Source organism: Burkholderia semiarida, from assembly GCF_029268935.1.
Classification (GTDB): Bacteria; Pseudomonadota; Gammaproteobacteria; order Burkholderiales; family Burkholderiaceae; genus Burkholderia; species Burkholderia semiarida.
On record NZ_JAHLCL010000007.1, the window covers coordinates 1965333 to 2080675 of the forward strand.

Below are 115343 nucleotides of genomic sequence, written 5' to 3' on the forward strand. Positions count from 1 at the left end.
AGACTCTTGATACTTTCGCTATCTGATCCGAGGATCAGCTCGCTTTCATCAAGCGCCCACACTTATCGGCTGTTAATTTTTAAAGAGCACGTCTGCGAGAAACTTCGTGTTTCCCAGCAGCGCTGCGTTTTCAGCAGCAGAGAAGCGAGATTATGAGCCGTGTTTCGCAGCTCGTCAACAACTTTCTGAACGACTTCGTTGCGACTGCGGGGCCCATCTTCCTGCGCCGCCGAGGCTCGTTACCACCGAACCTCAACAGCACCGCTTCCCTTCCTCCCGCGCCGCGTTTCCGTTAGCGCGAAAGAGGCGTGATTCTAAGCACCCGCCCCCATCCAGGCAAGCTCTTTGTGAAGAAAGTTTGAAAAGGCCTCCGTGCGCTGTCGCGCACGGAGGCCTTTTTTGATGAACCGGACAAGGCGATCCCGCCCGCAACCGATACAGGCCAGCCATCGGACACCCGCCCCGACGCAGTCCGATCAGCGGTGCTTGAAAACAGGCTTCCGCTTCTCGACGAATGCCGCCATCCCTTCCTTCTGGTCTTCCGTTGCGAACAACGAGTGGAACAACCGGCGCTCGAAGTGGACGCCTTCAGCCAGCGTCGTCTCGTACGCGCGGTTCACCGACTCCTTGACCATCATGACCGCCGGCAGCGAGAACTCGGCGATCGTCGTCGCGGCGGCAATCGCCTCGTCGAGCAACTTGTCGGCCGGCAGCACGCGCGAGACGAGCCCGGCACGTTCGGCCTCGACGGCGTCCATGAACCGCGCGGTCAGGCACATGTCCATTGCCTTCGCCTTCGACACCGCGCGCGGCAGGCGCTGCGTGCCACCCGCCCCCGGCATGACGCCCAGCTTGATTTCCGGCTGGCCGAACTTGGCCGTGTCCGCCGCGAAGATGATGTCGCACATCATCGCGAGTTCGCAGCCGCCGCCCAGCGCAAAGCCCGAAACCGCAGCAATGATCGGTTTGCGGATCTCGCGGACCGCCTCCCAGTTGCGCGTGATGTAGTCACCCCGATAAACATCCATATAGGAGTAGGTTGCCATCATGCCGATGTCCGCGCCGGCCGCGAACGCCTTCTCGCTGCCCGTCACGACGATCGCGCCGATGTCGTCGTCCGCATCGAACGCCTTCAGCGCGGCACCCAACTCGTCCATCAATGCATCGTTCAGCGCATTCAGCGCCTTCGGGCGGTTGAGCGTCACCAGACCAACGCGCCCCCGGGTCTCCACCAGGATGTTTTCGTAAGCCATCTATTTCTCCTCGATCAATGAAATGAGAAACGCCTCGCACATGCGAATAGTTTGATGCTACCATTCTCCGACCAACCGGTCGGTTAATTAATCGATCCGATCCCTCTCAACGTTCATCAGGCCGCCGTCATGACCCATGCCCTGCTCACGAAGCACGAAGACACGCTGAAACACGCACTCGCCGCCATCGAGAGCCGCGGGTACTGGAGCCCGTTCGCCGAAATGCCGAGCCCCAAAGTGTACGGGGAAAGCGCAAGCGCAGACGGCGAGGCGGCGTTCAAGTCGCACCTCCACAAGACCTTCGTGCTTGACCAGCCCGCATCCGGTGAAACGGTCGGCGCCGAGCGCTCGCCATACGGCATCGCGCTGGGCATCCGGTATCCGAAATCCACGCCGGACGCACTGATCGCTGCCGCAGCCGCCGCTCAACGTACGTGGCGCGAAGCCGGCCCGAGCGCGTGGATCGGCGTTAGCCTCGAAATCCTTGCGCGCCTGAACCGCGCAAGCTTCGAAATTGCCTACAGCGTGATGCACACCACCGGGCAAGCCTTCATGATGGCGTTTCAGGCCGGCGGCCCGCACGCACAGGACCGCGCGCTCGAAGCCGTCGCCTATGCATGGGACGAACTGCGCCGCATTCCGGCCGATGCACACTGGGAAAAGCCGCAAGGCAAGAACCCTCCCCTTGCGATGCACAAGCGCTATACGATCGTGCCGCGCGGCACCGGCCTCGTGCTCGGCTGCTGCACGTTCCCGACCTGGAACGGCTACCCGGGCCTGTTCGCCGATCTGGCAACCGGTAATACCGTGATCGTCAAACCGCACCCTGGCGCGATCCTGCCGCTTGCCATCACGGTCCGAATCGCCCGCGACGTGCTGCGCGAAGCCGGATTCGATCCGAACGTCGTCACGCTCCTCGCGACCGAGCCCAACGACGGCGCCCTCGTCCAGGATCTCGCGCTGCGCCCCGAGATCAAGCTGATCGACTTCACCGGCAGCACGCAAAACGGCACGTGGCTCGAACACCATGCCCATCAGGCCCAGGTCTATACCGAGAAAGCGGGCGTCAACCAGATCGTGATCGACTCGACCGACGACCTCAAAGCCGCCGCGAAAAACATCGCGTTCTCGCTGGCGCTGTACTCCGGCCAGATGTGCACGGCCCCGCAGAATATCTACGTGCCGCGCGACGGCATCCGGACCGACGACGGCCATGCGAGCTTCGACGAAGTCGCGCAAGCAATCGCGGTTGCCGTGCAAAAACTCACTGGCGACCCGGCACGCTCGGTCGAACTGACCGGCGCAATCCAGAACGAAGGCGTGACCGCGCGCATCGACGACGCGCGCAAGCTCGGCCGCGTGCTTGCGGATAGCGTGGCTCTCCAGCATCCCGCCTTCCCCGATGCGCGTGTGCGCACGCCGCTCGTGCTGCAGCTCGACGTGGCCGACCGCGAAAAATTCACGCAGGAATGGTTCGGCCCGATCTCGTTCGTGATCGCGACCGACTCGACCGCGCAATCGCTCGATCTGGCCGGTGAAATCGCCGCCGAACACGGCGCGCTGACCCTTTCCGTCTACAGCACCGATGACGCAATCCTCGACGCCGCACACGACGCGGCGGTGCGTGGCGGCGTCGCGCTGTCGATCAACCTGACGGGCGGCGTATTCGTGAACCAGTCGGCCGCGTTCTCCGACTTCCACGGAACGGGCGCGAACCCGGCGGCCAACGCGGCGCTGGCCGACCCCGCGTTCGTCGCCAACCGGTTCCGCGTGGTGCAAAGCCGGGTCCATGTTGCCCCGAAGGCGGTACCTGCGGAAGCTGGCCAGACGGCATAGCCCTAATGGCCGACGTGCAAACGCCGCCATGTTCTCTACCATGAACGAATCCGCCACCCGGCGGGTTCGTCACTCATCGATACGCCCATGACAGACGCCTACATCTGCGACGCGATTCGCACCCCCATCGGCCGCTACGGCGGCGCACTGAAAGATGTTCGTGCCGACGACCTCGGCGCGGTGCCGCTCAAGGCGCTGATCGAGCGCAATCGCGACGTCGACTGGGCGGCGATCGACGATGTGATCTACGGTTGCGCGAATCAGGCCGGCGAGGACAACCGCAACGTCGCACGCATGTCGGCGCTGCTGGCGGGCCTGCCCACCGCCGTGCCCGGCGCGACGCTGAACCGGCTCTGCGGCTCCGGGATGGACGCGGTCGGCACGGCCGCGCGCGCGATCAAGGCGGGTGAAGCGCGCCTCATGATCGCAGGTGGCGTCGAGAGCATGACCCGCGCACCGTTCGTGATGGGCAAGGCCGCGAGCGCGTTCGCGCGCCAGGCCGACATCTTCGATACGACGATCGGCTGGCGCTTCGTCAATCCGCTGATGAAGCAGCTGTATGGCGTCGATTCGATGCCGGAGACGGCCGAGAACGTCGCGGTCGACTACCACATCAGCCGCGCCGATCAGGACCTCTTCGCGCTGCGCAGCCAGCAGAAGGCCGCACGGGCCCAGCAGGACGGCACGCTCGCTGAGGAAATCGTCGCGGTCACGATTCCACAGAAGAAAGGCGAGCCCGTCGTCGTGTCGCGCGACGAGCATCCGCGCGAAACATCCCTCGAAGCGCTCGCGAAGCTGAAGGGCGTGGTACGCCCCGACGGCTCCGTGACGGCCGGCAACGCATCGGGCGTCAACGACGGCGCCTGCGCGCTGCTGCTCGCCAATGCGCAGGCAGCCGACCAGTATGGCCTGCGTCGCCGCGCGCGCGTCGTCGGCATGGCGACCGCCGGCGTCGAGCCGCGCGTGATGGGCATCGGTCCCGCGCCGGCCACGCAGAAACTGCTGCACCAGCTCGGCATGCGTATCGACCAGTTCGACGTGATCGAACTGAACGAGGCGTTCGCGTCGCAAGGTCTCGCCGTGCTGCGCATGCTCGGCGTCGCCGACGACGATCCACGCGTGAACCCGAACGGCGGTGCGATCGCGCTCGGCCACCCGCTCGGCGCATCGGGCGCCCGGCTCGTCACCACGGCGCTCCATCAACTCGAGCGCACCGGCGGCCGCTTCGCGCTCTGTACGATGTGCATCGGCGTCGGCCAGGGCATCGCGCTCGCGATCGAACGCGTGTAACCGACGCGCCGCGCGCCTATAACGAAGTCATGACGGAGATACTGCATGTCCTATCAGGCGATCCAGCTGGATATCGATCAGGCCGCGCGCGTGGCCACGATCACGCTCAACCGCCCCGACAAGCTAAACAGCTTCACGCGGGCGATGCATCGCGAACTGCAGTCGGCGCTCGATGAAGTCGAGGCGGCCGGTGCACGCGCGCTGATTCTGACGGGTGCGGGGCGCGGCTTTTGCGCGGGCCAGGACCTGGCCGACCTCGACTTCACACCGGGCGCGTCCAGCGATCTGGGCACACTGATCGACGAGCATTTCAATCCGTTGATCCGCCGCCTGCAGCGTCTGCCGATTCCGGTGATCGCCGCCGTCAACGGTACGGCCGCCGGCGCCGGCGCGAATCTCGCACTGGCGTGCGATCTCGTGTTCGCCGCGCGCTCGAGCAGTTTCATTCAAGCCTTCGTCAAGATCGGGCTCGTACCCGATTCGGGCGGCACCTGGTTCCTGCCGCAACGCATCGGCATGGCTCGCGCGCTGGGGCTCGCGCTGACCGGCGACAAGCTCGGCGCGGAACAGGCCGAACAATGGGGCCTGATCTGGCGCGCAGTCGACGACGACGCACTCGTCGCGACGGCCCGCCAGCTCGCCACCCAACTCGCGCAGCAGCCGACGCTCGCCATCGCATCGATCAAGCAGTCGATGCGAGACGGCATCACGAACACGCTCGATCAGCAGCTCGATCTGGAACGCGACCTGCAGCGCAAGCTCGGCCAGTCGCATGACTACGCGGAAGGTGTGAAGGCCTTCATCGAGAAGCGTGCACCGCGCTTCGAGGGGCGCTGACATGACGAACGCGACCGCCACGCTCGACCCCGACTCGCTCGCCCGCGCCACCGCGCGGGCCATGTACGACGCCGATGCGTGCAGTCGCGCGTTCGGCATGGAAATCGCCGAAGTACGCGCCGGCTACGCCCGTCTGCAGATGCGCGTGCGGCCCGAATTCCTGAACGGTCACCAGACCTGCCACGGCGGGATCATCTTCACGCTCGCCGATTCGACGTTCGCGTTTGCATGCAACTCGTACAACGTGAATGCGGTCGCGGCCGGCTGCTCGATCGAATTCCTGCGCCCCGTGCACGGCGGCGACGTGCTGACGGCCGAGGCGGTCGAACAGGCGCGCGCCGGCCGCCACGGCATCTACGACATCCGCGTCACGAACCAGACAGGCGACACGGTTGCGATGTTTCGCGGCAAATCCGCCCAGATCAAGGGCACGGTCATCCCGGAAGACCGCTGACGTCGACGGCTCGCCCATAACAAACACTGGAGACATGCATGACTACCCCGCTACCGCTCGAGCCGATCGAGACCGCCTCGCGCGACGAGCTGACCGCGCTGCAGCTGGAACGCCTCAAGTGGTCGCTCCGGCATGCGTATGACAACTCGCCCGTCTATCGCCGCAAGTTCGACGAAGCGGGCGTGCATCCGGACGACCTGAAGACGCTCGCCGACCTGTCGCGCTTTCCGTTTACGACCAAGGGCGACCTGCGCGACAGCTATCCGTTCGGGATGTTCGCGGTGCCGCAAGACCAGATCTCGCGCATCCACGCGTCGTCCGGCACGACCGGCAAGCCGACGGTCGTCGGCTATACGGCCGCCGACATCGACACGTGGGCAAACCTCGTCGCCCGGTCGATCCGCGCCGCCGGTGCGCGCCGCGGCGACAAGGTGCACGTCAGCTACGGCTATGGGCTCTTCACGGGCGGGCTCGGCGCGCACTACGGCGCCGAGCGCGCAGGCCTCACCGTGATCCCGTTCGGCGGCGGCCAGACCGAAAAGCAGGTACAGCTGATCCAGGATTTCCGGCCCGACATCATCATGGTCACGCCGAGCTACATGCTGTCGATCGCCGACGAGATCGAGCGCCAGGGCCTCGATCCCGTCAAGAGTTCGCTGCGCATCGGCATCTTCGGCGCGGAGCCGTGGACCAACGACATGCGCGTCGCAATCGAACAGCGGATGGGCATCGACGCGGTCGACATCTACGGGCTGTCCGAAGTGATGGGCCCCGGCGTGGCGTCCGAATGCGTCGAGACCAAGGATGGTCCGACCATCTGGGAAGACCACTTCTATCCGGAAGTCATCGACCCGGAAACCGGCGAAGTGCTGCCCGATGGGGAGCTCGGCGAGCTCGTGTTCACGTCGTTGACGAAGGAAGCGCTGCCGATCATCCGCTACCGCACGCGCGATCTCACGCGCCTGTTGCCGGGCACCGCCCGGACGATGCGCCGGATGGAGAAGATCACCGGCCGGTCGGACGACATGATGATCGTGCGCGGCGTCAACGTGTTCCCGACGCAAATCGAGGAACAGTTGCTCAAGCAGCGCGCGCTCGCGCCGCACTATCAGATCGTGCTGACGAAGGAAGGCCCGCTCGACGTGCTGACGCTCAACGTCGAGCCGTGCCCGGAAACCGCGCCCGATACCGCGGCGATCCAGGCGGCCAAACAGGCGCTCGCGTACGACATCAAGTCGCTGATCGGCGTGACGGCCGTGATCAACGTGCTGCCGGTGAACGGCATCGAGCGCTCGGTCGGCAAGGCGCGCCGCGTCGTCGACAAACGCAAGGGCTAAAGTCGCGCGACGCACGTACGGCGCGCGGCGGCGAGCGCGTGCCTGCAAACGAAACAGCCCGGTCGGCCAACGCCGATCGGGCTGCTTTACTCCAAGCGTCGTTCGACGTGACACTCACCGGATCACGCGAACTGAAATCACGTGGTCACACCGGCGATCAGGCCGGCACGCGCCACGCGCAGGAGACGCACCGCGAATGCCGCGTCTCATGCGCGGGCCACCATCCGGGCAGCCCGCCCTGCCCCAAATCACGAATTCGGGAACAGCAGCCACATCCGGCCGACCTGCTTCATCCGGCCAGCCTGGTCACCGGCGTCGTCGCCGAGCCCCCAGAAATAGTCTGCCCGCACGCCGCCCTTGATCGCCGAGCCCGTATCCTGCGCGAACACGAGCCGGTTCATCGGCGTATTCGTCAGCGGACGCGTGGTCTGCAGGAACACCGGCGTGCCGAGCGGAATCGACGACGGATCGACCGCGATCGAGCGCTCCGGCGTCAGCGGCACGCCGAGCGCGCCGATCGGACCGTCCGCGCCGCCGTGCGGCGCATCCTCCTTGGTCGGCATGTCGCGGAAGAACACGAAGCGCGGATTCGTGTCGAGCAGCGCGTCGACGCGCGTGGGGTTCGCCTTCGCCCAGGCCTTGATGCCCTGCATCGTCGCCTGTGCGGGCGTCAGCTCGCCGCGATCGAGCAGCCACTTGCCGATCGAACGGTACGGCTGGTTGTTGGTACCGGCAAAGCCGACCCGCATCACCGAACCGTCGTCGAGCAGCACGCGCCCCGAGCCCTGCACCTGCAGGAAGAACGCCTCGATCGGATCGTCGACCCATACGAGTTCGTTGCCGTTCAGGATGCCGGCGCGCTCGAGCTGCGCGCGTGCGGGCAGCGCGGCGCCCGCGCGATAGCCGGCCGGCCAGCGATAGAGCGCGTACTGATACGGGCCGCGGCGCACGCGCGAACCGTGCAGCAGCGGCTCGTAATAGCCAGTCACGAGCCCGTCGAGCGTACCGTCGGTATTCGCGAACTGGAACGGCGTGAAATACGTTTCGAAGAAGGCGCGTGCGCTGCTGACGTCGAGTTCGTCTAGCCGGTCGGCGGCCGCGCAAGCGCGCGTCCAGGCCGGCTGGCGTGCGAGCCGCGCGCAGTTCTGCCGCAACGCGGCCGTCGCGCCGATCAGCGAATCGTCCTGCCAGCCCGGCACCTGCTGCCACGCGACCGGCGTGAGCCGCTTCGCGGCGACCTGCCCCGGCACGATCGCCGCGCCGGTCGGCGGCTTCAGCGCGGAGGTCCGCGTCGGCGCGCCGCCGCACGCGGCGAGCAGCGCCGCCGCCGCGGCTGCGGCCATCCACCCGGCCAGCCGGGGCCCAAACCACATACAATGTCCGTTCTTGATGGAAACCGCCATGTCAGATTTTCTCGACCAATATCCGATGCTCATCTTCGCGCTCGAAGCCTTCGTAGCGCTTGCCCTGCTGATCTTCATCGTCGTCTGGACGTCGTCGGGCAGAAAGAAGCCGGCCCGCCACAACGACCGCCAGCCGCGCTGACGCGCGCCGCACGCTCAATGCAGCGTGCGCGGCATGTGCAGGGCAAACTCGTCGACCGGCGCCTCAAAACGCTCGCCGTCCTCGGCCACGCAGAAGTACGCGCCGCGCATCGTCCCGACCGGCGTCGCGATCACGGCCCAGCTCGTGTATTCGAAATGCTCGCCCGGCTGCAGCAGCGGCTGGTGCCCGACGACGCCGAGCCCCTTCACTTCCTGCACGTGGTTCTCGCTGTCCGTGATGATCCAGTGACGGGCGATCAGCTGCGCCGCGACCTGTCCGGTGTTGCGGATCGTCAGCGTGTACGCGAATGCGTATTGACGGTGATCGGGGTCGGATTGTTCCGGCAAGTAGCTGGTTTTCGCCGAAACGGTGAACTGATACTGACTCATGGTGTGTCCGCTGTAGGTAACCGCGCGCGCCGATTCGAGCGGCCGGGCCGCGGGCGCGCCGCATTGGTTCGGCATTCTATGCGCAATCGGGCGGCAACCGCACAGCCTGCCGCCGCGCACCGGGTCGCCGGACGGTAGAATGACGGTTTTGCGCCGCAACGTCCCCGCTCCCCTGCCATGACTCAATTCCGCATCGCTCCCAGCATCCTCTCGGCCGACTTTGCCCGGCTCGGCGAAGAAGTCCGCAACGTGGTCGCCGCCGGCGCCGACTGGATCCACTTCGACGTGATGGACAACCATTATGTGCCGAACCTCACGATCGGCCCGCTCGTCTGCGAGGCGATCCGCCCGCACGTGCAGGTGCCGATCGACGTGCACCTGATGGTGCGCCCGGTCGACCGGATCGTGCCCGATTTCGCGAAGGCCGGCGCGAACCTGATCAGTTTCCACCCGGAAGGCTCCGACCACATCGACCGCACGCTGTCGCTGATCCGCGACCACGGCTGCAAGGCCGGTCTCGTGTTCAATCCGGCCACGCCGCTGAACTACCTCGACCACGTGATGGACCGCCTCGACTTCGTGCTGCTGATGTCGGTGAACCCCGGCTTCGGCGGTCAGTCGTTCATTCCGGAAACGCTGAACAAGCTGCGCGAAGCGCGCGCGCGCCTCGACGCGTACACGGAGCGCACCGGCCGCGAGATTCTGCTCGAGGTCGACGGCGGCGTGAAGGCCGACAACATCGCGGAAATCGCGGCGGCCGGCGCCGACACGTTCGTCGCCGGTTCGGCGATCTTCGGCAAGCCCGACTACCGCAAGGTGATCGACGAGATGCGCGCGGCGCTCGCCACCGTCGAGCGGAGCTGACACCGTGGCCGACTCGTCGTTCGCCGGCCACGCGCCGGCCGGGGCCGCCACGGACGCGGCCCCGATCCGCTTTGCCGCACCGCGCATCGATGCCGCGCTGATCGACCTCGACGGCACGATGGTCGACACGGCCGACGATTTCACGGCCGGCCTGAACGGGATGCTCGCGCAGCTTGGCGCGCCGGCCACGTCGCGCGACGAAGTCATCGGCTACGTCGGCAAGGGCTCCGAACACCTGATCCAGAGCGTGCTGAAGCCGCGCTTGCCGGCCGACGAAGCGCACGCGCGCTTCGACGACGCACTGGCGATCTACCAGACCGAATACGCGAAGATCAACGGCCGCCACACGCGTCTCTATCCGGACGTGGCAGCCGGCCTCGACGCATTGCGCGCGGCCGGCATCCGGCTCGCGTGCGTGACGAACAAGCCGCACCGCTTCGCGGTCGAGCTGCTCGAACAATACGGGCTGGCCGGCTGCTTCGGCATCGTGCTGGGCGGCGACAGCGTCGCGCGCAAGAAGCCCGATCCGCTGCCGATGCTGACAGCCTGCGACGCGCTCGGCGTCGCGCCAGGCGCCGCGGTCGCGATCGGCGACTCGGAAAACGACGCGCTGGCAGGCCGCGCGGCCGGGATGGCGACGCTGACGGTGCCGTACGGCTACAACCACGGCAAAGCTATACAAACGATAAATTCGGATGGTATAGTCGATTCGTTGCTGGTCGCGGCTCGCGCAATTTCCGCGCACAATGCCGGCCGGCCAACCGTCTGATTATTTCTTCCATCCGCATGTTTCTGAATAAAAAACGGAGTCTGAGCAGCATCGACCGGGGAGCCTGGCCCTGGCGTCGCTGGTCGCGCTAACCTCTTCGATGAGGTACGCTGAAGCACGTCTTCAGCGCCGTTTTTTATCTCGCTGCGCATCCGCGCGCCGACCGTCGCACCACCTCGAGTTCCACCGCGTCCGAACGCTCGCGTTCAGGATCCGCCGCAGGCTCGCGACGTTCACGCCCGGAGTGCCGGCCGGCAACAGGCACTTCTCGATCGACCGCCCTTTCGCCGACGGCCACCCGCGCAGCGTCAAGTGATCCCTGGCGCACGCGCCGCTCGTCCCGAACAGGACCGGAACATGACCGAACTCGAATTCCAATCGCTCGCGAACGAAGGCTACAACCGCATCCCGCTGATCGCGGAAGCCCTTGCCGATCTCGAAACGCCGCTGTCCCTCTACCTGAAGCTGGCCCAGCCCGAACGCGCGGGCGCCAACTCGTTCCTGCTCGAATCGGTGGTCGGCGGCGAACGCTTCGGCCGCTACTCGTTCATCGGCCTGCCCGCCCGCACGCTCGTACGCACCCGCAACGGCGTGTCGGAGGTCGTGCGCGACGGCCAGGTCGTCGAGACGCACGAAGGCGACCCGTTCCAGTTCATCGAATCGTTCCAGGCCCGCTTCAAGGTCGCGCAGCGCCCGGGCCTGCCGCGTTTCTGCGGCGGCCTCGCCGGCTACTTCGGCTACGACGCGGTGCGCTACATCGAGAAGAAGCTCGCGAACACCGCGCCGCGCGACGATCTCGGCCTGCCCGACATCCAGTTGCTGCTGACCGAGGAAGTCGCGGTGATCGACAACCTCGCCGGCAAGCTCTACCTGATCATCTACGCGGATCCGGGCCAGCCCGAAGCGTACGCGAAGGCGAAACAGCGCCTGCGCGAACTGAAGCAGCGCCTGCGCACGACCGTGCAGCCGCCCGTCACGTCGGCGAGCGTGCGCACCGAGACGTTCCGCGAATTCAAGAAGGAGGATTACCTGGCCGCCGTGCGCCAGGCGAAGGAATACATCGCGGCCGGCGAGCTGATGCAGATCCAGGTCGGCCAGCGGCTGACGAAGCCGTACCGCGACAATCCGCTGTCGCTGTACCGCGCGCTGCGCTCGCTGAACCCGTCGCCGTACATGTATTACTACAACTTCGGCGATTCCCACGTGGTCGGCGCGTCGCCGGAAATCCTGGTGCGCCAGGAAAAGCGCGGCGACGACCAGATCGTCACGATCCGGCCGCTGGCCGGCACGCGCCCGCGCGGCAACACGCCCGAGCGTGATGCGGAACTCGCGACCGAGCTGCTGAACGATCCGAAGGAGATCGCCGAGCACGTGATGCTGATCGACCTCGCGCGCAACGACGTGGGCCGCATCGCGGAAATCGGCTCGGTGCAGGTGACCGACAAGATGGTGATCGAGAAGTACTCGCACGTGCAGCACATCGTCAGCTCGGTCGAAGGCAAGCTGAAGCCCGGCATGACGAACTACGACGTGCTGCGCGCGACGTTCCCGGCCGGCACGCTGTCCGGCGCGCCGAAGGTGCGCGCGATGGAACTGATCGACGAGCTCGAGCCGGTCAAGCGCGGGCTGTACGGCGGTGCGGTCGGCTACCTGTCGTTCTCGGGCGAGATGGATCTCGCGATCGCGATCCGCACGGGCCTGATCCACAACGGCAACCTGTACGTGCAAGCGGCGGCCGGCGTCGTCGCCGATTCGGTGCCCGAATCCGAATGGCAAGAGACCGAGAACAAGGCGCGCGCGGTGCTGCGTGCGGCCGAACAGGTCCAGGACGGCCTCGATAGCGACTTCTGACCGGAGACTGACCATGCTGCTCATGATCGACAACTACGACTCGTTTACCTACAACCTGGTCCAGTACTTCGGCGAACTCGGCGAGGACGTGCGTACCTGCCGCAACGACGAAATCACGCTCGACGACATCGCGCGCCTGAACCCCGACACCATCTGCCTGTCGCCCGGCCCGAGCAATCCGCAGCACGCGGGCATCACGCTCGACGTGCTGCGCGAATTCGCGGGCAGGAAGCCGATCCTCGGCGTCTGCCTCGGCCACCAGGCGATCGGCGAAGCATTCGGCGGCCGCGTCGTGCGCGCGAAGACCATCATGCACGGCAAGGTGAGCCGGATCGAAACCGATTGCCGCGGCGTATTCGCCGATCTGCCGAAGCATTTCGACGTCACGCGCTATCACTCCCTCGCGATCGAGCGCGAATCGCTGCCCGACTGCCTCGAGGTGTCCGCGTGGACCGACGACGGCGAGATCATGGGCGTGCGCCACAAGACGCTGCCGGTCGAAGGCGTGCAGTTCCACCCGGAATCGATTCTCTCGGAGCATGGCCACGCGCTGCTCGAGAATTTCCTGAAGCAGCATCGCGCAGCGGCCCATGCCGCCGCACCGGCCGCGTGACGGGAGACGCACGATGACGATTACCCCGCAGGAAGCGCTGCAGCGCACGATCGAGCACCGCGAAATCTTCCACGACGAAATGCTCCACCTGATGCGGCTGATCATGCGCGGCGACATGTCGCCCGTGATGGCGGCCGCGATCATCACCGGGCTGCGCGTGAAGAAGGAGACGATCGGCGAGATCGCCGCCGCCGCGACCGTGATGCGCGAATTCGCGAACCACGTCGAGGTGCAGGACAACTCGAATTTCGTCGACATCGTCGGCACCGGCGGCGACGGCTCGCACACGTTCAACATCTCGACCGCGTCGATGTTCGTCACGGCGGCTGCGGGCGCGAAGGTCGCGAAGCACGGCAACCGCGGCGTGTCGAGCAAATCCGGCAGCGCCGACGTGCTCGAAGCGCTCGGCGTGAACATCGATCTGCAATCGGACCAGGTCGCCGCGTCGATCGCCGAAACCGGCATGGGCTTCATGTTCGCGCCGAACCATCATCCGGCGATGAAGAACATCGCGGCCGTGCGCCGCGAGCTCGGCGTGCGCACGATCTTCAACATCCTCGGCCCGCTGACCAATCCGGCCGGCGCGCCGAACCAGCTGATGGGCGTGTTTCACCCCGACCTCGTCGGCATCCAGGTGCGCGTGATGCAGCGCCTCGGCGCGCAGCACGTGCTCGTCGTGTACGGCAAGGACGGGATGGACGAGGTGTCGCTCGGCGCCGCGACGCTCGTCGGCGAGTTGCGCGACGGCAAGGTGCACGAGTACGAGATCCATCCGGAGGATTTCGGCCTGCAGATGGTGTCGAACCGCACGCTGAAGGTGGAAAATGCGGACGAATCGCGCACGATGCTGCTCGGCGCGCTGGACAACCAGCCTGGCGTCGCGCGCGAGATCGTCACGCTGAACGCGGGCACCGCGCTCTATGCGGCCAATATCGCCGAGTCGATCGCGGACGGCATCCAGCTCGCCCGCGAAGCGATCGCAAGCGGCAAGGCCCGCGCGAAAGTCGACGAACTCGTGCGCTTCACGCAGCAGTTCAAGCGCTGACCCTCTTACGAATCCAGCAGGAACCCACATGAGCGACATTCTCGACCGAATCATCGCCGTCAAGCGCGAAGAAATCGCGGCGGCCCTGCGCAGCACGCCGCTCGAGGCACTGAAACTCGAAGCATCCGCGCGCGACCTGCGCGACTTCGTCGGCGCGCTGCGCGCGAAGCACGCGGCCGGCAACGCCGCCGTGATCGCCGAAATCAAGAAGGCAAGCCCGTCGAAAGGCGTGCTGCGCGAGCATTTCGTGCCGGCCGACATCGCGCGCTCGTATGCGGCGCACGGCGCCGCGTGCCTGTCGGTGCTGACCGACGAGCAGTTCTTCCAGGGCGGCGTCCGCTACCTCGAGGAAGCGCGCGCGGCCTGCACGCTGCCGGTGCTGCGCAAGGACTTCATCGTCGACGCGTACCAGATCGTCGAAGCCCGCGCGATGGGCGCCGACGCGATCCTGCTGATTGCCGCCGCGCTCGACACGCCGCTGATGCAGGATCTGGAAGCCTATGCGCACTCGCTCGGCCTCGCGGTGCTCGTCGAAGTGCACGACCGCCACGAGATGGAACAGGCGCTGACGCTCAAGACGCCGCTGCTCGGCATCAACAACCGCAACCTGCGCACGTTCGAGACGTCGATCCAGACCACGCTCGACATGCTGGACATGATTCCGGCGGACCGCATCGTCGTGACCGAATCGGGCATCCTGTCGCGCACCGACGTCGATACGATGCGCGCGGCGAACGTGAACACGTTCCTCGTCGGCGAGGCGTTCATGCGCGCGGATCAGCCGGGCGAGGAACTCGCACGGATGTTCTTCTGATGGCGATCGAAAAGGAAATCAAGCTCGCGCTGCCGGCCGGCCAGGCCGATGCCGCGCGCCGCTTCTTCGAGACGCTGACCGGCGAACCCGGTCACGCGATCACGCTCGCGAACGTCTATTACGACACGCCCGACCTCGCGCTGGCGCACTCGAAGAGCGCGGTGCGCGTGCGCCGCACGCCGGACGGTTGGCTGCAGACGTTCAAGACGGTCGGCAGCGCGGAAGGCGGCCTGCATAGCCGCCACGAATGGGAACTGCCGGTCGCGGGCGACGCGCTCGAAATCGATGCGCTCGTCGCGGCCTGCGACGTGCCGGAAGCCGCCGCCGCGCTGAATGACGCGGCCGGCGCGCTGCATGCGCTGTTCCGCACGGATTTTTCGCGTACGCTGTGGCGCATCGCCATCGGCGGCGCGACGGTCGAGGCCGCGGTGGACCTCGGCGAGATCGTCGTCCAGGCGGAACACGAAACGCGCAGCGAACCGATCAGCGAAATCGAACTCGAATTGATCGACGGCCCGGAAACGGCGCTGGCGACGCTCGCCGCCGAACTGCAGCAGGCGCTGCCGGGCCTCGTTCCCGAAAACATCAGCAAGGCGCAGCGCGGCTACCGGCTGCGCGCGCAATAAACCCGCATCACGCATGGCAACCCGCAAGACTTCCCGCGCGCCGCAACAGGCGTCGCTGTTCGACGATCCCGTGCCGGAAACGGCGCAGGCCGATATTCCGTCCGCGGCGTCCGAGCCGCCTGCCGCTCGGCGCAAAGCAGCGAAGAAAACCGCAGCACCCGCGCCCATGCCCGAGCCGGCCTCGGCCGCCGCGGCGCCGCGCCCCGTCGCCGCCGACGTACCGCATCTCGCCGCGCAATTCGACGCGCTGCCGGCTGTCTGGCGCGACGTGCTGAAACCGTTCACCGACAGCGACGCGTACGCGCCGCTGTGCCGCTTCGTCGATGAGGAGCGTGCGGCCGGCAAGACGGTCTACCCGACCGACGTGTTCCGCGCGCTGCGCCTGACGAGCCCGGACGACGTGAAGGTCGTGATCCTCGGCCAGGATCCGTACCACGGCGACGATCGCGGCACGCCGCAGGCGCACGGCCTCGCGTTCTCGGTGCCGCCGGCCGTCCGCACGCCGCCGTCGCTGCGCAACATCTTCAAGGAAATCGCCGCGAACTTCGGTCACGACACGCCGCGGCACGGCTGCCTCGACACGTGGGCGCGCCAGGGCGTGCTGCTGCTCAACACCGTGCTGACGGTCGAGCGCGGCGCGGCCGCGAGCCATGCTAAGCGCGGCTGGGAGCAATGCACGGACACGCTGATCCGCGAGCTCGCCGGCCGTCATCGCGGGCTCGTGTTCATGCTGTGGGGCGCGCACGCGCAGGCCAAGCGCGCCCTGTTCGACGCGAACGCGCATTGCGTGCTCGAGGCGCCGCATCCGTCGCCGCTGTCCGCGCATCGCGGCTTCCTCGGCTGCCGCCATTTCGCGCTCGCGAACGACTATCTGGTCGAAGCAGGCCGCGAACCGATCGACTGGCGTCTGCCGGACGTGGCCGAAACGCTCGCGTAACGGCCCAGGCGGCGAGTTCGCCGGCCGAATGCAAAAACGCCGCGCCCCTTTCGGGGCGCGGCGTTTTTTATCGGGTGACGCAGCCGGTGCGTCGCACCCGCGTCGACCTCACGCGTTACGCGGCGGCGATCGCCTCGCGCGCGCTGGCGAGCGCGGCGCTTTGCGCATCCGGGCCGAGGTTCAGGCCTTCCGCGAAGATGAAGCTCACGTCGGTCAGGCCGATGAAGCCGAGGAACGTGCGCAGGTAAGGCGTCTGGCTGTCGTTCGGCGTGCCGGCGTACTTGCCGCCGCGGGCCGTCACCACGTGAACCTTCTTGCCCTTGATCAGGCCTTCCGGACCGTTCTCGGTGTAGCGGAACGTGACGCCTGCGCGGGCGATCCAGTCGAAATACGTCTTCAATTGCGACGAGATGCCGAAGTTGTACATCGGTGCGCCGATCACGATGATGTCGGCAGCCTGCAACTCGGCGATCAGCGCATCGCTCTTCGCGACGATCGCATTCTGTTCCGCGGTGCGCTTGTCGGCCGGCGTGAAGAATGCGCCGAGCACCGATTCGTCGAGGTGCGGCAGCGCGTCGGCCAGCAGATCGCGAACCACGACGTTCGCGCCGGGGTTCGATTGTTGCAGCTTTGCCGTCAGTTCGTTGGCCAGCAGCGTGGATTGCGCGCCTTGCGAACGCGCAGCGGAATTGATTTGCAGAATGGTCGTCATGTCAGGCTCCGGTAGGGTTGCGCTTCGGTAGCGCGAGTGACGCCATTGTGCGTGGCCGCATGACCGCGAAAAAGCGGGCCCAGGGCGACGGATTGTTGCAGCAGCAGAACAATCCTTGATCGCGCCCCGATACCCGCTTTCGGACGATTACCCCTTCAGCCAGGCTTCGCGGGCCTTCGTGGCCGCAGCCGGCTTCGCGGCCGCCGTCAGCCGGTAGCGCGTGACGTCCGGGCCGTCGAGCTTCAGTTTCGCGGTGCGCAGCTCGTCGCGGCGAAACGCGTGAACCTCGACCTTGTCGCCCGGCCGGTAGCGCGCGAGCAGCGCATCGAGGTTCGTGCCCGTCACGCGCAGCCCGTCGACCGCGATCAGCGTGTCGCCGGCCGACAACCCCGCGCGATGCGCGGCGCCGCCTTCGTAGACCGCCGCGAGCGTGCAGTCCGCGCCGCCGCGCAAACGCGCGCCGATCGTCGGCTTCGCGGCCGCGCCGGTCGCGACGTCGGGCGCCAGCGTTACGCCGAACGGCGCAAGCAGTTCGGCAAGCGGCAGATCGCGCGTGCCGTGCACGGCGTCGGCGAACAGGCGGCCGAGCGCGACGCCCGTCGCTTCCTCGATCAGCACCTCGACTTCGTTTTCCTCGACGCCCGCCTGCTTGCCGCGATAGAAATCGCGGCCGTAGCGTTGCCACAGCAGGCGCATCACGTCGTCGAGCGACTTCCGGTTGCGCGTCCGCGCACGGATCGCGAGATCGAATGCCAGCGCAACGAGCGAGCCCTTCGTGTAATAGCTGACGATCGCGTTGGTCGCGTTCTCGTCCTGGCGGTAGTACTTGATCCACGCGTCGAACGAGCTTTCCGCGACGCTCTGCTTGAGCCGGCCCGTGCCGCGCAGCACGCCGCCGATGGTGCGGCCCAGCGCCGCGAAATATTCGTCCTGCGACATCAGCCCGCTGCGGACCAGCATCAGGTCGTCGTAATACGACGTGAAGCCCTCGAACAGCCACAACAGCGACGTGTAGTTCTCGCGCGTGAGGTCGTACGGCACGAACGCCGCCGGCTTGATGCGCTTCACGTTCCACGTGTGGAAATACTCGTGGCTGCAAAGCCCGAGATACGTGCGATAGCCTTCCGTCGTTTCGGGGCGCCCTTTCACCGGCAGGTCGGTCCGGTTGCAGATCAGCGCGGTCGACGCGCGATGCTCGAGGCCGCCGTAGCCGTCGCTGACTGCAAGCGTCATGAACACGTAGCGGTCCATCGGCGCCTTCTTCGATTTCGGCTCGAACAGCGCGATCTGCGCTTCGCACACGCGCTTCAGATCGGTACGCAGCCGCTCCAGGTCGAGCTGGGTCACGCGTCCGGCGATCACGATGTCATGCGGCACGCAGTGCGCGTCGAACGTCGCGAGCGCGAATTCGCCGATCGTCACCGGATGGTCGGACAGTTCGTCGTAGTTCGCCGCGCGATACGCGCCGAAACCGTAGCGCTTCGTGCCGCGCGCCTCGGGCAGCGCGGTGCCGACACGCCATGTGCGGAACGCCGCGCCGGCCGGTTTCGCGATGTCGACTTCGCAGGGCGCCTCCTCGCGGCCCGCGACGCTCAGGAACACGGCCGTCGCGTTGAAGAAGCCGCCCGATTCGTCGAGATACGCGGAGCGCACCGACAGGTCCCACGCATACACGTCGTAACGCAGCGTCAGCGTGCCGGTGACGGGCGCGGCCTGCCACGTATGCTTGTCGGTCTTCGCGATGCGCACCTTGCGGCCCGCGTCGTTGAACGCGCCGAGCGTCACGATGTTGCGCGCGAACTCGCGCACGAGATAGCTGCCCGGAATCCATACCGGCAGCGAGAAACGCTGGCCTTCGGGATCGGGATCGGCAACCGTCACCGTCACTTCGAACAGGTGCGCGGCAAGATCTTTCGGGACAATCGAATAGCGGATCGGCTGGGTCATCGTGGCAATCGGTCGGTCGAATACGGCGGCGAAAACGAAGAGAGGCGCCGGCAGATCGTGCGGGCGCCCCTCGCTGGCCGGGCCATGCGCCCGGCGTGCAGTCGGTTACTTGCTCGAGGCGAGCGCCTGGTTGAGCTGGTCGGCCGATACCGCGCCCGGCAGGCGGCGGCCGTCCGGCAGGAAGATCGTCGGCGTGCCCGTGACGTTCATCCCGCGGCCCAGCGCGAGGTTCTTGTCGAGCGCGCTGGTATCGCAGGTACCGGGGCCGGACGGCGCGCGGTGGTCGAGCATCCAGCTCGCCCACGTCTTCGCACGGTCGGTCGCGCACCAGATAGCCTTCGACTTCGCGGTCGAATCCGGCGACAGCACCGGGTACAGGAACGTGTAGACGGTCACGTTGTCGACCGACTGCAGCGTCGTCTCGAGCTTCTTGCAGTACGGGCAGTTCGGATCGGAGAACACCGCGATCTTGCGGGCGCCGTTGCCCTTGACGACCTTGATCGCATTCGCGAACGGCAGGCTCGCGAAATCGATCTTGTTGATTTCGGACAGGCGGGCGTCGGTCAGGTTCTTGTGCGTCTTGGCGTCGACGAGATCGCCGAGCAGCACGTAGTCACCCGCCGCGTCGCTATAGATGATCTGCGAGCCGAGGTTCACTTCGTAAAGCCCTGCAACCGGCGATTTCGACACGCTCTTGATCGGCGCGTCGTTGCCGAGACGGGCTTGCAGCGTGGCCTTCAGCTTGTCGGTGGTCTGGTCGGCCTGCGCGGTGCAGCCCAGCGTCGCCATCGCGACGGCCAGCGCCAGCGATGCGATGCGGATCGTTTTTTTCATCGAAATCTTCCTTCAGCTCAATCGGAGTGCTCGGCACAGTGTACGCCGTTATGGAACCGTCTCCGACCCGTGCAGCGGCAGAAGGTTCGATCAGCCGAGCGCGGCCGACACGAGCCAGCGCTTGACGAGCGGCTGCGCGCCGACGAACGCCATGCCCGCATTGCGCACCGCCTTCGCGAGCGAGCCGGGCACCGCGAACAGCCGCTGCAGGCCGTCGGTGGCGACCATCAGCGCGCGGATGTCCTCGCGGCGCGAACGCTCGTAGCGGCGCAGCAGCACCGTATCGCCGAGATTCCGGAAGCTTTCCTTGCCCGCGATCGCGTCGGCGAGCGCGGCGACGTCGCGCAGGCCGAGGTTCATCCCCTGCCCCGCGAGCGGGTGGATCAGGTGCGCGGCATCGCCGACCAGCGCGACGCGCGGCGCGATCAGCTTGTCGACCGTCTGCAGCGCCAGCGGGAAGCCGGCGGCCGGCGTCACGCATTCGAGCGTGCCGAGCTGGCCGTGCGACACGCGCTCGACCTCGGCCGCGAGCTGCGCCGGATCGAGCGCCAGCAATTCATCCGCATGCGCGGTGTGCGCGGACCACACGAGCGACACGTGGCCGTCCGGCAGCGGCAGCAGCGCGACGATCTCGCCTTCGTGGAACCACTGCCAAGCCGTCTCGCGGTGCGGCCACGACGCCTTGAAGTTCGCGACGACGCCCGTCTGCCGGTAGTCGCGCCGCTCCACCCTGGCCCCCATTTGGGAGCGCACCCACGAATGCGCGCCGTCGGCGCCGACGACGAGATCGGCCTCGAGCACCTGCCCCGACGACAGCGTGAGCACGGCCGCGTCGTCGCGCACGTCGAAACCCTGCGCGCGCGCCTCGAACCACGTGAGGTTCGGCTGGAACCGCAGCGCGGCGTCGAGCGACGCCTCGACCAGCGACGACTCGGCGATCCATGCGAGCTGCGGCACGGACGCCTGGTAGGCGGAGAAATGCAGCTCGGCATGCGCGTCGCCATACACGCGCATGTCGTAGACCGGCGCGAGCCGGCCGTGGTCGAGCGCCTGCCACACCCGCAGCCGCTCGAGCAACGCCTGTGAACTGGACGACAGCGCGTAGACGCGCGTGTCGAACGCGAGATCGGCGGGGCGCGGCGTGGCCGGCTGGGCGAGCAAGGCTGTCTTGTAGCCGGACTGGGTCAGCGCGAGCGCGGCCGTCTTGCCGACGAGCCCGCCGCCGACCACGGCGACGTCGAAGGTGTGGTGGGCAGTCATGGCGGGCATTATAGCCGCGGGGCCAAACCCTTACGCGGCCGGACTTTGCGGGAAATCAGCAGAATCGCAGGCGCGGTGCGCGGGCGCGGCGGCGCGCCGCATCGGCCGTTCGGCGCCAGCCCGGAATCCGGGGCGCCGGCACGGTACAATAGCGTCTTTGACCGTCGGCCCGCCGCGCTCCACGCGCCGGCCGCCCTTTTTTCCCGCGCCGCCGTGCCCTGTCCGGCCGCGCCGCCTCACCCGTCCGAAGGATTCCATGAGTCTCAAATGCGGCATCGTCGGCTTGCCCAACGTCGGCAAGTCCACCCTGTTCAACGCGCTGACCAAGGCCGGCATCGCCGCCGAGAACTACCCGTTCTGCACGATCGAGCCGAACGTCGGCATCGTCGAAGTGCCGGATACGCGCCTGAAGGCGCTCTCCGAAATCGTCAAGCCGGAGCGTGTCGTGCCGGCCGTCGTCGAGTTCGTCGACATCGCGGGCCTCGTCGCGGGCGCGAGCAAGGGTGAAGGCCTCGGCAACCAGTTCCTCGCGAACATCCGCGAAACCGACGCGATCACGCACGTCGTGCGCTGCTTCGAGGACGAGAACGTCATTCACGTCGCCGGCAAGGTCAGCCCGATCGACGACATCGAAGTGATCAACACCGAACTCGCGCTCGCCGACCTCGGCACCATCGAGAAGGCGCTCACGCGTTATTCGAAGGCGGCGAAGTCGGGCAACGACAAGGAAGCGGCGAAGCTCGTCGCGGTGCTCGAGAAGGTGCGCGCGCAACTCGACCAGGGCAAGGCCGTGCGCGGCCTCGCGCTGTCGGACGACGAACAGGCGCTGATCAAGCCGTTCTGCCTGATCACCGCGAAGCCGGCGATGTATGTCGCGAACGTGAAGGACGACGGCTTCGAGAACAATCCGCACCTCGAGGCGGTGCGCAAGTACGCGGAAAGCGAAAATGCGCCGGTGGTCGCCGTGTGCGCGGCGATCGAGGCGGAAATCGCCGATCTCGACGACGCGGACAAGGAGGCATTCCTCGCCGACATGGGCATGGAAGAGCCGGGCCTCGACCGTGTGATCCGCGCGGGCTTCAAGCTGCTCGGCCTGCAGACCTACTTCACGGCGGGCGTGAAGGAAGTGCGCGCGTGGACGATCCACATCGGCGATACCGCTCCGCAGGCGGCCGGCGTGATCCACACCGACTTCGAGCGCGGCTTCATCCGCGCGCAGACGATCGCGTTCGACGACTTCGTCACGTACAAGGGCGAGCAAGGCGCGAAGGAAGCCGGCAAGATGCGCGCGGAAGGGAAGGAATATGTCGTGCACGACGGGGATGTGATGAACTTCCTGTTCAACGTTTGAGCGAATCTCCCAGGCGTAAGGCAATTCACGGAAAACCCCTTGCGGCCATAGTGCCGCAAGGGGTTTTCCGCTTAATGCTCCCAGCATCATTCCGCTAGCAGGCCACGATGACGAAGCACTGCCTATGGCTGTTCATGGCGGTTTCGGCTGCCGCACTCGCCGACCCGACACCGGCCGACGAGATATCCGCGCGCAGCGGTTTGCCGGCCAGTGAAGTCACCGCGCTGTTGAACCACTGCGACTCGAGCCAAACCGGCATGAATTTCTGCGCCTGGCGCGATCAGATCGTTGCCGAACGCGAATTGCAGCACGTTATCGACGAAGAGGTCCGCGCGCACCCGGAGCGCAAAACGTCGCTCGAGGCGCGGATCTCAAAATGGAAGAAGGCGCGAGACGCCTCATGCGAAAGGTCCGCACGCAAGGAATGGGGTGGAGGATCCATGCTTCCTGCGGCGGTAGCGATCTGTGCGACGGCATCGACGAAGAAGATGACGAAGACACTGTCCTCGACGCGGGATCAGGCCCCATCCTGATGTAAAGATGCGAACACACGCGAACGTGGTCGCTACTGCGCACCGGCACAGCAGCCGCGCTTCGATACCGGCCGACGCAGAGCATAGCCCGTCGGCCGCTTCAATTACCGCGACGGGCGCGACGAATCGGATTTGATCCGGCGCGCTTCAGTAGCGTTGCCCGATCGTTGATCCCGCAACGACATCCTGCCAATCGCGGAATAAAAACGGCCCGACCGGCAAACACCGATCGGGCCAAGTTTCACGGCGCGGGCTTTCCGCCCGCCATCACGTCACGCCATCACGTCGCCGACACGCGCCGCCCTTCACCCGCCCGCGCATCGCGCCCCCGCTTGTTCAACCACGACGCAAGCAGCACGAGCAACGCCAGCACGGCCGTCGCGCCCACTTCCATCCGATGATCCTCGCTGACGAACATCACGGTCAGCGTGCCGCAGATGAACAGGATCACGGCCCACGTGAGCCACGGGAACAGCCACATCCGCAGCGTCAGGTCGGCGCCGCCCGATTCGAGCGTCTTGCGCATCCGCAGTTGCGAGACCGCGATCACGAGATACACGAGTAGCGCGATCGCGCCCGACGTCGCGAGCAGGAACCCGAACACCTGCTCCGGCATCAGGTAGTTCGCGATCACGGTCAGGAAACCGAACGCGGTCGACGCGAGCACGGCCGCACGCGGCGTGCCGGTCGAATCGGTGCGATGCAGGAACGCGGGCGCGTCCTTGCGCCGGGACAGCGAGAACAGCATCCGCGACGCCGTGTACAGCGCCGAATTCAGGCAGCTCGCGACCGATACGAGCACGATCACGTCGATGATCGCCTTCGCGTTCGGGACGCCGATCAGTTCCATCGCGCGCTGATACGAACCGTGCTTCGGCAGCAGCGGGTCGTTCCACGGCACGATGGCCGCGACGACGAGGATCGAGCCAAGATAGAACAGCGTGATACGCCAGATGACGGAATTCGTCGCGCGCACGATCTGGCGTTGCGGGTTGTCCGATTCGGCGGCCGCGATCGTCACGATCTCGGTGCCGAGGAACGAGAACATCGTCGTCAGCATCGCCGCCAGCACCGCGCTCGCGCCGTGCGGCATGAAGCCGTCATGCACGAACAGGTTCGACACGCCCGACACGGCCGGTGCCGGAATGATGCCGACGATCGCCGCGCCGCCGATGCACAGGAACACGATGATCGCGACGACCTTGATCAGCGCGAACCAGAATTCGAATTCGCCGTAGTTCTTGACGGAAAAGAGATTGGTGACGGTGAGCAGCAGCGTGATGCCGAGCGCGAAAATCCACGTCGCGATGTCCGGGAACCACGCATTGAGGATGGTCGCGGCGGCGGTCGCCTCGATCGGGATCACCAGCACCCAGAACCACCAGTACAGCCAGCCGATCGTGAAGCCGGCCCAGTGGCCGATCGCGCGATCGGCATAGGTCGAGAACGACCCGCTGTCCGGATGCGCGACGGCCATCTCGCCGAGCATGCGCATCACCAGCACGACCAGCACGCCCGCGATCGCATACGCGAGTATCGATGCCGGCCCGGCTTCCGCGATCGCGTGCCCGGAGCCGACGAACAAGCCCGCGCCGATCACGCCGGCAATCGACATCATCGTTACGTGACGCTGCTTCAGGCCCGTGCCGAGGCCCGTGTTGCTTCCACTCATCTGTCTCTCTCCAAAAAACGGTTCCGGTACGACCGGTGTCGCGTGAAGGCGGCGCGGGGAGTTGTCGTTCTTGGGTCCGGCCGCGGCCGCGCGTGCGTCGCACGTGGGCATGGGCCGGATGGGGCCGCTCCGGTGGGGTCGTCCGCGCAGTCTGCGAAGCTGCGGGTGCGATGCGGCGCGCCAAGCGCCGGCGCATCGCGTACGCCCGTTCCGTCGGCTGTCGTCAGCCGCCTTCGAAGCGAAGGAGTGTAAGCACCAAACGGTTCTTCACTAAGAACCAATTGAGGAATTTCGATGGAACCACTCATTGCATCGATACGCACCGATGCAAGGTTTGATTGGTTCCGGCGCCGGCTCGAGCGCGGGGCGCGCCATTCAGTTCGCGTCGCGGGCAGCTTCGTCCCGCCACTTCGCCGGCACGATCGCGAGCCATTCGCGCAGAAGCAGTTTTTTCACGGCGTCGGGGCGCGCGGCCGACAGGCGCACCAGCACGATCGGCCAGCCGACATAGTGATCGGTCACGTAGTACACGTCGGGCGCCGACTCGATCAGCCATGCACGCTCGTCGGGGCCGACGCCCTTCACGACGAGCGTGTCGCCGTCCTCGCGCAGCCGCGCGAGCAGCTTGCCCTTCACCTTGAGCGCGGGCGTGCCGTACGACGTGCCTTCCTCGACGCCGCGCCATGCCAGTGCGATCTGCCGGACTTCGTCGAATGTCACGATGCCTCCCCGACCGTACGCCGATGGTTGACGGTCCGGCTACCCTACCGGAAACCGCGCGACACGCCCAGCCGCGCGGCGCTATGCGCCGGTCGCACGCGCGGCGGCCGGCGCACGCCCGGTGGTTGCGACGATCGCGAACGCAATCGCATTCGCGGCGGCGCTCGCGAGGATCGGCACGAGATAGCCGCCGCCCGCGTCGTAGATGAAGCCGGCGGCGGCCGGCCCGATCAGCGTGCCGAACGCGACGCTCGTGTACAGAATGCCGATGATCGCGCTCACGTTGCGCCCGCCGAAATAGTCCATCACGACGGCCGGCAGCACGGCGACCCAGCCGCCGTAGAACACGCCGAACACGAGTGCGAACGCGGCCAGCGTCGCGACGGTGCCGGCGCCCGCCCATGCGACGAGCGCGACGGCCATGCCGGCGAACATCGCGAGCAGCGATGCGCGGCGGCCGAAGCGATCGGCGAGGCCGCCGAGGAAGAAGCGGCCGGCCGTGCTGCCCACGCCGATCGCGCCGAGCAGCAGCACGGCCGTCGACGGCGCGACGCCATGATCGAGCGCGTACGGCACGAGGTGAACGAACGGGACGAACACGCCGAACGAGCAGACGAGGCAGGCCGCGTACAGGCTCGCGAACGGCCGCGACGTGACGGCTTCGCGGACCGTCGCGCCGGCATGCACGTTCGCACCGGTCGACGCAGCAGCGGCATCCCGACTGCCGCCGCCGGGTGCGTCGCCGTCCGGCAGCAATCCCCGCCTGCGCGGATCGTTCTCGATCAGCAGCGACATGCCGGCTCCCAGGACGATCACGAGCGCGGCCAGCGTGAAGTACGCGCCGCGCCAGCCGACCTGCGCGATCAGCGCGGACGCGAGCGGCGGCATCACCAGCGTGCCGACGCCGATCCCGGCGACCGCGAGCCCCGACGCGAACCCGCGCCGGCGCACGAACCAGCGCTGCACCGCACCGACGGCCGGCACGTACGCGCTGCCCACGCCGAACCCGACACCGAGCCCGTACGCGACATAGACTTGCAGCAGCGTATGCGCCGCGCCGGCGGCCGCGAGCCCCGCGCCGGTCAGCAGCATCCCGGCGACGGCGAGCCGTCGCGAGCCGAAACGATCGGCCAGCGGCCCGCTGACGATGCCGAAGCCGAAGTACAGGAAGCCGGCGAGCGAGAACACGAGCGAGATCTGGCCGCGCGACGCGGCGAAATCCCGCTGCAACGATTCGACGAACGCGCTGAACGTATACGCGCTGCCGAATCCGACGAACGTGACGGCGAACGCGGCCGCCACCACGTACCAGCCGTAGAAAAGGCGCGACGCGCCCGGGCGGTTCATGACGATGCTCCTCTCAGGTTCGACCGGCTGCCGCGCGGCAGCCGGGTTGCTCCGTGGATATAGTTGAACTATGTTGATCGCAGCGACTGCCGACATGCGACCGCAAAACAAGCGATCAGACGCATCAACGGTACTCGCGCGCACGCGCCGCCTCAAACGATATTTCGTCGACCTTTCGCTTTAGAAAAACTGAATGAATCGTTCCCGCCTGCCGCCGCTCAACGCACTGCGCGCCTTCGAAGCCGCGGCCCGCCACCTGTCGGTGAAGTCGGCGGCCGAGGAGCTGTCGGTCACGCCGGGCGCGGTGAGCCAGATGATCCGCGTGCTCGAGACGCATCTCGGCGTGCAACTGTTCGAGCGCGTGAACCGCGGGATCCTGCTGACGGCCGCCGGCCGCGACTACCTGCCGCCCGTGCGCAACGCGTTCCGGCAGATCGCCGATGCGTCGCAGCGCGTGTCGGGCGCCGCCGACAGCGGCGTGCTGACGGTGAGCGTCACGCCGTTCTTCGCGTCCGCATGGCTCGTCCCGCGCCTCGCGCAGTTCCGGCAGGCGTGCCCGGACGTCGACCTGCAGGTCGTCACGAGCCACGCCCTCGCGGATTTCGCGCGCGACGGCGTCGACGTCGCGATCCGCCACGGCCTCGGGCGTTACATCGGGCTGTGCGGCGAACGCCTGCTGACGGTGGAAATCGTCGCGCTCGCGTCGCCCGAACTCGTCGCGCGGCTCGGCATGCCGGCGACGCCGGCCGCGCTCGTCGGCTGGCCGCAGTTGCACGACGCCGAACGCAAGGGCTGGCACATCTGGTTCGGCGCGCAGCGGATCGACGATTTCGGGCCGCCGCGCGGCCCCGCGTTCGACGATTCGGGCCTGCTGCTGCAGGCGATCGTCGCGGGCCAGGGCGCCGGGCTGCTGCCGGCCGCGATGGTGCGCGGCGAGCTGGCGAGCGGCCGGCTCGTGCAGCTTGCCGATACCGCATGGCTCGACGATTTCGCGTACTACCTCGTCTATCCGCCGCATCATGCGGAACGGCCGAAGGTTGCGGCGTTCCGCCGGTGGATTCTCGATGCCGCGCAGACCGACGGCGCGGCGTCGATGTCCGGCGCGGCGTAGCGTCGCGCGGCGCCACGGCGCCGATCCGCTAACATGCGGCGCGGGCGGTCGGCTCGACATCGCCCGGTATCGATAACAACGAACGGAACGAGAGAGACCATGCGTGCCCTGCTCCGCCGCGCGACACACGTCGCGACCCTGTCCGCCGCGCTCTTCGCCGCGGGCGCCGCGTTACCCACGCCGGCACATGCCTATCGCGCGTCGCCCGGCCACGGCAACGAAGCCGATCTCGACCGTCACGACACGTATCGCAACCGCGACGGCGAAACCGTGCATGCGCCCGCGCATTCGAAATCGGGCCGCGTGCCGGACGGCGCGAGCGCACGCTGCCGCGACGGCACGTACAGCTTCAGCCGCCACCGGCGCGGCACGTGCTCGGGGCACGGCGGCGTCGCCGCGTGGCTGTGAGCGCGGGTCGGCCGAATGGCCTGCGCCGTGCCAGCGGCAGCCCGCAGCGAAGTACAATACGCGCTCGCACCGCCGCGCCCCGCGCGGCACGCTCCGTACCGAATCACCCGACGCCGCCACGCCCGCGCGCGCTGCGCGGCCGTCTCAACCACTTCTGACTTTCACACCGAAATGGCCCAATACGTTTTCACGATGAACCGGGTCGGCAAGATCGTGCCGCCCAAGCGCCAGATCCTGAAGGACATCTCGCTGTCGTTCTTTCCCGGCGCGAAGATCGGCGTGCTCGGCCTGAACGGCTCGGGCAAGTCGACGCTGATCCGCATCATGGCGGGCGTCGACAAGGACATCGAGGGCGAAGCCACGCCGATGCCGAACCTGAACATCGGCTACCTGCCGCAGGAACCGCAGCTCGATCCGACGAAGACCGTGCGCGAAGCCGTCGAGGAAGGCCTCGGCGACCTGTTCCAGGCCAACAAGAAGCTGGAAGAAATCTACGCGGCCTACGCCGAACCGGACGCCGACTTCGACGCGCTCGCGGCCGAGCAGGCGAAGTACGAGGCGATCCTCGCGTCGAGCGACGGCGGCAGCCCCGAGCAGCAGCTCGAAGTGGCGGCCGACGCGCTGCGCCTGCCGCCGTGGGACGCGAAGATCGAGCACCTGTCCGGCGGTGAAAAGCGCCGCGTCGCGCTGTGCAAGCTGCTGCTCGAAAAGCCCGACATGCTGCTGCTCGACGAACCGACCAACCACCTCGACGCCGAATCGGTCGACTGGCTCGAGCAGTTCCTGGTGCGCTTCCCGGGCACCGTCGTCGCGGTCACGCACGATCGCTACTTCCTCGACAACGCGGCCGAATGGATTCTCGAACTCGACCGCGGCCACGGCATTCCGTGGAAGGGCAACTACAGCAGCTGGCTCGACCAGAAGGAAGAGCGCCTGAAGCAGGAAGAAGCGTCGGAATCGGCACGCCAGAAGGCGATCAAGAAGGAACTGGAGTGGGTGCGCCAGAACCCGAAGGGCCGTCAGGCGAAGTCGAAGGCGCGTATCGCCCGCTTCGAGGAACTGAGCAGCCAGGAATACCAGAAGCGCAACGAAACGCAGGAAATCTTCATTCCGGCCGGCGAACGCCTCGGCAATGAAGTGATCGAGTTCAAGAACGTCAGCAAGTCGTTCGGCGACCGCCTGCTGATCGACAACCTGAGCTTCAAGATTCCGGCCGGCGCGATCGTCGGCATCATCGGGCCGAACGGCGCCGGCAAGTCGACGCTGTTCAAGATGCTGACCGGCAAGGAACAGCCGGATTCGGGCGAAGTCGTGATGGGCCCGACGGTGAAGCTCGCGTACGTCGACCAGAGCCGCGACGCGCTCGACGGGTCGAAGACGGTGTTCGAGGAAATCTCGGGCGGCGCCGACGTGCTGACGGTCGGCAAGTACGAAACGCCGTCGCGTGCGTACATCGGCCGCTTCAACTTCAAGGGCGGCGACCAGCAGAAGATCGTCGGCAACCTGTCCGGCGGCGAGCGCGGCCGCCTGCATCTCGCGAAGACGCTGATCTCGGGCGGCAACGTGCTGCTGCTGGACGAACCGTCGAACGACCTCGACGTCGAAACGCTGCGCGCGCTGGAAGACGCGCTGCTCGAATTCGCGGGTTCGGTGATGGTGATCTCGCACGATCGCTGGTTCCTCGACCGGATCGCGACGCACATCCTCGCGTTCGAAGGCGATTCGCAGGTCACGTTCTTCGACGGCAACTACCAGGAGTACGAAGCCGACAAGCGTGCGCGCCTCGGCGAGGAAGCCGCGAAGCCGAAGCGTCTGCGCTACAAGCCGATCAGCCGCTGAGCGGCGCGGCCCAGGCAACCGGCGCCGCGCTCACGCGGGGCCGGCGCCGAAGCGGGCCGCAACCGGCACGGCACAACGAAGAAGCGGGCTCATGGCCCGCTTTCTTTATCCCGCCCGGCGCTCGCCCCGACGCTTACGCGAGCGCGCCCAGTTCGCGCAGCCGCGCCTCGGTCGCCGCCGCGCTCGTGTGATGAATGCCATGCCAGCCGAGCGCCGTCGCGGCCGCCGCGTTGTGCGCGTTGTCGTCGATGAACACGAGCTCGTGCGGTGCGATGCCGGGCAGGTGCGGTTCGATCCGTGCCTGCATCTCGCGGTAGATCGCCGGATCGGGTTTCACGAGCTTCACGCGGCCCGACACGACGATGTCCTTGAACCGGCGCAGCACCGGGAAGTTGTCCCAGGCATACGGAAACGTCTGCGCGGACCAGTTGGTCAGCCCGAACAGCGGCATCCGCTGCGCGTCCAGCCGGTCGACGAGCGCCGCGCCCTCCTCCAGCACGCCGCCGATCATCTCGTGCCAGCGCGCGTAGAACGCGCGGATCAGCGCCTCGTGCTCCGGAAACTTCGCGACGAGTTCGGCCGTGCCTTCCTCGATCGTCTGCCCGCCGTCCTGGCGGACCACCCAGTCCATCGCGCACACGTGCGTGAGGAACCAGCGGCGCTCGGCATCGTCGGGAATCAGCTCACGGTAAAGGTACTCGGGGCTCCAGTCGATCAGCACGCCACCGAAATCGAACACCACTGCCTTGATCGTCATGCGAACTCCGTGGCGAGCACGTCCGCGAGCGGCCGCGGCGTCACCGCGCTGCCGGACAGCGAATTGTTGTTCCAGATGAAGTGGTGGTGCGCGACGATCTGCGCCGCCGACAGATGGGCGCGCTCGTTCGTCGTGTGCAGGTCGGACACGACGGTCGTCCGGTAGCCGAGCAGCGCGGCACGGCGCGCGGCGGAATCGACGCAGAACTCGGTCGCATAGCCGCAGATCAGCACCGAACGGATGCCGTGGCGATCGAGCTGCGCCGCGAGCGGCGTATCGTGAAACGCATCGCTTGCCTGCTTGCGCACGCGCCAGTCGGCTCGACCGACGACCAGCCCCGCATGCAGTTCCCAGCCCGGCGTGCCGGGCACGATGTCGTCGTCCGCGTCGCCGTCGTGCTGCACGAAGCACACCGGCGCGTTCGCCGCGCGCGCCGCCGCCGTCAACCTGTTGATGCCCGACACCACGTCGTCGAGCCGGTACGCGGGCTGCGCCCGCTCCACCAGCCCGCGCTGCATGTCGATTACGATCACCGCGGTGTCCGTCATTGCCTTCCCTCGCTGTTATCGTCCGGCCGTCGTTCGATCGTTGCCGAATCGCGATCCGGCCGTTGCCGCACGTTGCGTCAGATCGGCTGCGTGCGCGCGTCGAGCCACGCCTTCGCGTCGCCGCTCAGGTGCCGGCCGACGCGCTCGCGCACCGTCGCGTGATACGTGTTCAGCCACGCGCGCTCTTCGTCGTGCAGCATCTCGATCAGCACGCAGCGCGTGTCGATCGGGCACAGCGTCAACGTCTCGAACGCGAGGAAATCGCCGAATTCCGTCTGCCCGGCCGCCCGGTTCACGACCAGGTTCTCGATCCGGATGCCCCACTGGCCCGGACGGTACACGCCCGGCTCGATCGACGTGATCATCCCCTCTTCCATCGCCGTGTACGGCTCGGCGGGCGCATAGTGCGAAATGACCTGCGGGCCCTCGTGCACGTTCAGGAAGTAACCGACGCCATGCCCGGTGCCGTGGCCGTAGTCGAGGCCGGCCGCCCACATCGGCGCGCGCGCGATCGCGTCGAGCATCGGCGAGCGGATGCCGCGCGGGAAGCGGGCGCGCGACAGCGCCATCATCGATTTCAGCACGATCGTGAAATCGCGCCGCTGCAGGTCGCTGACGGTGCCGACCGGCACGACGCGCGTGATGTCGGTCGTGCCCGTCACGTACTGGCCGCCCGAATCGATCAGCAGCAGGCCGTCGCCGGCGATCGTCGCGTGCGACTCGCGCGTCGCATGGTAGTGCGGCATCGCGCCGTTCGCGTTGAAGCCGGCGATCGTCGCGAAGCTCGCCGACACATAGCCGGGGCGCCGGGCGCGCGCGGCCGTGAGCTTCTCCTCGATCGTCAGCTCGGTGATCGTCTCGCGATTGACCGCCTGTTCGAACCACGCGAAGAATTCGGCAAGCGCGGCGCCGTCGTGCTCCATCGTCACGCGTACGTGCTCGATCTCGGCGGACGTCTTGCGCGACTTCGCGAACGTCGACGGATTCACGGCCTCGACGAGCTTCACGCCGGCCGGCACGGCCTGGAGCGTGCCGAACGTCACGCGGCGCGGATCGATCAGCAGCGTCGCGCCGTCGGGCAGCGCCGCGAGCGCCGCGCGCGCGGCGTCGTAGGCGCGGACGTCGACGCCATCCTGCGCGAGCGACGCGGCCAGCGCCGGCGACACCTTGCCGTCGGCGACGAACAGCGTCGCGCGATCGGCGCCGATCATTGCGTGCGCAACGAACACCGGATTGAAGTTGACGTCGGCGCCGCGCAGGTTGAACAGCCACGCGAGATCGTCGAGCGTCGACACGAAGTGCCATTGCGCGCCCTGCGCGTGCATCGCGCGGCGCACTTCGGCAAGCTTGCTCGCGCGCGTCGTGTCCGCCTGCGGCGCCACGTGCTCGAAAACCGCATCGCCGGGCAGCCCGGGCCGCTCGGGCCAGATCGCGTCGAGCAGGTCGACGTCGGTACGCAGCGCGATGCCGCGCGCGCTCAGCGCGGCCGTCAGCGCGCGCGCGGCCGCGACGCCGAGCACGGCGCCGTCGACGCCGACCGTCGCGCCCGCCGCCACGTTCTGCGCGAGCCAGTCGACGTGCGGCGCGCTCTGCTGCCCGCCCGTCATCTTCATCAGCTGCACGCCGGTGCCCGCCAGCTCGGCGTCGGCCTGCACCCAGTAGCGGCTGTCGACCCACAACCCCGCGAAATCCGCGGTCACGACCAGCGTGCCGACCGAACCCGTGAAGCCGGACAGCCAGCGGCGCGCCTGCCAGCGTTCGGGCAGGTATTCGGACAGATGGGGATCGGCGGACGGCACGAGATAGGCGGCCAGATTCTCGCGGGCCATGGCGCCGCGCAGCAGCGCGAGGCGGGCCGGCACCGGCGAGACTTCGGGGAGACGGGCATTCATGATTTCACCTGAGAGCATTCAGCGACGGGCCGACAACGCGACCGTCACGGCTACGGCGACGAACGCGACGCCGGTGCAGACCGGCCATTCGAGCGTCTCGCCATCGTAAAACAGTCCCGAGAGATTGCCGACCATGCGGGCGGCGGCCGCGCCCACGATGCCGACGAGCACCGCGATCCACCACGCCGGCCGGGCCGTGCGCCGCATCGGGTGCAGCCAGCGGCCGAACAGCCCGACGGCCGCTCCCAGGACAAGGATTCCAAACCAGTTCATTCGACGCCTTCTATAAATTCAGATTCGTCCCATAGGCGTGAACGTTGCCAGCGGCTAGCATCGATTCATTCATCGAACCCGAGACCAACCGGGCGCCGCGAACGTTCGAGTGTAGGGGCCGACTCGACGTTATGGCAAGCGCGCGCCTGCTGCCGTATTGAAGAAATTCTCATGCGAATCGCTCTGATCGATCCCGAGTCGCGCCATGCCGCACTCCTGAACCGCCTGCTCTTCGCGGGCGGTCACGTGTGTCACGCATTTGCGTCCAGCGCCACATTCTTCGCGTGGCTCGCCGCCGACAACACCTGCGACATGCTGGTCACGGGCCACTGGGCCGGCGACCAGCCGGCGCAGGAAGTCATTCCGCGCGCGCAAGCGGTCCTGCCCGGGTTGCCGGCCATCGCCGTGATGCCGTCGGCGCGCGAGAGCGAAATCGTCTCGTGCCTGCACGCGGGCGCCGACGATTGTCTCGTGCGCCCCGTGAGCGGGCCCGAGTTGCTCGCGCGCGTCAACGCGCTGAGCCGGCGCGCCGGCGTACGCCGCGCACCCGCCCGCTCGCGCGAAATGTATGGCGAATACGCATTCGACGCCACGCATTGCCTCGTGCGTTTCGGCGACGCAATCGTTTCACTGACGCCGAAGGAGTTCCGTTTCGCGCAGTTGCTGCTCACGAACGTGTCGCGGCCCGTGTCGCGCGCCCATATCCTCGAAACGGTGTGGGGGCGCCGCCGCGACATGAAGTCGCGCACGCTCGACACGCACGCGTCCCGGCTGCGCAGCAAATTGCAACTGCTTCCGGAGCGCGGCTACCGGCTGTTGCCGCTCTACGGCTTCGGCTATCAGCTCGACCGCGTGCCGATCGAACCCCCAAATTCACGGCCCCGCCACGCCGATGGCCGGTACGCAGCGAGTGAGGAAATCACCGAAACGCTATAATATGGGGCTAAACGATAGCCCTCGATATGCAACTCCTCACGATCGGAATCAACCACCACACTGCGCCTGTCGCCCTGCGCGAACGCGTGGCGTTTCCGCTCGAGCAAATCAAGCCGGCTCTCGCCACGTTCAAGAACGTGTTTCTCGGCCCGCAGGCGCCCAATACGCCCGAAGCGGCGATCCTCTCCACCTGCAACCGCACCGAACTGTATTGCGCGACCGACGATCGCGCGGCCCGCGAAGGCGCGGTCCGCTGGCTGTCGGAGTATCACCGGATCCCGGTCGACGAGCTCGCGCCGCACGTCTATGCGCTGCCGCAGTCGGAAGCGGTCCGGCACGCGTTCCGCGTCGCGTCCGGCCTGGACTCGATGGTGCTGGGCGAAACCCAGATTCTGGGCCAGATGAAGGACGCCGTTCGCACCGCGACGGAAGCCGGCGCGCTCGGCACCTATCTGAACCAGCTGTTCCAGCGCACGTTCGCGGTGGCCAAGGAAGTGCGCGGCACGACCGAAATCGGCACGCAGTCGGTGTCGATGGCCGCCGCCGCGGTTCGCCTCGCGCAACGGATCTTCGAAAAGGTGTCGGATCAGCGCGTGCTGTTCATCGGCGCCGGCGAGATGATCGAGCTGTGCGCGACGCACTTCGCCGCGCAGGGTCCGCGCGAGCTCGTCGTCGCGAACCGCACGGCCGAACGCGGCCAGCGGCTCGCCGAACGCTTCAACGGCCGCGCGATGCCGCTGGCGGATCTGCCTACCCGCATGCACGAATTCGACATCATCGTGTCGTGCACCGCATCGACGCTGCCGATCATCGGCCTCGGCGCGGTCGAGCGCGCGGTGAAGGCGCGCCGCCACCGGCCGATCTTCATGGTCGACCTCGCGGTGCCGCGCGACATCGAGCCCGAAGTCGGCAAGCTGAAGGACGTGTTCCTTTACACCGTCGACGATCTCGGCGCGATCGTGCGCGAAGGCAACGCGTCGCGCCAGGCCGCGGTCGCTCAAGCCGAGGCGATCATCGAGACGCGCGTGCAGAATTTCATGCAATGGCTCGACACGCGCAGCGTCGTGCCGGTGATCCGTCACATGCATACGCAGGCCGACGCGCTGCGCCGGGCCGAAGTCGAGAAGGCACAGAAGCTGCTCGCGCGCGGGGACGATCCGGCCGCCGTGCTCGAAGCACTGTCGCAGGCGCTGACCAACAAGCTGATCCACGGTCCGACGAGCGCGCTCAACCGCGTCAACGGCGCCGATCGCGATTCGCTGATCGACCTGATGCGCGGCTTCTACCAGCACGCGCCGCGCTCGAACGACCAGTCCGGCCACTAGCGCCGCCCGGTCGCCCTGCCGCCGTCGGCCGTTGTCCCGCCGCCGGCCTATCCTTTCCGAATACCCCTTGCCCGGGAGCGCCGCTCCACACCATGAAGACGAGCATGCAACGCAAGCTCGACCAGCTTTCCACCAGGCTGGCCGAACTCAACGACCTGCTGAGCCGCGAGAACGTCACGGCCGACCTCGACCAGTACCGCAAGCTGACGCGCGAACATGCGGAACTCGGCCCGGTCGTCGAGCAATACGCGTTATGGCGCCAGTCGCGCAGCGACGAAACGGCCGCGCAGGAACTGCTCGCCGATCCGTCGATGCGCGATTTCGCGGAAGACGAAATCCGCAGCGCGCGCGAGGGCATGGCGCGCCTCGAGACCGAGCTGCAGAAGATGCTGCTGCCGAAGGATCCGAACGACGACCGCAACATCTTCCTCGAAATCCGCGCGGGCACGGGCGGCGACGAATCGGCGCTGTTCGCGGGCGACCTGCTGCGCATGTACCTGCGCTTCGCGGAACGCCAGCGCTGGCAGGTCGAGATGATGTCGGAAAGCCCGTCGGATCTCGGCGGCTACAAGGAAGTGATCGTACGCATTGCCGGCCAGGGCGCGTATTCGCGTCTGAAGTTCGAATCGGGCGGCCATCGCGTGCAGCGCGTGCCGGCCACCGAGACGCAGGGGCGCATCCATACATCCGCGTGCACGGTCGCCGTGATGCCGGAAGCCGACGAGATCGGCGAGGTCGAGATCAATCCGGCCGACCTGCGCATCGACACGTTCCGCGCGTCCGGCGCGGGCGGCCAGCACATCAACAAGACCGATTCGGCGGTGCGCGTCACGCACATCCCGACCGGGATCGTCGTCGAGTGCCAGGACGACCGGTCGCAGCACAAGAACAAGGATCGCGCGCTGAAGGTCCTCGCCGCGCGCATCAAGGACAAGCAGTATCACGAGCAGCACGCGAAGGAAGCCGCGACGCGCAAGAGCCTGATCGGCTCCGGCGACCGCTCGGAGCGAATCCGCACGTACAACTTCCCGCAGGGCCGGATGACCGACCACCGGATCAACCTGACGCTGTACCGGCTCGAGGCGATCATGGACGGCGATCTCGACGAACTGATCGGCGCGCTCGTCACCGAGCATCAGGCCGAGCTGCTCGCGTCGCTCGGCGACGCCGACTGAGGCCGCGATGTCCGACGCCACCGCCGACGCCCTGCTGCGCGCCTCGCCGCTCGACCCGGTCGATGCACGCGTGCTGCTCGCGCACGCGCTCGGCTGGACCCGCACGCAACTGATCACGCGCGGCGACGCGCCGCTCGACGCGGCCGCGGTCGAACGCTACCGCGCGCTCGAAGCGCGCCGCGTCGCCGGCGAGCCCGTCGCGCAACTGGTCGGGATGCGCGAGTTCTTCGGCCGCGCGTTCGACGTGACGCCCGACGTGCTGATCCCGCGCCCCGAGACCGAGCTGCTCGTCGAAGCGGCGCTCGATGCGATCGACGGGCTGCCGCATGCGGCCGTGCTCGATCTCGGTACCGGCAGCGGCGCGATCGCCGTGTCGATCGCGGCCGAGCGCCCCGACGCGCGCGTGTGGGCGCTCGACCGTTCGCCGGCCGCGCTCGCGGTCGCGCAACGCAACGCCGACAAGCTGCTAGGCGCGCACCGCCCCGGCGGCCCGCTGCACTGGCTGCAGAGCGACTGGTACGCGGCGCTCGATCCGGCGCTCGCGTTCGATACGATCGTCAGCAACCCGCCGTACATCGCGCAGCACGATCCGCACCTCGCGCAGGGCGACCTGCGTTTCGAGCCGCGCGGCGCGCTCACCGACGATGCCGACGGCCTCAGCGCGATCCGCACGATCGTCGCGGGCGCCGGCGCCTGTCTGAAACCGGGCGGCACGCTGTGGATCGAGCACGGCTACGACCAGGCCGAAGCCGTCCGCGCGATCCTGGCGTCGCACGGCTTCGTCGCGGTGGAATCGCGCGCCGATCTCGCCGCCATCGAACGCACGACCGGCGGCCGCCGGCCGGGCTGATGGCCGGCCCGCCCGGTTGAAATCCGCTATCATTTCGATCTAACGCCCCGCAAACGCAAGGTCAGTCATGGACACCCAACAACGTATCAAGCAAATCGTCGACGAAAACCAGGTCGTGCTCTTCATGAAGGGCAACGCGCAATTCCCGATGTGCGGCTTCTCGGGCCGCGCCGTGCAGGTGCTGAAGGCCTGCGGCGTCGACCAGTTCAAGACGGTCAACGTGCTCGAGGACGACGAAATCCGCCAGGGCATCAAGGCATTCTCGAACTGGCCGACCATCCCGCAGCTCTACGTGAAGGGCGAATTCATCGGCGGCTCGGACATCATGATGGAGATGTACCAGTCGGGCGAACTGCAGCAACTGTTCGCCGCCGCCTGACGCGCGGCACCCGCCCCCTTTTCGATGGCATCTCCCAGCGCGCCGCCACGCCGGCTGATCATCGCGATCACCGGCGCCACCGGCGCGATCTACGGTGTGCGGCTGCTCGACCTGCTGCGCGCCGCCGGCGGCGTCGAAACGCACCTGCTGATTTCGAACGCCGGCTGGCTCAACATCCAGCATGAACTGAAGCTGCCGAAGGCCGACGTCGAAGGCCGTGCGGACGTCGTGCATTCGGTGCGCGACGTCGGCGCGACGATCGCGTCGGGCTCGTTCGCGACCGACGGCATGGTAATCGCGCCCTGTTCGATGAAGACGCTCGCGAGCGTCGCGCACGGGCTGTCCGACAACCTGATCACGCGCGCGGCGGACGTCACGCTGAAGGAGCGCCGCCGTCTCGTGCTGATGGTGCGCGAAACGCCGTTCAACCTCGCCCATCTGCGCAACATGACCGCCGTCACCGAAATGGGCGGCATCGTGTTTCCCCCGCTGCCCGCGTTCTACGCGATGCCCAAGACGATCGAGGAACTCGTCGACCAGACCGTCACGCGTGTCCTCGACCTGTTCGCGCTCAGCGCTCCGCAAACGACGCCGTGGGCCGGCATCCGGCACGCGCAGTAAGTTACGCCTCTTCAGCGCGCATTTCCGCCGATCCACACCGCAACGCCTTCTATTTCACGCGATCCGATGCGAACTGGCACCCGAAAGCCGGACCTCGACGCAATTATCAACGCTCAGGCGTCAATCAAATTCCGGAACACCAATTTATCAATGCACGGTACGCGCCTATAGTCAGCGGCAAACCCTTTTGCAGGTTACCATCATGAACCGCTTGCCTTCGCTGTACCTGTCTCACGGCGCCCCGACGCTGCCGATCGACCCGACGCTGCCGTCCGGCGCGTTCACGCACCTCGGCGCCGAATTGCCGCGCCCGCGTGCGGTGCTGATGCTGTCCGCGCACTGGGGCACGCAACAGCCGGTCGCGAGCGTCGCCGCGCGTCCCGACACGATTCACGACTTCTACGGATTCCCGCAGGCGCTGTACGACATCCGCTATCCGGCGCCGGGCGCCCCCGACGTCGCCGAGCACGCGGCCGCCCTGCTGAACGCGGCCGGCATCGCGACCGCGACGACCGAGCACGGCCTCGATCACGGCGCGTGGGTGCCGATGCTGTTGATGTTTCCGGAAGCCGACGTGCCGGTCGCGCAGTTGTCGATCCAGCCGCGCGCGAACGCCGCGCATCACTTCGCGCTCGGCCGCGCGCTGCGGCCGCTGCGCGACGAAGGCGTGATGGTGATCGGCTCGGGCCAGATCACGCACAACCTGCGCGCCGCCGACTTCGGCGCGGCGCCCGAGGACGCGGACCCGCGCGTCGCGGAATTCACCGACTGGTTCGAGGCGAAACTTGCGTCGCGCGACGTCGACGCGCTGCTCGACTACCGCCGGCAGGCACCGCACGCGGCGCTGATGCATCCGACCGACGAGCACCTGCTGCCGGTCTTCACGGCACTCGGTGCGGCGGACGACGACTACCGGCTCGGCATCCAGTCGCTCGGCACCTACCAGCGCGTGCTCGCGATGACGAACTACGTGTTCGCGAACGCCGGCGCCTGAACCTGGACGGCGGCGCGACCGCCGGCCAGCAAAAAGCCCGTCCGAGCATCGCTCGGACGGGCTTTTTTCACTGCATCCTGCCGCCGCCGAATCCGGCGGCAGGCCGGGCGTCAGACACCGACGCCTTCGAGAATCTCGTCGTGCGACTCGCGCTCGTCGAGATACTGGGTCCGGTAACCGGTATTCACGCCCCAGAAGTAGAACACCAGCGAGATCGCCGCGACGATCAGCATGTCCCAGCCGTACGGCAGGTAGCCGTAGCCGCCGAATTCCTTGCTGCCGATCAGCGACAGCACGGCCATCGTCGGCAGGTACGCGACCAGCCACCACGCGGCCTTCAGGTCGGCACCCCAGCCGGTCCAGCCCGACTTCGCCTGGAAGTAGAAGTACACCGGCAGCGCGACGATCATCAGCAGAATGATTTCGCCCGTCAGCGGCCACTTCGCCCAGTACAGGATCAGCGACGCGCACACGAACGCGAACGGGGCGATCAGCTTCATCAGCGGAATCGACAGCGGACGCTCGATGTCGGTCGCCGCGCGGCGCAGCGCCATCAGGCTGATCGGGCCCGTCAGGTACGAGATCACCGTCGCGACCGAGATCACCGCCGCGAGCGAACTCCAGCCGCGGAAGAAGAACAGGAAGATGAACGACACGAGCAGGTTGAACCACATCGCCTGACGCGGCACGCCGTAGATCGGGTGCACGTTGCCGAACATCTTCGGCATCGTGTTGTTGCGCTCCATCGCGTAGATCATGCGGGTCGTCGTCGCCATGTAGGTCGTACCGGTGCCGCTCGGGCTGATGAACGCGTCGACGTACAGCAGGATCGCGAGCCAGTTCAGGTTCAGCGCGATCGCGAGTTCCGCGAACGGCGACGAGAAGTCGAAGTGCGCCCAGCCCTTCGCGACGTCCGCCGGGTTCACCGAGCCGATGTAGGCCATCTGCAGCAGCACGTAGATCACGAGCGCGAGCAGGATCGACGTGATCACCGCGAACGGCACGCTGCGCGACGGATTGCGCGCTTCACCGGCCAGGTTCACCGGGCTCTGGAAGCCGTTGAACGCGAACACGATGCCGCTCGTCGCGACCGCAGTCAGCACGGCCGACCAGCCGTACGGCGCGAAGCTCGCGTTGGAGGCGGTACCGAGGTTCTCCGAATGGAAGCTCGTCAGCATCAGGCCGAGGATCGTGAGGCCCGGGATCAGGAACTTGAAGATCGTGATCGCGGTGTTCGCCCGCGCGAACGCCTTGACGCCCCAGTAGTTCAGCATGAAGTAGATGACGACCAGCACGGCCGACAGCAGCAGGCCTGGGGTCGTCAACTCGCCGTTCACGAACAGCGCGTGCGCCCATGGATACGGCCACGTGCTCATATACTGGATCGACGCTTCGGCCTCGATCGGGATCACGGATACGATCGCGATCCAGTTGGCCCATGCACTGATGAAACCCACCAGCGAACCGTGCGAGTAGCGCGCGTAACGCACCATGCCGCCCGACTCGGGGAACATCGCGCCCAGTTCCGCATACGTCAGCGCAATCGCGAGAATGACGACAGCGCCGATGATCCAGGCGCAGATCGCCGCCGGACCGGCGATCTTCGCGGCTTTCCAGGCACCGAACAGCCAGCCCGAGCCGATAATCGAACCCAGCCCCGTCAGCATCAATGCAAACGGGCCGATGTTCCGTTGAATAGAACTCTTCACATCCTCTCCTGTGTCTCAAAAAGCATGGTCGGCCTGCTGTCCGGGATCGGCTCGGACTGCACCGCGCACGCATTCTTGGGGGGACGGTTGCCCGATCGGGGCAACCCGTCCACGCGGCGCGTAGTTTAACGGTTGCACCTTAAACGTGGCGCCAAAATCGATCGGCCCCTACAAAAAATTCGCATCGCTTGCAAGCTTTGTAAACCTGATCTCCGCAATAACCCTGATAGCATGGGAATACGGTTGACCGTCAGACGGATTAGCCGTATAAAGGACTTCGCAGGATTTCAAGTGGCGAGTGAATTGGTTCTTTCGTAGTTCGCCCATCAACGGTACTCCGGTTGGTCCTATTACCCCTTCCTTGATTTTCCGCACCCCATGGGCTTCGGCCCCGTTTTATCTTTTTAGGAACAAGTAACATGGCAACCGGTACCGTCAAGTGGTTCAATGACGCAAAGGGCTTCGGCTTCATCACCCCGGAAGGCGGCGGCGACGATCTGTTCGCGCACTTCTCGGAAATCCGCGTCGAAGGCTTCAAGACGCTGCAAGAAAACCAGAAGGTTGAATTCGAAGTGAAGACGGGCCCGAAGGGTCTGCAAGCTGCGAACATCCGTCCGGTCTAAGCTTGGCGCGATCATTCGTGTAAAAAAGCCCCGCTTCGGCGGGGCTTTTTGTTTTTGGGCGCCGATCGTCCGGCCGGCGTGGCGACCTTTTGGCCGCCCGCCCTTCAGCCGAACAATCGCTGCGCGTGAATCCCGAGGCCCGTCGCGACACTCGCGAGGCGATCGCCGAACACCGGCTGCGCATCCGGGAACGCGCCGGCGAGCGCCCCCGACAGGAACGCGAGCCCCGTCGAACCGCCGGTGAAATACAGCGCACCGACATCGCGCGGCGCCACGCCCGCGAGCCGCACCGTCTCGCGCGCGGCGTCGACGATGCGCGCGGTGTCGTCGCGGCTCGCCTCGACGAGGCGATCGGCGTCGAACGCGATCTGCAGATCCTCTTCCACGTCGTTCAGGTCGATCATCGTCTCCCCGCCCGCCGCGACGCCGATCTTTGCTTCTTCCGCCCGCGCCATCAGCGCGTGCCCGAGCCGCTGCTCGACCACGCTCGTGAGCCGGTCGTACTGCCGCACGTCCTGATACAGGTGCTTCATCAGCTTCAGCTCGCCGATTCGCTTCGGCGTGTAGACGGTGTTGATCAGGTGCCAGGTCGCGAGATCGAAGTAGATCTTGTTCGGCAGCTCGCGCCCTTCCGGGTCGAGCGCACGATAGCCGAATGCGGGCAGGATCGCCGCGAGCTCGACGCGCCGGTCGTAGTCGGTGCCCGCGACGTGCACGCCGTGGTGCGCCAGCACGTCGTCCTTGCGCTCCAGCCGGGCCATCCGCTCCGGGCCGACACGCACGAGCGAGAAGTCGGACGTGCCGCCGCCGATGTCGGCCACGAGCACGAGGCGCTCCGCCGACTGGCGCGACTCGTAGTCGAACGCGGCGGCGATCGGTTCGTACTGGAAGTGAACGTGCGCGAAGCCGACCGATCGCGCGGCCGCCTCGAGCTGATCCTGGGCGAGGCGGTCGGCGCGCGGATCGTCGTCGACGAAGAACACCGGCCGGCCGAGCACCGCGCGGCCGATCGGCGCGCCCGCACACGCTTCGGCCTTGCGCTTCAGGTGCATCAGGAAGCGCGCGATGATTTCGGTGTACGCGATCGCGCTGCCGTCGCCGAGATCGGTGGTCGTTTCCGCGAGCGGCGAGCCGAGGATGCTCTTCATCGAGCGCATCAGCCGGCCGTCGAAACCGTCGATATAGGAGGCCAGCGCCGCCCGGCCGTATTCGACCGTCTCTTCGTCGTTGTTGAAGAAGATCGCGGTGGGCAGCGTCAGGTGGTCGCCCTCGACGGGCGCGAGGCGCATGCCATCGCCGTCGGGCAGCGCCACGGCGGAATTGGACGTGCCGAAATCGATCGCGCAGTAAGTCATGGGAAATTGCCGCAGCAGGGCCGGCGCGAAAACGGAAAGGACGGGCTTTTTAACATGAAGCCCGCGGGATCACAACCGGGGCCGGCCGCCGGCGCCGCGCAACGGTCGCCGGCGGCGACGGCGCGCCGCGTGGCGCGCCGGGGGAACCTGCGCGGTGCAGGATGCGCGGCGACGCACCCTGCCCGCCCGCGCGGTCAGGCTGCCGCGTCGAAGCTCTTCTTCCAAGCACCCGCGTAGACGACTTCGCCGATCGCATGGCGCGTGCGCGGCGCCTTCTCGCGATCGCGCAGCACGGGATCGAGCTTGTCGACGTTGCCGTAGTGGCCGAGCGAGATGATCGACACGATCGCGACGTCCGCCGGAATCGCGAACGCGTCGCGGAATGCCTTCGCGTCGAAACCGCTCATCTGATGCGCGGCGAGGCCGAGCGCGTGCGCCTGCAGCACCAGCGACATCGCGGCGGCGCCGGCGTCGTACAGCGCGGTCGGCGCCGGCTCGCCCTTCGGCGTGAGCGTGTGCGCGGTCACGGCGATGAGCACTGGCGCCGGCGCATTCCAGCCCTGGTTGAACGGCACCAGCGTCGCGAACGCGCGCTTGAACGCGTCTTCGTCCTGGGTGCGATCGAATACGATGAAACGCCACGGTTGCGCGTTGTACGCGGACGGGGCCCAGCGTGCCGCTTCGAGCACCGCGTGGAGATCGCCGGCGCTGACGGGTTCATCCGAATACGCGCGCGGGCTCCAGCGGCCCGCGATCAGATCGTGAATCGAAACAGTGGTGGGAGCAGGTTTGACGGACATGCGGTTCCTCGCTGACATCGATGAAGGGGCGCGAACGCCCCGGCGAACAGCAAGCATACCTGCTTGAACGGTTGCGCGCCCGATCCTGCCGCGCTATGCAAATCTCCTTGCGTGCAATGGCCGGCCGCGGTGCAGGCGGCCGGTCGATCCACCGCGATCAGGCTGCCTGCGCGGCCGCGCGCGACGGACCGCGGTTGATCCGCAACACGATCAGCGCCCCGACGATGCACAGCCCGCCCGAGATCATCGACGCGATCGTGTAGGTGCCGAGGCTCGCGCGCAGCAGCCCGGCGCCGAGCGCCGCGAATGCCGCGCCGAGCTGGTGGCCGGCGACGATCCAGCCGAACACGACCGGTGCCGCCGCCTTGCCGAACACGTCGGTCGCGAGTCGCACGGTAGGCGGCACGGTCGCGATCCAGTCGAGTCCGTAGAACATCGCGAACAGCGGCAGCCCGAAGAAATCGATCCCGAACGCGTGCGGCAGATAGATCAGCGACAGCCCGCGCAGCCCGTAGTACCAGAACAGCAGCACGCGGTTGTCGTAACGGTCGGACAGCCAGCCCGACAGCGTCGTGCCGAACAGGTCGAATATGCCCATCGCCGCGAGCAGCGACGCGCCCTGTACTTCGGTCATCCCGTAGTCGCTGCACATCGCGATCAGGTGCGTGCCGACGTAGCCGTTGGTGCTCGCGCCGCAGATGAAGAAACTGAAGAACAGCAGCCAGAAGTCGCGCGAGCGGCTCGCCGTCAACAGCGTGCGGAACGCGACCGCGAGCGGGTTCTCCTTCGTCGTGTCGGCCGCGGGCGGCGCATCGGCGGGCTCGCCGTACGGGCGCAGTTGCACGTCGGCAGGCCGCTCCGGGAGCAGGAACGCGACGAGCGGAATCACGATCGCGGCCGCCACCGCGACGACCAGCACGACCGGCCGCCAGCCATGGCGCTGCGCGATCGCCGCGAGCATCGGCAGGAACACGAGCTGCCCGGTGGCCGTGCTCGCGGTCAGGATCCCCATCACGAGGCCACGCCGCGCATGGAACCAGCGCGTGACGAAGGTCGCGGACAGCGTCAGCGCGACGACGCCCGTCGAGCAGCCGACCATCAGCCCCCAGATCACGACCATCTGCCAGCTCTGCGTCATCATCGACGACAGCGCGACGCCCGCGCCCATCGTCACGAGCGCGGTGAGGATCGTCGGGCGCAGCCCGAAGCGCTGCATCGCGGCGGCCGCGAACGGGCCCGTCAGCCCATATAGCGCGATGTTCACCGAGATCGCCAGCGAAATCGCCGCGCGGCTCCAGCCGAGCTCGCGTTCGAGCGGTACCATCAGCACGCTCGGCGTCGCGCGTGTGCCGGCCGCCGCCAGCAGGATCAGGAATACCACCGCCGCCGCGAGCCATCCGTAATGGAAGCGCCCGCCGATTCGTGTCACTGCCCAATTCATTTTCGCGTTCTCCAGTTGGCGGGCGCCGGCGCCATCGCACCCGCGCCGCCCGACCAGGCCACCTCCGCCACGCATTTCAACATCGGCTGACCCGGGCCGACGCTCGGCATTCGTCTGTTGATCCGGATGCGATTGTTACCGACCGGTCACAACCGTGTTGCGATCGTAGTTACCAGTCGGTAACATGTCAAGCAATCCATTATGTCGTCGAGGGTCATCATGTCGGGCATCGAGGTCGCCAAACCGTCGGCGCGGCGCACGCGCCGGCCGATCGACGGCGCCACCGCGCAGGAACACCTGCTGCGTGCCGCCGAGGAATTGTTTTACAAGGAAGGCGTGCGGACGGTCGGCGTCGAGGCGGTGGTGGAGCGCGCCGGGGTCAACAAGATGAGCCTGTACCGCCAGTTCGCGTCGAAGGACGAGCTGATCCTCGCTTATCTGGAGCGGATGGACGCGTGCTTCTTCGAGCGGCTCGATACGAGCGCCGCGAAGCATCCGGGGCAACCGAAGGCGCAGTTGATCCAGTATTTCGTCGACCTCGCCGAGCGGGCGACGCAAAAGGACTATCGCGGCTGCCCGTTCGTCAACGTGGCCGCCGAATTCCCGGATGCATCGCACCCGGCGCGCGAACGCGTCGCGCAGAACAAGGAGCAGCTGATGAAACGGCTCGTCGCGCTGTGCGAAGGCGCCGGCGCGCGGCAACCGAAGGCGCTGGCCGATGCGCTCGCGCTGGTGGTCGAAGGCATCTACGCGGCGAGCCAGACCTACCGGCACGGCGAAACGCCGATCGGCACCGCGCCCGCGCTCGTCACGCAGTTGATCGAAGCGGCCTGCGCGTGACGGATCGCATGCATTCGTCGCCGGCGCGCCCGCTACAATGCGGCCCTCTTCGCCCTTGCGCCCGACTGGTATCACGATGACCGACACCCGCCCCGACTCGCACGACGACATCCTCGCCGCCACGCGGCACTGGCTGGCACGCGCGGTGATCGGGCTCAACCTGTGCCCGTTCGCGAAAAGCGTCTATGTGAAGGAACAGGTGCGCTACGCGATCAGCGAAGCGACGACGCTGGAAGACGCGCTCGCCGAACTCGAAACCGAGCTGCGCGCGCTGGAAGCGGCGGATCCGCGGCAGGTCGACACGACGCTCGTGATCTACCCGCACGCGTTCGCCGATTTCGTCGACTACAACGATGCGTTGTTCTTCGCCGAGCGGCTCGTGCAGCAGTTGCGACTCGACGGCGTGCTGCAGATCGCGAGCTTCCATCCGCAATACCGGTTCGACGGCACCGAACCCGACGACATCGAGAACTACACGAACCGCGCGCCCTACCCGATCCTGCACCTGCTGCGCGAGGACAGCATCGCGCGCGCGGTCGATGCGTTCCCGGACGCGTCCGCGATCTACGAAAAGAATCAGGAAACGCTGCGCCGCCTCGGCCACGAAGGCTGGCGCGAATGGATGCGCCGCCCGGGCGACGACGTGTGACGCGGCGTGCAACGTGCAACGTGCGGCGTGCGGCGTGCAACGCGCGCGGCGCGGGCGCCATGCCCGCCCGGCCGCGCGTTCGCCCGTCAGCCTTCGGCCGGCTCGGCCGCGGCGTCGCCCGCCGCCGAGGCCTGCGCGACGAAGAAACGCTCGTTCAGTTCGGCGAGCCCGAACATCCCGAGGATCTCGTTCAGCCGCTCGCCGGGCCTGCGGCGCGGCAGGTTCTTGTACTGCGCGATGATCAGCTCGTTCTTCATCGAATGCTCCCAGCCGACCAGCTCGGTCACGCTGACCTGGTAGCCGTGCGCTTCGAGCTGCAGGCAGCGCAGCACGTTGGTGATCTGGCTGCCGAATTCTCGCGTATGGAGCGGATGGCGCCACACCTCGGTCAGCGCATTCGCGAGCGACTTGCCCTTGTTCTTGCGCAGCACGCCCGCGACTTCCGCCTGGCAGCACGGCACCAGTACGATGTGCTGCGCGCGCTTCGCGAGCGCGAAGCGGATCGCGTCGTCGGTCGCGGTGTCGCACGCGTGCAGCGCGGTGACGACGTCGACCATATCGGGCAGTTGCGGCGACGTGATGGAATCGGCAACCGACAGGTTCAGGAACGACATGCCGCCGAACCCGAGCCGCGCGGCGAGCTCGGTCGAACGCGTGACGAGTTCCTCGCGCGTCTCGATGCCGTACACGTGCGACGCGAACGCCGGCGTGCCGTGCCCCGGCTGCTGCTTGAAGAACAGGTCGTACAGGATGAAGCCGAGATACGACTTGCCGGCGCCGTGATCGACGAGCGTCACGTGGCCCTTGTCGGCCTGCACGCCGGCGAGCAGCGGCTCGATGAACTGGAACAGGTGATAGACCTGCTTCAGCTTGCGGCGGCTGTCCTGGTTCAGCTTCCCGTCGCGGGTGAGGATGTGCAGTTCCTTCAGCAGCTCGACGGACTGCTCCGGGCGGATTTCGTGGGTCTTGTTCGACATCGTGAAGCGGCGCCGGGCCACGGTCGGTCGACCACGGCCCGGCGGCGAAAATTCGTGAGGAATGGCGACAGTTTACCGAAAATACGCGGTCAGGCCCGCGCGCCGAGGCGCCAGAGCGACGTGACCTCGGCGCGGCGCGCCGCGTGCAGCGGATCGTCGGCGTCCGTCGACTTCGGGTGCGCGGGGCGGATGTCGTCGCGGCCGAGCACGACGAGGCCGGCCTCGTCGATCCATTGCAGCAAGGTTTCGCGCGGCCGCAGGCCGAGATGCTCGGCGAAATCGGACAGGATCAGCCAACCCTCGCCGCCCCGCTCCAGATGCGCGGCCAGCCCCGCGAGGAAACCGCGCAGCATGCGGCTGTCAGGATCGTAGACCGCGTATTCGATCGGCGCGCTCGGCCGGGCCGGCACCCACGGCGGATTGCACACCACGAGCGGCGCCCGGCCGGACGGAAACAGGTCGGCCTCGACGATCTCGACGTGGCCCGCATGACCGAGCCGCGCGACGTTCTCGCGCGCGCAGGCGAGCGCGCGCGGATCCTGGTCGGTCGCGACGACGCGCTCGACGCCGCGTGACGCAAGCACCGCCGCCAGCACGCCGGTGCCCGTGCCGATATCGAACGCGAGCGACGTCGCCGGCAGCGGCGCGCGCGCGACGAGCTCGACGTATTCGCCGCGCACCGGCGAGAACACGCCGTAGTGCGGATGGATCGGCGCGCCGCCGAGCGCCGGAATCGGCACGCCCTTCTTGCGCCACTCGTGCGCGCCGACGAGGCCGAGCAGTTCGCGCAGCGACACGACCGACGGCGCGCCGCCGGGGCCGTATGCTTCCTCGCAGGCGGCACGCACGTCGGGCGCGCGGCGCAGCGGGATCGTGTAATCGGCGTCGAGCGGGATCAGCAACATGCCGAGCGTGCGGGCACGCTGCGATTGCGCGAGGCGATGCAGATTGAAGGCGTCGACGCCGGCCGCGGCTTTCGCCTTCTTCGGCTTGCGTTCGACGCGGCGCGCCATCGCCTGCACGAGCTGGCGCGCATTCTGGAAGTCGCCCTGCCAGACGAGCGCGGTGCCCTCGCATGCGAGGCGGTAGGCCGCGTCGGCGGTGAGGCCGTCGTCGGCGGGCACCGCGCGCTTCGGCGGTTGCACGCCGGCCTCGGAGCGCCAGCGCACGGCATGATCGACGCCGTCGGCGTCGGTCCAGTGGAAAACGGGGGAATCGGTCACGCGAACTCGGTTACGGTTGGCTTCAACGGCGGCGAGAATTCACCGCGCGGACCACACCATACCGCGCTTTGCCCGACCCGGCAAAACAGGCGCCGCGACGGCCGCCCGAAGGCATTCGTTGCGGCGCAAGCGTCGATCAGGCGAGATCGTGGGTTTCCGCACCGGGCGCATCGCGCTTGACGGCCGCGATGCCGTTCTCGCGTGCCTGCACGCTGCTGTACGTTTCGCTCGTACCGATGACCTGGTGGTTCGCTGCTTTCAGATTGAACATCGGCTCGCCGTTGTGGGCGAGCTTGCGCTCGTAGCGCTCGTCCAGCGGCGCATTTTCCCGCACGGACGCGATCCCGTTTTTCGCGCCGCCTTTCTCCTCGTACCGCTCGCTCGCGAGGATGATCTCGCCGTTCGCCGACTTCAGGTGGAAGTAGTACTGGCCGTTCGTGGCCTTCTTGAGCTCGAATTTTGCCGCCATGAATTTCCCCTAAAAGAATGTCCGACCCTCGGACATCGGCAAGTGTAAGGGGTCGCGTCGACAAAAATCGAGATCTCGCGCGGATAAGCATTAAAGACTGTCAAATGGTGAATTTTTCGACACATTTAGCCGACGTTGAATGCATCCCGGCGACCTAGCCGCCCCACCCCGGCATGGCGGGCAGACGGAGCGTGCCCGCGTCGTTGAAGTGCACGGCGCCCAGCCCGCTGCCGGCGAGCCGGCCGCGCAGCGCATACGGCAACTCGCCGTTCGCGGCCGCGCCCGGCAGGTTCCACGCCTGCCGCGCGGCGGCGAAGGCCGATACCGATACGGGCACGTCGAGCACGGCCTCGCCGAACCGCGGCACGGTGCCCGCCCGATCGCTGACGCCGCTCGCGAACGGCGCACCGTTCAGGTCGAGCGCGACCGAGATGCCGTCGTAGTCGATCGGCGCATCGTTCGGATTCTGCACGCGCAACTTCAGGCTGAAGCGCATCTCGAGGCCCTGCCCGACGAGCGGGTCGAGCCCGGCGACCGACACGCGCACGGGCTCGCGCGTGAACCCCGCGCAACCGCCCAGCAGGAACACGGCCGCGAACAGCAGCAGCACGGCGCGCAGCGGCGCGATACGGAAAAGGGCGCGTGACATGGAAGGGCCTCCTCGCGGTGATCGGTGAACGGGTCGTCAATGCATTGTACCGACCGCGCCATCCTTCACCGGATTTCGTAGTTTCGGCAGCGCCACCAGATCGTTAATAGATTAAAACTACGAAATCGCCAGACAAACGGAAAGCGCATTAATGACTTCCAGCGTTCAATGAAGCGCCGGAAATTCAATAGACGTTCTTTCTAAATTTTTCGTTTCCTTTACCCAAAACCATCAAGTATATTTACGCATCCTTGGAGCAAGCCGACACACCTTGAAGCCGCATGACGGCGTATTTCCGGGACGGCGACACGCTGTCCTTCCGTCCTGCGGCCTGGCCCGGCCAGCCCCGTAGGTCGTCGGTTCAAAGGGATTGCGCGCCCGCGCCGGGCGTGCGGCCCCGTGTCGTGCGCGCGAAATCAATTCAGTACAACACGCGCACGGCCATTTTGAACCGGCCAGTTAACCGACATCCGGAAATTCAGAGGGGGCAGTAAACCATGATTACCTTCACGTAGTCGGCCGCCGTCTTTTCGAATAATCCGTCATTGCCATTTTTTCGCCGTTGATTAAACGGCGAGGGGATTGCTTTTGCCGGCGTTTTCGCAGCACTGAACGATTCTTTCAACGATCGAGGTTTCAGTCATGTCGATTCATATTCGCAAGATGCGTTATCTGCCGCTCGTCGCCGCACTCGCGCTCGCCGGTTGCGGCGGCGACGACGGCGGTGCGGGCTCCGCTTCCGCGCTGAGCTCCGCCGGCGCGCCGCACACGGGCTCGTCGCCCGCCGTCACCGCGCCCCCGAGCGCATCCAACGTCGACAAGAGCGTCTCGCCTGTCGAATTGCCGGACACCGTGGTGCCCGTGAACTACCGGCTGTGGTTCCGCCCGAACGACGCGCTGAATGCGTTCGACGGCCGCGCCGACGTCGAGATCAAGGTGCTCAAGCCGGTCAACAACATCGTGGTCGCCGGCCACCGGATCAAGTTCACGAACGGCCGCATCACGCTGCAGCCGGGCAACATCCAGCTGATCGCGACGCCGCAGGACAAGGGCGACTTCTACCAGTTGCGCCCCGTCGCCGGCACGATCGCACCGGGCAACTATTCGCTGCACATGGAGTGGTCGGGCATCATCAACTTCAAGTCGTATGACGATCCGGTCAACCAGACCGGCGGCAGTTGCGGCGACGATCCGTATCCGGGCTGCTCGGCCGCGGAAGGCGTGTTCCGCGTCGACCTGAAGGGCACCGACGGCAAGACGAGCGGCGCGATCCTGACGCAGGGCGAAACCAATCTGTCGCGCCAGTGGTTCCCGGGCTGGGACGAGCCGGCGTTCCGCCCGACCTATGAAGTGACGGCCGAAGTGCCGCAAAGCTGGCGCGTCGTGTCGAACGCGGCCGAGAAGCCGTCGACCAACGTCGGCGGCGGCTACAAGCTCGTGCAGTTCGAGAAGACCCCGCCGATGCCGTCGTACCTGCTGTTCTTCGGCGGCGGCATGTTCGACACCTACGAGGACGACTTCACGAGCCCGCTGCCGGGCGCCAAGGGCAGCCTGCACCTGCGCGTGTTCACGCCGCCGGGCATGAGCGAGTGGGCGAAGCCGGCGATGGACCGCACCAAGCAGGCGCTCGACTACTACTACCGCTACACGGGTATCCCGCTGCCGCTGACGAAGTTCGACACGGTCGCCGCGAACGACGCGTTCAAGGAGCAGAAGGACTTGAACTTCGGCGGGATGGAGAACTGGGGCTCGATCCTCGAGTTCGCCGACGACATCCTGCCGCAGCCGGGCCAGCCGATGTCGCGCTACGGCAATGAAGTGCTGACGCACGAAGTGGCGCACCAGTGGTTCGGCGATCTCGTGACGACCGACTGGTGGGACAACGTGTGGCTCAACGAGTCGTTCGCGACGTTCTTCGAGAACAAGACGACGATCCAGTTCTTCCCCGACGAGTTCAGCTGGCTCGACCAGGTGAAGAACAAGTACCGCGTGATCAATCGTGACATCGGCCCGAACGCGTTCCCGGTCGCGCCGAACTTCAACGACTGGGCGTCGAACGACTTCGTGCTGAGCGCCAGCGCGTTCACGTACGACAAGGGCGGCCACGTGCTGAAGACGCTCGAGAACTATCTCGGCGAGCAGACGCTGCGCAAGGGTCTGCAGCAGTACCTGGTCGACTACTCGTTCGGCAACGGGACGCCGAAGCGTCTGTGGGATGCGCTGTCGAAGGAAAGCGGCCAGGCGGTCGGCCCGATCGGCGACAGCTACGTGCGTCAGACCGGCGTGCCGCTGATCTCGCTCGACACGCAGTGCGACCTGACGAAGAACCAGACCGTCGTCACGCTGAAACAGCAGCCGTTCCCGAACAAGAACGCGTATCCGGGCCTGCAGTGGACGGTGCCGATCACGCTCGCGTACGGCCAGGGTCTCGCGAAACGCACGACGCTCGCGCTGAAGGATACGCAGGCGCAGACGCGGATCGACGGCTGCACGGGCGTGGTGGCCGACCCGAGCGGTCTCGACTACTACGTCGTGAACTACAGCGACGCGGCCTGGAGCGGCGTGCTCACGCAGGTCAACGGCTCGACCGATCCGGTGCTGCTGGCGAACCTGAAGAGCGAAGCGGCGCTGCTCGTCGCGAACAACCTCGCGCCGGCCTCGCGCTCGACGTCGATCGGCTCGGTCGCTTCGCCGGCCGCGATGAAGCTGCGCCAGACGCCGAGCTTCGGCGGCATCGAAGCGGTGACGAAGGAACGCCCGGCGCTGCATTACCAGGGCATCTTCAAGCCGCGCAAGGTAGTGACGCAGTAACGGTGCGCACCCGGCCGGTGCCGCGCGACCCGCGGCGCCGGCCGGCGTACCGGTTTCTCCGACCTGTTGACGGGCCTCGCATGCGAGGCCCTTTTTTTCATGCCGCGCGGCGCCCGTTCGCGATCACGCCCACGCGGCATCCCACGCCGGCTGCGCGAACCATGAGGCGAGGAACGCCACGAGCCGCGACGTGCGCGCACTGCCGCGCGCCTGCTGGCGCAACACGTGGATCGTCGCCGGCTCGGGCGCCGCCGCGTACTGCGGCAGCACCGCGCGCAACCGTCCGTCGCGCAGCGCGTCCGCCACGAGCCAGGTCGGCAGGTGCGCGAGACCGAGCCCGTCGATGGCCGCCTCGCGCAACGCTTCCGAATGATTGCTGCGAAACCGCGGCTGCGCGGGCGCGTGACGGCGCTCGCCGAAACGCCATGCGCCCGGCGGCGGCGCGCCATGCCACGCGAGACAGTCGTGGCCGGCCAGCGCGTCGGGCGATTCAGGCTCGCCGCGCCGTGCGAGGTAGGCCGCGCTCGCGCACAGCACGCGCCGTTGCGGCGCCAGCACGGTCGCGACGAAACGCGTGTCCTCCAGCGGCCCGATGCGCACCGCGAGATCGACGTCGGAACCGAGTCGCGCACCCTGCAGATCGACCATGCTGTCGGTCAGCACGAGATCGACCTGCAACGCCGGATGATGCTGCATGAACGCGGCCAGCGCGCCCATCAGATGCCGCCGGCCGAACGGCGCCGGACAGTCGATGCGCAGCAGCCCGCCCGGTTCGTCGTGCTGGCTGTGCAGGTCTTCCTGCAGTCCGCGCAACTCGGCCAGCATCCGTGTCGCGCGACCGTACAGCAACTGCCCGGCCTCGGTCGGCCGGAGCGCGTGCGTGGTGCGATGCAGGAGGCGGATACCGAGCTGCGTCTCGAGCCGGTCGATGCGCCGCGTGACCGACGACGCGGCGACGCCGAGCCGGCGCGCGGCTGCCGAGAAGCTCTGCTGATCGACCACGTCGACGAACAGCGCGAGGTGCGGGGAAAGGAAGTCGTCCATTCAGGGGCCTGGGGTCTGGCTGTGCGAAAAACGCAAAGCAATCATCCGCCTTTGCACGTTTCCGCGTCAAATCGGGCCCACTAGACTGCCTTCATCGCTTTCATCCGCCGCACGCGCCGGCCCGCCGGGCCGCGGCGGCCCTCGTTCATGGAGAATCTCATGCGCAGCATCCGCTTCGACACCCCCGCCGCCGACATCGAGTCGCTCGACGCGCGGGTCCGGGACATTCCGCCGCCCGTGCCGGCCGACGGCCAGATGCTGATCGAGGTGCGCGCGGCCGGCGTGAACCCGAGCGACGTGAAGGCCGCGCTCGGCCGCATGCCGCATGCGGTGTGGCCGCGCACGCCGGGGCGCGACTGGGCCGGCATCGTACGCGGCGGCCCGGACGACTGGGTCGGTGCGCCGGTGTGGGGATCGGGCGGCGATCTCGGCGTCGGCCGCGACGGCTCGCATGCGCAATGGCTCGTGCTGGATGCCGCGCACGTGCGCCGCAAGCCGGCCGTGCTGACGCTCGACGAAGCGGCCGGCGTGGGCGTGCCGTTCGTCACCGCGTACGAAGGCTTGCGCCGCGCCGGCATGCCGACGGCCGACGACGTCGTGCTCGTGTTCGGCGCGAACGGCAAGGTCGGCCAGGCCGCGATCCAGCTCGCCACCGCGCGCGGCGCGACCGTGATCGGCGTCGAGCGCGGCCCGGGCGGCTATCGCGGCCACGCATCGGGCGAGGTCCGCATGATCGACGCATCGAGCCGGACGGTGGCCGACGCGGTGCGCGAGATGACCGGCGGCCACGGCGCGGACCTCGTCTACAACACGGTCGGCAGCCCGTATTTCGAAGCCGCGAACGCATCGATGGCAATCGGCGCGCGGCAGATCTTCATCTCGACGATCGAGCGCAGCGTGCCGTTCGACATCTTCGCGTTCTATCGCGGCCAGCACACGTTCGTGGGCATCGATTCGCTGCAGCTCGGCGCGGCCGCGGTCGCGCGGATCCTCGACACGCTCGCGCCCGGCTTCGGCAACGGCACGCTGCGCCCGTTTCCGATCGGCGACGGCTACGTGTACCCGCTCGAGCGTGCGCACGATGCGTATCGCGCGGTGCTGGCCGGTGCGCGCGAACGCGTGATCCTCAAACCCTGATACCGGACCACACGGGAGACCGCCATGATGGACTACGTGATTTCGCTCGCGGTGGGCGTCGGTGTCGGCGTGTTGTACGCACTACTGCACGTGCGCTCGCCGGCCCCGCCGCTCGTTGCGCTCGTCGGCCTGCTCGGGATGGTGATCGGCGAACGCGCGATCGCGCTGCTGCGGTGACGCGTCGATGCGACGCCCGGTGCCGCGCTAGCGATCGTCGCGGCGCCGGAACGCCCACCACGCGGCCAGCGCGGTGAAGCCCGCGACGAGCAGCACCATCAGCCAGAAGCCGTGCTTGTTCTCCGCGAACGGCACGCCGCCGACGTTCATCCCGAAGAACCCGGCGACGATGTTGATCGGCAGCGCGATCACGGTGACGAGCGTCAGCGTGAACAGCGTCCGGTTGTTCTGCTCGTCCAGGCGCGAGCCGATCTCTTCCTGCAGCAGCTTGATGCGCTCGTTGAGCCCCGCCAGATCGGCGAGCACCAGCGAGAATTCCTCGGTCGACTCGCGCAGTTCCTGCACGTCTTCCGTATGCAGCCACGCGGGCGGCTTCGCGAGCAGCCGGAAGATCGAGCCGGGCTCCGGCGCGAGCATGCGCTGCAGGCGCGTCAGCGTACGGCGCATCGCGCCGAGCTCGATGCGGCTCGACGTGAGCCGCTGCGACAGGAAGCGATCCTCGATGCGGTCGACGTCGACGCTCGTGCGCCGCATGATCTGGATCAGCAGGTCGGCCTGGTCGCGCAGCAGATGCACGAGCAGCTCCGCGGGCGACCGGAACGACTCGCCGTCGCGCACGCACGCGCGCAGCGTGTCGACCGAGCGCAGCGGCTTGAGCCGCGCGGTCACCATGATGCGCCGCTCGACGTGGACGAACAGCGTCGCGATCTCCGACGGCGTCAGTTCGAGGTTGAACATCACGTCGTTGACGATCGCGCGCAACGCGCCGTCCTCCTGCTCGATGCGCGTCGAGCGCGAGCCTTCGTGCAGGAATTCGAAGAAGCTGTCCGACAATCCGAGATGCGTGCGCATCCAGCGCTCGCTCGCGCCGTGCGCGAGATTGAAGTGCAGCCAGACGAAATCGCCCGGTGCGGCCGCGCCCTGTTCGCGGCACGTGCGCAGCCATGCGGCGGCCGCGTCGGCATCGAGCGTCGCGCCGGCGCCGCCCGGAACGAAGCGGAATCCGCACACCATGCCGGACGTATCGGCGCCGTAAGTCTGTACGATCAGGTCCATCGTGTCGAAGGTCGTGCGGCGCGCGGCGCGCCGCACATCGCGGGTCGCGGGCCCGCGCCGGGAAAAGAAAGAAGACGTATGCCCGACGGCCATGACACGCGCGTGACAGTGTCACGCGGCATCATGCCGGCAGCTTTCCGTTCCCCGAAAACAAACGCGCCGCCCATCGGGGCGGCGCGGACACGCAACACGTCGCGGCGGGCGCGGCGCGCGCTACTGGCGCGTCTCCGACTGCGCGGCGCTCGGGCACGCCGGGTCCTTGCCCCAGTGGCCGTCGCACACGCGCCAGCGGCACAGCTGATCCTCGAAGAAACCGCGCTCCGAACACGCCTTCACGCGCGACGCCAGCGAGCCGCCGGTCGCCGCCGCCGTCTTGGTCGACACGGCCTGCGCCTTCTGCGCGGCGAGCGTCTTGTCGGCCGGCTTCGTACGCGCGACGAGCGCGGCGAGCAGATCGGCATCCGGATCGTCCTTCGCGCCGGCCTTCGCGGTACGGGCCGCCGTCGCGTCGCGGCGCTTCTTCGCCTGCGCGAGTTCGGCCTGCTGTTCCTTGCGATGCTTGCGGGCGTCGGCCTTCGTGTCCGCCTTCGTGTCGGTCTTGCCGTGGGCCGCGACCTTCGCGCTCTTCGACGCGTCGGCCTTCGCGGACCTGGCCGTCGCCGCCGTGGCGGCCGCGGCGGTTGCGGCTGCGCCGGCCGTGGCCGCGCCCGATGCGTCGTCGGCGCCGTTGGCGAGCGCGCGCGACAGGCGGCTGTTGTCCGCGGCGGACGCGGATGCAACGGCCTGGGACGCCGAATCGTCGTTGACGATCGTGGCCGGTTGCGCGGCCGGCGCGGCGGACGCGCCGTTCTGCGCGACCTGCGCGGCGGCGCCGCTGGCCGGGGCGGCCTTGCCTGGCGCCGCCGCGGGTGCCGTGGCGGCCACCACCGCCGCGGGCTGTTCGCCCGACGACTGCTGCATGCGCCACGCGCCCCAGCCGCCGACGGCCACGACCAGCGCCACGACGGCGGCGATCGGCCCCTTCAGCGAACGGCGCGGCGGCTCGGCGGGCGGCGTGACACGCCCTTCCAGATCCGCGAGAATGCGCGACTGCCGAGGTCCTCCCTCGCCTGCCGGTTTGGTATCGGACAGCAGGCTGGGCGGAGTTTTCGAATTTGAATTTTCCGGCGCACTCATTCAGCGTCTCATTGAATCCTGGTTTAATTCACCGCGATAATATAGCCTGGCCTCTCGAAGCAGCCTGATTCTAAGAGCAAGCATTGCAAAACACAATCAATTCCAATTTCCGGGGATTTCTTTGATTGCCGTCGCACTCGTCGCCTATTTCGCCCTTGCCGTCGCCGTTGCGGCACTGTTGCTTTTACCGGGTATCCGGGCGACCGTTTTCGAATCCGTTGCCCAGTTTCACGGCCGTCTCACGCGCCGGGCCAACGATCGCGCCGCGCGCGCGCGCAGTCAGATTGTTAAATCGGCAAGCGTGACGCGCGGCGCATTAAGCGATGTGCAAAATTTACTGGTTCGACGGCGCTTGATGATTATGGTATCGGCAGGTATTCTTGCGACGCCGCCATTGGTCGCCATTGCGTTACGCGGCCGGCAATTGTTCCAGTACGACGACACGGCGCGCGTGCCCGACGAGAAAATCGCCGCGCTGCTGCAGGGCGAGCAGCTCGTGCCGCCGCCGCCGCTGCCGCCGGAAGTCTTCGCCACGAAGGAAGTCGAGCAGGTCCGCCCGGCGCTGAAGGATGCGAGCCGCGACTGGAACCTGCTGGACCCGGATTTCCGCACGCGTTTGCTGCTGGTCTACAAGATCATGCACGAACAGCACGGTTATGAAATGGCGCTGCTGGAAGGTTACCGGAGCCCGGAACGGCAGAACCGGCTGGCGCAGATGGGCAGCAACGTGACCAACGCGGCAGCCTTCCAGAGTTATCACCAGTTCGGGCTGGCGGCGGACAACGCATTCCTGCGCGACGGCAAGCTGGTCATTTCCGAGAAAGACCCGTGGGCGATGCGCGGCTACCAGTTGTACGGCCAGGTCGCCGAACAAGTCGGCCTGACCTGGGGCGGCCGATGGAAAATGATGGATCTCGGGCACGTGGAATACCATAAACCCGGTTTTAAACTGGGACGCGGCAGCTAGTCAGGGCTGCCGGACAAGAAATAATGAGGGCGGCATGGGGCTTTTTAATCACCCGGCAGGAAACGATTTGGGCGGCGCAAACAATCGGGCATTCCGGTGCGCGATTTTTTCCGGCCGCCGCTTCCGTTTTAAATCTCACAGCGTCCTTTCGTTAATGCGCGCGCCTTCTCCGATGCCGCGAGCGTATTGATGCCAGCCTCCTTCATCCCGTTTGACAGCATGGCGACACATCGCGGCGCCACCCTTGCCGCTCGACGCGCCTGCGTCGCCTCACCGAATCGCACCGGAACCTGAACGTCCTATGCAACGCATCCTCAACGTGCTGACTCATCCGCGTACGCTCTCGATCGTCGGGATCGTCGCGCTAGCGGCCATCCTGTTCATCGTCGCCGACATGCTGCAGTTGCCGCTCCTGTGGGCGGCGATCGCGTTCGCGGCGGTTCTCGCGCTGTGGCTCGCCGTCGCGCTGTGGCGCCGCTGGCGCGTGAAGCGCGCGAACCAGCAGCTGGGCCAGGTGCTGGAAGAGCAGGCGGAAACCGGCAAGATCGCCGCGCCGGCCGCCGCCGCGCTCGCGCCGGACGCGAAGACGGCCGACCTCGACGTGCTGCGCACGCGCCTGTCGGATGCGGTGAAGACGATCAAGACGTCGAAGATCGGCCAGGTGTCGGGCGGCTCCGCGCTGTACGAACTGCCGTGGTACATCGTGATCGGCAACCCGGCCGCCGGCAAGAGCAGCGCCGTGCTCAATTCCGGCCTGCAATTCCCGTTCGCGGACAAGAACAGCGCCGTGATCCACGGCATCGGCGGCACGCGCAACTGCGACTGGTTCTTCACGACCGAAGGGATCCTGCTCGACACGGCCGGCCGCTATTCGGTGCACGAGGAAGACCGCAGCGAGTGGCTCGGCTTCCTCGGACTGCTCAAGCGCTACCGCCCGAAGGCGCCGATCAACGGCATCATCGTCACGGCCAGCATCGCCGAGCTCACCGGCAACCGCCCCGAATTCGCGATCAACCTCGCGAAGAATCTCCGCCAGCGCGTTCAGGAGCTGACGGAAAAACTGGAAGTGTTCGCGCCGGTCTACGTGATGTTCACGAAGGCCGACCTGATCACCGGCTTCACCGAATTCTTCAGCAGCAGCGACAAGCACGAGTATGACCGCGTGTGGGGCGCCACCCTGCCCTACGAGCCCGACGACAAGCGCGACGTCGTCGCGCAGTTCGACACGCACTTCGAGGAACTCTACGAAGGGCTGAAGGAAATCAGCGTCGCGCAGCTGTCGCTGTCGCGCGGCAACCAGCTGTCGCCGGGCCAGTTGAGCTTCCCGCTCGAATTCTCGACGATCAAGCCGTCGCTGCGCGCGTTCCTCGCGACGCTGTTCGAGAACAACCCGTTCCAGTACAAGCCGATCTTCCGCGGCTTCTACTTCACCAGCGCGCTGCAGGAAGGCGAAACCAACAGCGCGGCCGCGCAGCGCATCGCGCACCGCTTCGGCCTCGACGCGAGCGCGCTGCCGAAACCGCACAGCGCGTTCTCGAAGAACGGCTTCTTCCTGCGCGACCTGTTCTCGAAGGTGATCTTCGCCGACCGCCAGACGGTGCGCCAGTTCGCGAGCCCGACCAAGACGCGGCTGCGCTACGCGACCTTCTTCGGCTTCGTCGCGGCGCTCGCGCTCGCGCTGGGCGGCTGGACCTGGTCGACGATCGGCAACCAGCAGCTCGTCGCGAACGTGCAGGCCGACCTCGACAACGTCACGCGCCTGCAGCAGGGCCGCAACGACCTGCAGTCGCGCCTGCAGGCGATGGACATCCTCGAGGACCGGATCGAGCAGCTCGAACAGTTCCGCCGCGACAAGCCGCTGTCGGTGTCGCTCGGCCTGTACCAGGGCGACCGTCTGGAACAGCATCTGCTGACCGAGTACTACGGCGGCGTGCGCCAGATCCTGCTGGCCCCCGTGTCGCAGAACCTCGCGTCGTTCATGAAGGACGTGAACGCGCACCCCGAGCAGCTGGTGCCGATGACGCGCCCGCCCGAATCGGGCGCCGTGCAGGGCGGTACGATGCCGGTCTCGACGAATGCGGCAGGTGCCGCGCCGCAGGCGGGCGCCGCGCTGGCCGCGTCCGGCACCGCGCCGGCCGCCACCCCGCAACAGGCGGCCGCGCCGCAGGGCGGCCTCTACAGCGACGCGTCGCCGACCAACGTGCAGGACGCGTACAACGCGCTCAAGACGTACCTGATGCTGTCCGACAAGCGCCACGTCGAACAGGCACACCTGACCGACCAGCTCGCCCGCTTCTGGCGCGGCTGGCTCGAGACGAATCGCGGCAACATGCCCCGCGACGAGATGATCCGGAGCGCCGAGCGCATGATCTCGTTCTACCTGTCGCGCGTGAACGACAACGACTGGCCGATGATCGACGCGAACCTCGCGCTCGTCGACCAGACCCGCGAGAACCTGCGCCGCGTCGTGCGCGGCATGCCGGCCCGCCAGCGCGTGTACGAGGAAATCAAGGCGCGCGCGTCGACCCGCTTCGCGCCGATGACCATCGCGCGCATCGTCGGCGACGGCAACCAGGGGCTCGTGGCAGGCAGCTACGCGATTCCGGGCACGTTCACGCGCGAAGCGTGGTTCGACTACGTGCAGCCGGCGATCCGCGATGCGGCGACCAAGGAACTGCAGGCGAAGGACTGGGTGCTCAACACGTCGACGCAGGACGACCTGACGCTCGAGGGCAGCCCCGAACAGATCCAGAAGACGCTCGTCGGCATGTACAAGACCGAGTACGCGCAGCACTGGCAGAAGTTCATGCAGGGCATCGCGGTCCAGGGCTTCACCAGCTTCGGCCAGGCCGTCGACGGGATGAACCGCCTGGGCGACCCGCAGGATTCGCCGATCCGCAAGATCCTCGAGACCGCGTACGACCAGACGTCGTGGGACAACCCGTCGCTCGCGAACGTCGCGATCAAGAAGGCGCAGACGGGCGTCGTGAACTGGGTCAAGCAACTGTTCACGCGCTCGCAGGCCGGCCAGATGGCGGCGGCCAACATCGACATCAACGGCAATCCGGCCGAGGTGCCGATGGGCCCGATCGGCCAGGAGTTCGTCGGGCTCGCGCGGATCGTCGCGACGCATGACGGCACGTCGATGCTGAAGGGCTACATGGAGTCGCTGTCGAAGGTCCGCACGCGCTTCAACGTGATCAAGAACCAGGGTGACCCGGGGCCGGGCGCGCGTCAGCTGATGCAGCAGACGCTCGACGGCAGCGGTTCGGAACTCGCCGATTCGCTGAAGCTCGTCGACGAGCAGATGCTGACGGGCCTGACCGATTCGCAACGCAAGTCGCTGCGCCCGCTGCTGGTGCGGCCGCTGATGCAGGCGTTCGCGGTGGTGATCCAGCCGGCCAGCGCCGAAGTCAACAAGGTGTGGAACGCACAGGTCTACCAGCCGTTCCAGAACTCGCTCGCGACCAAGTACCCGTTCGCGGCGAACGCGAAGGTCGAGGCCGGCGCCGGCGAGATCGCGCAGGTGTTCGGCCCGGACGGCTCGATCGCGAAGTTCGTCGGCACGACGCTCGGGCCGCTCGCGGTGCGCCGCGGCGACACGCTCGCCGCCCGCACGTGGGGCGACATGGGCATCGGGCTCACGCCGGACTTCACGAACGGCTTCGCACGCTGGGTCGCGCCGCTCGCGGGCGGCGCCGCCGGCAGCGCGGCCGCGTCGTCCGAGCCGCAGACCGTGTTCCAGATCCTGCCGCAGCCGAGCACGGGCACGACGGAATACACGATCGCGATCGACGGCCAGCAACTGCGCTACCGCAACACGCCGCCGCAGTGGACCAACTTCGTGTGGCCGAACCCGCAGGGCTCGCCGGGCGCGACGCTGTCCGCGACGACCTTCGACGGCCGCACGGTGCAGCTCGTCAACGAGCCGGGCCGCTACGGTCTCGAGAAGCTGATCAACTCGGCGCAGCGCAAGCGCCGTCCGGACGGCACGTTCGACCTGACGTGGGCGCAGGGCAGCGTGAACGTGTCGGTGACGATGCGCATCATCAGCACGTCGCAGCCGTCGGCCGGCGGCGGCGACCAGCCGCAGCAGCAGAGCCTGCGCGGCCTGCAGCTGCCGTCGTCGGTCGCCGACGCGAGCGCGGGCGCCGCGCAGAACGCGACGCAAGCCGGCACCGGCACGCCGGGCGCCGCGCCGGCCGTCGCGGCCGCCAACGCAACGAATGCACAGAGGGCGCAATGACGCAAACCGTACAGGCGCAAATCGCCTACTTCGGCAAGATTCCGTCGCGCGGCGACTTCGTGAAGAGCGCGCACAATCCGCAGTTGCTGCAGACGCTCGATCGCTGGATCGCGCAGGCGCTGGAGCTGCTCGCGGAAGATCCGCGCTGGAAGATCGTCTACGAGGACGCGAAGCCGATGCATTTCGCGTTCCTCGGCTCGCGCAGCAAGCTCGCGATCGCGGGCCACATGGTCGCGAGCCACGACGTGTCGATGCGCCGCTTCCCGTTCCTCGGCGCCACCGCGCTGGAGGTCGACCGGCCGCTCGCGTTCCTCGCGCGCAGCCCGCTTGCGTTCGCGCGGCTGTGGTCGCGCGTCGCCGCGCAGATCCCGCCGCTGCTCGGCAAGGACGAGCCGCCCGGCGCGCTGCAGGCGCTCGGCGACACGCAGGTGCCGATCGACATCGGCGGGCCCGGCACGTCGCATGACGGCACCTTCAACGATTTCGTCGAACACCAGTCGCTGTACGGCCTGCAGCAGATGCTGCTCGAAAGCGGTCACCCGGTGCGGCTGCGCGGTGCGATGCTCGCGCTCGGCTCGCTGCTGCGGCCGGTGATGCAGAGCGGCTCGTCGCACATCGAACGCGGCCTCACGCTGCCGCTGCCGGTCGATCCGTTCTACCGCAGCCTCGTCGCCGCGTTCTGGCTCGAGCTGATCGCGCCGTTCGTCGCGCAGGCCGACTTCGAGCTCGCGATCTTCATCGGCACGATCGCCGAACGCGAACGGCTGATCATCGGCTTCAACGGCGCGTCGGCGAAGACGCTGCTGAGCGTCGTCGACCCGCAGACCTACGCCGCCCACAACATCGACATCGACGATCCCGAGTGGATCGACGCCCATGCGCAAAACGATCACCAGATCAGCAAGCTCGTCAGCTACCTCGACCAACCGCAACTCTCGCTGCGCGTCGCCATCGACGCGTTCCGGGAAGCGTTCATCGGAGGCTGACGGCATGCATCGCACGATTCAGGCCCGGCGCGCGCGTCTTTCAGCCGCCGTCTCGCCCGCCCTCGCCGCACTGTTCGCCGCCGGCCTCGTCGCGAGCGGCGCGGCCTTCGCGCAGAACACCGGCGCGACCGTCACGCCGGTCGGCAACGGCACGGTCGCGACGACCGCGCTGCCGCAGGCCAGTCCGAACGCCGGCGGCGCGTCCGGCACGGTGGTGCACGGCACCGCCGCCACGATCGCGCCGCCGCCCGCGAACGCGACGCCCGGCCAGGTGGTGGTGGGCGGCAAGGTGCCCGACGAGGCGACCAAGGCGGCCGTGCTGCAGAAGCTGCGCGACACCTACGGCGCGACGAACGTCGTCGACCAGATCGAGGTAGGCGACGTCGCGACGCCGCCGAACTGGAGCGCGAACGTGCAGAAGCTGCTCGGCGCGCAGCTCAAGCAGATCAGCAAGGGCCAGTTGAAGATCAACGGCACGCAGATCGAGATGAAGGGCGAGGTGCACAACGAGGCGCAGCGCCAGCAGCTCGCGAGCGACATGGCGAACACGCTGAACCCCACGTACACGATCAAGAACGGGCTGCGCGTGTCGGCGTCCGAACAGGGCGTGCTCGACCAGACGCTCGCGAACCGGACGATCGAGTTCGAGACCGGCAGCGCGACGCTGACGCCGCAGGGCAAGCTGATCCTCGACCAGATGGCGGCCGCGCTCGCGAAGATGCAGAACCGCACGGTCGACATCATCGGCCACACCGACAACTCGGGGAACCGGACGTCGAACATCGCGCTGAGCCAGGCACGCGCGGATGCGGTGAAGGGTTATCTGATCACGAAGAGCATTCCGCCGCAGCAGATGACGACGACGGGGGTCGGGCCGGATCAGCCGATCGCGCCGAACGATACGGCGGATGGCCGGGCAAGGAATCGGCGGATCGAGTTCCGGGTGGGGCAGTAACAGCGGATCGGCCGGCCGCTCCGTTGCGAAGCGGCGCGGCACACGACGGGCGGTGGCAGGCATGTCACCGCCCGTTTTGCATGAGCGGCGGCCGATTGTCAGTGAACGGGAGGCGTCGCGCCCCCCTTATAGCTTTTCGCCCATTCCTGGCTCTGCTTGGCAGCTTGGTCGATGCGTGCGGCGACGCGATCGTCTTTCTTGCGCTGGGCCGCCTCCTTGGCAAGATCGGACGAGCCGAACTCGTCTTTGTCCCGTGTCCGGAAGTACAGCGACGGAGCGAGCACATGGTCTTGCCAGCTCGTCAGCAACGTGTCGTGAACGAGCATGTCGAACAGCGCCATCACGTCCGGCGGCAACGGATGCTTGCCCTCGATCCCTTCTTTCCAGGCCGATACGAGTTCCATCTGCGGTTCAGGCAGCATGGCTGCTTCGACGGCCTCCGCGCTTGCCTTGTTGTTCGAATCCCATGAATCGGGCATGTTGCGGAGTTGCTCCGCGGATTTCTTCAGGCCTTCCTGGTAGGACGCTCTGCGTAGCATCTTTTCCGACTCCTTGTGAAGGCGCTCCCACACAGTCGTGTAATCCTTCGGCGCTTCCGCGATCAACTTCTCGTAGCGCTTCTGTGCCGCATCGCTGGCCGCCTTCATCCCCCGTAACGTCGCCTGATCGGCCGGACTGCGACTGGCCAGCATGCTCATGTTGATGCCCTGCCGCTGCAGTTCCCAATCGAGCTGGGACTTCGTCGTCTTGCGCTGCAGGTCGGCGTCGGCCATGTTGCGCTTCCAGTCGGCGACCGGGTCGGACATCGTTCGCTGGAACGCGGGGTCCTGGTAGCGGACTGCGATCCAGCGCAGGAAGATTTTCGAATGTGCGACGAGGTCGAGGCCGGCTCTATAGGGAACGAGTGCCGTGTACGCATTGACGAGTTGCCGGATGCGGTATTGCTTGCCATTTCCGATAATGGGTTTGGCAATCGAAAACTTGTCGAAGGTCTTCCGCTTATGGAGGTACATGTCCTCCATCGTATCCATGGCCGCCCCTGCCTTCAACGCTTGCAGCAACATGTCTTGCAGCGGCACCCTCATCAGTTCCGCATTCACGCCAAGCGAACCGGTTGGCGCGCCCCCCACGACGTCGCAACTCGTTCCAGGGTAGAGGAACTGGGCCCCCCGAGTCTTTTCAAGACTATCAAGGCGCTGGTAAAAGCGCATTTCGTGGGCGGCCGCGAAGTGGACGCAATGCTGCACGCTTGGGGGGATGGAAAGCTTGCGATCCTTGTAACTGGTTTTGATCAGGCCCAAATACGGCACCATGCCGATCAGTTCACCGGCCTCTTCCGACATGATCGAAGAAACAGCGTCAAGCAGGCCGACGAACTTGATCTGGATCGGAACGCCGTCGATTGCAAGATCAGTATCGTTTCTTCGCTTGTACTTCTCCGCCAGATCGTTGACGAAAGCCCGGGCCAATACACAGCCTCGATCCGCGCCGAACACCGACACCTCGATGACGCGAATCTTCTGCATCTTGCCTTTCACTTCATGGTAAGCCGCCTCGAACTGGTCTTTCGCCGCGATCAGTCGAGTATCGACACCCGTTCCGAAGGCCTCGGCCATCACGGCGTTGTCTCGAGCAATTGGCACATTCTCCATCACCAGCCCAACGAAAAGACCACGTGCAACCGCCCACGCCGTCTTCATCGGATTACCCCTGATGTTGGTCTTGACGTCGTTCTTGGTATTGCGCCACAGCAACCTGCCAGTCGCCTTGGTTCGCTCCCAAATCCGCTCAGGCGATGCATTCAGCACGTTCGTGATGCGCCGGGCCTGAGCGGGAATGCGCTCGATATCCCGTCGTAAGTCCTCGAATGCCTTCTCGACCGGCCGAAGTGAAAAATCCCCCGCAAGGATCTGCTTCGTCACATTGTCGACGCGCTTTTTCATATCCGCCTGTTTGATCGGCGCATTGACGCGCGCGAACGACTCGCCGACGGATATTGCAGCACTCGCGGCCTTTTTGGCACCTGCCACGATGGCAGCCTTCCCCATGTTCTTGAGCGCGTCGGAATTGCTGTCGTCGTTCAACGGCGTACCCAGCCCCGAGTAGTAGTAGCGATACCAGAACTGATTCGCGGGCCGCCTCTCGTCCTTCATTTCACGATGCGCTTCCCAGAGTCGCGCGATGTTCGAATACTGAGAACTTGAGGCATCATCGATGTCGCGATTGCGACCAAAGGCATCGAAGAAAAATCCAATGCGGATCGTCGCCCCGCACGGCATGCAATCAGCCTTCGGATACGCGTCCGCATTCTGACGAGCAAGCGCAACATACACCGACGCCGGCGTCGCGTCGTCCGGGTCGAGCTTGATTCTCTCAGCCATGCTGTTTCTCCTCTACGCGCGGCGGCGGCAACAGACCGGTGGGAATGGCGGGTACCGCCACTGCTTCGAATTTATTGCGTTTCAGCTCGGACAGAACACCGTTCGGCAGTGATTGCATCGACTTCGCGAACGCGCCGGGCTTGCCGCTGGCCGCTTTCAGGATCTGCTGTACGGCCGGATGAGCGTCGAACCTGTTATTAACGAGCAGAACGAAATACGCGTATTGTTCGAGATCGTCGAGGTCGTTGAGCCGGTATTTGAGCCAGGCCGCAGCGACAATGCGCGCGATGCGACGATATTGCTGGTCCTCACGCTCATCGTAGCGTCTGTTCAGTTGCGTCTGGTAATGACTCGATATCCAGCGAGACACGTCAATCATCGGAATGCGTGAGTCGTCCGCTGGTGCAGCGGGAAACTGAAGCTCGACGTGACGATCCGGATAAAAATGAACCGCGACAATTCGAGTCCCGACTTTCTCGGGCACCTTTGATGGTGGCAACGTAACCTTTGCTTCGGCATGAAACGTCTGCTCGTCACCTTTATGCCACTGATCAACGTCGTAATAGTCCCACTTGACCGTAAACTCGGTCCCCTTGAGCTGATAGCAGCAGGTCACGCCACCGCCACCGCCCGGCATACTGTCGCCACCGCCACTCGCCTTATTGCCGTATGCGTCGACGATCGTGAATTTATCCAGGTTATAGGGCAGGTAGTTCTGGGCCATGACCGAAATCCCGCTGTAGGTCGGCTCCGACTTCCCACATGCGGTCACGGTCACCACGAGCAGGCACCCTGCCACAACACGACTTACCAGACCCGACAATCTCATTGCTCTACTCATTGATGTTTCCCTTCTGAATCGCGGCCGGTACACCAGTGCAAACATCGGCCAACCGCAATCATCCGAATGCCTTCGGCGACATGCCCACCGAGTGCGCCGCGCCTATTTTCCTCATCGCGCATCCCGCTGCCGAAGCTGTCCACGTTTCCTCAATCCCGCTCGTGTGCACCGCAAATCGCATCCGACACGTACCCGATACGATCACCCGTGCAGCGCATCCTCTGCACGCGGCGGCGGCAGCAAGGACAACACGGGCTTCGGCAGCGATTGCATTGATTTCGCGAACATTCCCGGCTTACCGGCTGCCGTTTGCAGGATGCGCTGAACCTCAGGATGTGCATCGAACCGGCTATTCACGAGCAACGCGTAATACGTATACTGCTCAAGATCATCCCGATCGGTCAGACGGTATTTCAGCCACGCACCGGCAACAACGCAAGCGATGCGCCGATGCGACTGCCCGTCCGTATCGTCGAATTTCTTGTCCAGTTGCTCCTGATAGTGCGTCGCCATCCATCGCGAAACGTCCACAACCGGAATGCGTGATTCATCCAGAAGCTCGCCGGGGAACTGAAACTCGACGTGACGATCCGGATAGAAATGAACTTCGAGAATACGGCTGCCGACTTTATCGGGAACGGCCGACTTCGGCATCACGATCTTGGTCTCGACTTGCTGCGCGTGCGAGTCGTCCATCGTCCATCGATCTGCGTCGTAGTACTTCCATTTGACCGTGAATTCGGTGCCCTTGAGCGTGTAGCAGCACGCGACGCTGCCCCCTCCCGCGCCGGGCGGGTCGTCTCCACCGCCGCTTGCCTTGTTGCCGTAAGCATCGGTGATGGTGAAGCCGTTCATGTTGTACGGCAGATAGTTCCGACCCATGACCGAAATCCCGCTGTAGATCGGCTCGGATTTACCACAGGCTGTCACCGCTGCGAACAATAGGCAAGTCGCCAGAACACGGCCCGTCATGCGCGCCAGCTTCGTTGCTCTATGCATCGATGTTTCCCTTGTGAATGACACTTCGTGCGCCGTTCCATGGCGAGCAAGCGCCTGTTGTGCATCTGCGACTGATCGCCTTCGCGCACAACTCAACTGCAGTCCGGCGTGCGATGCGCGGTAGGTGCCTACCCTTAATCCCGAGCGAGCGCACCCGACTCAGCCATGCAGCACCTCTGGCACACGCGGCGGCGGTAACAATCCGTCCGGAACGACCGGAACAGCCACTGGCGCGAAGCTATCGCTTACCAGCGCTGACCACACCCCCTTCGGCAATGACCGCATCGATTTCGCGAACATCCCCGGCTTGCCGGCAGCAGTCTGCAGTACGTGCTGGACCGCCGGATGCGAATCGAACCGGCTGTTCACAAGCAAGTCGTAGTAAGCGTACTGCTTGAGATCATCGAGATCCGTGAGTCGGTATTTCAACCATGCCATCGCTACGACACGAACGATGCGTCGAAACTGCTGATCTTCGCGTTCGTCGTACCTCCGGTTCAATTCGTTCTGGTAGCGGCTGGACATCCAGCGCGACACATCGATCATCGGAATGCGCGACGTGCCCACCAGCGCACCGGGAAATTGCAGCTCGACGTGACGATCCGGGTAAAAGTGCACCTCGATAATTCGATCGCCGATCTTTTCCGGAACCCGAGTCGGCAACATCGCAACCGTTGCCTCGGCGTGCAGGGTTTCCTCGTTACCTTTGTGCCACTGGTCGACGTCGACATAACTCCATTTGACGACGAATTCTGTGCCTTCGAGTTTGTAGCAACAGGTCACCCCGCCCCCGCCGCCCGGCAGGCTGTTTCCCCCAAGTGCCTTATTTCCATACGCATCAGTGATCGAGAATCCGTCGAGGTTGTACGGCAGATAGTTGTGGGCAATAACCGAGACTCCGCTATACACCGGCTCCGACTTGCCGCACGCGCTCAAGCACCAAACGACTGCCAGCATACCCGCCACGAGCCCGAACCTACGCCACGTCACTACGCGCCTCCAGCAATCCCCGCTCGTGCGCATCGCGAATCGCGTCCCACGTCGCATCGTCGATCGAGGCCAGTGCCGCATCCACGCTCGTTTCTCCGCGCGAAGCGGCCTCGAGACACGACTTCACGACCGGATGCTCGTCGAACCGCGGCGCAACCAGCACGCCCGACATCACGTAGCACTGCAACCCCGCTTCTTCGGCAATCCCGTGCGCGGCAGCGCGATCGAGTTGCTCGGCTACTCGATCATGCAGTTCCGCATCGGACATGTGATCAACCATCGCCCCCATCGTCTCGCGGAACTTCAGCACGAGCTTGTCCGGATACCCGAGCTCGATCAGTCGCGCATGCTGCTGCTCGTCGAGACCCGGCGCATCACCGACCGGTACCGCACCTTCATTCGCGTGCATGTCATTGCGCCACACGACTTCGCTCAGCCGCCTGTCGCGATACCGGATCTCGCCGAACGGCGCGACGAACCGCTGCGCCTGCGTATCGCGCCACACCTGTCGAAGTCGCCCCAGTACATGGTTGTCGAAAAAGAAGAGGTAGTACGCGCGGCCGTTGGGCAGCCTGTACTGCACGTACTGGCGCAAATGCTGATCGAGCGCATCGAACGACCACGTCGACCACAGCCACGTCACCGCATGCAGGTCGACCGCCTCCAACCACAGCTGGCGCAGCAGCCGATACTGCTCGGCGTTCTCGTCGTTGATCGCGTCGCGATCGAACGCGATCAGGTACGGCGCGATATCCGTATAAGCATCGAGCCCGGTATCCGTCCAAAGCGACGCATAGCGCAGGCGGGGCACTGCCGCGAGCTGCACATCCAACTCCTGATAACCGCGCGTATCGACGAGTACGTAAAGCCGCATCGAATTCCCAGCGTCGTCCGTACGCGCGACCGAAGCCTTCAGCGTCTCGAGAAACGCCGGCCACTCCAGCTCGCGTGGATTCGGTTCCGCGTCAGCCGCTTCGCTCGCGCCGACCGAGTCGTTCCGGTCGCCCGTATCGTTGACTTCGTCCATCAATCCGCCTCGACCATCGACTCACGACCGCTGTGCGCGTTCAGCACGCATTGCTTGCACGTGCCGCCCGGCATCGCGGGCAACGGATACTGCATGCTCGTCGGTCCGCTGAACTGGTGCTGCGCCCCCTTGAAATCGACTTTCCCTGGCGCGTGAAGCTCGATTTTGCCGCCCTTGATCCGGATGTAAGCGCCACCCGACGTCAGCAATATCTCCCGCTTCGCAGCCACGTCGACAGCCTCTGTCGCCGCCATCACCTTCACGGTCTTCTGCGCCGTGAGTTCGACGTTGTCCACGTGCGCCTGGACCTCGACCTTGCCCTTCCCGGCGAACAGCTTCATCCCGGCGTTCTGCGCGAACAGGCTGATGCGATCCCGGACGCCGGCGATCAGCGATTTCCCGCTGGTAATGAACGTGCTTTCGCCACTGACGATATTGGTCTGCCGGTCGCTGGCCACATGCACCGACTGCTGCGACGCCACCCCGATCCCCGCCGGGCTCGCGAACAGCATCACCGGCTCCTTGAACGCATTCGCGTTGCCCGTCCCGCCGCCTGCGGTCCTGCCGCCGCCGGTCGTCGCACCCGCCACGCTACTCTGTGTCGCGTCAGTAAATTGCTTCAGCGCGTCGTGCCCCGCGCCGAGACTCTCCGCCTGATGCATCTCGCCGACCTGCGACATCGACTCGATCAATCCTTCCGCAGTGGCAAGCTGCTGCTTCGCTTCGCTCACGTCCAGCGGCTGGCTGTTCGCCCGCTTCGGATGCGTCGTCACGTACAGGCCTTGCCCGGCACGCATCGCCCCGTACACATCCGTGCGCAGATCGAAACCGGAGCCAAGATACGCACCGCGCGTATTCCCGTTTTGCTCGATCAGATAGCCGAGATGAAGCAGCGAATTCCCGCTGCTGCTGAACAGGCGCGCGCGGTTCTGCCCGGTCGCGTCGTCGAGCACCATCTCGTTGTGCCCCGATCCCGCATATTCCTTCGACCGGAAGCCCGACAGGATCCCGTCGCTATGCCATTGCGGCTTGGCAACACCGTTGTAGACACGATGCATGACGATCGGCCGGTCGCAGTCGCCACCGATATAGCCGATCAGCACTTCCTCGCCGACGCGTGGAATATGCACACCGCCGTAACCGCCACCGGTATCCGACTGCACGACGCGCATCCAGCACGATGCCGTCTCTCGGCCTTCGCTCTGCCGGTCCCACACGAACATGACCTTGATCCGGTTCAGTTCATCCGTATAGACCTCTTCGCCCTTCGGGCCCACGACGATCGCCGTCTCGAGTTGCATCTCGGGCTTCCGATGCTCGAACGGGCTCCGATACGGCACGCTCGCGCGCTGCGCCTCGACCTCGACGAGATAGAAACCGGCCGAGCCGTCGTCATGCCCGACCTCGAACGCCGCCACTTCCCCGCGACCAGCCTTCACCTGGGCCAGCTCGGCCTGCAAGCTATGAGGGAAGCTCGCTTCGTGATCCGAGACCGGCAGATTGTTCTCGATGTAACGCGTGACGCCGATGGCCGCGAACTCGCGGTCGCTCGCCGCATCGCGGTCGTGCTCCGGATGATCGACGAGGGTGAAACGCCGGCCGGCGTCAATCGAACGCACGCCGCCCACGCCGAAGAAACGCTTCGCACGTGATTCCCATTCCTCGAGGCGAATCTTCGACAAGTGTTCGCCGCGGTCCTGGCCCGAATACGTGTACGCGCCGGTGTATTCGTAGATTTCCGCCTGACCCGGCAGGTCGCCCTGATCAGCCTTCGTCGGCAGCGACGTGCCGTTCGGATTGCCCGCCGCCGACGGCGATTTGTAGTCGAACGTGCGCGTCGTGTGCAACGTGCTTTGCAACGTCCGCGACGCGGTCCATTGCGTGAAACCGGCAGTCTCGGTGCCGCTGCCAGAACGATCGAACCTGACGGTATTCGGCGACAGCGCGTCGACCGTATGCAGATCGTCGGTGATGACGAACGTATGCGCCTTCCCGTCTTCACTGTGCCGCCAGAAGCCAAACAGCCCTTCGTCCTCCATCAGCCGATGCACGAAGTTCCAGTCGGTTTCGCTCTGGCGGCAGTACGAACGGGACGGCAACGGTTTCGACAACGCGAACTGGTATCGCCCCCTGGCCTGCGGATGCATGTCGAACACGTCGGCGAGAATCGCGTCGACCGGCTGGTCCTGCCAGTACCGCATGTCGCTGCGGAACTTGAGGAAGTGCATCCACGACGCGAAGCTCAGCTGGTAACTCGACAGGCTGCCGTCGGCGCCGAGCCGCCGCGCCGTGTGGATATAACCGTTGATCGGCAGATACGACTTGTCCGCCCGCTGGATCCACAGCGTGATCGGCTGCGCGATCAGCGTCTTGAGCTCGACGTCGCTCGCGGTGGACACCAAATCGAGCGTTACGCTGAAATCACGGCCGAGTTTCGAACGGGTTACGGCCCGGCGCGGCACGAGCGCATTGTTCGGCAGCGACGGGATGTCCGTCTTCAGCAGCCGATCCTGCTGGATCAGGCCACCACGAATCGCCTGTGCCAGTTCGGTCACGTTCATGCGTCACCCTTCTTCTCGTTCATCACGAGCCCGCCGGGCCCGCGCTCTCAGGTCAAACAACGGTCCTTCACGACTGCTCGTCGGGCCGCACCCCCAGCAGCTCACGAATATGCGACAGCGAGCCGTCGTCCTTCACGACGCTCTCGAGCCACTTGTGCAGCGGCATGTCGGCCCATTCGGCCGCCTTGTCGGCGAGATACGCGACCGGGCTGTGCGGCTCGGTCTGGCGGAAATAGCGCGCCACCGCGCGCAACTGGTCGACGGCCTGCGCGCGGTTCTGGATGCCGGCGATCGTCTGCGTCACCGGAGGACGCGAAGCGGTCTGCTGCTGCACGTGAGTCTCCTCGGTCTGGATCGGCTGGCCGAACACCGGCTCGATGCGTTCGGGCTGCGCCTGCGGCGCCGCCTGCGTGTGCGGCGCGCTGCCCGTATAACCCTGTTCGCGCGCGAAGCGCTCGGCGAGCCGGTACACGGTCTCGAACGCATCGCGCGCCTGCCGGAAGCTCGGCGCCGAATCGCCCGCACGCTCGACGAGCCGCTCCTCGAATGCATCGAGCGCGAATTCGAACGCCTTCAGGTTCGCCAGCAGCGCCGTGTAGAACGCGATCGACGTCACGCGCCGCGATGCATCGATCTGCTCGATCGACGGTTTGCCGCGCGCGATGTCGTCCGCGTGTTCGGGGTCGCGCCTGATCGCCTGCGCGACGTGCTGCGCGACTTCCCAGTCGAGCGTGCTGAACGCGTTCGACGCGCCGTCCGTCAGCGGCACCGCGCGCAGCAGCTCGGCCGTGCGGCCGGACAGCCACGCGACGTTGCCGAGCCGGTGCTCGATGTCGTCGTCCTCGGGCAGCGGGTGGAAGGTGTCCCAGAAGTCGCGGCACAGGCCCTCGAGCAGCGCATAGCCTTCGGTGAGGCCCGTGATGCCGTCCTCGAGCGCGAGCGCCTCGGTCAGCCACACGGCGAGCCGCAGGTCCTTCGTGCGCGTGCGCAGCAGTTCGCCCGCATGGTCGACGACGAAGCCCCAGTCGGCCTCCTTGATCTCGGTCACCCATTCGCCCTGGTCGAGCGTCGGGTCGTCATAGCGCCGCGCGTCCTGGATCGCGTCGAATTCGTTCGAAAACAGCAGGTCGTCGCCGCTGGGCGACGCATCGCTGATCGGCGTCAGCAGCTCGGGGAGATTGATCGGCATGGTTCGGTCAGTTCATCAATGCTTGACTGGGCGCGGCCGCGCTCATTCGACGGTGTACGCGAATTCGCCGGCCTCGTCCGCGCGCACCGCGATGCGCGCGATGGCCGCGCCGTCGGCGATCCGGCCGAGCACGTGGCCCGCGATCTCCGGCAGCAGCGTGCCGTTCAGGATGTGGTCGACGTTGCGGGCGCCCGAATCGACCTCGGTGCAGCGCGCGAGCACCGCGTCGACGAGCGACTCGTCCCATTCGAACGCGGCCTTGTGGTTCGCGTCGATCCGGCGCCGGATGCGTTCGAGCTTCAGCTCGATGATCTCGGCCAGCACGTCGTCGGAGATCGGATAGTACGGCACGACCTTCATCCGGCCGAGGAACGCCGGCTTGAACGTCTTGTACAGCTGCGGACGCAGCGTCTCGGCGAGCGCGTCCGGATCGGGCAGCTCCTCGGCCGGCTTGTTCAGGCACGCCTGCATCACCGCGGCCGAGCCGACGTTCGACGTCAGGATGATCAGCGTGTTGCGGAAGTCGATCTCGCGCCCTTCCGCGTCGTCCATCGTGCCCTTGTCGAACACCTGGAAGAACATCTCGAGCACGTCGGGGTGCGCCTTCTCGACCTCGTCGAGCAGCACGACGGAATACGGGTTGCGGCGCACGGCCTCGGTCAGCACGCCGCCCTCGCCGTAACCGACGTAGCCCGGCGGCGAGCCCTTCAGGCCCGACACGCTGTGCGCTTCCTGGTACTCGCTCATGTTGATCGTGACCATCTTGCGCTCGCCGCCGTACAGGATGTCTGCCAGCGCCAGCGCCGTCTCGGTCTTGCCGACGCCCGACGGCCCGACGAACATGAACACGCCGCGCGGCTTGTTCGGATCCTCGAGGTTCGCGGTCGCGGTGCGCACGCGCTGCGCGATCGCCTCCAATGCATGGTCCTGCCCGATCACGCGCGCGGCGAGCAGCGGCTGCAGGTTCAGCACGGTGTCGATCTCGTCCTTCACCATCCGGCCGAGCGGGATGCCCGTCCACGCGGCGACGATCTCGGCGACGACATGGCCGTCCACTTGCAGCGGCACCATCGGCTCGCCGCCCTGCAGCGCGTGCAGCGCGGCGACGCGTTCGGCCAGCTTCTCGCGCGTGGCGTGCACATCGACGGGTTCGCCGTCTTCCGACGGGCCGCGCGCCTTGTCGAGCGTGTCGCGCAGCTCGGTGATCTCGGCGACGATCACGCGCTCGGCTTCGTAGCGTTCTTCATCCTTCGCCAGTTGTTCGAGCGCCGTGTCGCGCGCGGCGCGCAGCTCGCCGAGCCGCTCGTCGTGCGCCGCGCCGCCCGCCGCCTCGCGCGCCAGCGACGCGATTTCCGCATCGATGCGCTCGATGCGCTTCTTCGTGTCGTCGATCGCGGCCGGCGTCGCGCTGTGCGCGAGCGCGACCTTCGCGCATGCGGTGTCGAGCACGCTGATCGCCTTGTCCGGCAACTGGCGGCCGCTGATGTAGCGGTGCGACAGGCGCACGGCCTCGGTGATCGCATCGTCGAGGATCCGCACGTTGAAATGCTTCTCCATCAGGCCCGACATCCCGCGCAGCATCGCGGCTGCGAGCGGCTCGCTCGGCTCCTCGACCTTCACCACCTGGAAGCGCCGCGCGAGCGCCGCATCCTTCTCGAAGTACTTCTTGTATTCGCTCCACGTCGTCGCGGCGATCGTGCGCAGCTCGCCGCGCGCGAGCGCCGGCTTCAGCAGGTTCGCCGCATCGTTCTGGCCGGCCTGGCCGCCCGCGCCGATGATCGTGTGCGCCTCGTCGATGAACAGGATGATCGGGTGCGCGCTCTTCTTCACCTCGTCGATCACGCTCTTCAGCCGGTTCTCGAACTCGCCCTTCACGCTCGCGCCGGCCTGCAGCAGCCCCATGTCGAGCACGTGCAGCGCGACGCCGCGCAACGGCGGCGGCACGTCGTCGGCCGCGATGCGCAGCGCGAGCCCTTCGACGACCGCCGTTTTGCCGACGCCGGCCTCGCCGGTCATGATCGGGTTGTTCTGGCGGCGGCGCATGAGGATGTCGATCGCCTGGCGAATCTCCGCTTCGCGGCCGATCACCGGATCGATCTTGCCGTCGCGCGCGCGCTGCGTGAGGTTGGTCGTGTACGTGTCGAGCGCGGGCGTCTTCGACGGGCCGGCCGCGGGCGCCATGCCGTCGGCGGCCGGCGCGACGTCGCTGTCGTCGTCGTCCGCCTGGCGCGGCTCGGCTTCGCTCGAGCCGGCCATGATTTCGTCGAACTTGTGCTTCAGGTCCGTCACGTTCATTTCCGCGAACCGCGACGACATCCGTTGCGCGAACTGCGCGAGATCCGGCGCGGTCAGCAGCGCGAGCAGCAGATGCCCCGAGCGGATGCGGCCGAGCTGCGAATCGAGCGACGCGATCAGCCATGCCTGCTCGAACAGCGCGATCAGATGGACGGAGAACACCGGCGTGCGCGTGTTGCCCGTCTTCAGGCGCGTGAGTTCGCGTTCGAGATCGGCGTGCAGCGCGTGCGGATCGACGCGGCTCGCGCGCAGCGCGAGCGGCAGATCGCCCGTCGCCTCGTCGAGCAGCGCGAGGAACAGGTGCTCCAGATCGACCTCGTAGTGGCCGCGTGCCAGGCACGCGCTCGCCGCGCGCTCGGTCGCGTGCCGGCACAGCGGGTTCAGTTTCGTGATCAGGGTCTTCAGAGGCGTGCTCATGGCGTCGGTCTCAGGTTCGTTTGCGTGTTTGTTGTCGTTCGGGATCAGTGAATCACGTGCAGTTCGTAGCGGGCATCGGACCGGTCCTCGGCCGCGTCGCGCGTGCAGAGGAACGCGTCCCAGCCGAGCCGCGAGCCCGCGCCGAGCACGCTCGCGCCGACTTCCGTGCGTTTCAGCACGAGCTTCACCTCGTACTCGAGCGTGACGCCGGCGAGCAGCGTCAGCATTCGCTCGAGCGCGACGGCATGCGCGCCGCCGGGCAGGAACGCCTCGTAGTCGCGCTTGGACAGCGGGCCGACGACGATCCGCGCGCGCATGTCGCGCTGCCACACGCGCTCGCCGACGAGCGCCGTCGCGCCGAGCACCGCGTTGACTTCGCCGAGCACGCTCAGCTGATCGGGCGGCACGTCGTACCACTTGCCGACGAACTGGTCGATCTTCACCGGCACGCGGAAGTAGTCGGACAGCGTGCGCTGCAGGTACGCGGCCGACATCGGCCGGTGCCGCGCGGCGAGCGCGTAGCCGGCCACGGCCTCGTCGAGCACGCCGCCCGGGCCGGCCGCGAGGCTGTCGCGCACCTCGTCGCTCGGCACGCCCGCGATCGCGAGCAACAGCGGCAGATAGCGCTCGTCGCGGTCGAGTTCGTAATGGAACGGCAGCCGGTATTTCTTCCACGCCGCGTAGAACAGCGCGGTCGCGCGGTTCGAGAACACGTCGAAGAACGCGCGCGCCGCGTGGTCGCGCCGCAGATGCTCGCGCGCGACGATCTGCTCGGTGTAGTGCAGCGGCAGCGCGCCCTGCCCGCCGAGCAGCCCGAAGAACGCGGGCGTCAGCTCGACGCGGCCGAGCTCGCCGGCGGCCAGCGCGGCGCCGCGCTGCTCGCCCGAGTTCAGCGGCGCGCCGCCGTCGTCGAACGAGCGCGCGCCTTCGATCTCGCTCGGCGGGAAGCCGAGCGACAGCGTGTTGCGGAATTCGATGCGCTGCGCGACCACGTCGCCCTGCCGCCACGCGCCGGGCGCATCCGACGCCTGCCGCGCGAACAGCCCTTCGAGCACGCGCACCGCCTGGAAGAACTCGAAGCGGTGCGGCTCGTCGAGCAGCGCGTCGACTACGCCAGGATCGATTCGCCGGTTCGGGGCTTGCATCGGATGATCTCCTCGCCGGTGCGCTTCGACACGACGACCAATTGAACGAAACTGTTGAGGTGGACGTACAGCCCGAAGAAGCTGTCGAGCACGCGCACGAACGACGCGAGGCTCGCGCCGACGAAGTGCTCCTCGTCGATCGTCAGCCGGATCTCGATGCCGCGCACGAAGGTCGCGAACGGCTTGCCGGGCAGCCACTGCACCGCGCCGCGCTGTTCGACGCCGGCCAGGCCGTCGATCTGGCGCATCGACACGGCCGTGCGCCGCAGGTCGTACAGCGTCAGCATTTCCTTCAGCGGCGCGAGGCCGTGCGCGACGAGCGACACGTGGTTGAGCGCGAGATGCGACACGAGCCGCCAGTGCGCGGCGCGGCCGCGCTCGAAGCGCACGCTCTGTGTCGGCCGGCGCAGCAGCGAGATGCCGCTCGTCTGCGCGCCGCCTTCCTGGAACAGATCGCCGCCTTCGAGGCCGAACGCGAGCATCGAAGGCAGGTCGCGGTTCGTACAGGTGAGGTCGAGGCTCAGCGTGTCGGTCTGCGGCGACGTCGGCTCGAAGTCGATGTCGACGATCGAGATCTCGGTTTCGTAGCCGGGGCTCTTCTGCGCGACCCAGTCGTTGCGGCGCGCGAACCAGTAGTGGCCGATGCGCGCCGCTTCGCCGTGATGCAGCGAATAGAACGGCCGGAACTCGATCACCGATTCCTCGTGCGCCTGCTGCCGGACGAGCTTCACCGAGTCGATCGAATACACCTCGTACGCGAACGCGCGCCGCGCCTCGGCGATCACCGGATACGACACCGCGCGGTGCGTGATGCGGATCGGCTCGCCATGCTGGCGGAACAGGTTGACGATCGGCGTGCAGAACAGCCGGAAATGGCTCGCCGTCAGCAGCTCGAGCAGGCGCGCGACGTGCGAATCGCCGCGCACGTCCTGCAGCACGAGATGCAGCGTCGCGCGCTGGCAGCGGCCCGACGCGCGTGCGATCGCCGCGAGGTCGAAATCGACGAAATCGAACTTGTCGGGGAATGCGAAGTACTCGGTGAGCAGGCGATACGCGGGATGCGACTTCGCCGGATAGTCGATCAGTGCGTCGTCCTCGGCGAAGCCGGCCTGCGCGATCGGCAGCTTGCGCAGCGCGGTCCAGCGGCCGTTGCGCTCGGGCTCGACATACGCACCGAGCACGTTGATGAACAGGCAGTCGGTCAGCGCGGCGACGAACGACTGCTCGCCGTGCAGGTGTGCGCGCAGCGTCGGCAGCTTCAGCGCGCCGAGATCGAGCTGCGCGGCGAGCGATTCGAACGTGATCGAGATCACGCCCGTCGCATTCGACGGCAGCACCGTCGCGCTCGGCGCGAGCGCGACCGGCGTGTAGCGCGCCTCCGAGATGCGGATCGGCGCGAGCGTCACGTCGTAGGCGGTGCGGAACCGGCATTGCACGCCGCGAATCGGGCGGCTCTTCAGCTCGGTGCCGCGATCGATCACGACCGGTTCGGTCTGCTGGCCGGGCGAAGCCGGCGTGAACTGCGCGATCGAGCACGACGGAAACGGCCGCAGGTAGTGCGGATACAGCACTTCCAGCAGCGCTTCGGTGAATTCCGGGTAGTCGTCGTCGAGCTTCTTGTTGATGCGCGCGCCGAGCAGCGCGAACGACTCGATCATCCGCTCGACGTGCGGATCCTCGCAATGCTCGCCGGACAGCGCGAGGCGTGCGGCGATCTTCGGATAGCGTTCGGCGAAATCTCGCGAATAGCGCCGCAAAAACGATAATTCGCGTTCGTAATACGGCAGCAATTCTTCCATCGACGACCCCGAACCTCAATATTTCCTGCCGGACCTGATTCACCACCGGGCGGTCCGGCCCGCTCGGCGGCTTGATTTACTGCATGCGTGCCGCGCGTGCGCGCGTGACCGAATACTGCAGCGTCGACGGTTGCAGCATCGCGTCGAAATTCACCGGCTCCTCGGCCGGGTGCACCACGAGCAACGCCTGGATCGCGAAATAGAGCGCGTTGGTGGCCTGCTCGTTCAGCTCGAACGTCACCTGCACCTGCTGCAGGCGCGGCTCGTGGCGCGCGATCGCCTGCTGGATCGACTTGCAGATGAACGCGCGATCGTAGTGGCTCGCGAGGCTCAGCCCCGCGAAATCGTTCAGCCCGTAGGTCAGCACCGATTTCTGGCATTCCGGCAGCGCGGCCAGCTCGTTCTCGGTGTGCGCGATACGGGTGTTGAGGATCGCCTCGACGTCGCGGGCGACCGTGGTCTTGAGCTCGTCCAGCGACAATTGCCGCATCGCGGCCGAGGCCGGCAGATGCGGTTCGTCGTCGAACAGCTTGTCGAGAAAACTGGGTTCGAATCGTTTCATCGGCCGGTGTTGACAGCGAAAACGGCAACGGGACGCGAGCGCCCCGTTGCCGCAACCGACCTTAGACCGCGTAGGTCTTGTCGTTCTTCGTCAGGCTCCAGGCGCCCTGCGTGTTGCCGCCCTGGTTGCCGCCGATCTTCTGCTGGGTTTGCTTCCACTGCACGGCTGCGTACTTCAGCGAGAACGTCTCGATCGGCAGACCTTCCTCGCGAACGCTCGGGGCGATGCTCGAGATGATCACGTACTTGAGCTTGACTTCCAGATACTGCACGCGCTTGCCTTCACCGTCCGCGCGCGAGAAATGGACCGTCACTTCGTCGAACGTGGTACCGCCCGAAGCGTGCTGGTACAGCAGCGGGCTCGACGAATCGATTTCCTTCGTGAAGATCATGTCGCCGTGCTCGCAACGCGTCATCGTGTGACCGCCAGCGGTCGATGCGGTTGCCGAACGCGGCTGAACGATCGAGTGATCCCACGATTTCAGTTCGATCCAGCCCTGATGGTCCTTGTCCGCGGACTCGCCCTTCACCGCGGGACTACCAAACTGCAAGTGCATATGTAACATGGCCCTTCGACTCCCCAAAGAGGTGGTTTTAACGTCCTACCCAGGCGGCCCGCCCGGGCGATTTACTCGCTTATGAATTTGCCGGTTTGGGCAGATCAGCGACAAGTCGCAGAGAAATCGAGAGTTCGTCGAGCTGAAAGTGCGGGCGCAGGAACGCGACCGAACGATACGAGCCCGGCTTTCCCGGAATCTCCGACACTTGTATGGATGCCTCGCGCAGCGGAAATTGCGCTTTCTGTTCCTGCGAGGCGTTGTCGTCGAGCAGGACGTACTGCGAAATCCACCGGTTGAGGAAAGTCTCCACGTTCTGCGCCGATGCGAAGCTGCCGATCTTGTCCCGCATCATCGCCTTCAGGTAATGCGCGACGCGCGATACCGAGAAGATGTACTGAAGCTGGGCGGACAGGACGGCGTTCGCATTCGCGCTGTCGGTGCTGTACTTTTTCGGCTTTTGCACCGACTGCGCGGCGAAGAACGCGGCGTAATCTGAGTTCTTGCAATGGACGAGCGGGATGAAGCCGAGGTCGCTCAGCTCCTTCTCGCGGCGATCGGTGATCGCGATTTCGGTCGGGCACTTCAGCGCGACTTCACCGTCGTCGGTCTTGAACGTGTGGGTCGGCAGATCCTCGACGAGGCCGCCGCCTTCGACGCCGCGGATCGCCGCGCACCAGCCGAAGTCGTCGAACGCGGCCGTCAGGCGGGCCGCGAAGGCCCATGCCGCGTTGCACCACAGGTACTTGTCGTGATCGGTGCCGTCGACGTCCTCGACGAAGTTGAAATTCTCCGCGGTCTGGCCGTCCTTCGGATTGAACGGCAGCCGGCCGAGAAAGCGCGGCAGCGTCAGGCCGACGTAGCGCGAATCCTCGGCGTCGCGGAACGACTTCCACTTCGCGTACTCGACCGTGTCGAACACCTTGCCGAGGTCGCGCGGCTTGCCGAGATCGGAGAACGACTCGAGGCCGAGCAGCTCCGGCGACGCCGACGCGATGAACGGCGCATGCGCGGCCGCCGCGACGTGCGACATCTGCTCGATGAAGTACATGTCTTCCGGCTGGCGCGAGATCTCGTAATCGCCGATCAGTGCACCGAACGGCGAGCCGCCGAACGTGCCGAATTCCTCTTCGTAGACCTTCTTGAACAGCGCGCTCTGGTCGAACTCGCTCGCGCCCTTGAAGTCGCGCACGAGGTCGCGCTTCGGCGCGTGCAGCGCCTTGATCTTGATCGTCTGGCCCGTGTTGCTTTCCTTGACCAGATAGTCCAGCCCGCGCCACGTGCTTTCGAGGCGCTGGAATTCCGGCGCGTGCATCACGGCGGAAAGCTGCGTGGAAATCAGGCGGTCGAGTTCCGCGACGCGCGCGTCGATCGTGGCCGACAGGTTGTCCGACACGATCACCGTGCCATCGAGCACCTGGTGCACGAGTTCGCCGATCAGGTCCTTCGCACGCGCATGCTCGGAATCGGATTTCGCGACCTTGCTCTTCTCGACGATGTCGTCGAGCAGCGAAGTCCCGGCGGCGTATTCCGCGCCGCTCGCTTGGGCCGCAGCCGTTTGCTGGTTCATCTCAACACTCCGTCGTCATTCGCCGTCTTTGTCGCTGCCGGTGCCCTTCGCGAGCTCCTGCAGCTGCTGCGTGTTCTTCAGCACCTCGGACAGCAGATCCTCGAGCTTGTCGTTGCCGGCGAGCTTGTTGCGCAGGTCGGCGAGCTTCGAGCGCGCCTCGAGCAGGCGGCGCAGCGGCTCGACCTGTTCGACGACTTCGTCCGGGCTGAAATCCGACAGCGAGCGGAACTTCAGGTCGACCGCGAACTTACCGCCTTCCGGGCTCAGGCGGTTTTCCACCTGGAACGCGGCGCGCGGCTCGATCGCCTTCATCACGTCGTCGAAATTGTCGCGGTCGATATTGACGAACTTGCGGTCGCGCAGCTTCGGCTGCTCGATTTCGGACTGGCCCGCCAGATCGCCGACGACCCCGACGACGAACGGCAGTTCCTTCACCTCGATCGCATCGCCCTTCTCGACCTCGTAGGTCAGCTGGACGCGCGGCGGCCGTATTTTCTGCAAGCTTTTCTGAATGCTTTCTTTCTTGGCCATCTCGACGGCTCCCAGGTTAGTTGTGGTTATCGCGTCAGTTGCGGTTTCAGTTGCGCAGTGCGCCGAACGGATCCGCGCTGCCCTTTTGCGCCGCGGGCGGCGTCGGCGTCGGAGTCGGGGCGGCGCTCGCGGCCGTGTCCGCGGCCGGTGCGCCCCCGGCCTTCGCACGATGAACCGTACGGCGGCCGCTGTACTTCCTCGTCTGCGCCCGCTGCTCCGGCGGGAACAGCGCCGACTCGCCGAGCGTGTCGCGCAGCTGCTTCGCGAGCGCCTGCGCGTCGGACTTCGCGTCGCCCGCGAGCGACGCATCCTGACGCAGCTCGCCGAGCGACTGCGTCGCGATCCGCAGGCCGGCGACGGCCAGCACGCTCTTCGCCTGGCGATCGGTCGCGTCGCGCTGCAGCGCTTCCTGCGCGGCGACGATCGCCTGGCCGTAATGGTTTTGCGCGAACTGGATTTGGGCGATGCGCGACCACGGCTCCTCGCGCGTCGGATCCGACTTCGCGAGCTGCTGGTACAGGCCGAGCGCCTTGTCCTGGTCCCCCGCCTTCGCGACGGCGTCCGCATCGGCCAGCGACTTGTTGAACACTTCCGCAGTCGGCGGCGCGGGAGGCTGGCTCGCACAGCCGGCGATCACGCCGCAAGCCACCACTACCCCAGACAGTTTTGCGAACAGACGGTCTTTCATCGTTATATCCACCGGCGCGTGAGTTTTAAATCGTTGAGAATCTGGTTCTTTTGCTTTGCAAGAAGCGCGCGGGTATAGTACCGATCAATTTTTCATAATTCAATCGTCGCGTGAAGAGTAATTCCTTTTAAAACCGGGCGCTACCCCCTCGAATGGCCGCTCGCCGCGGGCTCGCGGCGGTTTTTCGTCGGGCCGGGAAGCGCAAGTTTTACTGGTCGCACGACGCGCCGCCCCGGCGGCGGAAAAAATTTCCGAGCGCTCGCCTTGACGCGAGCGTGCTTAATAGTTGAACGGTGCAGTGTCGGGGACCCGCAGCGAACGTGGTAATTACCCGGCAGTTTTGACAGGGATAAAGGCGGCACGCCGGAAACACGATGAGATCGTCCATGATTCGCTACGCGCTGCCGCTGGTCGCCTGCGCCCTTCTGGCCGGATGCGCGGCCGCCCCGCTGCTCGGCTCGGCCGCGAGCGCCGTGATGTCCGCGGCCGGCATCGGCAAGCCCGAGGTGCCCGATGCGCAGAAGCCGCCGCGCAACATCGGGCTGACGCTGGCCGCCGCGCCGAACCTGAACGCCGCGACCGACAACAAGCCGCTCGCGCTCGTCGTCCGGCTCTATGCGCTGAAGGAGCCGACCTCGTTCCAGCAAGCGCCGTTCGACGCATTTACCGATCCGACCAAGGAAAAAGCCGCACTCGGCGCCGACCTGCTGAACGTGCGCGAAATCACGCTGATTCCGGGCCAGCGCTATACGGCGACCGAGAAGGTGTCGCGCGAAGCGCAGGCATTCGGTATCGTCGCGCTGTTCCGCGATCCCGCGCTGCAACGATGGAAACTGACGTTCGATCCGGCGAAGTCGGAGAAATCCGGCATAATCATCGGCCTGCATAACTGCGCGATGACGGTCACCGGCGGCACGGTCATCGCACCGCAACAGGGTGCGCCTTCGCAGCCGCTGAATATGCTGTCTTCGGTGTCCTGCGGTTAAACATGACGCACGAATGTCAATTAACAAGAGTTAACAATTGGCGATTTAATTCGGGCACGAACAAATCGATTACATCGCAACGCCACATTAACCGGATTTGACATGAGTTATTCGGCCAAGGTGCTGTGGGGGGAAGGGCTGTTCCTCCGGCCTCAACACTTTCAGCGGCAGGACGCGTACCACGAGGCGCGCCTGTTCGAGTCCATCCAGGCGATCCAGCCGTACAACTGGGGCGTGCGCTCGGTGCGCATCGACCGCGACGCGCTCGGCAGCAACGTGCTGCGGGTAGCCGACCTCGCGCTCGTGTTCCCCGACGGCGCGCTGTATGCCGCGCCGCAGGCCGACGACCTGCCGCCGCCGATCGCGCTGGATACGTTGCCCGACGGCATCAACGAATTCGTGTTCTATCTCGCGCTGCATCCGCTGCGCGAGAACGGCACCAACTACAGCGACGATCCGGCCGCCGGCTTCATGACGCGGTTCGTCAGCGAGCAGACGAGCGTCGCCGACAATTTCACCGACGCCGCCGAAGCCGACATCACGTTCCTGAAGACGCAAGTCAAGCTGATCGCGCACAGCGAGCCGCGCGACCAGTTGCTGTCCGTGCCGCTCGTGCGCGTGCGCCGCACCGCGACGTCCGGCTTCGAGATCGACGACAGCTTCGTGCCGCCGTGCCTCGCGATCGAGGCGTCGCCGATCCTGCACCAGCGGCTGCGCCAGCTCGTCGACGCGCTGCAGGCGAAGGTGAACGCGCTGTACGGCTTCCACCGCGAGCCGTCGAAGAACATCATCGAGTTCCGCTCGGGCGACATCGCATCGTTCTGGCTGCTGCACACCGCCAACGCCGCGTTCGCGACGCTCGCGCACCTGCACCAGCACGCGGCGCTGCATCCGGAGCGGCTGTTCCAGGAACTGCTGCGCCTCGCGGGCCAGCTGATGACGTTCTCGAAGGGCTACACGCTCGCCGACCTGCCCGTGTACCGCCACGACGATCCGGGCCCGAGCTTCGCGCGTCTCGACCTGATGCTGCGCGAACTGCTCGACACCGTGATCTCGACGCGCTATTTCGCGATCACGCTCGACGAGGTGCGCCCGTCGTTCCATCTCGGCCGCCTCGATTCCGGCAAGATCGACGACAAGACCGAGTTCTATCTGGCGGTGTCCGCGGACATGCCGAGCGTCGAGCTCGTCGATGCGGTGCCGGCCCGCTTCAAGGTCGGTGCGCCCGACGACGTCGACAAGCTCGTGCTGTCGGCGATGCCCGGCGTGCGGCTGTCATACACGCCGCAGGTGCCGCCCGCGATTCCGGTGCGCCCCGGCGCGTGCTACTTCGCGCTCGATTCGCGCAGCCCGCTGTACGAGCGCATGCTGCAGGCCCAGTCCGCGATGATCTACGCGCCGACTGGCATCAATGACCTGAAATTCGAACTGATCGCGGTCACATCATGAGCTACGCGCCTTCCCTGTTCGGCGACAACGTGCCGCCGCCCCTGCACAGCCCGGCGTCGACGGATTCCGCGTTCCAGGCGCGCTCGCTGCTCGATTTGCTGTACGACGGGTTCTTCATGCTGTTCCTGCTCAAGAACGGGCGGGAGCCGGACAGCGCCAGCGAGTTCAGCACGCGGATCCAGGAATTCCTGTCCGATTTCGAGCGCGGCGCGAAGAAGCTGAACATCGCCGCCGAGGACGTGTACGGCGCGAAGTTCGCGTTCTGCGCGGCGATCGACGAAATGGTGCTGTCGTCGCAGTTCAAGATCCGCGCGGATTGGGAGCGCCGGCCGCTGCAGCTCGTGCTGTTCGGCGAACAGCTCGCCGGCGAGAAATTCTTCCAGTATCTCGAGGAATGTCGCGCGCAGGGCGCGGCGCGGCTGCAGTCGCTCGAGGTGTTCCATATGTGCCTGCTGCTCGGGTTCCAGGGCAAGTATCTGCTCGAAGGGCCGGAGAAGCTGGCTTATCTCACCGCGCGGCTCGGCGACGAGATCGCGCACATGAAGGGCAAACGCGCGCCGTTCGCGCCGCATTGGCCGCTGCCCGACCAGATCGCGCATCGACTCAAGCGCGAGGTGCCGGTCTGGGCGATCGGGGCCGTGTTCGCGCTCGTGGCGCTGCTCGGGTATCTCGGGCTCAATACTTATCTCAAGGACAAGACGCTGCAGGCGTTGGCGCCTTATTCGCAAGTCATCAAGGTTGGGCCGGAGTCGGCTAATTTGACGATTTCGTTGCCGTAACAGGCGCGCGTTTTTCGGACGCCGCTTCATGGAAAAAGGACCGCTTGCGGTCCTTTTTCGCTTCTGCCCGCTTTGTCCAAACAACTGAAAAAGATCGGTGGCGTGTCGGTGCCTCACTCCATCCACACGTCTTCATAGCCGGCATCGTCGATGATGAAGCGTGCGCCGGCCGGCAACCATAGATATGGTAGAACCGATGGCAGATAGGTCGACAGGTGCGCCGCATGCAACGGCTGATAGAAGTCGGCGGCGTCGGAATATTCGCCGCAATGAAAGAACCATCCGACGTTGTCGCCTTCGGACAGTGCGACGCGCGTGCCGTAGACGGGCATGCGCCCGAGCGTCGACATCGCGACGGCAACCATGTCTTCAGGTTCGACGGCATGCAGGCCGTAGCGTGCGCAAACGGCGTCCTGTTGTGCGCGCAGCGCTGCCAAATCGTCCGCCATGTTCATGTCCTTCCCCTCGCGCGGAGGGTCAGCCGGCTTGCCAGCATAACCGCGGATCGGCGCCGCCAGTCGATACAAAATAGGCTGCCGCCTGCGTCGCAGTCGCGAGGTCGACGCACTGTCGCGCCGGATAGCGGCCTCGCTGGCCGCCCGCCACGAGTTCGACCGTTTCGTCCGCCGACACTCCGGGCGTCGTCAGGTTCAGTAATGCGGCATCGATCTCCGATGCGATGAAGACGACGTATCGGCCGTCGTGGCCGCCGCCAATCGTCATCACCGTTGCATCGCTCGCGTCGAAGGCGACGGTCGAGCGATCGCGGCCGTTCAGTCGTTCGACGGCCGCGATCGCTTGCGCAGGGTCGTCGCACGGCGCTTCCGTCACGTGTGAACGGTTGCCGATGGTTGTTTCCTCGATCGCTGTCGTCGTTCGCATTCGCTATGCGTGGCGTCAAAACAGGATAAATGCGTCGTTCTCGACGTAGAAGACAAACGCGTCGAGCAATTGCGCGACGCTCGGCTCGTCGACCTGATCGTGTGCGTTGATCACGATGTCCTCGATCGTCGCGCTGTCCAGCGTGACTTTCCAGCCGGGCTGGGCCGCCATGGCAGGCGCAACCTCTGCTTTCGCGTAATCGACGTCTTCGAAAAACGCCCCCTCGGTATCGAGCGCCCACGGCATCGGCGGCAGGTAAAGCCACCCGGAGAAATCGCCGGGGCGTTCGAGAATATGTTGTAGCGACACTTCGGTCGGGGAGTCGATCGACATGGGTATTGCGGTGGTATCCGGATGATTGCGTTGCATCGGCCGCGAGAACCTCACGGCAGGCCGTGATTATGCCAATTTCAAGCGAGCGCGATCGGCAGGCTTCCGTTGCAGGCGGGTGGGGGTGTGTGCTGCATGTGGATCGAAAATACGGTCGGGTCAACCGTCTGACGAGCCCATGCCAGCTATATCTGGCTGCCGGAGATTCACAATATCGCAATGCCTATTTCCCAAACCGGTCAGGCAATTCTGCTCTGATACTCGCCAAAACACTTGGCGCAAACAGCGGCAAGCTTGCCGAAGACAGCCGCATGCCGCTCCTCGAAATCCGGCCCAAATGACGCATCACCAGGCTCTGGCAGACTGAACTGTTTCGCCACCTCCGTCGAGACGAAGTACGAAATGTCGGGGCGTCCGTCTCCCAGCCAATCGATGTCATAACGGAGCATTTCCAGGCGCCCCGCATCCGTTATCATGTCGGCCGCGATATCGCTTGAAACGTGTATCACATCGGTCGCGCCATGCGATTTACACAGTATCGTGCCCATGTTTCGTCTCATTGACGTTTCTCATTCGTAACGTCTTCTCGTCGACTTGTTGCCCCTGAAACCGAACACATTCTTCGGCACAAGCCCGGCCGCCTTCGACGCCTGCGAAATCACCGTTCGCGCTTCACCCAAACTTTGTACGACGTATCCCACACCACATCATCGCAATTGTTCGTCAGTCATCGCGGTGTATCGATCTGGTCGCAAATCGGCACACCCGCTCAAGTGTCACACTCGCATGCCATCAGATGTCCTCCCACTCGGCCAAAATATTCAATAAAATATTTTTCCAACTCCGGCCCAACTATTTTCAAAAAGAACAAATAGACATAGAGCGGTGTCTCATCCCGGATATCATCTTGCAGCCATTGCCCCTCACTTCCAAAGCAGCAAATTACACATCGAACCAGAGCAGAAAATGCGGCATTTGATTTCCGCGCCACCTTTTCCAGGTGCCATAGCCTCGCAAGCACCTGCCTTCTTGTTAACCGCGGCGACTTTATATCATCAATGATTGGAACCATTTTTAAATACGCCGCAGCAATCCGCTTCTCTCGATCACGAATTAAATTTCCCAGCACCTCTCCTTGAACAAGATCAAGCAGAAATTTTGCATAATGATTCGTGATTTCGCTGAATGAAGCATTCTTTTCGAGCAGCTTTACCTCAAGCGATTCGACTTCGCTCACTTCCCGATGATCAATCATTCCTTCACTCCGTCACACACTCCCATTTCCGCATCACTTGAGCACAAGAGGGACAGAACTTCAAATGCTTTCCGTCATTTCTGATAGTTGTTGATGTTGCGCCTTGAGTAATACCCCTCAACTCATCGACCGATTTGACATTATTGCTCGCGGCAATGTGACTGAGCGCATCGGGTTCCCCACAATAGCCATAAGTAAATGGAGAACGCTGGTCCTCAGGAACGGCGTCGTAAATGTACGCTTGCGCGATTGGCACCTGAAGCTGAACGCCTCTTGAGCTCGTCGTACTGACCAACGTCCCATTTTGAGCAGCGCTCGCAAGAGCAACGAGCCAGCCCAAGTGGGTCGATTCAGCGCATCGAGTTATGCGCGGACTGGAAAAGTTAGGCGCTACCTAGATTGCCGTACGTGATTCCCTCTACGCGAACCCAGTCGTACTTCAACGCAATCGCCGCGCCTTCCTTGCAATTAATCGTTATCGCAGCAACATTATCGGCGACGGTCGATACAAACGACGCAACAATGTTATCGTACCCCCACCCTCCGATGGAGAGGCCGGAAACACCGATAAATGACAAGCTCAGATAGACGACGTCATAGTCTTTCGGCCATCGGTTCGGCTGCGAAACAGGCTTCTGAGTGGTCATGATTCTCACCGACAGTCGAGGTTCGTCCCGCTTGAGTTGAACCTCAAGGATCTCGGCACCATCAAGTGGTGCTTCGCTCCCATAAAGCGCCGTAAGGGCTTGTGGATTCATGATCCGCTGTATCGGGTTCATTTCTTGTTCCGGCAGTCGAAGTAATAGTGATCATCCATTCCCTGAATCTTTCCTGTGCGGGTGTTTTCTTCGGGGCGTACGTTGTGGTGTGACGGTTGATCGCCGATCCCCCCTTCTCCGAATACGTGGCCTGCGGAATGGTCTTGGATGACCACGTTTTTACCACCGACCTGATAGGTCAATTCCCGCGTCATGACGGGCTTGTTGTTGTCGCCAAGAAGCCAATTTCCGCTGGAATCCGTCAACGGGACCATTTTCTGGCTGATGGGCTGCTGAGACAAGGGGATGCCGAGCTGCCGACGAATATCTCTCAGACTTGACCGACGAGACTTACCACACGGATCGCAAGGACAGCGAGCAAGGCCGAGCGGGTCGATCCACCCTGTTGGGTTGTCAGCATATTGATACGCGTTGATCCCGCCAGCGAGCCCAATCGGATCTTTGCCAACGAAGCGCCCACTTCCGGAATCGTAGTACCGATACCGGTTGTAATGCAGCCCTGTTTCGTCATCGACCTGCTGCCCCTGAAACCGCAACGGATTCTTAGGCGCGATCCCCGCCGCCTTCGACGCCCGCGCAATCACCTCCCGCGCTTCGCCCCACGCCTTGTACGACGCTTCCCACACAACGTCGCCGTCGCCATCGGTCAGCAACTGCGGCGTACCAATCTGATCACAGTGGTAATAGAACACCGCCGCATCACCCCGCCGCTCCGGCACCTTCTGCAGCGGATCCTCCTCCGGCACATAGCGGTCGGCGCTCTTCCACTCCGGCGTCGCGATCCCATCGACGGGCTCAGCCACATACTGCGCCAGCGGCACGAACGTCCCCGGCTCGTAGAGATAGTGCGTGCCCCGCTCGCCGTCGCTCTCGTACGCCAGCGTGTCACCATCCCACCCGAACACCGTCCGCTCGCCGTTCACCTCCTTCGCAATACGTCGACCGAACGCATCATAGAAATACCGCGCCTGACTCTGCCGCGACGTCTCGGCAACCCGCGCGCGCAGCAAGCGATTGAATTCATCCCACTCGTATTCCTGCTCACCCGCCGGCGTACGCTTGCGCACCAGATTCCCACGCGCGTCGTACTCGAAGTGCATCCCCGCATACGCCTTCAACAGGTTCCCGAGCACCTTCGGTACCTCGACAGGCAACGTGCTTTCCAGCCGCACCGGGCTCGGACGCGATGCAGGCGTCTCCGCCGTTCGCACCGGATCGATGATGTTGCTCGCCGGATCGAACGCAAACCGTTCCTTCGCGATGGGACTGCTCGCCTCGATCAGCCGTCCGACCGGATCGTACCGATAGTCGGTTCCGCCTTGCGGCTGTCCTCGATCCGCGACAACTGCCCCGCCGCGTCATAGCGATACCGCCGCTCGGCAAGCGGCGCAGGTGACGTCGACCGCTGGATCGTCTGCTGCAACACACGTCCGGCCGGATCATAGTGCGTGCGCTGCCCAACCTTGCTCGACAACACGCGCACCGTCTCGCGATGAAGATCGTCACGCTCGAACTGCACGCGCTCTTCGCCATCGAGCAGCATCCCGTGCACGTGCCCGGAGCCATACATCAACCAGTCGACCACATGCCCGTCCGGCCGAACGGTACGCCGCCGATTGCCGAGTTCATCGTATTCGTGATGCCAAACGTAGCTGCGCCGGTCGCCGAACAGATTTTTGACGCGTTAGCCTCTTCCTGCAGTATTTCCTTCGATCAATATCAAAGGTATCTCGGTAAACGTCGACTACGCACGCGCCCAAAGTGTCGCCGGGCCGGCAGTAATTCGATCCAACTCGCCAGACGAGTCGTAATGGAAGTCCCACTGAGATTCGCTCGTCCATCCTTTCGAAAACGCCCGCGCAGTCAGCGGCTTTGCATCAGCAGAGTACGTATAAAGATAAATCGCAAATGCCCCACCCTCGCCAACGGCAACGTATACCTTGCGTGACTCATCGAACGGTTTCATCCGCGCAATACCCGTCAGGCGTGATGTTACCTTCTCCGGATGGTCAATTCCCTTATGAGTGATGCTACATACATTGATTACACCATCGTCTTCGCTATACAAATCCGCACTAAGCGCCCGCACGGTCTTTTGACTTGGCATGACTGTGACGACATGCCTTCCATCCCGGAAGCCTGCACTGTATTTCCCTAGCCAGCGTGCTTCGTCAACGCTTTCATAGCGCTTCTTGAGCAACTTTGGCGCAGAGAAACCCTGCCGCTGCTCCTCATATGGCAGACATGAAAAATAATCACCCGACGAAAATTTCCAGTCGTCCACCGAATCCCTAAGCTCAAGATATCGACCGTAGAAATTCGTGGTGTCAAACGACTCAAATTCCTGCCGGAGCGTAGTCAGCATATTTTCGACAATCGACTCTTCCAATAGCATTCCATCACCCCCTAGTCGCAGCAGCAACTGAAAGTACCCTTCCAGCTGCCGTTTTCCATTCGTTGCCCAATATCGCGGAGAGCATTTTCAACATTGCCCCCCCTCTTCTCGACGCCCTTAAGCACTTGATATATCAACTTATCATTGTCGGTGCCATGGATGTGCGCGCCGGCGTGGTAGGTGCCATCAGCCCGCGCAGCTACTCGTCCCGGGTGCCCCGGCACCTGTACCTGAGCGTTGCCAGTACCCCACAAACGAGCGCCATTCGATGCGGAGTCGATATCGATATCATTCCGCTCCAAAATTTCGCGTGACTTCTGCACGTGGCTATTTGGCGCGCCCTTGCGACAATTTTCCTGAACGATGTGGTGCGGCGTTTGTCCTGGCTGAAGAGGTCTCCCTGCACGAGCGAGGTTTCGCCCAAGTCGGTCTGCTGTTAGACCACGGGGATCTATGCTGTCGATCGGATTGGCTGAATATTCATACCCGTTTGAACCGCCCGCTAGCCCAACCGGATCAGCCGACGCAAACCGTCCAAACGCCGGATCATAGTACCGATGCCGATTGTAATGCAGCCCTGTTTCGTCATCGGCCTGCTGCCCCTGAAACCGCAACGGATTCCTCGCCACAATCCCCGCCGCCTTCGACGCCCGCGCAATCACCTCCCGCGCTTCACCCCACGCCTTATATGACGCTTCCCAGACGACGTCGCCATCGTCGTCCGTTAGAAGCTGCGGCGTACCAATCTGATCGCAGTGGTAATAGAACACCGCCGCGTCACCCCGCCGCTCCGGCACCTTCTGCAGCGGATCCTCCTCCGGCACATAGCGGTCGGTGCTCTTCCACTCCGGCGTCGCGATCCCATCGACGGGCTCAGCCACATACTGCGCCAGCGGCACGAACGTCCCCGGCTCGTAGAGATAGTGCGTGCCGCGCTCGCCGTCACTCTCATACGCCAGCGTGTCACCGTCCCACCCGAACACTGTCCGCTCGCCGTTCACCTCCTTCGCAATACGTCGACCGAACGCATCATAGAAATACCGTGCCTGACTCTGCCGCGACGTCTCGGCAACCCGCGCGCGCAGCAAGCGATTGAACTCATCCCACTCGTATTCCTGCTCACCTGCGGGCGTACGCTTACGCACCAGATTCCCGCGCGCGTCGTACTCGAAGTGCATCCCCGCATACGCCTTCAGCAGGTTCCCGAGCACCTTCGGCACCTCGACAGGCAACGTGCTTTCCGGTCGCACCGGGCTCGGACGCGATGTCGGCGTCTCCGCAGTCCGCACCGGATCGATGATGTTGCTCGCCGGATCGAACGCGAACCGTTCCTTTGCGACCGGACTGATCGCCTCGATCAACCGTCCGACCGGATCGTACCGATAGTCGGTTCCGCCCTTACGGCTGTCCTCGATTCGCGACAACTGCCCCGCCGCGTCATAGCGATACCGCCGCTCGGCAAGCGGCGCAGGTGACGTCGACCGCTGGATCGTCTGCTGCAACACACGTCCGGCCGGATCATAGTGCGTGCGCTGCCCAACCTTGCTCGACAACACGCGCACCGTCTCGCGATGAAGATCGTCACGCTCGAACTGCACGCGCTCCTCGCCATCGAGCAGCATCCCGTGCACGTGCCCGGAGCCATACATCAACCAGTCGACCACATGCCCGTCCGGCCGAACGGTACGCCGCCGATTGCCGAGTTCATCGTATTCGTGATGCCATACGTAGCTGCGCCGGTCGCCGAACAGATCGTAGGCGTGATGTTCACGCACCAGATTGCCAACCGGATCGAAGAAAAATTTCACGCGGCTGTACCGATTCACCGCGTCGATCAACCTGCCGCTCGGATCGTAGGCAAACCGCTCTTCGCTTTCCCCCGCGGCGCGCTTCAGCAGCCGGCCGTTTGCATCGACTTCGACCGAAGTCACGCAACCCGCTTCATCGATCGAAACGAGACTGCCGCTCACGCTGTCGTACTGATAGCGCGTCGACTTGCCGTCGAAGCCCACTTCCTCGATCAGCCGTCCCGCAGGATCGTAGTGAAACTGGTACGTCGCAAAGTTCGCATCGGTCAGCGCGGACAAGCGGCCGAGACGGTCATAGCGATACGCAACCGTCTGCCCGAGCGCATCGGCGCGGCTCGCAATGCGCCCGGCCGCATCGTAGCCATATCGCGTCGAACGATCGAGTTGATCGGTATGCCGCAGCAAACGGCCTTCCGCGTCGTATTGGACCTGCTCGACACCGGCAGGCGAACGCACTTCCGTCGGTTGTCCGTTCAGGCCGTAACGATAGGCAACCACGCCTCCGGCCGCATCTTTCGTCTCGATCACACGCCCGATATCGTCGTACCGCCACTCCGTCGTCTTTCCGGAGCAGTCCGTATAGCGCGTGATCTGCCCGGCATCGTTGTACTCGAGCGTCTTCGAGCCGCCCTTCGCATCGGTGATCTGCGTCGGCAAACCCTTGTCGTTGTATTCGTACTTCGTGGAATGTTCGAGCGGATCGATTTCCTCGACGACGTTGCCCGCGTCGTCGTACTTGCGCTGCCATACATGACCATTCGGATCGACGAGCCGGATCATCTGATCCTTGTCGTCATACGCCATCTCGACGACGCTGCCGTCCGCCCGCTCGTGCCGAATCAGGTTACCGCGCGTGTCGTATCCGCGACGCTCGATGCTGCCGTCCTGCCGGATATGCAGCACCAGATTGTGATGGGCGTCGCGCCGGAACCACTCCTGGTTACCATCCGGATACACGATCCGATACACATAGCCGTGGATGTTGAAGTAGTACCGCGTCATCTGACCGAGCGCGTCGGTCACGTAGGTCAGACGGATGTTCGGATTCCACGCGAGCCGGAGATCCAGACTGCCGTCGTCGGCGTATTCGCGAATGCATTTCGCGTCTGCGTTGTCTTGCGCGTCCGCGCCATCCCATTCGAGCGTCATCCCGCGGCCGGTTCGGTCCGTGTAACGCGTCACGAGGTGGCGGTGATATTGATACGTCCGCGCATTGCCATGACGATCGACCGCGCGCACGAGGTCCCCGTCCGCATCGTATTCGTAGCTCGCCAGTGTGCGACGCGCACCGTCCTTGAGCACGTGCTCGATCTGCACGATACGGCCGTGCCTGTCGTGTTCGAACGCGAGCACATTGCCACTCGCATCGATCAGGCGCGCAACGCGATCGAGCGCATCGTAGTCGAGCGTGATCGTGTTGCCGGCGCGGTCCTTCTGCATCGCAAGCCGGAACGCGTCGCCGCGGCGCTCGTACACATGCAGCACGTCATGGCCGTATGCGATCGTCACCCAGGTATCGTCGAGCCGCGACAGCGTCAGGTTCTCGGACAGATCGTCGTGCACCGCACCGGCCGCAAGCGCCGGGTACTCGATGCTGCGCCCTTCCGCATCGCGATAGATCCACTGACCGTTCTTGACGTCGATTCGCGTCGTATACGGCGTGATCCATCGTGCACCGAGTTCACCGTTGTCATAGGCTGACAGCCGGGAACGATAGGTACGCTCCCATACGACGGGCATGGCGCCCGGCAGGTCGAAATCCACGTGCGAAAACGTTTCGTCGCCGAACGCGAAATCGATGGATGCCGGTGATGCCCCGAGCCCGCATGCCTTGCACGCGCTCTTCCCCGGTCCTTCGGCCGGCGCTTGCCCGTCGGTTTTCTCGAGCCCCTCCTGCCCGCGCGTCTTCTTCGCCTGGCTCTTCCCGCTTGCCTTGACGTCCGCAGTCTGCTCATGAAGCTTTGCGCGTGCCTTGACGCGCCCGACTGCCTCGATCAGTTGCAAGACCAGCCACATCATCTTGCCTTCTTCACTGCCTGCAAGCGAGCGAATCGATGACGCAATCTTCGGCGCTTCGGTCCGAAGGAAAGTCACCGTGCTTCGAAACGGCTCGAGCCATGCATCCGGCGCGAGCGTCGCCACGGTGCCCGCAGTCTTGTTGATGACCTTCTTTCCGAGCGCCTTGGTTCCTTCGTACGCGAATTGAATGCCGTCACCGACGCGGCTCGGGCTGTACCACGGCCGGTCGTCGGCCATCTTCTCTGCGAGCTGCTGCTGTCGCTTCAGATTCGCGTTGGCGTCGAAGAGCTGACCGTGCAGCGCCTTGTCCATGCCCGTCGCCAGCGCGAGCATGATTTCCTGGCATGTCGATGCACATCCGTCGAGCAGCTCGACGAGGCCAGCCTTCAGCTTGTTCAGAAAATCCTCGATCTCGGTCGCACACGTCGCGTTGATATGCGTGACCAGCACGGAGATGATCGCCGCGCCGAGATTGTTGCGGGTCGCCAGCAATTCGTGACGAACGAGCGCGAGCAGCGGCCGCGCCGACATCCGGAACGGCGCGAGTGTCGGCGGAATCGGAATGATGCCGAGCAGGTTGATCGCGAGGCTCATGTAGTCGAGCACCTGACCGCCGCGCTTCTCGATGATTTCGGCGATATCGCCCAGCGCGTCGACCATCGCCATGATGTTGCCGATGATCGGTACCGCACCGGCAAACGTCTTCACATCCTCGAACGTGATGTGATTGCCGCTGATCCGGCGCAACCACGCATCGAAGCGGTTGCCGACCGCGGCGACATCCTTGGCGGAAACATCGCTGAGCCAAGTAACAGCCTGTTCCTTCTCAGCGCCCGGTGGGAGTTGTTGTGCCATGTCGTTCTTCGTTCAATTCGTTCTTTTTTCAAGACGGCTGACAAGCCGCGCTCTCTCAGGATTTCAACGGCCCGCCAAACCCGCTCGTCGGCAGCTTCATGCCCGTCGCGCCCGTGGCCGACGCCACGGTCGTGGCGCCCTTGCCCGCGATACCGGCGACGCCCGGCAATGCGCTCTGCAACGCGCCGGACGCCGCATTCGCCGCCGGCGCGGCCAGGGCGGCAAGCCCGCCCTGACGTGCGGCCTGAACCATCCCGGCCACCTGCTTCGCCGCACCGCTCAAGCTGGAGGCTGTCTGCAACGCCGACGCAACGCCGGCACCACCCAACGCAGTCGCAGCGGCCGGCAATGCGGCGCTCGCGAGCCCGCCGAGGGCCGCGCCCGCGCTGCCGCCACTCACCAGCCCCATCGCCGCCGTCGTCGCGGCCGGCGCCATCCCTTGCAACTGGCTCGCGAGCTGTCCGCTCGCCGCGGCCTGCGCGGCTTCCGGCGACGGTTGCACGGGCTCCGCCGGCCACTTCGCCTGCTTGAAATAGTTCGCCGGCTGATCCGACTCGCGCGGATCCTTCCCGAACTCGACGCGCACCGCGCCCGGCGGCAACCCGCTCACAACCGTATGACCGCTGTCGTCGAGCGCGCCTTTCTTCAGCACGGCTCCGTTCACGTCCTTCACCGTGAACAGTCCGCCTTTCACCGCCTCGCCGTTCACGTACTTGTGAAACAGTTCGAGCTGCCCCGGCTGATCCGGCCGGGGGCTCGGCAACGGATACCCCATGCTCGCCGGCCCGGCGAACGTGTGCGACGCCCCCTTCACATCGACGGCGCCCGGCGCATGAATCTCGATGTTGCCGTCCTTGATGCGGATATACCCGCCGCCGCTCGTCAGCAGAATCCCCTGATCGGCCGCGATCTCGATCCGGTCGGTGGCGGACACAACCTTCACCGCCTTCTGCGCGGTCACCTCGACGTTGTCCGACTGCGCCTGGATCTCCACCTTGCCCTTGCCCGCGAACAGCTTCATCCCCGCGTTCTGCACGAACAGGCTCAGCTTCTGCCCGATGCTCCCGATCAGCGACTTGCCCGCGGCCACGTGCACGCTCTGTCCGCTCGCCACGTTCACGTGATCGTTCGCGACCATGTGCAGCGACTGCTGCGTCGACATCCCGATCCCCGACGGGCTGCCGAACAGCATCACCGGCTCCTTGAACGCATTCGCACTGCCCGTGCCGCCGCCCGCCGTACGTCCGCCGGACGCGTTGCCCGACTTGCTGTCCTGCGTCGCGTCGGTGAACGCGCGCATCGTTTCGTGCGCCTCCTTCAGGCTTTCCGCCTGATGCTGCTCGCTCACGCCCGACATCGCTTCGATCAGGCTCTCGCCCGTCACGAGCTGCTGCTGCGCTTCCTTCACGTCGAGCGGCTGGCTGTTCGCCGCCTTCGGATGGGTCGTCACGTACAAGCCCTGGCTCGCCCGCACCGCGCCGTACGCATCGGAGCGCAGGTCGAAGCCGCTACCGAGATACGACCCGCGCGCATTGCCGTTCTGGTCGATGATGTAGCCGAGATGCAGCAGGCTGTTCGCGCTGCTGCTCATCAGTTGCACGCGGTTCTGCCCGGTCGCGTCGTCCATCACGAGCTGGTTGTAGCCGCCGCCCGAATACTCCTTCGACCGATACCCGGACAGGATCCCGTCGCTATGCCACTGCGGTTGGTTCGCGCCGTTGTACACGCGCCCGACGGCGAGCGGCCGGTCGCAGTCGCCGCCCACATGGTCGATCAGCACTTCCTCGCCGATGCGCGGCACGTGCACGCCGCCGTAGCCGCCGCCGGTATCCGACTGCACGACGCGCACCCAGCACGACGCGTTCTCGTTACCCGGGTTCAGGCGGTCCCACACGAACTGCACGCGGATCCGGTTCAGCTCGTCGGTATAGACTTCCTCGCCCTGCGGCCCGACGACGATCGCCGTCTCGAGATGCATCTTCGGCTTCTCGTGTTCGAACGGGCTGCGATACGGCACGCTCACGCGCTGTGCTTCGACCTCGACGAGATAGAAGCCGACCGAGCCGTCGTCATGCGGCACGCGAAACGCGGGGTCGGCGCCATAGCCGTCCTGCGCCTGCGTCAATGCTTCGCGCAGGCTGTACGGGAAATCGGCGCTGCTGCTGGCAACGGGCAGGTTGTTCTCGATCCACCATTCGACGCCGATCGCCGCGAATTCGCGCTGGTCGGCCGGATCGCGATCGTGTTCGGGATGGTCCGCCAGCGTGAAGCGCCGGCCAGCATCCATTGCACGCACGCCGCCCGCGCCGTGGAAGCGCTTCGCCTCCGACTCCCACTGCTCCATCCGGATCTTCGTCAGATGATCGCCGCGCGTCTGATCCAGATACGTGTACGCACCGGTGTATTCGTACACTTCGAGCTGGTCGGGCAATTCGCCCTGGCCGGCCATCGTCGGCAGCGACGTGCCTTTCGGATTCGACGGTTGAGACGGATTCTTGTAGTCGAACGTGCGTGTCGTTCGGGTCACGCTCTGCAGCGTGCGCGTGCCGGACCATTGCGTGAGCGCGTCAGTTTCGCTCGCCGCGCCGCCGTGATAGAAGCGCACGGCCTGCGGCGACAGCGGCGCGAACGCCTGCAGGTTGTCGGTGATCACGAGCGTATGCGACTTGCCGTCGTCGGCCTGCTGCCACGTGGTGTAAAGGCCTTCGCTCTCCATCAGCCGGTGCACGAAATGCCAGTCGGTATCGTGCTGACGCGTGTACGAACGGCTCGGCAGCGGCTTCGACAGCGCAAAGCGGAAATGGCCCTTCGCCTGCGGATGCTGGTCCAGCACGTCGCTGATGATCTGGTCGACGGTCGTATCGTTCCAGATCCGCTGGTCCCGACGGAACTTCAGGAAATGGGTGAAATCGGCGAACGTCAGCTGATAGGTCGTGAGCCCGCCGTCGGCGCCCAGGCGACGCGCGGTGTGCACGTAGCCATTCACCGGCCGGTAGCTGCGATCGCCTTGCTGAATCCATAACGTGACCGGCTGCGCGATCAGTTTTTTGAGTTCCAGATCGCTGTCGGTCGACAGCACGTCGAGCGTGAACTCGTACGCGCGCCCGATGCGTGAGCGGCCGACTGCCCGCTGTACGGTCAGGACGTTGCTCCCCAATGGCGTCTCGAGCTTCAGCAACCGGTCCTGCTGAAGCAACCCGCCGCGCAATGCGGCGATCGTGTTCTGCATGTTCATGGCTACGGCCTTTTCTTCTTTTGACGCGCCCTCGGATGGCGCGCTGAGCGATTTAGCTCGCGCGATTTTACAGACAAATTACGGCCCGAATCGGAAAAATGACCTGATTTAAAAGAGTATTTTTAAGCGGATCCAGAATGCCCGCGGCGAACGGTTCGACCAGGCAGTCGCCGTGCACAGCCCATGCCGTCGCGCTGGATTGCCGCCTTCAATCCGCTGAAATCGATTGCAATCAGGGCCAATTCGACTTCCGGTGCGGCGCGGTTGCGAGTAGTGTCTACGTGCCCGTATTGCGGCCCATCGAGGCCACCCAGCGCCCGGTGCCCGTCGCTCACCACAACACCCTACTGACCACTGGAGATCCGCGATGAAACGTTCGAAGTTCCTGCTGTCGGGCCTGCTGCTCGCGTCGGCCCTCGGCTTCACGGCCGTCGCCGCGCACGCGGAAGACCTGCTCGATTCCGTGAAGAAAGCCGGCGTGCTGCGCGTCGGCCTCGAAGGCACGTATCCGCCGTTCAACTCGCGCGGCACGTCCGGCCAGCTCGAGGGTTTCGACGTCGACGTCGCGAACGCGGTCGCCGGCAAGCTCGGCGTGAAGACGCAATTCATTCCGACCGAATGGAGCGGCATCATCGCGGGCCTGCAGGCCGGCAAGTTCGACGTGATCGTCAACCAGGTCACGATCACGCCGCAGCGCAAGGAAGCGCTCGACTTCAGCGAGCCGTACACGTACTCGGCCGCGCAGCTGATCCAGCGCAAGGACGATACGCGCAACTTCAAGTCGCTCGAGGATTTCAAGGGCAAGAAGCTCGGCGTGACGCTCGGCACCAACTACGACCAGATGGCGCGCAGCGTGCCGGGCATCGAGGTGCAGACGTATCCGGGCGCGCCGGAGAAACTGCGCGACCTCGCTGCGGGGCGGATCGAGGCGACGCTCGACGACCGGTTGATGCTGCCGTACATGATCAAGACGTCGAACCTGCCGCTGCGCTCGGGTGCGGTGCTGAACGGCGGCAAGCAGGAGATGGCGATCCCGTTCCGCAAGGGCAACCCGAAATTCGAGAAGGCGATCAACGACGCGCTCGATTCGCTGCGCAAGGACGGCACGCTGAAGAAGATCTCGATGCACTGGTTCGGCAGCGACGTGACGGTGCCGGTTGCGCAGTAAGCGGTTCGGCGCGCGTTCGATGCGTCACGTTTTCGCTGCGGCGAAGGCGTGACGCGCGGTTGCAGCCTTCCCCCTTTGCCTTTTCCGTCAGGCCGCGTCGTCGAAGCGGGCAAGCAGCATCTGGCCGATCGGCGTCAGCGCCGGGCGCGTCGCCACTTCGTTCACGCGTACCTGCGTGTCGTCGACCAGCCGCTTTTCGACGAGCACGGCAAAGGCCGGGTTCGCGAGATCGACACTGTCGGGCGCACGCGCAATGCGCAGCAGCATCGAGAATTCGTGCGGGCTCAGCATGGTTCGTGTCTCCTGATCGTCCGCGATGCAGTTCGATCGGCGTCGATCGCGTTTTCGAATGGAATGGATGCGAGGCGGAAGCCAATGCGCTGGCGGGAGCGAGATCCCGGGTGAGCCTGCGCGACGCGGGCACGGCGTCGGATGCGGTCACGCACACTCGGCTCGTGAAAACGCTGCCGCGATGGGAATGTGCAACGTTAGAGGTGCGGCGTGACGCGGGCGTGACAGGAAAAAGGGGTAACGCCGGCGCTCATTAGCATTATTGAAAACATATGGATATGTGACTCTGCCGACAGGTTCCCGCTGACGAAAGACAAGCTGCCTCGCGATTCGACAAGGCGCGCGAGTTAGCCGGCATCGACAAGGCAAAGTTTCAGTTCCGCGACCTTCGCGTGCGGCGTAACGCACAAGCCGGTCGACGAAGGGCTCGAAGCAGGGTAGCGCCTGGCGGGCCACAGCGGGCCAGGTACGACGGCGCCCTACGTACGGGGCGCGCGGCCGGTAAAGCCGTCGCGTTGATTGCCTTGTTGCTGGCGGCGACACGTCGGCAGCTTCGGTGCGCGGCGCTGCAATGCATCGAGCATGCGCAACAGGCCGCTCTTCAGCGGCCCCGCAGCCGGCTTCTCGACTATGACGTGCACCAGCAGCGCAGCCCCGATCGCCAGAACGACTACCGACCAGAACACCACGACCTGGTTCACAACCGTGCCGACCGTGTTGAAAACCATGTAGCCGACATTCTGATGGATCAGGTACAGGGGGTAACTGACTGCGCCGAACCAGGCCCACCGCGGGCTGGCGAGCATCGGCATGCGACGCAGTGCCAGCGCCAGCATTACCACGAAGAAAGAAGTCATCACGGCCGCCACGACCGATGGGCTCAGTGTGTACTCGAAGTGGCCGCTGGAATACGACAGGAGCTGGAATTCGTGATGGAGCGACAGCATCCAGGCCGCGCAAACGAGCACGAGGCGCGACCAAGACAGGCCATGTGCACGAATGAGGAAGCACGCGGCGCCGGCAATGAAGAAGCCAGCATAGTCCGTCACGAGAAAGCCCTTGAGCTTGATGAACGGAAATAGGTCCACGAGCACGGTGGCGACGAGCCACACAAACAGCCAGCGCTCGGCGCGATGGATCTGGCCGACGATGAGCAGAATGCCGACCAGGCGATAGAACCGTAGCTCCGCGCCGAGCGACCAGTACGCACCATCGATCGGATCGGCGCCGAAGCCGCCGCCGAGCGTGACCATGTTCACGAGGTATTGCGGCCACGTCGCGGCGAAGCGTTCTCCGCCGATGGCGAGTATCACGAGGAAGGTGGTCGTGCAGCAGACCCAGAAGGCGGGCAGCAAGCGAGACGCCCGTGACGCGATGAAGCGCTTGATGCTTCCGTCGCTCGCCGTCATCAGGATCACGAAACCGCTGATCATGAAAAACAGGTGCACGCCCAGGAACCCGTACTGCGCGACCGGCTCGAGCGCCGGATAGTGCATGGTCGTCAGGTCGTCGGCGGCGTAGCCTCGAAATGCGTAGTGAAAGAACACAACGGCAATGGCGGCGATGAAGCGGAGAACATCAAGCTCGGGAATTCGGGAAAACTTCACGATCGATTCTTGTTGGATTTTTCGTTGTGGACTGCGCCGGCCGGGCGGCAGTTTGACCTCGCACGATGGTCTATTCGTGCGCGCTCGCCATTATGGACGAGCTGGTCTTAGAGCGCCGTCTAGCGTCTTTTGGAAACGTGACGGGTGCTTTGGAAACGCGAAGGGGCTACGCAAACATCGCGTAACCCCTTGTCAGATATGGTGCGGCTGCAGGAATTAAACAGATCCGCAAAAGTCTTGTCACGCGGGGATCAGGGGAGACGTGGCTTTTGACGTGCCCCCAGAAGTGCCCCCAATTTTCGGCAAGACTCCGGTTCGACTACCAGTCCGAGTTCGGCACCCCAAAAATGAGTCGGCACGGCGCTCACGACAACAACCGGCTTCTAGGCCGCCATTGTAGCCCTACTTTACGATGGTGGGTGCCGACATACTTGCTGCCTTCGACACCGCTTCCCGCCCCCTTTGCCCCCTCGATCTATCGAACGTTTTCTTGGACGGTTCAAAGCCAAATACAACAAACCGGGCGCCCTTGCCCGTAAAATGCGAGACAGTTTCCGAGTCAACAACAAGGCCGATGCCACACTCTGAGGCTGACGAGGCGACACGATTCGTCGCCATACCTCTTGCCCAAGACATTGCGCTTGCGACCTCGTGCGCCCATGCGACGACGCTCGCCCACTGGATTCGTGAACGAGAAGAGCCTTTCGAAGGAAAGACCGTTCAGTGACCTCCGATACGCGTTCCGCTCCGCTCACGGCCGACACCCGCCGACAGGCGATCGATTCGTTGCGGGGCTACGACTACCAAATTTGGCGGTCAGTCGAGGCTTGGACGAAACTCGGCGCCGGTCAATTGCTTTACCTGGAAGGTGCGGAAGACTTCGACCTCGTAGACGAAAACGGCGAGACCAGCACATCTCAGATCAAAAACTCCGGCAAGAACATCTCGCTCGGGTCTAACGACGTCCGCGAAGCTATCGAGAATTTCTGGGCGCACGTCGAGCGCAACCCAGACCGGCCGATCAGAATGCGCTTCGTCACGCGAGGCGATGTTGGTTCGGAGAAAGGCGATCCGTTCCAAGGCGTGAAGGGAATAGACCTTTGGCGAATGGCGGCCGAGGGGGACGACGATGCCGCATCACGCGTTGCTCGCCACCTGAGTTCAACCTTATGGCCCCTAACCTTACGACGCTTTCTTGACTCCGCCACCGCGACCGAGTTGCGTTCAAAGCTCTTCGAGCGCATCGATTGGGCGACAAAGGAACCCTCGACGGACTCGGTTCAGCTTGCCGTGGAGCGGGCGGCAATCGATTTGGGCGACGAGCGGGACATCGACCACAACGAATCGCTGAAAGCTGTCGACGGACTTCTCGCCCATTGCGTCGAAACGATCAAGCATCGCGACGTCAACCTACGCTCCCTGACCAAAGCAGATCTGCTCAGGGTATTTGAGGCCAAGACGAGTGTGATGCTCCCCTTGACGCGAGACCTCATCTCTCTAATGGGGCGAGCGCTGGTAGCCGAGCGAGGTGCGACGCCAAGGCAACTGCCCTCGGTCTCTTTCTCGTCCTCCGCCTTGCTGGGCGTAGAACCCCCGCTTCCGCGGTTCTGCTTGCCTCGCCGATCGTTGGTCGACGCCATCGCGCAACAAGGCGGCCCCGCGCTTATTATCGGCTCCGAAGGGCGAGGAAAGACCACCGCGGCGAGCTTGGTCGCAAAAGAACTTGGCGGCGTCGATTGCTGGGTCGATTTGTCGGCATTTGACACGTCGGTGCTGCCTTCCGCATTCGACCGTTTGCTTCTGGCGATTCGCGACCTGCCCTCCCGAGCAGTGGTTGTTGTGGACGACTTTCCGGTCGCAACCACCATTACGCAAGCGGTGTGGACGCGATTCAGCGCGGTGGCCGAGCAGTGCGCGCGACGCGAACAATTTCTGATTCTCACGGCGAAAGGGGTTCATCCTGAGGCAGTCGATCCTCGGCTGCGGATGGCTGGCATCCATATTCATGCACTGCCCGACCTTTCGCGGGAAGAGATCCGTGAGTTCGTGTCTGCGCTCGGCTGCCCTAGCGACCAGAGCTCACAATTTGCCGCGGTAATTCTTTCGCGAAGCGGCGGCGGGCACCCGAAGCTCGTGCATCTGCTGGGTCTCGAATTGCAGGGCGCTGATTGGCACAATCCACCCGCCACAGTGATGGAAAACCCGCCAGCAAGCATCGAGCAGGCGCGTGCGTTCGCTCGACGCGAGGCGGCGAGCACGCTTCCCGACACAGACCTTGACCTTCTTTACTCGCTCAGTCTCGCTCTGAGCTCTTTAGACCGCGAGGCGGTCTTGTTCATTGGAGAGGAGTTCGTCGGCCTGCGCTCACCCGGAGATGCGCTTGATCGCCTGGTCGGCCGATGGGTCGAAACGCAGTCATCTCGTGAATACAAAATCACAGCGCTCCTCACTCAACAGGCCAAGTTGGTGTGGTCCCCCAAGAAGGTCGCACAAGCGCACGAATGCATCTTCGACGCGCTCGTGCGCCGTAGGTCTGTTTCGATGGACAAGGCTTTCGCGCTCTTCATGCACGCGTGGGAAAGCGGAGACGACAGACGCCTTTCGTCATTTTTGTCCTCCCTGATCGACGAGAAGCGGGCGCTACGCGGTGCCGCTGCGGATTTTATGACCCCTATTGTCTTTGTGGCGCGTGGAGATAGCGCGAATACGGGGGTGTTCGACGCACAGACGATCGCTCTCTTGAGACTGGCACAATTTCGAATCGCAAAGCAGTCGGCCACAACCGAACTTCCTCGCCTTGCCACGGAGTGGGAAGACTCGATAGCGCGCATAGAAGATTCGAAGCAGCGAGGGGCAAACCAGTTCATGTGGGCCATGTCGGTGGCCGATTCGCCGGATCAGTCGTTCGGGGCGAGAACCGTTGTTCGTGCGCTTGAAGAGATCAATCGGTTGGAGTCCGCCATTCCCGAGGCGCCGTTCGGTGAAGGGTTGACCGCCGAGCTATGCCCCGGTGGGATAACGAAAGACGCTGATTTGATCGCCTCCTTATTTGGCTTCAATTTCGCCCGCTGCAAAGATTTGGACCAGTTGCGAGAATTTATTGACGCGCTTGAAGCAACAAATCCCGCAGCTCGAGATCGGATGTTGAAAGCGTTCACCATCCCCATTTTCAGCAGAAACCATTTGTTCGTGCAGGGGCCATGGAAAAACGAGGCAAATCGAGAGGCGCCTCGCTGGCTGCTTGCCGAAGAGACGCTGCTCAGAATGCTTTCGCTTGCGGGGCAATGGAACGCGAGGGCGATGGGGGTTTCCGCCGCCAGATTGCTGTCGGTCCTTTACGAAGACCATTTGTCTCGCGGCGCAGACGCCCTCGCATGCCTCCGAACGGCCATCGAGAGATTTGGCGACGCCCCCGTCTTGATAGCGCAGGAAGCGTCCGTCTACTTTGGGAGAAAGGATTTCAAACAAGCATTGAATTTGTGGAAAAGGTCGCTGTGGCGCCCCTCGGCCTCGAATGCCGAGCTCGAACGCGCCCCCCATGTTTTACGCAAAGCGGGCTGCGCAGCGGGAACCTTGGGGGATTTTGGCGCAGCATCGGAGTGGTTCGAGATCGCGTCGCGAAGCGCGAGCGAAAGCTCAATGCCGGCGATGACGGGAGGAGCGCTCTTCGACGCGGCATATTGCGCGTTCAAAGATGGGGCACGCTCTCGAGTGGTTGCGCTTATCGTCGCGGGGCTGTCGGCGTTCGAGCGAGACTTTGACCCAGCCAAACAATTCGACCTGTTTGCTGCCAAAAAGCTCGGCGGCCACGTGCTCCGCTGGATTGTGGAACAGCTTCGCGGCAAGTTCGAATCTGAACCGGTTTTCGAGCCTCAGGTCGGCCAGTGCAGCAGCCCACACCGCAACAAATCCATCGCTGAACTGCCCAAACTGCCGTCAGATATGGCGGCGGCATTTGTGATCGAAATTGCATCGTTGCTGCGCGTCGAAAGCAACGGCGTCAATGCACTTCGCTCCACGCTGTCCCAGTCGAGGGTGTTGGCAGCCGGATTCCAGTATTGGAACCTCCGCTGCAATGAGCTATTCGACCGCGGCCAATTCGAACAGTTGTCAGACGGACTCTACGGCCTGAGTGAATACTTTTGGCGGCATCGAGCGCAACAGAGGAACGAAATCGCCTCATTGACGGACTCTCTCGCGCCCTTTGAAGGCGAAGTGCTAGATGTTGATCGGTCCGCGCCCATGGGCATGGAATCGGTGTTCTGCCTCGCCCTGTTCATCCGAGCCCTCTCGGGCGGCTCAGTCGAGGAGCTCGCCGCTGCCTGGATCGCCGACCTCGGTGGTCTAGCCCACAGCGCGGCGCTTCTCGGCGAAGCGCGCGAGGCGCTGCGAGCGATCTCCGTCGACCCAATCGACGCTGCGAAGCTAGTCATGACCACCGACGCAAAGCCGATCGACAGATTGGGCGCTGTTTTCCGCCTCCTCATGGACAGCCGACGCAGCCCCGAGACAACGGCGAGGTGCCAAATTCGAGCTCTGAATTGGCTATCGATTTTGCCGAGCAAAGTTTTTCTCGACTCGGCGTTCAAACCTCTCGCCAAAGCATTCTCGTACATGTGGCGAGAGCACGCGCGCACTCCGGCGTTGCTGCGATCGCCAAGCCTCTCGGTGCCATTGCTGCAAGAAGCCATTCGCGAAGACGGGAACGCCCCTCAACAACTTGGACAACTACTCAGAGCCGCCTCGCTAGCTACCGAGGCGCATCTTCCACAACCGCTGCTTGATCGACTGAACAACGCGGCGACGCTTCATCGAGCGCGCTTGCCGTGGTAGTCCGTCGGTAACGGCCATCGCCTCGAGGTCGTATCTGCCGCCCAACTTCGCTTCGATGATGACGCGTGTTTAGATGACGGCAAACGACCGAAGCAAAGGAGTCGAGCGGACTTTACTCCTTAAGCCAAGTCTTCTTGATGCCTGAGAAATCGAGCTTCTTCCACTCATCCTTCCAGAGCTGGTAGTACGGAATGTCCGTAGAGGACGGAGCCGGGCTGCAAGGCGCAACTTTGACCAGCGAGGGCATGACAACCGCTTCACCGATAAGCAATGCCTCGCCCGCCCCCAAGGTGGGCAACTTTTCGCATAGGTTGCCGAGTGTGTCTGGCAGCAGGCGCGACACGTAGCTTTGGTCGCTCGGGTTGGTCAGTCGCATGGCCAGAAAATTTGCACACTGCGAGAAGATCGTCTCGGATATCTCGGACGGGCGTTGGCTTGAAAGCAGCAACGTGACGCCGTACTTCCGCCCTTCCTTAGCGATCCGCTCAATCGACAACTTGGAAGCTCGGAACTTGGCTAGGTCGCTATTTGGCACGTACTTGTGAGCCTCTTCGTAGACCAACAGAAGTGGAGCATCGGTGTTGATCGACTCACCCGCGGCGCTTCTCATCACCTTGTAGTGATAGCCGTACTCGAACAAAATTCTGGAGATCAACGAGACGGTGATGCTAAGCACCTCGAAAGGTACGCCGCTGAGGTCGATTACGGTGACGTTCGATTGCTTCGTCCCATATCCGATCAGACTCATCAGAGTGCCTTCGAGCGTGGCCGTATCTGCACCCGGGCCGAAGAGGAACTGAAGCCGATCCTGCGCGACCTTCGACTCGAAGCGGGTGAAAAATTTGTCGAGTGACTTGTCTGCGTAGCTACCGTTCGTGATGCTCTCACGCTTGGTGGGATGAAAATCGAGTCGGCTCGCGAAATACTTGTCGAGTCTCTGATCTGCGTCGAGCAGGAGGCCGTGACTCGAGTCCGTCTTGCCATCTGAGGGGAGTGTGTAGGAGCCGTCGACCACCATATACCGCGCCTCATTCTTAGAGTTCACGGTTTCATTTTTGATGTTGTAAAGAGCGTTCAGGACCTGGTGGATATCAAACTTCAGCGGGCTATCGTAGAAGACGAACTTCGCCCCTGTGTTGTGCCTCTTTTTGTTCTCGGTGACCAGTTGACGGAATACCGCTGACTGGTTGTAGTTGTCGCGTTCACCGGTATCCAGGAGCACCTCTTCGAGCTCTTCGCTGTTGAGCAGCCAATAAGGAAGAGTCAGGGTACTCGCGTCCAAAAAATTTGCATTCGGGAACGCCGACTTGTATTCGGAATGGATGTCAAAGATGACGACGTGCGAGTTATTAAGTTCGTATTCACCGTTCTTCGCATCAACAGCCGACTGAATGATTTTTGTGATCGTATGCGACTTTCCTGCACCCGTCGAGCCGACAACAGCAAGGTGCTTATTGAAGAATCTGTCGCCATCGACTGGCACCTTAATCTTGGCATTTGATACTAGCGAGCTGAAGATAAACCTTCTGGCAGGCTCGACAGATTCTTCAAAGATTTTTTTGATATCATCTTCAGTGGCCGGAGACACTCCGGTTGGCGGAATAGTAAGCGTGTCGCCGCCGCGGATGAATTTTCCATCGGCAATGATGCCGAGGGGAAGCGCCTCGATAATGTGACGTCGCTCAGCCTTATCGGTAACTTCAATGCAGAAGTTCTCAATTATTGCTATCAGCGCACAGTCCTCGCTATCGGTTATTCGCAGGTATGAGCCAACCTTGAGACTTCGTCCATCAGAAAATGACGCAATATCGCTTACCGAGATCTTCACCTTGTCGGGAAAGACCGCGATAACCTCTGCCTTGATCTCGCTTTGTTCGCTCATGCTTGCATAACCTCTTGAATAAAATAGGCGCTACTACACTTTATCGCGTGATGCGCACTCCCCCTCGGAACAAACGCATCGTCTAATGGTGCTGTCTTGTATAAGTCGTAGATTTCAACAACTGAGCCAGTCATGGCCGCAATGGTTGCCGCCAACTGTTCTTCCGCGGGAATGAACTTGATCCGCCAGAGGTTTTCCTTCGTTGGATCAGCAGCAAGTAACGTGGCCGAGAAATCCGCTCCATTGAAGGGATAGCCATCACTAAATTTGACTCCCTGGTTCCAAAGGCTCCGTTTGAGCTCGATCAACTCTAACGGCGTAGCGCCGCGTAACAGAACGTACGGGGAAAATCTGTCCTGCGGTGGCGTTCTCGCGAGCTCTCTGTGCGAGAAGAAGTCTCCCAGTCTGACAAGCATTCTCACCGCTTTAAGCACGTCGTACTCGCTGGAGTTGACCCTGTAATCCCGGACACAGCGTCACACTAAGGTTGCTGACTCCATTGAGCGCCGGAACTCGCGAGGCGAGCGGTACTTCAGCCGGATGCGCTCCAGTGTCGAGGCAGGCATGCTGTTCATGCGGTCCTCCCGGCTTCTGCGAGACGTCTTGCGACCTGGTCATAGAACGACAGGGGCCGGCGAGCCACGCTCGCCGTCACCGATGGCACGGGGTGCCGTGCCGGCTGCTTACGCTGGTTTGCACGCCGATGACCGGGCAACAGCGAGGTTCGTCGCCGGCCTTCCAACACGGGATGCACCGCCAGCAGTTCACCGTCCTCGTAGATACGGATCTCGTGAGCCAGACTGTGGACGTCGAGCACGCGCTTGCGCGTACGATCGGGCACGCTGTAGTAGTTGCCACCGACCGAGACGAGACCTTCGTGGCTCACGCGCCGCTCAAGCCGGATCACGCCGTTGAAGGTGCCGGCCGGCAACGCCTGCAGCGTAGGACGCTCCTCACTGAAGTGCTGGGCGACGACGCGGTGCGTCGTGCCATGCACGCGCACATTGGCCACCGTGTCGAGCCACTCGCGCAACTGTCGGTTCAGGTCGGCGAGGTTCTGGAAGCGGCGCGCCAGGAAGAAGTCCTGCCGGATATAGCGATACGGCCGCTCGACCTTGCCCTTGGTCTTGGCGCGATACGCCTTGCAGGCGCGCGGCGCGAAGCCGTAGTGCTGCGCAAACGCGACCAGCTTCGCGTTGTAGACGATGTGCTTCTCGACTTCGCCCAGCACGGCCGCCTTCATCCGGTCGTACAGAATCTCGCGCGGAGCGCCGCCGAGGTGCTCGAACGCTTCCATGTGGCAGCGCAGGACGGTCTGCAGGTCCTGATGCTCGACGAAGCGTCCCCAGAGATAACGGCTGTGTCCAAGCACGATCGAGAACAGCCAGATCGAACGTCGCTGGCCAGGCGCGTCGTCGAACTCGACATTGAAGTGGGCGAAATCCACCTGCGCTTGATGCCCCGCAGGCGTCTCAAAGCGCACCTCGAAGCCGCGCTGGCGTGGCGGGCGGACCTCCCGAACGAGGTCGCCCAGCGCCGTGCGGCCGCCCGCGTAACCCATTGCTCGAATCTCGCGCAGCAGACGCTCGACGCTCAGGTCGGGAAACTCGCGGACACGTTCGGTGACGTAGTGGACGAACGGATCGACCACGCACGGTCGCGGTGCGCGCGGACCATAACGCGGCGCCTGAACGCCATTCCTGATGTATTTACGAACGGTCTTGCGGTCCATACTCAGTCGAGCAGCGATGGCCGAAATACTCAGCCCTTGCCGATGCAATTCCAGAATCGTCATCACTTCCTCCAGCTCGACCACCGACACCCCCACGACGGATCTCCAGGGCGATATGGTCGGCGATCGACAGGACGGCGCCGCTACCGCGGCGCCGTCAGACAAAAAACTGGGGAAAATTACTTCGACGAAAGTGGGGAGTATCTATCCGACGCTGACAACGCATCGGTAAGGGGCAGTACCAGCTTGTGCTGCCCACTCTTGTAGTGCCCGTAGAGCCGGTATCTGTAGATTTGATTCGTCGGGCACCCCCGTGCATGGAAATGCCTGAGCATGTGGATCACCGCCTCTTTGATCACTGAATGGTTGTATTCAGTTCCCTCGTAGTATTTACACTGGACAAATGCGCTGCCGCTGCCATCGTCAAGGTCAATATCTTCAATACCCTCGACCGTCACGCTCGCATGTTTGGAGGCTTCGAGCAGGCGCACGATCGTCTGATCGAACTGGTAGAAGTAACCTTTGATGGTTGCGGTAGCGCTGCGATCGGTCACAGTTGGTCCTCTGAGGTCTTTGACTCGGCATTGTGTCGGTGTGACTCCAGGGTGGCCCGAGTTTCAAAACCACCATCCACGTCTATCCGTTATTCTGTTGTCTGCAGAAGCTCTCTATAAGAGGCTGCGCGCGGCGACACCCAAGTCCTGCCACGCTTGCGGATGGCAACTAAAAATCAGAATCTGGTGACGAGCCGCCGCGTCATAGAGCACGCGCTTCATTTGGCCAAGGCGCTCCTGATCGGTGTTCACCAGCGCGTCGTCAAGGATGAGCAAGGTTGGCTTCCCCGCAGCCTGGAGCAAGTCGGCATATGCGAGACGCGCCACCACCCCCATCTGCTCCCTAGCCCCTACGCTCAGCTCTTCGAACTCTCCGCTTTCCGCACCGCTGGTACCCACCCTCGTGATGAGTCCGGGCGAGAGGTCCTCGCCCACTTCGATGCTCGCCCCTGGAAACAGGATCTGCAGATAGTGGTTGAGGTGATTTTGAAGTGGTGCCCGCAGGCGCCGCGCAAGTTCGGAGCGCTTTTCATTGAGCAGCTTTAACAGGTGGTCCAGCGCCTTTGCACGACGGCCTAGCTCAGTGCACCGTCGATCCACTTGCTCAAGCTCTCGCTGCTTTTCCGCGGCGGCTTCCTCCTGCCCAAGAGCCCCCTTTGCCTCAAGATCTGCCTCGAGTCGAGTAATGTCTGTCGCCCGCTGCGCGTGAGAGGCTTCGATCTGCTTTGCGCTCCGGTCGAACCTCTCGACATCCTGCTGTAGCACAGGCAGATTGATCGTCTGCAGTTGACCGGCAAGCTCAGTGGCCTTGCTGTGGGCCGATGCTTGGTGCGCCAGTGCATCGGTCAAGGCCTGACTCGCTTCCGCCTTTTTCTCTGCCCGCTGCGGGTCGTTCAGCGTCGCCTTGACGGCCAAGAGCTCATCTTCCGCCGCCTTGACCTTTGCGCTCGCATCGCTGACGGCGAGCTTCGCTTCGTTGAGCTCTACGGAAGCGTCAGCGAGTGCAGCCCGGGCGGCCGACTCCTCTGACTCTGCTTGCGACACGCTGAGTACCGAAGCCTCGGCATCCGCAGGGGCTGCCATTGCCTCGAGTGCCATCTTGCCTTCGGTAAGTTTGGAGGTTTGTGCAGCTAAGTCCGTGGTCAGGGCGGCAAGGCCTTTCGGAGCGTGAGCCGCAAGCACAGCCGCCGAGGCGTTGGCCTCGGCTGTACGCTGCCCCTGCAGGCGCTCCCGCTCGTCGGCGGCGGCTAGGCTCGCGACGCCTAGCATCTGCAAAATCGAAAGCTGCATATCCCTTTGGCGGTCGCGGTCGCTAGCAAGGCTCTCGAGGTCCTCACCACCCGGCAGCACAGTGATACGGCCTACCCCCTCGATCTCTATGGCCGTTCTGGCTACGACGGTCAGGCGCTTGAATCCTGTCACCTCCGTCTGAGCCATCCGAACTTTTGCGGTTGGCGATAGCTCAAATTCCAGCGCTGTGGAGACAGCGTCCAGCCTGGCTTGCGCGGTGCGGAGCGCGTCGGAACAGTCGCGAAGTCGCTTGAGCTCACCGGCAGGCATGGCGAGCGCCTGGGCATCGGCCTGTAGCCGCGTCAGCTTGTCTTGCTCGATCTGGGCTTTGCTTCGACTCTGCTCGAGTGCTGTGACTTGCGCTGTGAGGTCTTCAACGGCCTTCGCCTGCATGACGCGGGCAGCGGCTTGGCGCGCCGCGTGCAGGCG

Annotated in this window: 97 protein-coding genes and 1 pseudogene (1 of these 98 only partly in view); 41 read left to right on the forward strand and 57 right to left on the reverse strand. The window is 65.0% G+C overall.

Features of this window, described 5'->3' with window-relative positions:
- Positions 1 to 476: 476 nt before the first annotated feature.
- On the reverse strand, positions 477 to 1253 hold the full coding sequence (locus KPB06_RS22110; RefSeq protein WP_059576928.1) for an enoyl-CoA hydratase: 777 nt from the start codon (positions 1251 to 1253) through the stop codon (positions 477 to 479).
- Between the two features lie 129 nt (positions 1254 to 1382).
- Between KPB06_RS22110 and paaN the strand changes: the two genes are divergently transcribed.
- The 5 genes from paaN (at position 1383) to paaK (ending at position 7007) form a co-directional block, all read left to right on the forward strand.
- Positions 1383 to 3089 (forward strand): phenylacetic acid degradation protein PaaN, encoded by a 1707-nt coding sequence (gene paaN, locus KPB06_RS22115; RefSeq protein WP_059576929.1) that lies wholly within the window; start codon positions 1383 to 1385, stop codon positions 3087 to 3089.
- Between the two features lie 87 nt (positions 3090 to 3176).
- Positions 3177 to 4379, forward strand: a complete 1203-nt coding sequence (gene pcaF, locus KPB06_RS22120) for a 3-oxoadipyl-CoA thiolase (protein ID WP_059576932.1) — start codon at positions 3177 to 3179, stop codon at positions 4377 to 4379.
- 45 nt (positions 4380 to 4424) lie between these two features.
- Positions 4425 to 5216 carry a 2-(1,2-epoxy-1,2-dihydrophenyl)acetyl-CoA isomerase PaaG gene (gene paaG, locus KPB06_RS22125; protein WP_059576935.1) on the forward strand — a complete coding sequence of 264 codons (792 nt, stop codon included), beginning with the start codon at positions 4425 to 4427 and terminating at the stop codon, positions 5214 to 5216.
- 1 nt (position 5217) lies between these two features.
- Entirely contained in the window at positions 5218 to 5670 is a 453-nt protein-coding gene (gene paaI, locus KPB06_RS22130) for a hydroxyphenylacetyl-CoA thioesterase PaaI (RefSeq protein ID WP_059576938.1), read from the forward strand.
- A 38-nt stretch (positions 5671 to 5708) separates the two neighbouring features.
- Positions 5709 to 7007: a phenylacetate--CoA ligase PaaK gene (paaK, locus tag KPB06_RS22135; RefSeq protein WP_059576941.1), complete on the forward strand. Its 1299-nt coding sequence runs from the start codon at positions 5709 to 5711 to the stop codon at positions 7005 to 7007.
- Positions 7008 to 7255: 248 nt separating this feature from the next.
- Here the strand turns inward: paaK and mltA are convergent, their stop codons facing one another.
- Entirely contained in the window at positions 7256 to 8380 is a 1125-nt protein-coding gene (gene mltA / locus KPB06_RS22140) for a murein transglycosylase A (RefSeq protein ID WP_226094280.1), read from the reverse strand.
- A 28-nt stretch (positions 8381 to 8408) separates the two neighbouring features.
- On the opposite strand from mltA, the gene KPB06_RS22145 reads away from it, so the two are divergent.
- Positions 8409 to 8552, forward strand: a complete 144-nt coding sequence (locus KPB06_RS22145; RefSeq protein ID WP_226094281.1) for a hypothetical protein — start codon at positions 8409 to 8411, stop codon at positions 8550 to 8552.
- A 14-nt stretch (positions 8553 to 8566) separates the two neighbouring features.
- On the opposite strand, the gene apaG is transcribed toward KPB06_RS22145, so the two are convergent.
- On the reverse strand, positions 8567 to 8941 hold the full coding sequence (apaG, locus tag KPB06_RS22150; protein WP_275905655.1) for a Co2+/Mg2+ efflux protein ApaG: 375 nt from the start codon (positions 8939 to 8941) through the stop codon (positions 8567 to 8569).
- Positions 8942 to 9118: 177 nt separating this feature from the next.
- Here apaG and rpe point away from each other — a divergent pair, with 177 nt between their 5' ends.
- The 8 genes from rpe (at position 9119) to KPB06_RS22190 (ending at position 16460) form a co-directional block, all read left to right on the forward strand.
- Positions 9119 to 9805, forward strand: a complete 687-nt coding sequence (gene rpe / locus KPB06_RS22155) for a ribulose-phosphate 3-epimerase (RefSeq protein ID WP_059576943.1) — start codon at positions 9119 to 9121, stop codon at positions 9803 to 9805.
- A 4-nt stretch (positions 9806 to 9809) separates the two neighbouring features.
- Entirely contained in the window at positions 9810 to 10574 is a 765-nt protein-coding gene (locus tag KPB06_RS22160) for a phosphoglycolate phosphatase (RefSeq protein ID WP_059576948.1), read from the forward strand.
- 357 nt (positions 10575 to 10931) lie between these two features.
- A complete protein-coding gene (trpE, locus tag KPB06_RS22165) occupies positions 10932 to 12425 on the forward strand; it encodes an anthranilate synthase component I (protein WP_059576950.1) in 1494 nt (497 codons plus the stop codon).
- A gap of 13 nt (positions 12426 to 12438) precedes the next feature.
- The gene (locus KPB06_RS22170) at positions 12439 to 13038 is read left to right on the forward strand and encodes an aminodeoxychorismate/anthranilate synthase component II (RefSeq protein ID WP_059577040.1); all 600 of its coding nucleotides are present in this window, start codon (positions 12439 to 12441) and stop codon (positions 13036 to 13038) included.
- Between the two features lie 13 nt (positions 13039 to 13051).
- Complete coding sequence (gene trpD / locus KPB06_RS22175) at positions 13052 to 14083, forward strand: anthranilate phosphoribosyltransferase (RefSeq protein WP_059577389.1); 1032 nt, start codon at positions 13052 to 13054, stop codon at positions 14081 to 14083.
- A gap of 28 nt (positions 14084 to 14111) precedes the next feature.
- On the forward strand, positions 14112 to 14897 hold the full coding sequence (gene trpC, locus KPB06_RS22180; protein ID WP_054928329.1) for an indole-3-glycerol phosphate synthase TrpC: 786 nt from the start codon (positions 14112 to 14114) through the stop codon (positions 14895 to 14897).
- The gene (locus tag KPB06_RS22185; RefSeq protein WP_059577043.1) at positions 14897 to 15523 is read left to right on the forward strand and encodes a CYTH domain-containing protein; all 627 of its coding nucleotides are present in this window, start codon (positions 14897 to 14899) and stop codon (positions 15521 to 15523) included. Before trpC ends, KPB06_RS22185 begins: the two co-directional genes overlap by 1 nt.
- Before the next feature lie 13 nt (positions 15524 to 15536).
- Positions 15537 to 16460, forward strand: coding sequence for a uracil-DNA glycosylase (locus tag KPB06_RS22190; RefSeq protein ID WP_059577046.1), 924 nt, complete (start codon positions 15537 to 15539; stop codon positions 16458 to 16460).
- 115 nt (positions 16461 to 16575) lie between these two features.
- Here the strand turns inward: KPB06_RS22190 and KPB06_RS22195 are convergent, their stop codons facing one another.
- From KPB06_RS22195 to KPB06_RS22210, 4 genes are all read right to left on the reverse strand, one after another.
- Complete coding sequence (locus KPB06_RS22195) at positions 16576 to 17172, reverse strand: FMN-dependent NADH-azoreductase (protein WP_059577049.1); 597 nt, start codon at positions 17170 to 17172, stop codon at positions 16576 to 16578.
- A 147-nt stretch (positions 17173 to 17319) separates the two neighbouring features.
- On the reverse strand, positions 17320 to 19119 hold the full coding sequence (locus KPB06_RS22200; RefSeq protein WP_059577052.1) for a M61 family metallopeptidase: 1800 nt from the start codon (positions 19117 to 19119) through the stop codon (positions 17320 to 17322).
- Positions 19120 to 19224: 105 nt separating this feature from the next.
- Positions 19225 to 19953, reverse strand: a complete 729-nt coding sequence (locus tag KPB06_RS22205; RefSeq protein WP_059577055.1) for a DsbC family protein — start codon at positions 19951 to 19953, stop codon at positions 19225 to 19227.
- A gap of 90 nt (positions 19954 to 20043) precedes the next feature.
- Positions 20044 to 21222 carry a UbiH/UbiF family hydroxylase gene (locus tag KPB06_RS22210; protein WP_059577057.1) on the reverse strand — a complete coding sequence of 393 codons (1179 nt, stop codon included), beginning with the start codon at positions 21220 to 21222 and terminating at the stop codon, positions 20044 to 20046.
- A gap of 247 nt (positions 21223 to 21469) precedes the next feature.
- Here KPB06_RS22210 and ychF point away from each other — a divergent pair, with 247 nt between their 5' ends.
- Positions 21470 to 22564, forward strand: a complete 1095-nt coding sequence (ychF, locus tag KPB06_RS22215; protein WP_006482062.1) for a redox-regulated ATPase YchF — start codon at positions 21470 to 21472, stop codon at positions 22562 to 22564.
- Between the two features lie 107 nt (positions 22565 to 22671).
- A complete protein-coding gene (locus tag KPB06_RS22220; RefSeq protein ID WP_059577060.1) occupies positions 22672 to 23097 on the forward strand; it encodes a lysozyme inhibitor LprI family protein in 426 nt (141 codons plus the stop codon).
- Positions 23098 to 23377: 280 nt separating this feature from the next.
- Here KPB06_RS22220 and gabP read toward each other — a convergent pair whose 3' ends face one another.
- From gabP to KPB06_RS22235, 3 genes are all read right to left on the reverse strand, one after another.
- Positions 23378 to 24769, reverse strand: a complete 1392-nt coding sequence (gabP, locus tag KPB06_RS22225; protein WP_059577062.1) for a GABA permease — start codon at positions 24767 to 24769, stop codon at positions 23378 to 23380.
- 375 nt (positions 24770 to 25144) lie between these two features.
- A complete protein-coding gene (locus KPB06_RS22230; RefSeq protein ID WP_059577066.1) occupies positions 25145 to 25489 on the reverse strand; it encodes an MmcQ/YjbR family DNA-binding protein in 345 nt (114 codons plus the stop codon).
- Positions 25490 to 25570: 81 nt separating this feature from the next.
- A complete protein-coding gene (locus KPB06_RS22235; RefSeq protein WP_059577069.1) occupies positions 25571 to 26836 on the reverse strand; it encodes an MFS transporter in 1266 nt (421 codons plus the stop codon).
- A 193-nt stretch (positions 26837 to 27029) separates the two neighbouring features.
- On the opposite strand from KPB06_RS22235, the gene gcvA reads away from it, so the two are divergent.
- The 3 genes from gcvA (at position 27030) to ettA (ending at position 30194) form a co-directional block, all read left to right on the forward strand.
- Positions 27030 to 27947, forward strand: a complete 918-nt coding sequence (gcvA, locus tag KPB06_RS22240; protein WP_059577072.1) for a transcriptional regulator GcvA — start codon at positions 27030 to 27032, stop codon at positions 27945 to 27947.
- Between the two features lie 99 nt (positions 27948 to 28046).
- Positions 28047 to 28355: a DUF3761 domain-containing protein gene (locus tag KPB06_RS22245; protein ID WP_059577075.1), complete on the forward strand. Its 309-nt coding sequence runs from the start codon at positions 28047 to 28049 to the stop codon at positions 28353 to 28355.
- 171 nt (positions 28356 to 28526) lie between these two features.
- Complete coding sequence (gene ettA / locus KPB06_RS22250) at positions 28527 to 30194, forward strand: energy-dependent translational throttle protein EttA (protein WP_006494122.1); 1668 nt, start codon at positions 28527 to 28529, stop codon at positions 30192 to 30194.
- Between the two features lie 133 nt (positions 30195 to 30327).
- Here ettA and KPB06_RS22255 read toward each other — a convergent pair whose 3' ends face one another.
- The 4 genes from KPB06_RS22255 to KPB06_RS22270 all read right to left on the reverse strand — a co-directional run bounded on the left by KPB06_RS22255 (position 30328) and on the right by KPB06_RS22270 (position 33664).
- A complete protein-coding gene (locus KPB06_RS22255; protein ID WP_059577077.1) occupies positions 30328 to 30951 on the reverse strand; it encodes an HAD family hydrolase in 624 nt (207 codons plus the stop codon).
- Positions 30948 to 31499: a cysteine hydrolase family protein gene (locus KPB06_RS22260; protein ID WP_059577080.1), complete on the reverse strand. Its 552-nt coding sequence runs from the start codon at positions 31497 to 31499 to the stop codon at positions 30948 to 30950. Before KPB06_RS22260 ends, KPB06_RS22255 begins: the two co-directional genes overlap by 4 nt.
- 77 nt (positions 31500 to 31576) lie before the next feature.
- Positions 31577 to 33391 carry an aminopeptidase P family protein gene (locus KPB06_RS22265; protein ID WP_059577083.1) on the reverse strand — a complete coding sequence of 605 codons (1815 nt, stop codon included), beginning with the start codon at positions 33389 to 33391 and terminating at the stop codon, positions 31577 to 31579.
- An 18-nt stretch (positions 33392 to 33409) separates the two neighbouring features.
- The gene (locus tag KPB06_RS22270) at positions 33410 to 33664 is read right to left on the reverse strand and encodes a DUF1129 domain-containing protein (protein ID WP_059577086.1); all 255 of its coding nucleotides are present in this window, start codon (positions 33662 to 33664) and stop codon (positions 33410 to 33412) included.
- Positions 33665 to 33835: 171 nt separating this feature from the next.
- Here KPB06_RS22270 and KPB06_RS22275 point away from each other — a divergent pair, with 171 nt between their 5' ends.
- From KPB06_RS22275 to KPB06_RS22305, 7 genes are all read left to right on the forward strand, one after another.
- Positions 33836 to 34600 carry a response regulator transcription factor gene (locus KPB06_RS22275; protein ID WP_059577089.1) on the forward strand — a complete coding sequence of 255 codons (765 nt, stop codon included), beginning with the start codon at positions 33836 to 33838 and terminating at the stop codon, positions 34598 to 34600.
- Between the two features lie 26 nt (positions 34601 to 34626).
- Positions 34627 to 35925: a glutamyl-tRNA reductase gene (hemA, locus tag KPB06_RS22280; protein WP_059577092.1), complete on the forward strand. Its 1299-nt coding sequence runs from the start codon at positions 34627 to 34629 to the stop codon at positions 35923 to 35925.
- 92 nt (positions 35926 to 36017) lie between these two features.
- The gene (gene prfA / locus KPB06_RS22285; protein WP_059577095.1) at positions 36018 to 37100 is read left to right on the forward strand and encodes a peptide chain release factor 1; all 1083 of its coding nucleotides are present in this window, start codon (positions 36018 to 36020) and stop codon (positions 37098 to 37100) included.
- A 7-nt stretch (positions 37101 to 37107) separates the two neighbouring features.
- Entirely contained in the window at positions 37108 to 37950 is an 843-nt protein-coding gene (gene prmC, locus KPB06_RS22290; RefSeq protein ID WP_059577097.1) for a peptide chain release factor N(5)-glutamine methyltransferase, read from the forward strand.
- A 67-nt stretch (positions 37951 to 38017) separates the two neighbouring features.
- The gene (gene grxD, locus KPB06_RS22295; protein WP_006477066.1) at positions 38018 to 38329 is read left to right on the forward strand and encodes a Grx4 family monothiol glutaredoxin; all 312 of its coding nucleotides are present in this window, start codon (positions 38018 to 38020) and stop codon (positions 38327 to 38329) included.
- A gap of 24 nt (positions 38330 to 38353) precedes the next feature.
- Complete coding sequence (locus tag KPB06_RS22300) at positions 38354 to 38950, forward strand: UbiX family flavin prenyltransferase (RefSeq protein WP_059577100.1); 597 nt, start codon at positions 38354 to 38356, stop codon at positions 38948 to 38950.
- Positions 38951 to 39152: 202 nt separating this feature from the next.
- Positions 39153 to 39944: a DODA-type extradiol aromatic ring-opening family dioxygenase gene (locus tag KPB06_RS22305; RefSeq protein WP_059577102.1), complete on the forward strand. Its 792-nt coding sequence runs from the start codon at positions 39153 to 39155 to the stop codon at positions 39942 to 39944.
- A gap of 110 nt (positions 39945 to 40054) precedes the next feature.
- Here KPB06_RS22305 and KPB06_RS22310 read toward each other — a convergent pair whose 3' ends face one another.
- Positions 40055 to 41653, reverse strand: coding sequence for an APC family permease (locus KPB06_RS22310; RefSeq protein ID WP_059577105.1), 1599 nt, complete (start codon positions 41651 to 41653; stop codon positions 40055 to 40057).
- A 419-nt stretch (positions 41654 to 42072) separates the two neighbouring features.
- On the opposite strand from KPB06_RS22310, the gene KPB06_RS22315 reads away from it, so the two are divergent.
- Positions 42073 to 42276 carry a cold-shock protein gene (locus KPB06_RS22315; RefSeq protein ID WP_006477070.1) on the forward strand — a complete coding sequence of 68 codons (204 nt, stop codon included), beginning with the start codon at positions 42073 to 42075 and terminating at the stop codon, positions 42274 to 42276.
- Positions 42277 to 42380: 104 nt separating this feature from the next.
- Here KPB06_RS22315 and KPB06_RS22320 read toward each other — a convergent pair whose 3' ends face one another.
- From KPB06_RS22320 to KPB06_RS22330, 3 genes are all read right to left on the reverse strand, one after another.
- Positions 42381 to 43631, reverse strand: coding sequence for an Hsp70 family protein (locus KPB06_RS22320; protein WP_059577108.1), 1251 nt, complete (start codon positions 43629 to 43631; stop codon positions 42381 to 42383).
- A 194-nt stretch (positions 43632 to 43825) separates the two neighbouring features.
- A complete protein-coding gene (locus KPB06_RS22325) occupies positions 43826 to 44431 on the reverse strand; it encodes a nitroreductase family protein (RefSeq protein ID WP_059577111.1) in 606 nt (201 codons plus the stop codon).
- A 157-nt stretch (positions 44432 to 44588) separates the two neighbouring features.
- Complete coding sequence (locus KPB06_RS22330; RefSeq protein ID WP_059577114.1) at positions 44589 to 45872, reverse strand: MFS transporter; 1284 nt, start codon at positions 45870 to 45872, stop codon at positions 44589 to 44591.
- A 219-nt stretch (positions 45873 to 46091) separates the two neighbouring features.
- On the opposite strand from KPB06_RS22330, the gene KPB06_RS22335 reads away from it, so the two are divergent.
- Both KPB06_RS22335 and KPB06_RS22340 read left to right on the forward strand, forming a co-directional pair.
- Positions 46092 to 46712: a TetR/AcrR family transcriptional regulator gene (locus tag KPB06_RS22335; RefSeq protein ID WP_059577116.1), complete on the forward strand. Its 621-nt coding sequence runs from the start codon at positions 46092 to 46094 to the stop codon at positions 46710 to 46712.
- A 76-nt stretch (positions 46713 to 46788) separates the two neighbouring features.
- The gene (locus KPB06_RS22340) at positions 46789 to 47361 is read left to right on the forward strand and encodes a DUF1415 domain-containing protein (RefSeq protein ID WP_059577119.1); all 573 of its coding nucleotides are present in this window, start codon (positions 46789 to 46791) and stop codon (positions 47359 to 47361) included.
- Between the two features lie 86 nt (positions 47362 to 47447).
- Here the strand turns inward: KPB06_RS22340 and KPB06_RS22345 are convergent, their stop codons facing one another.
- From KPB06_RS22345 to KPB06_RS22360, 4 genes are all read right to left on the reverse strand, one after another.
- Positions 47448 to 48338, reverse strand: a complete 891-nt coding sequence (locus KPB06_RS22345) for a class I SAM-dependent methyltransferase (RefSeq protein WP_059577392.1) — start codon at positions 48336 to 48338, stop codon at positions 47448 to 47450.
- Between the two features lie 89 nt (positions 48339 to 48427).
- Positions 48428 to 49561, reverse strand: a complete 1134-nt coding sequence (locus tag KPB06_RS22350; protein ID WP_059577122.1) for a methyltransferase — start codon at positions 49559 to 49561, stop codon at positions 48428 to 48430.
- A gap of 136 nt (positions 49562 to 49697) precedes the next feature.
- Positions 49698 to 50030 (reverse strand): YegP family protein, encoded by a 333-nt coding sequence (locus KPB06_RS22355; protein WP_059577125.1) that lies wholly within the window; start codon positions 50028 to 50030, stop codon positions 49698 to 49700.
- Between the two features lie 154 nt (positions 50031 to 50184).
- Positions 50185 to 50679 carry an LEA/WHy family protein gene (locus KPB06_RS22360; protein WP_059577128.1) on the reverse strand — a complete coding sequence of 165 codons (495 nt, stop codon included), beginning with the start codon at positions 50677 to 50679 and terminating at the stop codon, positions 50185 to 50187.
- A gap of 642 nt (positions 50680 to 51321) precedes the next feature.
- Here KPB06_RS22360 and KPB06_RS22365 point away from each other — a divergent pair.
- Positions 51322 to 53490: a M1 family metallopeptidase gene (locus KPB06_RS22365; RefSeq protein ID WP_059577131.1), complete on the forward strand. Its 2169-nt coding sequence runs from the start codon at positions 51322 to 51324 to the stop codon at positions 53488 to 53490.
- Positions 53491 to 53613: 123 nt separating this feature from the next.
- Here the strand turns inward: KPB06_RS22365 and KPB06_RS22370 are convergent, their stop codons facing one another.
- Entirely contained in the window at positions 53614 to 54534 is a 921-nt protein-coding gene (locus KPB06_RS22370) for a LysR family transcriptional regulator (protein WP_059577134.1), read from the reverse strand.
- 159 nt (positions 54535 to 54693) lie between these two features.
- On the opposite strand from KPB06_RS22370, the gene KPB06_RS22375 reads away from it, so the two are divergent.
- On the forward strand, positions 54694 to 55671 hold the full coding sequence (locus tag KPB06_RS22375) for a quinone oxidoreductase family protein (protein WP_059577136.1): 978 nt from the start codon (positions 54694 to 54696) through the stop codon (positions 55669 to 55671).
- A gap of 24 nt (positions 55672 to 55695) precedes the next feature.
- Entirely contained in the window at positions 55696 to 55848 is a 153-nt protein-coding gene (locus KPB06_RS22380) for a DUF1427 family protein (RefSeq protein WP_081059172.1), read from the forward strand.
- Between the two features lie 27 nt (positions 55849 to 55875).
- Here KPB06_RS22380 and KPB06_RS22385 read toward each other — a convergent pair whose 3' ends face one another.
- Together KPB06_RS22385 and KPB06_RS22390 are read right to left on the reverse strand one after the other, a co-directional pair.
- On the reverse strand, positions 55876 to 56904 hold the full coding sequence (locus KPB06_RS22385; RefSeq protein ID WP_059577395.1) for a transporter: 1029 nt from the start codon (positions 56902 to 56904) through the stop codon (positions 55876 to 55878).
- A 213-nt stretch (positions 56905 to 57117) separates the two neighbouring features.
- Complete coding sequence (locus KPB06_RS22390) at positions 57118 to 58080, reverse strand: hypothetical protein (RefSeq protein WP_059577139.1); 963 nt, start codon at positions 58078 to 58080, stop codon at positions 57118 to 57120.
- Between the two features lie 121 nt (positions 58081 to 58201).
- Between KPB06_RS22390 and KPB06_RS22395 the strand changes: the two genes are divergently transcribed.
- The 4 genes from KPB06_RS22395 to KPB06_RS22410 all read left to right on the forward strand — a co-directional run bounded on the left by KPB06_RS22395 (position 58202) and on the right by KPB06_RS22410 (position 65234).
- On the forward strand, positions 58202 to 59047 hold the full coding sequence (locus KPB06_RS22395) for a M15 family metallopeptidase (RefSeq protein WP_059577142.1): 846 nt from the start codon (positions 58202 to 58204) through the stop codon (positions 59045 to 59047).
- Positions 59048 to 59348: 301 nt separating this feature from the next.
- Positions 59349 to 63293 carry a type VI secretion system membrane subunit TssM gene (tssM, locus tag KPB06_RS22400; RefSeq protein ID WP_059577145.1) on the forward strand — a complete coding sequence of 1315 codons (3945 nt, stop codon included), beginning with the start codon at positions 59349 to 59351 and terminating at the stop codon, positions 63291 to 63293.
- On the forward strand, positions 63290 to 64279 hold the full coding sequence (gene tagF, locus KPB06_RS22405; RefSeq protein WP_059577148.1) for a type VI secretion system-associated protein TagF: 990 nt from the start codon (positions 63290 to 63292) through the stop codon (positions 64277 to 64279). The genes tssM and tagF overlap by 4 nt, the downstream gene beginning before the upstream one ends.
- Positions 64280 to 64283: 4 nt before the next feature.
- The gene (locus KPB06_RS22410) at positions 64284 to 65234 is read left to right on the forward strand and encodes an OmpA family protein (RefSeq protein WP_059577151.1); all 951 of its coding nucleotides are present in this window, start codon (positions 64284 to 64286) and stop codon (positions 65232 to 65234) included.
- A gap of 98 nt (positions 65235 to 65332) precedes the next feature.
- Here the strand turns inward: KPB06_RS22410 and KPB06_RS22415 are convergent, their stop codons facing one another.
- The 15 genes from KPB06_RS22415 to KPB06_RS22485 all read right to left on the reverse strand — a co-directional run bounded on the left by KPB06_RS22415 (position 65333) and on the right by KPB06_RS22485 (position 84785).
- A complete protein-coding gene (locus KPB06_RS22415; RefSeq protein ID WP_059577154.1) occupies positions 65333 to 67615 on the reverse strand; it encodes a DUF2235 domain-containing protein in 2283 nt (760 codons plus the stop codon).
- On the reverse strand, positions 67608 to 68444 hold the full coding sequence (locus KPB06_RS22420) for a DUF3304 domain-containing protein (RefSeq protein ID WP_059577157.1): 837 nt from the start codon (positions 68442 to 68444) through the stop codon (positions 67608 to 67610). The genes KPB06_RS22415 and KPB06_RS22420 overlap by 8 nt, the downstream gene beginning before the upstream one ends.
- Positions 68445 to 68657: 213 nt before the next feature.
- Complete coding sequence (locus KPB06_RS22425; protein WP_059577160.1) at positions 68658 to 69455, reverse strand: DUF3304 domain-containing protein; 798 nt, start codon at positions 69453 to 69455, stop codon at positions 68658 to 68660.
- 159 nt (positions 69456 to 69614) lie between these two features.
- The gene (locus tag KPB06_RS22430) at positions 69615 to 70412 is read right to left on the reverse strand and encodes a hypothetical protein (RefSeq protein ID WP_167351602.1); all 798 of its coding nucleotides are present in this window, start codon (positions 70410 to 70412) and stop codon (positions 69615 to 69617) included.
- A 19-nt stretch (positions 70413 to 70431) separates the two neighbouring features.
- The gene (locus tag KPB06_RS22435) at positions 70432 to 71472 is read right to left on the reverse strand and encodes a DUF4123 domain-containing protein (protein WP_059577166.1); all 1041 of its coding nucleotides are present in this window, start codon (positions 71470 to 71472) and stop codon (positions 70432 to 70434) included.
- Positions 71472 to 74033: a type VI secretion system Vgr family protein gene (locus KPB06_RS22440; RefSeq protein WP_059577169.1), complete on the reverse strand. Its 2562-nt coding sequence runs from the start codon at positions 74031 to 74033 to the stop codon at positions 71472 to 71474. The genes KPB06_RS22435 and KPB06_RS22440 overlap by 1 nt, the downstream gene beginning before the upstream one ends.
- A gap of 67 nt (positions 74034 to 74100) precedes the next feature.
- Positions 74101 to 75222 carry a type VI secretion system protein TssA gene (tssA, locus tag KPB06_RS22445; RefSeq protein ID WP_059577172.1) on the reverse strand — a complete coding sequence of 374 codons (1122 nt, stop codon included), beginning with the start codon at positions 75220 to 75222 and terminating at the stop codon, positions 74101 to 74103.
- A gap of 42 nt (positions 75223 to 75264) precedes the next feature.
- Complete coding sequence (tssH, locus tag KPB06_RS22450) at positions 75265 to 77934, reverse strand: type VI secretion system ATPase TssH (RefSeq protein WP_059577174.1); 2670 nt, start codon at positions 77932 to 77934, stop codon at positions 75265 to 75267.
- A 44-nt stretch (positions 77935 to 77978) separates the two neighbouring features.
- The gene (gene tssG / locus KPB06_RS22455) at positions 77979 to 79079 is read right to left on the reverse strand and encodes a type VI secretion system baseplate subunit TssG (protein WP_059577176.1); all 1101 of its coding nucleotides are present in this window, start codon (positions 79077 to 79079) and stop codon (positions 77979 to 77981) included.
- Entirely contained in the window at positions 79043 to 80878 is a 1836-nt protein-coding gene (gene tssF / locus KPB06_RS22460) for a type VI secretion system baseplate subunit TssF (RefSeq protein ID WP_059577179.1), read from the reverse strand. Before tssF ends, tssG begins: the two co-directional genes overlap by 37 nt.
- Before the next feature lie 76 nt (positions 80879 to 80954).
- Positions 80955 to 81440 (reverse strand): type VI secretion system baseplate subunit TssE, encoded by a 486-nt coding sequence (gene tssE / locus KPB06_RS22465; protein ID WP_034183677.1) that lies wholly within the window; start codon positions 81438 to 81440, stop codon positions 80955 to 80957.
- A 61-nt stretch (positions 81441 to 81501) separates the two neighbouring features.
- Positions 81502 to 82005 carry an Hcp family type VI secretion system effector gene (locus KPB06_RS22470; RefSeq protein ID WP_059449787.1) on the reverse strand — a complete coding sequence of 168 codons (504 nt, stop codon included), beginning with the start codon at positions 82003 to 82005 and terminating at the stop codon, positions 81502 to 81504.
- Between the two features lie 70 nt (positions 82006 to 82075).
- On the reverse strand, positions 82076 to 83566 hold the full coding sequence (tssC, locus tag KPB06_RS22475) for a type VI secretion system contractile sheath large subunit (RefSeq protein WP_006484397.1): 1491 nt from the start codon (positions 83564 to 83566) through the stop codon (positions 82076 to 82078).
- Positions 83567 to 83581: 15 nt separating this feature from the next.
- Complete coding sequence (gene tssB / locus KPB06_RS22480; RefSeq protein ID WP_027783377.1) at positions 83582 to 84097, reverse strand: type VI secretion system contractile sheath small subunit; 516 nt, start codon at positions 84095 to 84097, stop codon at positions 83582 to 83584.
- A gap of 46 nt (positions 84098 to 84143) precedes the next feature.
- Positions 84144 to 84785: a tetratricopeptide repeat protein gene (locus KPB06_RS22485; protein WP_060315466.1), complete on the reverse strand. Its 642-nt coding sequence runs from the start codon at positions 84783 to 84785 to the stop codon at positions 84144 to 84146.
- Positions 84786 to 85159: 374 nt separating this feature from the next.
- Between KPB06_RS22485 and tssJ the strand changes: the two genes are divergently transcribed.
- The 3 genes from tssJ (at position 85160) to icmH (ending at position 87999) form a co-directional block, all read left to right on the forward strand.
- The gene (gene tssJ / locus KPB06_RS22490; RefSeq protein WP_060965500.1) at positions 85160 to 85771 is read left to right on the forward strand and encodes a type VI secretion system lipoprotein TssJ; all 612 of its coding nucleotides are present in this window, start codon (positions 85160 to 85162) and stop codon (positions 85769 to 85771) included.
- 102 nt (positions 85772 to 85873) lie between these two features.
- Positions 85874 to 87220: a type VI secretion system baseplate subunit TssK gene (gene tssK, locus KPB06_RS22495; protein ID WP_059577185.1), complete on the forward strand. Its 1347-nt coding sequence runs from the start codon at positions 85874 to 85876 to the stop codon at positions 87218 to 87220.
- Positions 87217 to 87999 (forward strand): type IVB secretion system protein IcmH/DotU, encoded by a 783-nt coding sequence (gene icmH / locus KPB06_RS22500; RefSeq protein ID WP_059577187.1) that lies wholly within the window; start codon positions 87217 to 87219, stop codon positions 87997 to 87999. The genes tssK and icmH overlap by 4 nt, the downstream gene beginning before the upstream one ends.
- A 113-nt stretch (positions 88000 to 88112) precedes the next feature.
- On the opposite strand, the gene KPB06_RS22505 is transcribed toward icmH, so the two are convergent.
- The 10 genes and pseudogenes from KPB06_RS22505 to KPB06_RS22555 all read right to left on the reverse strand — a co-directional run bounded on the left by KPB06_RS22505 (position 88113) and on the right by KPB06_RS22555 (position 101557).
- Positions 88113 to 88526 (reverse strand): immunity protein Imm33 domain-containing protein, encoded by a 414-nt coding sequence (locus tag KPB06_RS22505; RefSeq protein ID WP_226094288.1) that lies wholly within the window; start codon positions 88524 to 88526, stop codon positions 88113 to 88115.
- Positions 88477 to 88881 (reverse strand): Imm1 family immunity protein, encoded by a 405-nt coding sequence (locus KPB06_RS22510; RefSeq protein WP_060315468.1) that lies wholly within the window; start codon positions 88879 to 88881, stop codon positions 88477 to 88479. The genes KPB06_RS22505 and KPB06_RS22510 overlap by 50 nt, the downstream gene beginning before the upstream one ends.
- 15 nt (positions 88882 to 88896) lie before the next feature.
- Positions 88897 to 89214 carry a DUF7716 domain-containing protein gene (locus KPB06_RS22515; protein WP_089464500.1) on the reverse strand — a complete coding sequence of 106 codons (318 nt, stop codon included), beginning with the start codon at positions 89212 to 89214 and terminating at the stop codon, positions 88897 to 88899.
- Between the two features lie 236 nt (positions 89215 to 89450).
- Complete coding sequence (locus KPB06_RS22520; RefSeq protein ID WP_124659540.1) at positions 89451 to 89759, reverse strand: hypothetical protein; 309 nt, start codon at positions 89757 to 89759, stop codon at positions 89451 to 89453.
- 221 nt (positions 89760 to 89980) lie between these two features.
- The gene (locus tag KPB06_RS22525; protein WP_124659539.1) at positions 89981 to 90466 is read right to left on the reverse strand and encodes a hypothetical protein; all 486 of its coding nucleotides are present in this window, start codon (positions 90464 to 90466) and stop codon (positions 89981 to 89983) included.
- 383 nt (positions 90467 to 90849) lie between these two features.
- Complete coding sequence (locus KPB06_RS22530; RefSeq protein WP_124659538.1) at positions 90850 to 91245, reverse strand: immunity 50 family protein; 396 nt, start codon at positions 91243 to 91245, stop codon at positions 90850 to 90852.
- Positions 91242 to 92920, reverse strand: a pseudogene (locus tag KPB06_RS22540) (RHS repeat-associated core domain-containing protein); the annotation flags it as partial. The pseudogene KPB06_RS22540 and the gene KPB06_RS22530, both read right to left, overlap by 4 nt.
- 69 nt (positions 92921 to 92989) lie before the next feature.
- Positions 92990 to 93634 carry a hypothetical protein gene (locus KPB06_RS22545; RefSeq protein WP_124659537.1) on the reverse strand — a complete coding sequence of 215 codons (645 nt, stop codon included), beginning with the start codon at positions 93632 to 93634 and terminating at the stop codon, positions 92990 to 92992.
- 17 nt (positions 93635 to 93651) lie between these two features.
- A complete protein-coding gene (locus KPB06_RS22550) occupies positions 93652 to 98322 on the reverse strand; it encodes an RHS repeat-associated core domain-containing protein (protein ID WP_275905654.1) in 4671 nt (1556 codons plus the stop codon).
- A gap of 55 nt (positions 98323 to 98377) precedes the next feature.
- Positions 98378 to 101557: a type VI secretion system Vgr family protein gene (locus KPB06_RS22555; RefSeq protein WP_275905653.1), complete on the reverse strand. Its 3180-nt coding sequence runs from the start codon at positions 101555 to 101557 to the stop codon at positions 98378 to 98380.
- A 367-nt stretch (positions 101558 to 101924) separates the two neighbouring features.
- On the opposite strand from KPB06_RS22555, the gene KPB06_RS22560 reads away from it, so the two are divergent.
- Positions 101925 to 102725, forward strand: a complete 801-nt coding sequence (locus KPB06_RS22560; RefSeq protein ID WP_124659533.1) for a cystine ABC transporter substrate-binding protein — start codon at positions 101925 to 101927, stop codon at positions 102723 to 102725.
- 87 nt (positions 102726 to 102812) lie between these two features.
- Here KPB06_RS22560 and KPB06_RS22565 read toward each other — a convergent pair whose 3' ends face one another.
- Both KPB06_RS22565 and KPB06_RS22570 read right to left on the reverse strand, forming a co-directional pair.
- Complete coding sequence (locus tag KPB06_RS22565; RefSeq protein ID WP_089464495.1) at positions 102813 to 103016, reverse strand: hypothetical protein; 204 nt, start codon at positions 103014 to 103016, stop codon at positions 102813 to 102815.
- Between the two features lie 479 nt (positions 103017 to 103495).
- Positions 103496 to 104623, reverse strand: coding sequence for an acyltransferase family protein (locus KPB06_RS22570; protein ID WP_275905652.1), 1128 nt, complete (start codon positions 104621 to 104623; stop codon positions 103496 to 103498).
- A gap of 723 nt (positions 104624 to 105346) precedes the next feature.
- Here KPB06_RS22570 and KPB06_RS22575 point away from each other — a divergent pair.
- Positions 105347 to 109456 (forward strand): tetratricopeptide repeat protein, encoded by a 4110-nt coding sequence (locus tag KPB06_RS22575; RefSeq protein WP_275905651.1) that lies wholly within the window; start codon positions 105347 to 105349, stop codon positions 109454 to 109456.
- 112 nt (positions 109457 to 109568) lie between these two features.
- Here the strand turns inward: KPB06_RS22575 and herA are convergent, their stop codons facing one another.
- The 5 genes from herA to KPB06_RS22600 all read right to left on the reverse strand — a co-directional run.
- On the reverse strand, positions 109569 to 111338 hold the full coding sequence (herA, locus tag KPB06_RS22580; RefSeq protein WP_186047837.1) for an anti-phage-associated helicase HerA: 1770 nt from the start codon (positions 111336 to 111338) through the stop codon (positions 109569 to 109571).
- Positions 111335 to 111646: a hypothetical protein gene (locus tag KPB06_RS22585; protein ID WP_275920509.1), complete on the reverse strand. Its 312-nt coding sequence runs from the start codon at positions 111644 to 111646 to the stop codon at positions 111335 to 111337. Before KPB06_RS22585 ends, herA begins: the two co-directional genes overlap by 4 nt.
- A gap of 263 nt (positions 111647 to 111909) precedes the next feature.
- Positions 111910 to 113166 carry an IS21 family transposase gene (istA, locus tag KPB06_RS22590; RefSeq protein WP_136473337.1) on the reverse strand — a complete coding sequence of 419 codons (1257 nt, stop codon included), beginning with the start codon at positions 113164 to 113166 and terminating at the stop codon, positions 111910 to 111912.
- 83 nt (positions 113167 to 113249) lie between these two features.
- The gene (locus KPB06_RS22595) at positions 113250 to 113624 is read right to left on the reverse strand and encodes a hypothetical protein (protein ID WP_275920510.1); all 375 of its coding nucleotides are present in this window, start codon (positions 113622 to 113624) and stop codon (positions 113250 to 113252) included.
- A 114-nt stretch (positions 113625 to 113738) separates the two neighbouring features.
- Positions 113739 to 115343, reverse strand: partial view of an AAA family ATPase gene (locus KPB06_RS22600; RefSeq protein WP_275905649.1) — the 3' portion only. The gene runs 1032 nt beyond the window's last position; only the last 1605 of its 2637 coding nucleotides appear in the window; the start codon falls outside the window, past its right edge — the gene reads right to left on this strand; the stop codon is at positions 113739 to 113741.

Excerpts from the sequence above, each read along its gene's own strand:
- KPB06_RS22110 (WP_059576928.1), bottom strand. The coding sequence starts at position 1,253 with ATGGCTTACGAAAACATCCTGGTGGAGACCCGGGGGCGCGTTGGTCTG.
- paaN (WP_059576929.1), top strand. The coding sequence starts at position 1,383 with ATGACCCATGCCCTGCTCACGAAGCACGAAGACACGCTGAAACACGCA.
- pcaF (WP_059576932.1), top strand. The coding sequence starts at position 3,177 with ATGACAGACGCCTACATCTGCGACGCGATTCGCACCCCCATCGGCCGC.
- paaG (WP_059576935.1), top strand. The coding sequence starts at position 4,425 with ATGTCCTATCAGGCGATCCAGCTGGATATCGATCAGGCCGCGCGCGTG.
- paaI (WP_059576938.1), top strand. The coding sequence starts at position 5,218 with ATGACGAACGCGACCGCCACGCTCGACCCCGACTCGCTCGCCCGCGCC.
- paaK (WP_059576941.1), top strand. The coding sequence starts at position 5,709 with ATGACTACCCCGCTACCGCTCGAGCCGATCGAGACCGCCTCGCGCGAC.
- mltA (WP_226094280.1), bottom strand. The coding sequence starts at position 8,380 with ATGTGGTTTGGGCCCCGGCTGGCCGGGTGGATGGCCGCAGCCGCGGCG.
- KPB06_RS22145 (WP_226094281.1), top strand. The coding sequence starts at position 8,409 with ATGTCAGATTTTCTCGACCAATATCCGATGCTCATCTTCGCGCTCGAA.
- apaG (WP_275905655.1), bottom strand. The coding sequence starts at position 8,941 with ATGAGTCAGTATCAGTTCACCGTTTCGGCGAAAACCAGCTACTTGCCG.
- rpe (WP_059576943.1), top strand. The coding sequence starts at position 9,119 with ATGACTCAATTCCGCATCGCTCCCAGCATCCTCTCGGCCGACTTTGCC.
- trpE (WP_059576950.1), top strand. The coding sequence starts at position 10,932 with ATGACCGAACTCGAATTCCAATCGCTCGCGAACGAAGGCTACAACCGC.
- KPB06_RS22170 (WP_059577040.1), top strand. The coding sequence starts at position 12,439 with ATGCTGCTCATGATCGACAACTACGACTCGTTTACCTACAACCTGGTC.
- trpD (WP_059577389.1), top strand. The coding sequence starts at position 13,052 with ATGACGATTACCCCGCAGGAAGCGCTGCAGCGCACGATCGAGCACCGC.
- trpC (WP_054928329.1), top strand. The coding sequence starts at position 14,112 with ATGAGCGACATTCTCGACCGAATCATCGCCGTCAAGCGCGAAGAAATC.
- KPB06_RS22185 (WP_059577043.1), top strand. The coding sequence starts at position 14,897 with ATGGCGATCGAAAAGGAAATCAAGCTCGCGCTGCCGGCCGGCCAGGCC.
- KPB06_RS22190 (WP_059577046.1), top strand. The coding sequence starts at position 15,537 with ATGGCAACCCGCAAGACTTCCCGCGCGCCGCAACAGGCGTCGCTGTTC.
- KPB06_RS22195 (WP_059577049.1), bottom strand. The coding sequence starts at position 17,172 with ATGACGACCATTCTGCAAATCAATTCCGCTGCGCGTTCGCAAGGCGCG.
- KPB06_RS22200 (WP_059577052.1), bottom strand. The coding sequence starts at position 19,119 with ATGACCCAGCCGATCCGCTATTCGATTGTCCCGAAAGATCTTGCCGCG.
- KPB06_RS22205 (WP_059577055.1), bottom strand. The coding sequence starts at position 19,953 with ATGAAAAAAACGATCCGCATCGCATCGCTGGCGCTGGCCGTCGCGATG.
- KPB06_RS22210 (WP_059577057.1), bottom strand. The coding sequence starts at position 21,222 with ATGCCCGCCATGACTGCCCACCACACCTTCGACGTCGCCGTGGTCGGC.
- ychF (WP_006482062.1), top strand. The coding sequence starts at position 21,470 with ATGAGTCTCAAATGCGGCATCGTCGGCTTGCCCAACGTCGGCAAGTCC.
- KPB06_RS22220 (WP_059577060.1), top strand. The coding sequence starts at position 22,672 with ATGACGAAGCACTGCCTATGGCTGTTCATGGCGGTTTCGGCTGCCGCA.
- gabP (WP_059577062.1), bottom strand. The coding sequence starts at position 24,769 with ATGAGTGGAAGCAACACGGGCCTCGGCACGGGCCTGAAGCAGCGTCAC.
- KPB06_RS22235 (WP_059577069.1), bottom strand. The coding sequence starts at position 26,836 with ATGAACCGCCCGGGCGCGTCGCGCCTTTTCTACGGCTGGTACGTGGTG.
- gcvA (WP_059577072.1), top strand. The coding sequence starts at position 27,030 with ATGAATCGTTCCCGCCTGCCGCCGCTCAACGCACTGCGCGCCTTCGAA.
- KPB06_RS22245 (WP_059577075.1), top strand. The coding sequence starts at position 28,047 with ATGCGTGCCCTGCTCCGCCGCGCGACACACGTCGCGACCCTGTCCGCC.
- ettA (WP_006494122.1), top strand. The coding sequence starts at position 28,527 with ATGGCCCAATACGTTTTCACGATGAACCGGGTCGGCAAGATCGTGCCG.
- KPB06_RS22255 (WP_059577077.1), bottom strand. The coding sequence starts at position 30,951 with ATGACGATCAAGGCAGTGGTGTTCGATTTCGGTGGCGTGCTGATCGAC.
- KPB06_RS22260 (WP_059577080.1), bottom strand. The coding sequence starts at position 31,499 with ATGACGGACACCGCGGTGATCGTAATCGACATGCAGCGCGGGCTGGTG.
- KPB06_RS22265 (WP_059577083.1), bottom strand. The coding sequence starts at position 33,391 with ATGAATGCCCGTCTCCCCGAAGTCTCGCCGGTGCCGGCCCGCCTCGCG.
- KPB06_RS22270 (WP_059577086.1), bottom strand. The coding sequence starts at position 33,664 with ATGAACTGGTTTGGAATCCTTGTCCTGGGAGCGGCCGTCGGGCTGTTC.
- KPB06_RS22275 (WP_059577089.1), top strand. The coding sequence starts at position 33,836 with ATGCGAATCGCTCTGATCGATCCCGAGTCGCGCCATGCCGCACTCCTG.
- hemA (WP_059577092.1), top strand. The coding sequence starts at position 34,627 with ATGCAACTCCTCACGATCGGAATCAACCACCACACTGCGCCTGTCGCC.
- prfA (WP_059577095.1), top strand. The coding sequence starts at position 36,018 with ATGAAGACGAGCATGCAACGCAAGCTCGACCAGCTTTCCACCAGGCTG.
- prmC (WP_059577097.1), top strand. The coding sequence starts at position 37,108 with ATGTCCGACGCCACCGCCGACGCCCTGCTGCGCGCCTCGCCGCTCGAC.
- grxD (WP_006477066.1), top strand. The coding sequence starts at position 38,018 with ATGGACACCCAACAACGTATCAAGCAAATCGTCGACGAAAACCAGGTC.
- KPB06_RS22300 (WP_059577100.1), top strand. The coding sequence starts at position 38,354 with ATGGCATCTCCCAGCGCGCCGCCACGCCGGCTGATCATCGCGATCACC.
- KPB06_RS22305 (WP_059577102.1), top strand. The coding sequence starts at position 39,153 with ATGAACCGCTTGCCTTCGCTGTACCTGTCTCACGGCGCCCCGACGCTG.
- KPB06_RS22315 (WP_006477070.1), top strand. The coding sequence starts at position 42,073 with ATGGCAACCGGTACCGTCAAGTGGTTCAATGACGCAAAGGGCTTCGGC.
- KPB06_RS22320 (WP_059577108.1), bottom strand. The coding sequence starts at position 43,631 with ATGACTTACTGCGCGATCGATTTCGGCACGTCCAATTCCGCCGTGGCG.
- KPB06_RS22325 (WP_059577111.1), bottom strand. The coding sequence starts at position 44,431 with ATGTCCGTCAAACCTGCTCCCACCACTGTTTCGATTCACGATCTGATC.
- KPB06_RS22330 (WP_059577114.1), bottom strand. The coding sequence starts at position 45,872 with ATGAATTGGGCAGTGACACGAATCGGCGGGCGCTTCCATTACGGATGG.
- KPB06_RS22335 (WP_059577116.1), top strand. The coding sequence starts at position 46,092 with ATGTCGGGCATCGAGGTCGCCAAACCGTCGGCGCGGCGCACGCGCCGG.
- KPB06_RS22340 (WP_059577119.1), top strand. The coding sequence starts at position 46,789 with ATGACCGACACCCGCCCCGACTCGCACGACGACATCCTCGCCGCCACG.
- KPB06_RS22345 (WP_059577392.1), bottom strand. The coding sequence starts at position 48,338 with ATGTCGAACAAGACCCACGAAATCCGCCCGGAGCAGTCCGTCGAGCTG.
- KPB06_RS22355 (WP_059577125.1), bottom strand. The coding sequence starts at position 50,030 with ATGGCGGCAAAATTCGAGCTCAAGAAGGCCACGAACGGCCAGTACTAC.
- KPB06_RS22360 (WP_059577128.1), bottom strand. The coding sequence starts at position 50,679 with ATGTCACGCGCCCTTTTCCGTATCGCGCCGCTGCGCGCCGTGCTGCTG.
- KPB06_RS22365 (WP_059577131.1), top strand. The coding sequence starts at position 51,322 with ATGTCGATTCATATTCGCAAGATGCGTTATCTGCCGCTCGTCGCCGCA.
- KPB06_RS22370 (WP_059577134.1), bottom strand. The coding sequence starts at position 54,534 with ATGGACGACTTCCTTTCCCCGCACCTCGCGCTGTTCGTCGACGTGGTC.
- KPB06_RS22375 (WP_059577136.1), top strand. The coding sequence starts at position 54,694 with ATGCGCAGCATCCGCTTCGACACCCCCGCCGCCGACATCGAGTCGCTC.
- KPB06_RS22380 (WP_081059172.1), top strand. The coding sequence starts at position 55,696 with ATGATGGACTACGTGATTTCGCTCGCGGTGGGCGTCGGTGTCGGCGTG.
- KPB06_RS22385 (WP_059577395.1), bottom strand. The coding sequence starts at position 56,904 with ATGGACCTGATCGTACAGACTTACGGCGCCGATACGTCCGGCATGGTG.
- KPB06_RS22390 (WP_059577139.1), bottom strand. The coding sequence starts at position 58,080 with ATGAGTGCGCCGGAAAATTCAAATTCGAAAACTCCGCCCAGCCTGCTG.
- tssM (WP_059577145.1), top strand. The coding sequence starts at position 59,349 with ATGCAACGCATCCTCAACGTGCTGACTCATCCGCGTACGCTCTCGATC.
- tagF (WP_059577148.1), top strand. The coding sequence starts at position 63,290 with ATGACGCAAACCGTACAGGCGCAAATCGCCTACTTCGGCAAGATTCCG.
- KPB06_RS22410 (WP_059577151.1), top strand. The coding sequence starts at position 64,284 with ATGCATCGCACGATTCAGGCCCGGCGCGCGCGTCTTTCAGCCGCCGTC.
- KPB06_RS22415 (WP_059577154.1), bottom strand. The coding sequence starts at position 67,615 with ATGGCTGAGAGAATCAAGCTCGACCCGGACGACGCGACGCCGGCGTCG.
- KPB06_RS22420 (WP_059577157.1), bottom strand. The coding sequence starts at position 68,444 with ATGAGATTGTCGGGTCTGGTAAGTCGTGTTGTGGCAGGGTGCCTGCTC.
- KPB06_RS22425 (WP_059577160.1), bottom strand. The coding sequence starts at position 69,455 with ATGCATAGAGCAACGAAGCTGGCGCGCATGACGGGCCGTGTTCTGGCG.
- KPB06_RS22430 (WP_167351602.1), bottom strand. The coding sequence starts at position 70,412 with ATGCTGGCAGTCGTTTGGTGCTTGAGCGCGTGCGGCAAGTCGGAGCCG.
- KPB06_RS22435 (WP_059577166.1), bottom strand. The coding sequence starts at position 71,472 with ATGGACGAAGTCAACGATACGGGCGACCGGAACGACTCGGTCGGCGCG.
- KPB06_RS22440 (WP_059577169.1), bottom strand. The coding sequence starts at position 74,033 with ATGAACGTGACCGAACTGGCACAGGCGATTCGTGGTGGCCTGATCCAG.
- tssA (WP_059577172.1), bottom strand. The coding sequence starts at position 75,222 with ATGCCGATCAATCTCCCCGAGCTGCTGACGCCGATCAGCGATGCGTCG.
- tssH (WP_059577174.1), bottom strand. The coding sequence starts at position 77,934 with ATGAGCACGCCTCTGAAGACCCTGATCACGAAACTGAACCCGCTGTGC.
- tssG (WP_059577176.1), bottom strand. The coding sequence starts at position 79,079 with ATGCAAGCCCCGAACCGGCGAATCGATCCTGGCGTAGTCGACGCGCTG.
- tssF (WP_059577179.1), bottom strand. The coding sequence starts at position 80,878 with ATGGAAGAATTGCTGCCGTATTACGAACGCGAATTATCGTTTTTGCGG.
- tssE (WP_034183677.1), bottom strand. The coding sequence starts at position 81,440 with ATGAAACGATTCGAACCCAGTTTTCTCGACAAGCTGTTCGACGACGAA.
- KPB06_RS22470 (WP_059449787.1), bottom strand. The coding sequence starts at position 82,005 with ATGTTACATATGCACTTGCAGTTTGGTAGTCCCGCGGTGAAGGGCGAG.
- tssC (WP_006484397.1), bottom strand. The coding sequence starts at position 83,566 with ATGAACCAGCAAACGGCTGCGGCCCAAGCGAGCGGCGCGGAATACGCC.
- tssB (WP_027783377.1), bottom strand. The coding sequence starts at position 84,097 with ATGGCCAAGAAAGAAAGCATTCAGAAAAGCTTGCAGAAAATACGGCCG.
- KPB06_RS22485 (WP_060315466.1), bottom strand. The coding sequence starts at position 84,785 with ATGAAAGACCGTCTGTTCGCAAAACTGTCTGGGGTAGTGGTGGCTTGC.
- tssJ (WP_060965500.1), top strand. The coding sequence starts at position 85,160 with ATGAGATCGTCCATGATTCGCTACGCGCTGCCGCTGGTCGCCTGCGCC.
- tssK (WP_059577185.1), top strand. The coding sequence starts at position 85,874 with ATGAGTTATTCGGCCAAGGTGCTGTGGGGGGAAGGGCTGTTCCTCCGG.
- icmH (WP_059577187.1), top strand. The coding sequence starts at position 87,217 with ATGAGCTACGCGCCTTCCCTGTTCGGCGACAACGTGCCGCCGCCCCTG.
- KPB06_RS22510 (WP_060315468.1), bottom strand. The coding sequence starts at position 88,881 with ATGCGAACGACGACAGCGATCGAGGAAACAACCATCGGCAACCGTTCA.
- KPB06_RS22515 (WP_089464500.1), bottom strand. The coding sequence starts at position 89,214 with ATGTCGATCGACTCCCCGACCGAAGTGTCGCTACAACATATTCTCGAA.
- KPB06_RS22520 (WP_124659540.1), bottom strand. The coding sequence starts at position 89,759 with ATGGGCACGATACTGTGTAAATCGCATGGCGCGACCGATGTGATACAC.
- KPB06_RS22525 (WP_124659539.1), bottom strand. The coding sequence starts at position 90,466 with ATGATTGATCATCGGGAAGTGAGCGAAGTCGAATCGCTTGAGGTAAAG.
- KPB06_RS22530 (WP_124659538.1), bottom strand. The coding sequence starts at position 91,245 with ATGAACCCGATACAGCGGATCATGAATCCACAAGCCCTTACGGCGCTT.
- KPB06_RS22550 (WP_275905654.1), bottom strand. The coding sequence starts at position 98,322 with ATGGCACAACAACTCCCACCGGGCGCTGAGAAGGAACAGGCTGTTACT.
- KPB06_RS22555 (WP_275905653.1), bottom strand. The coding sequence starts at position 101,557 with ATGAACATGCAGAACACGATCGCCGCATTGCGCGGCGGGTTGCTTCAG.
- KPB06_RS22560 (WP_124659533.1), top strand. The coding sequence starts at position 101,925 with ATGAAACGTTCGAAGTTCCTGCTGTCGGGCCTGCTGCTCGCGTCGGCC.
- KPB06_RS22565 (WP_089464495.1), bottom strand. The coding sequence starts at position 103,016 with ATGCTGAGCCCGCACGAATTCTCGATGCTGCTGCGCATTGCGCGTGCG.
- herA (WP_186047837.1), bottom strand. The coding sequence starts at position 111,338 with ATGAGCGAACAAAGCGAGATCAAGGCAGAGGTTATCGCGGTCTTTCCC.